This window comes from Dokdonia sp. Hel_I_63, assembly GCF_007827285.1.
Lineage (GTDB): Bacteria > Bacteroidota > Bacteroidia > Flavobacteriales > Flavobacteriaceae > Dokdonia.
The window spans coordinates 7,501-122,843 of sequence record NZ_VISD01000001.1; the positions used below are offsets into that span (position 1 = coordinate 7,501).

Annotated in this window: 97 protein-coding genes, 2 tRNA genes and 2 rRNA genes (2 of these 101 only partly in view); 39 read left to right on the top strand and 62 right to left on the bottom strand. The window is 37.9% G+C overall.

Features of this window, described 5'->3' with window-relative positions; all coding sequences use genetic code 11:
• From JM84_RS00030 to JM84_RS00050, 5 genes are all read right to left on the bottom strand, one after another.
• Positions 1-1,122, bottom strand: a 23S ribosomal RNA gene (locus tag JM84_RS00030); it reaches 1,705 nt to the left of the window's first position.
• 279 nt (positions 1,123-1,401) lie between these two features.
• Positions 1,402-1,478 (bottom strand) — tRNA-Ala (locus tag JM84_RS00035).
• Between the two features lie 174 nt (positions 1,479-1,652).
• A tRNA-Ile gene (locus tag JM84_RS00040) sits at positions 1,653-1,726 on the bottom strand.
• A 212-nt stretch (positions 1,727-1,938) separates the two neighbouring features.
• Positions 1,939-3,462 (bottom strand): 16S ribosomal RNA (locus JM84_RS00045).
• Together the 16S and 23S rRNA genes with 2 tRNA genes alongside form the textbook arrangement of a ribosomal RNA operon.
• 755 nt (positions 3,463-4,217) lie before the next feature.
• Positions 4,218-6,206: a putative porin gene (locus tag JM84_RS00050; RefSeq protein ID WP_261375673.1), complete on the bottom strand. Its 1,989-nt coding sequence runs from the start codon at positions 6,204-6,206 to the stop codon at positions 4,218-4,220.
• A 66-nt stretch (positions 6,207-6,272) separates the two neighbouring features.
• Here JM84_RS00050 and JM84_RS00055 point away from each other — a divergent pair, with 66 nt between their 5' ends.
• Positions 6,273-6,911 (top strand): ribonuclease HII, encoded by a 639-nt coding sequence (locus JM84_RS00055; protein WP_144782197.1) that lies wholly within the window; start codon positions 6,273-6,275, stop codon positions 6,909-6,911.
• Positions 6,912-7,004: 93 nt separating this feature from the next.
• Positions 7,005-9,461 (top strand): hypothetical protein, encoded by a 2,457-nt coding sequence (locus JM84_RS00060; RefSeq protein WP_144782199.1) that lies wholly within the window; start codon positions 7,005-7,007, stop codon positions 9,459-9,461.
• Between the two features lie 10 nt (positions 9,462-9,471).
• On the opposite strand, the gene lipB is transcribed toward JM84_RS00060, so the two are convergent.
• The 3 genes from lipB to JM84_RS00075 form a co-directional block, all read right to left on the bottom strand.
• Positions 9,472-10,197 carry a lipoyl(octanoyl) transferase LipB gene (gene lipB / locus JM84_RS00065; protein WP_144782201.1) on the bottom strand — a complete coding sequence of 242 codons (726 nt, stop codon included), beginning with the start codon at positions 10,195-10,197 and terminating at the stop codon, positions 9,472-9,474.
• A gap of 819 nt (positions 10,198-11,016) precedes the next feature.
• A complete protein-coding gene (locus JM84_RS00070; protein WP_144782203.1) occupies positions 11,017-11,871 on the bottom strand; it encodes a hypothetical protein in 855 nt (284 codons plus the stop codon).
• Positions 11,872-11,873: 2 nt separating this feature from the next.
• Positions 11,874-12,032, bottom strand: coding sequence for a YqaE/Pmp3 family membrane protein (locus JM84_RS00075; protein ID WP_013751129.1), 159 nt, complete (start codon positions 12,030-12,032; stop codon positions 11,874-11,876).
• A 183-nt stretch (positions 12,033-12,215) separates the two neighbouring features.
• Between JM84_RS00075 and lysS the strand changes: the two genes are divergently transcribed.
• From lysS to JM84_RS00115, 8 genes are all read left to right on the top strand, one after another.
• The gene (gene lysS, locus JM84_RS00080) at positions 12,216-13,910 is read left to right on the top strand and encodes a lysine--tRNA ligase (protein ID WP_144782205.1); all 1,695 of its coding nucleotides are present in this window, start codon (positions 12,216-12,218) and stop codon (positions 13,908-13,910) included.
• Positions 13,911-14,183: 273 nt separating this feature from the next.
• Positions 14,184-14,558 carry a hypothetical protein gene (locus JM84_RS00085; RefSeq protein WP_144782207.1) on the top strand — a complete coding sequence of 125 codons (375 nt, stop codon included), beginning with the start codon at positions 14,184-14,186 and terminating at the stop codon, positions 14,556-14,558.
• A gap of 302 nt (positions 14,559-14,860) precedes the next feature.
• Positions 14,861-15,556, top strand: coding sequence for an HNH endonuclease (locus JM84_RS00090; protein ID WP_144782210.1), 696 nt, complete (start codon positions 14,861-14,863; stop codon positions 15,554-15,556).
• A gap of 2 nt (positions 15,557-15,558) precedes the next feature.
• Positions 15,559-16,209, top strand: coding sequence for a hypothetical protein (locus tag JM84_RS00095; protein ID WP_144782212.1), 651 nt, complete (start codon positions 15,559-15,561; stop codon positions 16,207-16,209).
• Positions 16,200-16,493 carry a nucleotidyltransferase domain-containing protein gene (locus tag JM84_RS00100; protein ID WP_144782214.1) on the top strand — a complete coding sequence of 98 codons (294 nt, stop codon included), beginning with the start codon at positions 16,200-16,202 and terminating at the stop codon, positions 16,491-16,493. Before JM84_RS00095 ends, JM84_RS00100 begins: the two co-directional genes overlap by 10 nt.
• A gap of 130 nt (positions 16,494-16,623) precedes the next feature.
• The gene (locus JM84_RS00105) at positions 16,624-17,391 is read left to right on the top strand and encodes a DUF695 domain-containing protein (RefSeq protein ID WP_186439086.1); all 768 of its coding nucleotides are present in this window, start codon (positions 16,624-16,626) and stop codon (positions 17,389-17,391) included.
• A 92-nt stretch (positions 17,392-17,483) separates the two neighbouring features.
• Positions 17,484-18,017, top strand: a complete 534-nt coding sequence (locus JM84_RS00110) for a hypothetical protein (protein ID WP_144782218.1) — start codon at positions 17,484-17,486, stop codon at positions 18,015-18,017.
• Between the two features lie 79 nt (positions 18,018-18,096).
• Entirely contained in the window at positions 18,097-18,900 is an 804-nt protein-coding gene (locus JM84_RS00115; protein WP_144782220.1) for a toxin-antitoxin system YwqK family antitoxin, read from the top strand.
• 78 nt (positions 18,901-18,978) lie between these two features.
• Here the strand turns inward: JM84_RS00115 and JM84_RS00120 are convergent, their stop codons facing one another.
• Positions 18,979-20,022 carry a flavin-containing monooxygenase gene (locus JM84_RS00120; protein ID WP_144782222.1) on the bottom strand — a complete coding sequence of 348 codons (1,044 nt, stop codon included), beginning with the start codon at positions 20,020-20,022 and terminating at the stop codon, positions 18,979-18,981.
• Positions 20,023-20,306: 284 nt separating this feature from the next.
• On the opposite strand from JM84_RS00120, the gene JM84_RS00125 reads away from it, so the two are divergent.
• From JM84_RS00125 to JM84_RS00155, 7 genes are all read left to right on the top strand, one after another.
• The gene (locus JM84_RS00125) at positions 20,307-21,329 is read left to right on the top strand and encodes an adenosine deaminase (RefSeq protein ID WP_144782224.1); all 1,023 of its coding nucleotides are present in this window, start codon (positions 20,307-20,309) and stop codon (positions 21,327-21,329) included.
• 146 nt (positions 21,330-21,475) lie between these two features.
• Positions 21,476-22,036 (top strand): hypothetical protein, encoded by a 561-nt coding sequence (locus JM84_RS00130; protein ID WP_144782226.1) that lies wholly within the window; start codon positions 21,476-21,478, stop codon positions 22,034-22,036.
• 191 nt (positions 22,037-22,227) lie between these two features.
• Positions 22,228-22,791 carry a TetR/AcrR family transcriptional regulator gene (locus tag JM84_RS00135; protein ID WP_144782228.1) on the top strand — a complete coding sequence of 188 codons (564 nt, stop codon included), beginning with the start codon at positions 22,228-22,230 and terminating at the stop codon, positions 22,789-22,791.
• A 66-nt stretch (positions 22,792-22,857) separates the two neighbouring features.
• Positions 22,858-23,409: a carboxymuconolactone decarboxylase family protein gene (locus JM84_RS00140; protein ID WP_013751119.1), complete on the top strand. Its 552-nt coding sequence runs from the start codon at positions 22,858-22,860 to the stop codon at positions 23,407-23,409.
• A 71-nt stretch (positions 23,410-23,480) separates the two neighbouring features.
• Positions 23,481-24,209 (top strand): SDR family oxidoreductase, encoded by a 729-nt coding sequence (locus JM84_RS00145; protein WP_144782230.1) that lies wholly within the window; start codon positions 23,481-23,483, stop codon positions 24,207-24,209.
• Between the two features lie 28 nt (positions 24,210-24,237).
• Positions 24,238-24,552 carry an EthD family reductase gene (locus JM84_RS00150; protein ID WP_144782232.1) on the top strand — a complete coding sequence of 105 codons (315 nt, stop codon included), beginning with the start codon at positions 24,238-24,240 and terminating at the stop codon, positions 24,550-24,552.
• A gap of 1 nt (position 24,553) precedes the next feature.
• Positions 24,554-25,201 carry a DsbA family oxidoreductase gene (locus tag JM84_RS00155; protein WP_144782234.1) on the top strand — a complete coding sequence of 216 codons (648 nt, stop codon included), beginning with the start codon at positions 24,554-24,556 and terminating at the stop codon, positions 25,199-25,201.
• Between the two features lie 263 nt (positions 25,202-25,464).
• Here the strand turns inward: JM84_RS00155 and yiaA are convergent, their stop codons facing one another.
• The gene (gene yiaA, locus JM84_RS00160; RefSeq protein WP_013751115.1) at positions 25,465-25,926 is read right to left on the bottom strand and encodes an inner membrane protein YiaA; all 462 of its coding nucleotides are present in this window, start codon (positions 25,924-25,926) and stop codon (positions 25,465-25,467) included.
• 152 nt (positions 25,927-26,078) lie between these two features.
• On the opposite strand from yiaA, the gene JM84_RS00165 reads away from it, so the two are divergent.
• From JM84_RS00165 to JM84_RS00175, 3 genes are all read left to right on the top strand, one after another.
• Positions 26,079-27,551, top strand: a complete 1,473-nt coding sequence (locus JM84_RS00165) for a hypothetical protein (RefSeq protein ID WP_144782236.1) — start codon at positions 26,079-26,081, stop codon at positions 27,549-27,551.
• A gap of 63 nt (positions 27,552-27,614) precedes the next feature.
• The gene (locus JM84_RS00170; protein WP_013751113.1) at positions 27,615-30,089 is read left to right on the top strand and encodes a zinc-dependent metalloprotease; all 2,475 of its coding nucleotides are present in this window, start codon (positions 27,615-27,617) and stop codon (positions 30,087-30,089) included.
• 233 nt (positions 30,090-30,322) lie between these two features.
• Positions 30,323-30,772 (top strand): hypothetical protein, encoded by a 450-nt coding sequence (locus tag JM84_RS00175; RefSeq protein ID WP_013751112.1) that lies wholly within the window; start codon positions 30,323-30,325, stop codon positions 30,770-30,772.
• A gap of 86 nt (positions 30,773-30,858) precedes the next feature.
• Here JM84_RS00175 and JM84_RS00180 read toward each other — a convergent pair whose 3' ends face one another.
• The 5 genes from JM84_RS00180 to JM84_RS00200 form a co-directional block, all read right to left on the bottom strand.
• Complete coding sequence (locus tag JM84_RS00180; protein ID WP_013751111.1) at positions 30,859-31,365, bottom strand: hypothetical protein; 507 nt, start codon at positions 31,363-31,365, stop codon at positions 30,859-30,861.
• Between the two features lie 62 nt (positions 31,366-31,427).
• Positions 31,428-32,711: a glutamate-1-semialdehyde 2,1-aminomutase gene (hemL, locus tag JM84_RS00185; RefSeq protein WP_013751110.1), complete on the bottom strand. Its 1,284-nt coding sequence runs from the start codon at positions 32,709-32,711 to the stop codon at positions 31,428-31,430.
• Between the two features lie 77 nt (positions 32,712-32,788).
• Positions 32,789-33,622, bottom strand: coding sequence for a glucosaminidase domain-containing protein (locus JM84_RS00190; RefSeq protein ID WP_013751109.1), 834 nt, complete (start codon positions 33,620-33,622; stop codon positions 32,789-32,791).
• 4 nt (positions 33,623-33,626) lie between these two features.
• Positions 33,627-34,535, bottom strand: coding sequence for a 1-aminocyclopropane-1-carboxylate deaminase/D-cysteine desulfhydrase (locus JM84_RS00195; RefSeq protein ID WP_144782237.1), 909 nt, complete (start codon positions 34,533-34,535; stop codon positions 33,627-33,629).
• A gap of 3 nt (positions 34,536-34,538) precedes the next feature.
• Positions 34,539-34,865 (bottom strand): hypothetical protein, encoded by a 327-nt coding sequence (locus JM84_RS00200; protein WP_144782239.1) that lies wholly within the window; start codon positions 34,863-34,865, stop codon positions 34,539-34,541.
• Between the two features lie 118 nt (positions 34,866-34,983).
• Between JM84_RS00200 and JM84_RS15310 the strand changes: the two genes are divergently transcribed.
• Positions 34,984-35,154, top strand: coding sequence for a DUF5522 domain-containing protein (locus JM84_RS15310; protein ID WP_013751106.1), 171 nt, complete (start codon positions 34,984-34,986; stop codon positions 35,152-35,154).
• Between the two features lie 355 nt (positions 35,155-35,509).
• Positions 35,510-36,076: a DUF4136 domain-containing protein gene (locus JM84_RS00205; protein ID WP_013751105.1), complete on the top strand. Its 567-nt coding sequence runs from the start codon at positions 35,510-35,512 to the stop codon at positions 36,074-36,076.
• Positions 36,077-36,167: 91 nt separating this feature from the next.
• Here the strand turns inward: JM84_RS00205 and JM84_RS00210 are convergent, their stop codons facing one another.
• A complete protein-coding gene (locus JM84_RS00210; protein WP_144782241.1) occupies positions 36,168-36,917 on the bottom strand; it encodes an enoyl-CoA hydratase/isomerase family protein in 750 nt (249 codons plus the stop codon).
• A gap of 161 nt (positions 36,918-37,078) precedes the next feature.
• Between JM84_RS00210 and JM84_RS00215 the strand changes: the two genes are divergently transcribed.
• Both JM84_RS00215 and JM84_RS00220 read left to right on the top strand, forming a co-directional pair.
• Positions 37,079-38,827: an aromatic amino acid hydroxylase gene (locus tag JM84_RS00215; RefSeq protein ID WP_144782243.1), complete on the top strand. Its 1,749-nt coding sequence runs from the start codon at positions 37,079-37,081 to the stop codon at positions 38,825-38,827.
• Positions 38,811-39,122, top strand: coding sequence for a rhodanese-like domain-containing protein (locus JM84_RS00220; RefSeq protein ID WP_144782245.1), 312 nt, complete (start codon positions 38,811-38,813; stop codon positions 39,120-39,122). The genes JM84_RS00215 and JM84_RS00220 overlap by 17 nt, the downstream gene beginning before the upstream one ends.
• A 7-nt stretch (positions 39,123-39,129) precedes the next feature.
• Here JM84_RS00220 and JM84_RS00225 read toward each other — a convergent pair whose 3' ends face one another.
• A complete protein-coding gene (locus JM84_RS00225; protein ID WP_144782247.1) occupies positions 39,130-40,077 on the bottom strand; it encodes a GSCFA domain-containing protein in 948 nt (315 codons plus the stop codon).
• 69 nt (positions 40,078-40,146) lie between these two features.
• The gene (gene alaS, locus JM84_RS00230; protein WP_144782249.1) at positions 40,147-42,759 is read right to left on the bottom strand and encodes an alanine--tRNA ligase; all 2,613 of its coding nucleotides are present in this window, start codon (positions 42,757-42,759) and stop codon (positions 40,147-40,149) included.
• A 118-nt stretch (positions 42,760-42,877) separates the two neighbouring features.
• Here alaS and JM84_RS00235 point away from each other — a divergent pair, with 118 nt between their 5' ends.
• Together JM84_RS00235 and JM84_RS00240 are read left to right on the top strand one after the other, a co-directional pair.
• Positions 42,878-43,849, top strand: a complete 972-nt coding sequence (locus tag JM84_RS00235) for a M23 family metallopeptidase (RefSeq protein ID WP_013751099.1) — start codon at positions 42,878-42,880, stop codon at positions 43,847-43,849.
• Positions 43,849-44,178 carry a MerR family transcriptional regulator gene (locus JM84_RS00240; protein ID WP_013751098.1) on the top strand — a complete coding sequence of 110 codons (330 nt, stop codon included), beginning with the start codon at positions 43,849-43,851 and terminating at the stop codon, positions 44,176-44,178. Before JM84_RS00235 ends, JM84_RS00240 begins: the two co-directional genes overlap by 1 nt.
• Here the strand turns inward: JM84_RS00240 and JM84_RS15315 are convergent.
• Positions 44,175-44,348 (bottom strand): hypothetical protein, encoded by a 174-nt coding sequence (locus JM84_RS15315; protein ID WP_013751097.1) that lies wholly within the window; start codon positions 44,346-44,348, stop codon positions 44,175-44,177. The genes JM84_RS00240 and JM84_RS15315 overlap by 4 nt on opposite strands.
• A 188-nt stretch (positions 44,349-44,536) precedes the next feature.
• Here JM84_RS15315 and JM84_RS00245 point away from each other — a divergent pair, with 188 nt between their 5' ends.
• The 7 genes from JM84_RS00245 (at position 44,537) to JM84_RS00275 (ending at position 50,867) form a co-directional block, all read left to right on the top strand.
• Positions 44,537-45,142 carry a LemA family protein gene (locus JM84_RS00245; protein ID WP_013751096.1) on the top strand — a complete coding sequence of 202 codons (606 nt, stop codon included), beginning with the start codon at positions 44,537-44,539 and terminating at the stop codon, positions 45,140-45,142.
• Positions 45,143-45,586, top strand: coding sequence for a TPM domain-containing protein (locus JM84_RS00250; protein ID WP_144782251.1), 444 nt, complete (start codon positions 45,143-45,145; stop codon positions 45,584-45,586).
• Positions 45,586-46,413: a TPM domain-containing protein gene (locus JM84_RS00255; protein WP_144782253.1), complete on the top strand. Its 828-nt coding sequence runs from the start codon at positions 45,586-45,588 to the stop codon at positions 46,411-46,413. Before JM84_RS00250 ends, JM84_RS00255 begins: the two co-directional genes overlap by 1 nt.
• Before the next feature lie 188 nt (positions 46,414-46,601).
• Positions 46,602-46,805, top strand: a complete 204-nt coding sequence (locus tag JM84_RS00260) for a dodecin family protein (protein WP_013751093.1) — start codon at positions 46,602-46,604, stop codon at positions 46,803-46,805.
• Positions 46,806-46,952: 147 nt separating this feature from the next.
• A complete protein-coding gene (locus tag JM84_RS00265) occupies positions 46,953-48,992 on the top strand; it encodes a thioredoxin domain-containing protein (RefSeq protein WP_144782255.1) in 2,040 nt (679 codons plus the stop codon).
• Positions 48,993-49,058: 66 nt separating this feature from the next.
• Positions 49,059-49,904, top strand: a complete 846-nt coding sequence (locus JM84_RS00270; RefSeq protein WP_144782257.1) for a mechanosensitive ion channel family protein — start codon at positions 49,059-49,061, stop codon at positions 49,902-49,904.
• 144 nt (positions 49,905-50,048) lie between these two features.
• Positions 50,049-50,867: a mechanosensitive ion channel family protein gene (locus tag JM84_RS00275; protein ID WP_013751090.1), complete on the top strand. Its 819-nt coding sequence runs from the start codon at positions 50,049-50,051 to the stop codon at positions 50,865-50,867.
• A gap of 75 nt (positions 50,868-50,942) precedes the next feature.
• On the opposite strand, the gene tsaB is transcribed toward JM84_RS00275, so the two are convergent.
• From tsaB to JM84_RS00310, 7 genes are all read right to left on the bottom strand, one after another.
• Positions 50,943-51,620, bottom strand: a complete 678-nt coding sequence (tsaB, locus tag JM84_RS00280; protein WP_013751089.1) for a tRNA (adenosine(37)-N6)-threonylcarbamoyltransferase complex dimerization subunit type 1 TsaB — start codon at positions 51,618-51,620, stop codon at positions 50,943-50,945.
• A 3-nt stretch (positions 51,621-51,623) separates the two neighbouring features.
• Entirely contained in the window at positions 51,624-52,910 is a 1,287-nt protein-coding gene (locus JM84_RS00285) for an efflux RND transporter periplasmic adaptor subunit (protein WP_013751088.1), read from the bottom strand.
• A 5-nt stretch (positions 52,911-52,915) separates the two neighbouring features.
• The gene (locus tag JM84_RS00290) at positions 52,916-54,373 is read right to left on the bottom strand and encodes a TolC family protein (protein ID WP_041295658.1); all 1,458 of its coding nucleotides are present in this window, start codon (positions 54,371-54,373) and stop codon (positions 52,916-52,918) included.
• Positions 54,374-54,512: 139 nt separating this feature from the next.
• On the bottom strand, positions 54,513-55,682 hold the full coding sequence (locus JM84_RS00295; protein WP_013751086.1) for an efflux RND transporter periplasmic adaptor subunit: 1,170 nt from the start codon (positions 55,680-55,682) through the stop codon (positions 54,513-54,515).
• 22 nt (positions 55,683-55,704) lie between these two features.
• Complete coding sequence (locus JM84_RS00300) at positions 55,705-56,964, bottom strand: ABC transporter permease (RefSeq protein ID WP_013751085.1); 1,260 nt, start codon at positions 56,962-56,964, stop codon at positions 55,705-55,707.
• Between the two features lie 102 nt (positions 56,965-57,066).
• Positions 57,067-58,311: an ABC transporter permease gene (locus JM84_RS00305; protein WP_013751084.1), complete on the bottom strand. Its 1,245-nt coding sequence runs from the start codon at positions 58,309-58,311 to the stop codon at positions 57,067-57,069.
• The gene (locus JM84_RS00310) at positions 58,304-59,005 is read right to left on the bottom strand and encodes an ABC transporter ATP-binding protein (RefSeq protein ID WP_013751083.1); all 702 of its coding nucleotides are present in this window, start codon (positions 59,003-59,005) and stop codon (positions 58,304-58,306) included. Before JM84_RS00310 ends, JM84_RS00305 begins: the two co-directional genes overlap by 8 nt.
• Before the next feature lie 324 nt (positions 59,006-59,329).
• On the opposite strand from JM84_RS00310, the gene JM84_RS00315 reads away from it, so the two are divergent.
• Positions 59,330-59,713 carry a hypothetical protein gene (locus JM84_RS00315; protein ID WP_013751082.1) on the top strand — a complete coding sequence of 128 codons (384 nt, stop codon included), beginning with the start codon at positions 59,330-59,332 and terminating at the stop codon, positions 59,711-59,713.
• A gap of 94 nt (positions 59,714-59,807) precedes the next feature.
• Entirely contained in the window at positions 59,808-62,027 is a 2,220-nt protein-coding gene (locus JM84_RS00320; protein WP_013751081.1) for a TonB-dependent receptor, read from the top strand.
• Between the two features lie 100 nt (positions 62,028-62,127).
• Here JM84_RS00320 and JM84_RS00325 read toward each other — a convergent pair whose 3' ends face one another.
• From JM84_RS00325 to cyoE, 9 genes are all read right to left on the bottom strand, one after another.
• Positions 62,128-64,629 (bottom strand): outer membrane beta-barrel family protein, encoded by a 2,502-nt coding sequence (locus JM84_RS00325; RefSeq protein WP_013751080.1) that lies wholly within the window; start codon positions 64,627-64,629, stop codon positions 62,128-62,130.
• Between the two features lie 152 nt (positions 64,630-64,781).
• Complete coding sequence (locus JM84_RS00330; RefSeq protein ID WP_049783467.1) at positions 64,782-65,030, bottom strand: hypothetical protein; 249 nt, start codon at positions 65,028-65,030, stop codon at positions 64,782-64,784.
• A gap of 30 nt (positions 65,031-65,060) precedes the next feature.
• Positions 65,061-65,606: a DUF420 domain-containing protein gene (locus JM84_RS00335; protein WP_013751078.1), complete on the bottom strand. Its 546-nt coding sequence runs from the start codon at positions 65,604-65,606 to the stop codon at positions 65,061-65,063.
• Positions 65,607-65,609: 3 nt separating this feature from the next.
• Positions 65,610-66,344 carry an SCO family protein gene (locus JM84_RS00340; RefSeq protein WP_013751077.1) on the bottom strand — a complete coding sequence of 245 codons (735 nt, stop codon included), beginning with the start codon at positions 66,342-66,344 and terminating at the stop codon, positions 65,610-65,612.
• A gap of 13 nt (positions 66,345-66,357) precedes the next feature.
• Positions 66,358-67,041 carry a hypothetical protein gene (locus tag JM84_RS00345; protein ID WP_013751076.1) on the bottom strand — a complete coding sequence of 228 codons (684 nt, stop codon included), beginning with the start codon at positions 67,039-67,041 and terminating at the stop codon, positions 66,358-66,360.
• Positions 67,042-67,172: 131 nt separating this feature from the next.
• The gene (locus JM84_RS00350) at positions 67,173-67,556 is read right to left on the bottom strand and encodes a cytochrome C oxidase subunit IV family protein (RefSeq protein WP_013751075.1); all 384 of its coding nucleotides are present in this window, start codon (positions 67,554-67,556) and stop codon (positions 67,173-67,175) included.
• Between the two features lie 25 nt (positions 67,557-67,581).
• Positions 67,582-68,559 carry a cytochrome c oxidase subunit 3 gene (locus JM84_RS00355; protein WP_013751074.1) on the bottom strand — a complete coding sequence of 326 codons (978 nt, stop codon included), beginning with the start codon at positions 68,557-68,559 and terminating at the stop codon, positions 67,582-67,584.
• A 120-nt stretch (positions 68,560-68,679) separates the two neighbouring features.
• Positions 68,680-69,261 (bottom strand): heme-copper oxidase subunit III, encoded by a 582-nt coding sequence (locus JM84_RS00360; protein ID WP_144782259.1) that lies wholly within the window; start codon positions 69,259-69,261, stop codon positions 68,680-68,682.
• Positions 69,262-70,233: a heme o synthase gene (cyoE, locus tag JM84_RS00365; RefSeq protein WP_409994606.1), complete on the bottom strand. Its 972-nt coding sequence runs from the start codon at positions 70,231-70,233 to the stop codon at positions 69,262-69,264.
• A 75-nt stretch (positions 70,234-70,308) separates the two neighbouring features.
• Here cyoE and JM84_RS00370 point away from each other — a divergent pair, with 75 nt between their 5' ends.
• Entirely contained in the window at positions 70,309-71,193 is an 885-nt protein-coding gene (locus JM84_RS00370) for an MBL fold metallo-hydrolase (protein WP_144782263.1), read from the top strand.
• Between the two features lie 8 nt (positions 71,194-71,201).
• Complete coding sequence (locus JM84_RS00375; protein ID WP_013751070.1) at positions 71,202-71,576, top strand: glyoxalase; 375 nt, start codon at positions 71,202-71,204, stop codon at positions 71,574-71,576.
• On the opposite strand, the gene JM84_RS00380 is transcribed toward JM84_RS00375, so the two are convergent.
• From JM84_RS00380 to JM84_RS00495, 24 genes are all read right to left on the bottom strand, one after another.
• Positions 71,573-71,989 carry a hypothetical protein gene (locus JM84_RS00380; protein WP_013751069.1) on the bottom strand — a complete coding sequence of 139 codons (417 nt, stop codon included), beginning with the start codon at positions 71,987-71,989 and terminating at the stop codon, positions 71,573-71,575. The genes JM84_RS00375 and JM84_RS00380 overlap by 4 nt on opposite strands.
• 97 nt (positions 71,990-72,086) lie before the next feature.
• Positions 72,087-74,216 (bottom strand): hypothetical protein, encoded by a 2,130-nt coding sequence (locus JM84_RS00385; protein ID WP_013751068.1) that lies wholly within the window; start codon positions 74,214-74,216, stop codon positions 72,087-72,089.
• A 99-nt stretch (positions 74,217-74,315) separates the two neighbouring features.
• Positions 74,316-75,107: an energy transducer TonB gene (locus JM84_RS00390; protein WP_013751067.1), complete on the bottom strand. Its 792-nt coding sequence runs from the start codon at positions 75,105-75,107 to the stop codon at positions 74,316-74,318.
• Positions 75,108-75,269: 162 nt separating this feature from the next.
• On the bottom strand, positions 75,270-75,998 hold the full coding sequence (locus tag JM84_RS00395) for an energy transducer TonB (RefSeq protein WP_013751066.1): 729 nt from the start codon (positions 75,996-75,998) through the stop codon (positions 75,270-75,272).
• A gap of 59 nt (positions 75,999-76,057) precedes the next feature.
• Positions 76,058-76,447, bottom strand: coding sequence for a VanZ family protein (locus JM84_RS00400; RefSeq protein WP_013751065.1), 390 nt, complete (start codon positions 76,445-76,447; stop codon positions 76,058-76,060).
• Positions 76,440-76,820, bottom strand: a complete 381-nt coding sequence (gene gcvH / locus JM84_RS00405) for a glycine cleavage system protein GcvH (protein WP_013751064.1) — start codon at positions 76,818-76,820, stop codon at positions 76,440-76,442. Before gcvH ends, JM84_RS00400 begins: the two co-directional genes overlap by 8 nt.
• Positions 76,821-76,924: 104 nt before the next feature.
• Positions 76,925-84,397: a cell surface protein SprA gene (sprA, locus tag JM84_RS00410; RefSeq protein ID WP_144782265.1), complete on the bottom strand. Its 7,473-nt coding sequence runs from the start codon at positions 84,395-84,397 to the stop codon at positions 76,925-76,927.
• Between the two features lie 7 nt (positions 84,398-84,404).
• Positions 84,405-84,986 carry a Holliday junction branch migration protein RuvA gene (ruvA, locus tag JM84_RS00415; RefSeq protein WP_013751062.1) on the bottom strand — a complete coding sequence of 194 codons (582 nt, stop codon included), beginning with the start codon at positions 84,984-84,986 and terminating at the stop codon, positions 84,405-84,407.
• Positions 84,987-85,213: 227 nt separating this feature from the next.
• Positions 85,214-87,517, bottom strand: a complete 2,304-nt coding sequence (locus JM84_RS00420) for an NADP-dependent malic enzyme (protein ID WP_013751061.1) — start codon at positions 87,515-87,517, stop codon at positions 85,214-85,216.
• Between the two features lie 87 nt (positions 87,518-87,604).
• Entirely contained in the window at positions 87,605-88,558 is a 954-nt protein-coding gene (locus JM84_RS00425; RefSeq protein ID WP_013751060.1) for a carbohydrate kinase family protein, read from the bottom strand.
• 2 nt (positions 88,559-88,560) lie between these two features.
• Positions 88,561-90,426 (bottom strand): trehalase family glycosidase, encoded by a 1,866-nt coding sequence (locus JM84_RS00430; protein ID WP_144782267.1) that lies wholly within the window; start codon positions 90,424-90,426, stop codon positions 88,561-88,563.
• Complete coding sequence (locus tag JM84_RS00435) at positions 90,410-91,636, bottom strand: MFS transporter (protein ID WP_013751058.1); 1,227 nt, start codon at positions 91,634-91,636, stop codon at positions 90,410-90,412. Before JM84_RS00435 ends, JM84_RS00430 begins: the two co-directional genes overlap by 17 nt.
• A gap of 251 nt (positions 91,637-91,887) precedes the next feature.
• On the bottom strand, positions 91,888-93,222 hold the full coding sequence (locus JM84_RS00440) for an MFS transporter (protein WP_013751057.1): 1,335 nt from the start codon (positions 93,220-93,222) through the stop codon (positions 91,888-91,890).
• A gap of 120 nt (positions 93,223-93,342) precedes the next feature.
• Positions 93,343-94,272, bottom strand: a complete 930-nt coding sequence (gene queG / locus JM84_RS00445) for a tRNA epoxyqueuosine(34) reductase QueG (RefSeq protein WP_013751056.1) — start codon at positions 94,270-94,272, stop codon at positions 93,343-93,345.
• A gap of 2 nt (positions 94,273-94,274) precedes the next feature.
• On the bottom strand, positions 94,275-95,600 hold the full coding sequence (locus JM84_RS00450; RefSeq protein ID WP_013751055.1) for a cytochrome P450: 1,326 nt from the start codon (positions 95,598-95,600) through the stop codon (positions 94,275-94,277).
• A 115-nt stretch (positions 95,601-95,715) separates the two neighbouring features.
• Positions 95,716-96,738 carry a Holliday junction branch migration DNA helicase RuvB gene (gene ruvB / locus JM84_RS00455; protein WP_013751054.1) on the bottom strand — a complete coding sequence of 341 codons (1,023 nt, stop codon included), beginning with the start codon at positions 96,736-96,738 and terminating at the stop codon, positions 95,716-95,718.
• Between the two features lie 165 nt (positions 96,739-96,903).
• Entirely contained in the window at positions 96,904-98,727 is a 1,824-nt protein-coding gene (locus JM84_RS00460) for a cbb3-type cytochrome c oxidase subunit I (protein WP_013751053.1), read from the bottom strand.
• 37 nt (positions 98,728-98,764) lie between these two features.
• Positions 98,765-99,847 (bottom strand): cytochrome c oxidase subunit II, encoded by a 1,083-nt coding sequence (locus tag JM84_RS00465; RefSeq protein ID WP_013751052.1) that lies wholly within the window; start codon positions 99,845-99,847, stop codon positions 98,765-98,767.
• A 28-nt stretch (positions 99,848-99,875) separates the two neighbouring features.
• Positions 99,876-101,258, bottom strand: coding sequence for a quinol:cytochrome C oxidoreductase (locus JM84_RS00470; RefSeq protein ID WP_144782269.1), 1,383 nt, complete (start codon positions 101,256-101,258; stop codon positions 99,876-99,878).
• Between the two features lie 26 nt (positions 101,259-101,284).
• Complete coding sequence (locus tag JM84_RS00475) at positions 101,285-101,986, bottom strand: c-type cytochrome (protein ID WP_013751050.1); 702 nt, start codon at positions 101,984-101,986, stop codon at positions 101,285-101,287.
• Positions 101,987-101,995: 9 nt separating this feature from the next.
• Complete coding sequence (locus JM84_RS00480; protein WP_013751049.1) at positions 101,996-102,526, bottom strand: DUF3341 domain-containing protein; 531 nt, start codon at positions 102,524-102,526, stop codon at positions 101,996-101,998.
• A gap of 6 nt (positions 102,527-102,532) precedes the next feature.
• Complete coding sequence (gene nrfD / locus JM84_RS00485; RefSeq protein WP_083811793.1) at positions 102,533-104,296, bottom strand: NrfD/PsrC family molybdoenzyme membrane anchor subunit; 1,764 nt, start codon at positions 104,294-104,296, stop codon at positions 102,533-102,535.
• A gap of 31 nt (positions 104,297-104,327) precedes the next feature.
• On the bottom strand, positions 104,328-107,399 hold the full coding sequence (locus tag JM84_RS00490; protein ID WP_144782271.1) for a TAT-variant-translocated molybdopterin oxidoreductase: 3,072 nt from the start codon (positions 107,397-107,399) through the stop codon (positions 104,328-104,330).
• Positions 107,400-107,494: 95 nt separating this feature from the next.
• Positions 107,495-108,793: a c-type cytochrome gene (locus JM84_RS00495; RefSeq protein ID WP_013751046.1), complete on the bottom strand. Its 1,299-nt coding sequence runs from the start codon at positions 108,791-108,793 to the stop codon at positions 107,495-107,497.
• Between the two features lie 221 nt (positions 108,794-109,014).
• Here JM84_RS00495 and JM84_RS00500 point away from each other — a divergent pair, with 221 nt between their 5' ends.
• Positions 109,015-109,410 (top strand): SPOR domain-containing protein, encoded by a 396-nt coding sequence (locus tag JM84_RS00500; protein WP_013751045.1) that lies wholly within the window; start codon positions 109,015-109,017, stop codon positions 109,408-109,410.
• Positions 109,411-109,738: 328 nt separating this feature from the next.
• On the opposite strand, the gene infB is transcribed toward JM84_RS00500, so the two are convergent.
• From infB to rimP, 3 genes are read right to left on the bottom strand one after another with little or no spacing between them, the layout of a single operon-like run.
• Positions 109,739-112,558: a translation initiation factor IF-2 gene (infB, locus tag JM84_RS00505; RefSeq protein WP_013751044.1), complete on the bottom strand. Its 2,820-nt coding sequence runs from the start codon at positions 112,556-112,558 to the stop codon at positions 109,739-109,741.
• 52 nt (positions 112,559-112,610) lie between these two features.
• Complete coding sequence (gene nusA, locus JM84_RS00510) at positions 112,611-113,843, bottom strand: transcription termination factor NusA (RefSeq protein ID WP_013751043.1); 1,233 nt, start codon at positions 113,841-113,843, stop codon at positions 112,611-112,613.
• Between the two features lie 11 nt (positions 113,844-113,854).
• Positions 113,855-114,319, bottom strand: a complete 465-nt coding sequence (gene rimP, locus JM84_RS00515) for a ribosome assembly cofactor RimP (protein ID WP_013751042.1) — start codon at positions 114,317-114,319, stop codon at positions 113,855-113,857.
• 214 nt (positions 114,320-114,533) lie between these two features.
• On the opposite strand from rimP, the gene JM84_RS00520 reads away from it, so the two are divergent.
• A protein-coding gene (locus tag JM84_RS00520; RefSeq protein WP_013751041.1) for a universal stress protein crosses the window boundary here: on the top strand, positions 114,534-115,343 show its 5' portion. Its footprint extends 24 nt past the window's final position; 810 of the gene's 834 nt are visible here — the first part of the coding sequence; the start codon lies at positions 114,534-114,536; its stop codon lies beyond the right edge, outside the window.

A 115,343-nucleotide genomic window follows, 5' to 3' on the forward strand; every position in this document is an offset into this window, starting at 1 on the left:
TTACGCACTCTTTAAATGAATGGCTGCTTCCAAGCCAACATCCTAGCTGTCAAAGCAATCCAACCGCGTTTTTTCAACTTAACATACATTTGGGGACCTTAGCTGATGGTCTGGGTTCTTTCCCTCTCGGACATGGACCTTAGCACCCATGCCCTCACTGCTGATTAACATTTTATAGCATTCGGAGTTTGTCAGGAATTGGTAGGCGGTGAAGCCCCCGCATCCAATCAGTAGCTCTACCTCTATAAAACTATAAATCAACGCTGCACCTAAATGCATTTCGGGGAGTACGAGCTATTTCCGAGTTTGATTGGCCTTTCACCCCTACCCTCAGGTCATCCCAAGACTTTTCAACGTCAACGGGTTCGGTCCTCCACTTTGGGTTAACAAAGCTTCAACCTGCCCAAGGGTAGATCACACGGTTTCGCGTCTACTCAAACTAACTAAAACGCCCTATTCAGACTCGCTTTCGCTACGGCTCCGACTCTAAAAGTCTTAACCTTGCTAGTTAAAGTAACTCGTAGGCTCATTATGCAAAAGGCACGCCGTCAGTCCGAAGACCTCCGACCGCTTGTAAGCGTATGGTTTCAGGTTCTATTTCACTCCCTTATTCAGGGTTCTTTTCACCTTTCCCTCACGGTACTGGTTCACTATCGGTCTCTCAGGAGTATTTAGCCTTATGGGATGGTCCCCACAGTTTCATACAGGGTTTCACGTGCCCCGCACTACTCAGGATACCACTATCTGTAACTGTCTTTACTTATACCGGGCTATCACCGTCTATGGCTACTCTTTCCAAAGTATTCTAATTCATAAAGCACAAAATGTCGTGGTCCTACAACCCCAGCAATGCCGTAACATTACTGGTTTGGGCTAATCCGCGTTCGCTCGCCACTACTAGCGGAATCACTATTGTTTTCTTCTCCTCCGGGTACTTAGATGTTTCAGTTCTCCGGGTTTGCCCCATTTCTGGTGATATATCTTCAATATACCGGGTTGCCCCATTCGGATATCTACGGATCAATTCTTGTGTGCAGATCCCCGTAGCTTTTCGCAGCTTATCACGTCCTTCATCGCCTCTGAGAGCCTAGGCATTCCCCATACGCCCTTAATTAGCTTATTGTACTTATTGCTCTTTTAAGGGCTTATGTATAAAATACATAAACCTTTATATTATAATGAGTTAATCATATTATATTCATATTCTTGCGTATATAACCGGCTAGGTTACATACGACTTCTCGTATTCTTTAATTATTTCCCAATATGTCAATGAACGTTTTCCCATAATCAGTATAAGATCTATGTAACTAAAAACGTATTGCACTCTCGTGAATCCTGTGTTTTTAAAAACTATATCCTTTATACCTAAGGATGATAACTACTATAAAGTAACTATCTTGGTGGAGAATATCGGAGTCGAACCGATGACCTCCTGCGTGCAAGGCAGGCGCTCTAGCCAGCTGAGCTAATCCCCCATTTTTATGAAATTCCGATGATGACATCAGTTTTCGAATGACGAAGTAATGATTCTCAACTTCTAAAATTTCCTTCAAAATGTAATACAATGAACATCACGATTTATTAAGCTTTCGCGAAAGCACAACTAACAATCAAACATATCTTTTAAAATATGCCTAGTTATTAACCAGTAGTCTCAGGCAGACTCGAACTGCCGACCTCTACATTATCAGTGTAGCGCTCTAACCAGCTGAGCTATGAGACTGTAATTAAACAATCTATAGTCGTTAAGTAATAGTCTTAAGTAAAAAACTCAATACTAAAGTCTAACTACTATTTACTTGTTTATTAAAATTAAATCGACAGCTATTGAAAACTAAAACCTATTTTGACCTTTCGGTCGTAAGTCGTTTGCTGTGTATTACTGGTATTGTTACATATAAATACATAACGCACAATAACAGGGACAAGCTCTAGAAAGGAGGTGTTCCAGCCGCACCTTCCGGTACGGCTACCTTGTTACGACTTAGCCCTAGTTACCAGTTTTACCCTAGGCCGCTCCTTACGGTGACGGACTTCAGGTACCCCCAGCTTCCATGGCTTGACGGGCGGTGTGTACAAGGCCCGGGAACGTATTCACCGGATCATGGCTGATATCCGATTACTAGCGATTCCAGCTTCATGGAGTCGAGTTGCAGACTCCAATCCGAACTGAGATAGGGTTTATAGATTCGCTCCTGGTCGCCCAGTGGCTGCTCTCTGTCCCTACCATTGTAGCACGTGTGTGGCCCAGGACGTAAGGGCCGTGATGATTTGACGTCATCCCCACCTTCCTCACGGTTTGCACCGGCAGTCTGGCTAGAGTTCCCGACATTACTCGCTGGCAACTAACCACAGGGGTTGCGCTCGTTATAGGACTTAACCTGACACCTCACGGCACGAGCTGACGACAACCATGCAGCACCTTGTAAATTGTCCGAAGAAAAAACTATCTCTAGTCCTGTCAATCTACATTTAAGCCCTGGTAAGGTTCCTCGCGTATCATCGAATTAAACCACATGCTCCACCGCTTGTGCGGGCCCCCGTCAATTCCTTTGAGTTTCATTCTTGCGAACGTACTCCCCAGGTGGGATACTTATCACTTTCGCTTAGTCACTCAGCCCGAAAGCCAAACAACTAGTATCCATCGTTTACGGCGTAGACTACCAGGGTATCTAATCCTGTTCGCTACCTACGCTTTCGTCCATCAGCGTCAATATATTGTTAGTGATCTGCCTTCGCAATCGGTATTCTATGTAATCTCTAAGCATTTCACCGCTACACTACATATTCTAACCACTTCACAATAATTCAAGACATACAGTATCAATGGCAATTCTATGGTTGAGCCACAGACTTTCACCACTGACTTATATGCCCGCCTACGGACCCTTTAAACCCAATGATTCCGGATAACGCTTGCACCCTCCGTATTACCGCGGCTGCTGGCACGGAGTTAGCCGGTGCTTATTCTTATGGTACCGTCATCAGTCTACACGTAGACCTTATTCTTCCCATATAAAAGTAGTTTACAACCCATAGGGCAGTCTTCCTACACGCGGCATGGCTGGATCAGAGTTGCCTCCATTGTCCAATATTCCTCACTGCTGCCTCCCGTAGGAGTCTGGTCCGTGTCTCAGTACCAGTGTGGGGGATCTCCCTCTCAGGACCCCTATCTATCGTAGTCTTGGTAAGCCGTTACCTTACCAACAAACTAATAGAACGCATAGTCATCTTATACCGCCGAAACTTTAATGTCCAAATGATGCCATTCAAACATACTATGGGGTATTAATCTTCGTTTCCAAAGGCTATCCCCCAGTATAAGGTAGATTCTATACGCGTTACGCACCCGTGCGCCGGTCGTCAGCAAGTAGCAAGCTACCTCTGTTACCCCTCGACTTGCATGTGTTAAGCCTGCCGCTAGCGTTCATCCTGAGCCAGGATCAAACTCTTCATCGTGAATTGTAAATAAATTTAACTCCTCACGACTCGAAATATCTGGTCAATAATAAACTTCTAGTTTTCAAATTCTTTGTAATAATACCCGAAGGTATTAATACGCGCTGTCAATTCAATAAATCAATGAACTTTCTCTACCACTATTAATAGCAGAAAACTCTTGTAAATGCTAAGGATTCGAACCTCAAATTAGAATAACTAATCTTCCAAAACATCTTAATAAAAACTTTTGAACTTCGCTAGATATGTTACTGTTTCTCTAAGCGGGTGCAAATATACAACTGTTTTTTAAACTCACAACTTAATCTTAAAAATAATCGAAAATTTAATTTTCAACCTCTAACACTAAGTAACAATCGTAATGAACATAACTCCCAAATAACCTCCATTTATTAGCGGCTGCAAAACTACAACCTTTTTCCTAATCACAAACTATCTTTTTAAAAATAATTTGAAGAAATAAAAACAAACTTTTTGAGACATTTAAAAGAACAACCGCTTGCTGTTAAGCGGATGGCAAAGATACACCGAAGTTCTAATCTGACAAGAATATTCTTAAGAAAATTTTAAGGAAATATGCAACTCACTGTAAATACAAGAAGTAGCTTTTAAAATAATTTCATTGACACCTTAACAACCATAAAAGAACTCTATTTTACAGTCCATAAACTTAAAGAAACTAGCAATTCCTACCTCAGCTACTATCAAATAGCTGCAAAAACTACCCTAGAAATTTTCGCGAAAGCGTAAACCATCTATAAGAAGAAGTTCCACACGATACCAAAACGTATATTAAAGTCTCTATATGGATATCCAGGGGCACTGTAAAAGTCGCTTCCAGTAAAACTACTATTGAAATGTTCTGCTTTTATAAAAATTCGTGTTTGGCGGACTTTCATATTAATAAAGAAGTCCAATAATGGGAAGTTACCTAGCTCTTCTGTGTTTTGAACATAAAACTCGGCTAAGATAGGATCATAACCATTGAGATTATACTTAGTAAAGTAGTTTGCTGTGATACCTGTCTGAAGAAACAATGCTTTCTTAAAGAGACGGTCTGTAAAGTAAAAACTACCTCTCCCTACTACATCTGGAACATTGAGTACACCCTCTGCCCCTGTTACATTTTGATACGTGGCCGTAAGATCGAGGTTAAACTTACCAAACTTGATATCTCTATTTGCACTTATCTTTAAATGATTTACCGCTTCTCCAGATTGACGAGACTCTACAAGCCCGTCTTCTCCAAGTCCAAAATATGCGTAATCCTTTATAGTAGATGCAGACGCCTCAAGATTTACGAGACTCTTTGCGTCTAGTTGTGCTGCTAGTGTATTTGTTTTTACCGTAGCATAGTTGTCTTGATTAGACCAGTTATAGTTTAAATAATTACTCTGAAACAGTAAGTGGTTAAAACTAGCTTGTCTTGCATTACTGAGAATACTCACAGAGAATCGCTTATCATCTGCTATCGAATATCCCGCTTCTCCATATATATTGTACCCATCAAAATCACCTACCACATTTACCTGTGCCTCTCCTTCTATATCAAATCCTCCAATCCTATTTTTGTAGGCTCCACCTACAGCAATGTTTGTTCCCTGCAATCTATTAGGAACACGCTCAGAAACACCATCTCCATCTGCATCTTGAATAAGCACTGCGTTATATCCATAATCATAATACAAGGCATTTGCTTGAAACTTGAGTTGCCCTAGTTTTTTATCTTCATAAACAGCATTAATCTCATTATAGGTTTCTTCGTGATCTGTTCTATCTGAAAAACTAGTCTGGCTAAATGCATCACCAAAAATTGCATTTGCCGCATCTTGTCTATAAGTATAAAACTTATTCTCACTATTAAAAATATGCCCTACTCTAAGACTATAATCCTTGAGGCTATCTTTTTTCTGTACAAGATTATAATGATGGTTAACATATATGCGTGTCCCATCAAGTATATTTTCTGCATCCTCAAAGTTTACAGGTAATCTTGACCTATCACTAAAGTCGCCTTCACCACTATTAAACTGCTCTATACCTTGCTCTGTAAGTCCGCCGTTTTCTTGATTTAATAAATCTTGTGCAACCCAGTGTGCTCTTATATGATATCTATCGTTTTTAGTACGATAGCTTCCGGCAAATCTAAAGTTACCAGAACTCGTTAAGGCGTTTTGATATTTCCCTAAACTACGCACTCCTTTATATGCAATAGACATATTAAGTCGTGGATGTATATTTAAGGTAAAGAATGCATCTAGCTGCTGCCCTTGCTCAAAGGCACTTCTGTAAAACAATTCTGTAAGCGGCGTAGGTAGATGATAGTAATTGATATCTTCTACCTCCATATATGCAAAATGTCTAGCCTGTGCTATATATCCTGGTGTAGTACGTCTATTATTAAAGTTATAGATGAGCGTGTTATTAGTTTGCCCTGTGTTTGCAAATGGTAATAAGCCATATCTATCTTTACGCAGGTAATTAAATTTGTAATCCTTCTTTATATTAAGTGTAGTATCTACATGCGTAGTATCTCTAGCAATCGATATGATTTTATAATCTTCGACGGGTGGTCTTTCAAACTTCTTGATGTTAGTAGAAGAAACCTCTCTGGCATTAAGAGGATCATTGTTGTCGTCTTGCTGTATAATGCCTGTAGATGACCCTTTAGTAGGAATTCGAGAAATTTGCGCAAAAAGCATGGTTTGCAACAGGCAAAATAATAAAATCAAAACTCCTCTCATACAAAAAAATTATAGCGTCAAAATTACATTTTTATCCTCGAACCTCGTATTTTCAGCTCCACAAAGATGCTTAAACTCAAATATCATACTCATCTCATAGAATGTGGCACGGACGAAGCTGGCCGAGGCTGCCTCGCAGGCCCCGTTACTGCTGCTGCCGTAATGCTTCCAGATGACTTCATTAACGAGATACTTACAGATTCTAAACTTCTCACAGAGAAGAAACGTGAATTACTCAAACCTATTATAGAAGAAGAAGCAATTGCTTATGGATTTGCTCATGTAATGATGAGTAAGATAGATGATATTAATATCCTTAATGCTTCCATCTTAGGAATGCACCGCAGTATTGAAAGTATGATAAGTACGCTTTCGCGAAAGCAAAAAAAACCACAACACATTCTTGTAGACGGCAATCGGTTTAAACCTTTTCCTAAGATTGACCACACCACTGTTATAAAAGGCGACGGAAAATATTTGCCTATTGCTGCTGCCTCTATTATTGCAAAAACTGCTCGTGATGAATATATGAATCTCATACACGAAGAGTTCCCTATGTACAATTGGAAGAAAAACAAAGGATACCCCACCAAGGAACATCGAGAGGCTATACGCAGATATGGTATTACAAAGTATCATCGCAAGAGCTTTAAGTTACTTCCAGAACAATACGAACTAGATTTTACGTTTAAGAATAACAGCTAATCCCTTGTTTAAAAAGTAGTCAATAACAATATGAGGTTCTCAAGAAGTTCTCAAGACTGAGGTTGTATTTTTGAAACCACCTTAAGCGCACTTATGAAATCTTTCTTTTACATACTTTTTAGCCTTATTATTCTCGCTAGTTGCGATACTAAACCAAAGGCATCATCTTCTCTTACTAAATATATACCTCGCAAAGCGGCGGTTGTCATAAAGACTAATGACTTTAAGGATCTTAAAAGTGCACTTGTAAATAATGACCTTATACAAGAGCTAGCTCCTACGGCACTTTATAAAACCCTAGTTAAAGGGCAGACATTGTTTAAAGACATACAACCAGACGGCGAGACCTTGTTGTGTTATACAAAACTAGGCCGTAATGACTATGACATTAGTATGATCACAAAAGCACATGCGTCTCTTTTTAAAGGAGACTCGCTACTAATGAAAGAAGCAGCACTTAAGGACCCTACTATTAAAACATTAGGCGGAACCGCACATTATCTTATATATAAGGACGTGCTCATTGCTAGTACATCAAAAATCCTTTTAGAAAATGTATTGAGAGAGGATAATACAGACATCTATGAAGATGACCTTTTTGAAAAAGCATACACCTCTTCTAGCAATAGCGCTACGGCTTCTATATTTATAAGAGGATCAGAAGGTGCTAGCTTGTATAAGAGTCTATTTCCTAATGCAACAGCAAATGCGCTTAAAAATTCGTTTTCTTGGACTGCCGCAGATGTTGACTTGGATAACAATGACATCAGACTGAGTGGTGTTGCGCTGGTGCAAGATTCTACATCACAAAGATTGAGTTTACTTAAAGACACACAACCCGTAGTGAATAGAATTGCATCTATTACTCCTACCGCTGCAATTGCTGTAGAGGCTATCACCTATGACGACTGGCAGCAGTTTAAATCTAGTAAAGCAGATTTTTTAAAACTAGACCTCTCTAAATACACGCTTGCACGTGAAGATCTTTTTGCTAGTTTCTCAGAGGTAGGAATGATTCATCTGCCTAAAGGAAAAGTAATAGTAGGAGTTTCTACAGATATTACGGTTACCGGCAATGAACTTGCGAGCGCTTCAGAAAAAGCCGAGTTTAGAAAGGTTTCCATCTATGAGATTAATATGGGTTCCGCTTTCGCGAAAGCGTACTCACCGATACTCAACCTCTCATCTCCTACCTTGTATGCATCGATAGATGACTTCTATCTTTTTGCCGAAAATCAAGAATCGCTAGAAACTGTGATTGCCAACTACCAAAATAAAGCAACCTTATCTAACAGCGCTACCTTCCAGAACACGGAAAGCACTTTAAGTCGCGCCTCTAGTTATTTATACATTTCAAGCCTGGGCAGTAATGCATTTAAAGAGCTCGCCTCAGAAGATGGTCAAAAAGTTTTAAAGGATATCACTCTGGATGGCTATGATTATAGTGCGCTACAACTCATACAAGAAAAAGACTATTTGCTACTAAATATGGCAATTCTCAAGAACGATGAGGCTACTACAGATGCAAATATTGCTCAAATTGCCAATGTGAAACTAAGTGCAGACATCACAATGACGCCGCAGCTAGTAACAAATCATCGTACTAATGGAAAGGATGTAGTGGTTCAAGACATAAACAACACGCTATATCTAATAAGTAATGCAGGAAAAGTATTGTGGCAAAAAGACCTAGATGGTCAAATACTAGGTAACGTGCAGCAGATTGATTTATATCGTAATGGCAGATTGCAACTTGCTTTTACGACGCCGTCTTCATTTTATGTGTTGGATCGTAATGGTAAAGAAGTGAGTCCTTATCCGCTCTCTTTTAAAGATAACATCACGCAACCGCTTTCTATCTTCGACTATGACAATAACAGTAATTACCGTTTTGTCATCGTACAAAATGATAAAGTCCTGATGTATGATAAAAATGCAAAGGCTGTTTCAGGTTTTACCTTTACAGAAGCAGGAAGTGCAATTTTATATCCTCCAGCACATATGCGCATAGGTAACAAAGATTATATCACGATTGCCGAGAATAGCGGGAAGCTGCACATCTTAAACCGAACAGGAAAAACGCGAATTGATGTAAAAGAAAAAATCAACTTTGGAGATACTCCTATTTATAAGTACGGCAACAACTTTGAAACCTTTACAGTTAATGGTGAAAAAGTGAGTATTAACACTTCTGGGAAGCTTACCCAGAGTATTTCAGATTTTCAATCTGATTCAAAAATCGCTATTGAGGATAAATTGAAAGTAGGTTTGAGAGAAAACAATCTTGTGGTAAATGGTAAGAAGAGAGAGATTGCCTTTGGCACCTATACTTCACCTAGCATCTCAAGCACTGGAAAATCACAATACATTGCTATCACCAATACAGAATCTAGCGAAGTCTATATCTATGATAATAAAGGCGTATTACTACCTAACTTTCCTATCTATGGAACTTCTAAGGCAGATGTTGGCTTTTTACGAAGCAATAAGTCTCTAGGTTTTGTAACTCAGGGAGGTAGTAACTCGGTATTGATTTACAAGATTAACTAGCGCGTCGTCCTTATATATATTCCGCGCCCGCTTCTGGGGTAATGAAGTTGGCTTCAAAGAGCGCTGTAAAGTGTTTAAGTAATTTCTCTTTTACCTCTGCCTCATCTACCCTTGCCTTTCCTAGCTCTACATTAAGAGATGTCACTGCTTTGTCTTTTATTCCACAAGGAATCATCAGGTCAAAGTAGCCCAAGTCTGCATTTACGTTTAATGCAAATCCGTGCATGGTTACCCAGCGACTAGCACGTACACCCATAGCACAAATCTTACGTGCAAACGGAGTTCCCACATCAAACCACACACCCGTTTCTCCTGGAGAACGTTCGGCTTTTAGTCCGTATTCATCTAGGGTGAGAATTACCATCTCTTCTAGTAGTCTCAGGTATTTGTGAATGTCTCTAAAAAAACTATCAAGATCAAGAATAGGATACCCTACAATTTGTCCCGGACCGTGATACGTGATATCTCCGCCGCGATTAATCTTATAGAAACTAGCTTTTTTCTCGGCAAGCTCTTTTTCGCTGACAAGCAAATTAGAAAGATCACCACTCTTGCCTAATGTGAAGACATGAGGATGCTCTACAAACAAGAAATGATTAGGAGTTACCAGTCCTGCATTTTGTCTACGGTTGGCAATTTTCATCTCCACCGTTTTCTTAAAAAGCGTCTCTTGGTAGTCCCAAGTTTCCTTATAATCTCGATTTCCGAGGTCCTGTAAAATGATATTTTTATTCACGGCGCAAAGGTACGCAGAAACATAAAAAAATATCTCAACTTTTAAAAATCCCTTTTTCTTAAGAAGTGCATACAACGATTTTTCTTTTCCCCGCCCTGGAGGGTGGAAAAATCTTTATTTGACAAGAGCTGATTGTAAAAACCTACTCTAGCTTTCGTAGGTGTATGTGATTACTCTTATGAAACATCTCCCCTAGCCCCTCTTCAAAGAGGGGAACACTCAAATGAGAATCGCAACGAAGTTGCAAAAAATGAAAGCCCCTCTTCGAAGAGAGGTTGGGGAGATGTTTTCGGCTTGTAAAAAATAAAAAAGCCACCCTTTAGGGTTGGGGAAAGCTTTTTTAGTAGTTCTTTAATTTTTCTTTTCCCCGACCCTGAAGGGTGGAAAAATCTTTGTTTGACAAGAACTGATTGTAAAAATCTACTATAGCCTCCGTAGGTGTGTGTGTGATTACTCTTATGAAACATCTCCCCTAACCCCTCTTCAAAGAGGGGAACACTCGCATGAGAATTGCAACGAAGTTGCTAAAATTAAAAGCCCCTCTTCGAAGAGGGGTTGGAGAGATGTTTTCGGCTTGTAAAAAATAAAAAAGCCACCCTTTAGGGTTGGGAAGGCTTTTTGAAAACATCTCTCCACAAACAGAAATACTCACATAAAAATTGCAACGAAGTTGCAAAAATTGAAGCCCCTCTTCGAAGAGGGGTTGGGGAGATGTCCGCGAGTTGTGAAAAAACCACCCTTCAAGGACGGGGAAATCTTTTAAAAACTAAAAAAACCTCCTACCATATAGTAGAAGGTCTTTATAATAATTATCGTGACTTATTTATCCTCAAGAACCACCTCAAAGTTTTCTAAGGTCTTGTCTGTTCCTTCTAGTAGGGTTTTATAGTCTATGGAGAAGGTTACTGTTTTGCCATCTTCTGAGATTATTGCGTTTTCTTGAGATACGGAGATTACTTTTCTTGGGAATACGTATTCTAGTTGCATAGTAGATTGATCTAGTACTTCGTCCATACCTAGTACCATCTCTTTCATCATATTGTTTTCGGCTTCTCCATTCTCATCTTTAAAAACGGCATCCTCTACGTCTTGTCTCGTCTTTTCAGATAATTCGCTGCTGCCTTCTAGGTGTCTTGATAGCGCTTTAGGGTCTGTTCTTCTAAAGGTATTATCGGTAAAAGTATAGATCACCTTGTTTGTACTCAGCATACTATTTGCTGGGCTACTACTTGCTTGCTCTCCGCCTGGTGTGGTTTTCTTTGCGCTTTCAAATACTTTATCTACATCATATGCGATGCGCTCTATCTCCTTAAACTCTTCAAAGTCTTTTATGACAGTGAGTACCATCACCCCGTTCTCTTCGTCTATGTTCATATTCATAGCAAAGTCTTTAAGTGCTTTCACATTTTCCTGCTGTGCAGCTGGTAATGTGGCGATGCTATCCTTGTAGATTTCTAGAAAGTCATTAAACACCATCGTGGTATCCATTTTCTCCTTCTTCTTTTCTGGGTTACTTGCTCCACTTTGAGCAGCGATTGCCATGATTTGTGATAGGTCAAATTTAGACTCATAACGACCTCCCATGTCTTCATTAAACACAATACGCTCATGCATACTACAACTCACCAGTAACACTAAGAGTACTACTAGCAGTCCATAAACCTTTTTACTCATTCCTATTTTTTTGGATTATTTAATATTACGAGTGCTGCAATTACGCCAGGCACCCAGCCACAGAGCCAAAGTAAGAAAACTATTAATACAGACCCACATCCTTTGCCTATTACAGCTAGTGGTGGAAAAAAGATGGCAAGTAAGACGCGCCAGATACTCATAAGTGAAGTTTTTTTGATCCTATCCTTCAGTAGGAAAGGTTGATTGATGTACTTAATAAGACGACATAATTTTCAGATTGTTACAATGTTGATTTCTGAGCGGGCTATTACTATCTTTGCGCCGCTCTACCGCTATTTATGCGTAGCGCTTATTTGCAAAAAATATAAAAGAATTATTACTGTATGCAACTGTCAGAACAAGAACAAGTACGCCGTCAAAAATTATCCCGCTTGCGCGAAATGGGAATCAATCCTTATCCAGCAGCACAATACCACGTTACTCATAGCTCTAAGAAAGCAATCGCAGATTATAAAGAGGGTGAGAAGGTAGTAATGGCAGGTCGCTTGATGCGAAAGAAGATTCAAGGTTCTGCATCTTTTGGAGAGATTCAAGATGGTGAAGGTCGCATACAATTATACTTTAACCGTGACGAGATTTGCCCGGGAGAAGATAAGTCTCATTATAACGAGGTATTTAAAAAGCTTTTGGATCTTGGTGATTTCATTGGTGTAGAAGGAACGTTGTTTACTACACAAGTAGGTGAGATTACGGTATCACTTACTGGATTCACACTATTAAGTAAAGCACTTAAACCATTACCACTACCTAAAACAGATGCAGAGGGTAATACCTATGATGAGTTTATAGATCCAGAAATGCGTTACCGCCAGCGTTATGCAGATCTTGCTGTAAACCCACACGTAAAAGAAGTATTTGTAAAACGTACCAAGCTTTTTAATGCGATGCGTAACTTCTTTAACGACGCAGGATATTTTGAAGTAGAGACTCCTATCCTACAGCCTATTGCTGGAGGAGCTGCAGCACGACCATTTGTAACGCACCACAACTCACTAGATATGCCATTATATATGCGTATTGCAAATGAGCTGTACTTAAAGCGTCTTATTGTTGGCGGATTTGAAGGGGTGTATGAGTTCTCAAAGAACTTCCGTAATGAAGGGATGGACCGCACGCACAATCCAGAGTTTACCGCGATGGAAATCTATGTAGCTTATAAAGACTACAACTGGATGATGGAGTTTTGTGAGCAGTTACTAGAACACTGTGCGATTGCTGTAAATGGAACCACAAAGGCAACCTTTGGTGAGCACGAAGTAGATTTTAAAGCTCCGTATGCTAGAGTAACCATGGCAGATAGTATCAAGCACTTTACAGGATTTGATATTCTTGATAAAACAGAAGATGAGATACGCGCTGCCGCACAAGGCATGGGTATCGAGGTAGATGAGACTATGGGTAAAGGAAAACTCATCGATGAGATTTTTGGTGAGAAGTGTGAGGGTAACTACATACAGCCTACCTACATCACAGACTATCCTAAAGAGATGAGCCCGCTATGCAAAGAGCACCGTGATAACCCAGAACTTACAGAACGTTTTGAGTTGATGGTTTGTGGTAAAGAGATTGCAAATGCATACTCAGAGCTTAACGATCCTATCGACCAGCGTGAGCGTTTTGAGGCACAGCTAGAACTTGCAAAGCGTGGTGATGACGAGGCAACAGCTTCTATAGATTATGACTTCTTGCGTTCATTAGAGTACGGGATGCCTCCTACCTCAGGAATGGGGATTGGGATGGACCGTTTGATTATGTTCTTGACTAATAACCAGTCTATACAAGAAGTACTGTTCTTCCCACAGATGAAACCAGAAAAGAAGGCTCTTGATCTTAACGAGAACGAAAAAGCAATTTACGACCTCCTTAAAAAGGAAAGCCCGCAAGAACTTGGTGCACTCAAAGCTGCAGCAGGTTTAAGTAATAAAGGATGGGACAAAGGCCTTAAAGGTCTTACCAAACTAGGCGCTGCCAAAGTTTCTAAAACAGACGAAGGTTTGTTTGTAACCATTGCAGACTAACACCACCTTCTTACTATAAAAGACAACCTAAAAACCGACTATCAAATCCCTGCTTTTTTAAGTGGGGATTTTTTTATGCGCTTTCGCGAAAATTTGAATTGGTTAGCTCGATGCTGTTAATTATACATATTTATTGAATTAATTAACTCTAAATGAGGAATCCCGTATAGTCTAGACAATTGGAAGTACTAATTTCGTCAAAGCCATTTAAGGTTAAATTAATTATCAAACAAAAACTTTAAAATGAAACAAAATGCTTTCTTTTTCCTAATAGTGATATTATTCAGTTTTAGCTGCTCAACCGACGATGGAGATTCACAGGATTCTCAGATTCAAATCAATCCACCAAGTTGGATACAAGGAACATGGTTAATCGAAAACACAGTTACAAATGGATCTGGCTTTCGTTTTACAACAAATGACGTAATTCTTCTTCAACCTGCTCTTGAAATAAGTCAAAGAGGTCAATTAGAAATATTCATAGGATCAGGTCAAGATGTATCTACTAATGAAGAATTTTCAGAAGACACATACAAGCTTACTTCTAATTTTCCAGCAGGCCAAACTACAGTTTTTTCTTTCACAAGAGTTTCCGAAACAGAAATTACTTGGAACGCGATAGGGAATGGAGTTTATACTAAACAATAGTTTTTTCGTATTAGTTAATAAATAATGAAATACTCTCAAGTAAATTTAAAAAACAGTCTTACACCACCGTCTTACTATAAAAGACAACCTAAAAACCGACTATCAAATCCCTGCTTTTTAAGTGGGGATTTTTTATGCGCTTTCGCGAAAATTTAAATTGGTTAGCTCGATTCTGTTAATTATACAAATTTATTGTATTAATTAACCTAGAGTAAGGTAAACCGTAAAGGAGGTATGTTGGGATGTTGTATTTTAGTGGATTACGTGAAAATGAAATCAAATACAAAATTTTATAAAATTAAATGACTTGCACAAAAGGGAGAGCCTATCCAACCGCTCACACAAAACTAATGCTATTTGCTGATTCGGCGGGATACTGCCAAAATCCTAGCTGTAATACTAATTTGTTTTTAACTGTTGGTGAATCAGAATTCCATATAGCTGAAATGGCTCACATAATAAGTGATAGTGACACCGGACCACGAGCAAATAGACAAATTCCAAAAGAAGTTAGAAGTTCATTTGATAATCTTATATTATTATGTCCAACTTGCCATACAAAGGTTGATAAAGCAGAATCTGAATTTCCAAAAACTATAATTTTGGAATGGAAAATTAATCATAGTAATAGAGTAAAGTCACTATTCAATATTAAACGTTATAAGACAAGGCAGGATGCAAGGAAAAACATCACACCACTGCTAATCCAAAATAAGATCATTTTTGAAACCTATGGTCCACTGACAGATTCAAGATTTAATCCAGAGAGCGAAACTCCCAAAGTTTGGTTGTCAAAAATTCAACAAAATATACTACCAAATAACAGAATGTTAATTAATATAATTGATGAAAACTACTCACTTTTATTGGAGAGAGAAATAACCTTTGTAGAATTATTCCGGCAACACGTTCTAGATTTTGAATCTCGACATATTAATAAAATTGAAATTAATGCTACTAGATTCCCGACTGAATTCAGCAATATATATAAAGACTAATTATGCCTAGAACATCAACATTTCAATGGATAGTGGAAAAGTTAGAAGATAATGACAATGTAACTTCTACAGAGATAATATCTGATTCTCTTCTTAGAATAAATAGAAGAGAAGGACAATCGATTACAGTAACAACAACTCCTCTATCTCAAATTAACTTGATCAACGTTATTTCTATTCTTAAAAAGCAAAATGTTGATTTTATTTTACACTCAGTAAAGGAAGCTTGGATTTACGGTGGCGTATTTGATTACCTAGACAAGGAAAGAAAAGTGATTGGTAGTTTTGGCGATTTATTCAGGATAATTGATCAAAATAATAACTATCCTTATTTACCAACCGAAGTACACTTTATTGTTAGAGGACTAGAACAACATAAAAAAGTCAATAATGTTAAGCGACTTGATAATAAAAGATACGAAATAGAACGATACGGACTTAACACGGTTATAATAATTGCTTTAAATGACTACGACATTAGTATAGAATCCGTGAGAAGTGCGGTTAATGATTTTGATAAGTTTGATATTATACTCAAATCTAATCCAAATGGCCAAATAACGAGCTCAGCAGCCAATTTAGCAGATTCAAGTGGGTTTAAAGTTGTTAGTTGGGGACAACTATTAAGCATATTGCATAGAAGATGGAATTGAGAGAAATAATAGCTGATTTAAGAGATGTTATCAAAATTTTAGAGTCAAAAATTGAAAAATTTGATTGTTTAATATTTGGTTCTATTCTGACAAATTCAAAAGTCGCCAATGATGTGGACATATTAATTATCTACGACAATGAAAATCATATTGAAATAATCAAACAAGAATTTAAAAATATGGCGGAAATATATCCATTGCATTTGAATTATTTCACCTTTGAAGAAGAAAATGAACTAAAATTTATTCACGAACAAAAAGCTAGATACATATCTAATCTTTAGAGTAATATTATAAGCAGAATAAACCTAAAACATTCACGAAAAGCATATTTCTTATAATGAAACTTACACAATTTTAAAAATGAGAAAATTACTTATAATCTTATTAATATTCTTACTTACATCTTTACATATGATTGCACAAAATTCAGAGGAGCATTGGGACACTTATATGGCATCATATGAAAATGGAAAGCCAGGTTCCACTACGTTAAGAATGGATTTAATTGATATCGCTCCAATGCAAGATTTTAATTATGTTCTGATAACTGGATTAGTTTATGAAACATCTAAAGAAAATGGATTCCCAGAGAATGAAACTTTTAGTGTATTGCACAATGCAGCTGACGAACTAATAGAAATAATACAATCCGAAACTGATTTCGTACTAGTTGGGTCATTTATGCATAATGGAGAGAGACTTGAATATTTTTATATTAAAGAACAAAAAAATATTGTTTCAAAAATTGAGCGCTTCTATAAAATCAAATATCCAGAGTATAAATTCTACCTTAACATTAAAGAGGACAAAGAATGGGATTACTATCTAGATTTCCTTTATCCAAATGAAGAGACCTTAAATTATATGGCGGACCAATCTGTATTACGAAATTTAGAAGAGGCTGGCGATGATCTCATTAAGGCACGAAGAGTTAACCATTGGCTTTATTTTACTAAAGAAACAGAAATGAATAAGTGTAAAGCAGAATTAATTGAACTAGGTTTTATAGTGCACTATGCTGGGATTAATAAAGAAACAAATCTTCCCTTTGAGCTAGAAATTTCTAGAGTAGATAACGTAGACATTTCTTCTATTTATCCTATCACGTCTGATTTGAGAAAGAGAGCAAAAAATTTTAATGGTGAATATGATGGCTGGGAAACCTCGGTTGAAAAATAATTATGTAAGACAAAGAACCGCGCTAAAAATCAAGTCCATGTAAAACATGGGTTTGCTATTATTTTATAAGCTACCAAAACCAACTCAACAAAATGATATTCGAAATTCCATTTAATGAAGAAATTTACAACCAACAAATGCTTCTAAATTTCAACACTGCTTGGAAGAAGAACTTTAATAATAACAGAAAACGTCTGTTCTTAGCAATTCCAATGATCCTAGTTGGTGGATTAATCATATATGGAGAAAACAATACTGGCTTTCTGCTAGTCGCAATTGGAGTTCATTATTTAATTAATTTTTACACCTACTATAAATTTTACCAGAAAAGTAAAAAATCCTATTTAGATTTAATGAATGCGGAAATTCTTAAACAAAAAGGGTCAAATGAAAATCACTTATGGGAATTTGACGACCTCTTCTTTAGATATAAAGATCATAAATATGAAGCCAAAATAAAATGGGAGGTTTTCAAAAGCCATAGAGTGATTGAGAATAACCTGTTTCTTGATATCGATGTCGGGACTAATTTAGCTTTCATTCTAGGAGAATCGGAAATAGGTATTGACGATTTTAAAAAAGCGACTGAATTTGTTAAAGAAAAAGTTACTCAAGAACAGATCTAGATTAAACAGCCTTTATCATTATCGCACTAGCGAGTATCGTTATCAACATACTCTTCAGATAAAAAAATAACACGTGTCAATGCGTCCACCTTATTCCTACCTCATCATCTTACTACTACTCCTAAGCACACACATCACCAGCGCTCAAGAAAACCAAGTAGTTGAGTATTTCAATATGGGTGAGAAAAAAAGTGTCGGGCTTAAAAATGCTGCTGGCTTTCCTACGGGTGAGTGGGTTTATTATAGAAAGGATGGAGCGATAGATACTAAGCTCACCTTTAATGGTTCAGATAATCCAGTAGGCCCTTTTGAAATGTATTATCGCAACGGGCAGTTGCAAACTAAAGGTTCTTATGCGAGTGAAGGTTTCTATAGTATGGATGGCCCCTACGAGGATTATTACAGTAATGGCCAACTAAGATCTAAAGGAGTTTATAAAGAGAATCAAAGTGTTGGCAGTTGGATAGGGTATTGGGAAAATGGCCAACTCAAATCAAAAACTACCTATAGCAGCGAAGGTGTGATTATAAGTAATACAGAATATCACAACAATGGCAACTTGAGACTAGATGCTACTTATACAGATAAAGGTGACTTTACCGGCAATCTCAATATTTATTATGAAGATGGAACGCTATTTACCTCTCAAGAATTTGATGCGCTAGGTAACAAGAAAGGCGTGTACACGTCTTTCTACAAGAACGGTAGTATCAAGGAGCAAGGTGAATATGCAGGCATCGATTACTTTAAGAAAAAAGACGTCTGGAAATCTTTCCACAAAGATGGAACCTTGAAAATGATGGTTACCTACGACAATAAAGGCAACCGCCTAGGCATAAAACGCTATGACACCAATGGGGATTTGATTCCTGAGAAGGAATGATATAGGAGCTATTTTCGCGAAAGCGTACTTAATAACTATCTACTAGTTATTGCATTGCGATAAACGGAGTTAAGCTAGTTACCCCTTTGCATCAATTAAGTCTGCGAGATAAAGCGCATCCTTAGACACTCCGCCTAAGGTTGCAGATCCGCGAGTGTACATCCACGGTAGGCCTAAGAAGTACAAGCCATCGATGTTGCTTACACCTCTGCGGTTTTTTGGATAGCTATCTGCATCAAGCTCTAAGCCCTCTATCCATTGAAAATTGGGGCGATATCCAGTAGCCCAAATAATATTTTTAATACTAGCTACTTTCTTGTTTTTGAAGATGATTTCCTCATGCATGGCGTCTTTGGTTCTACCGCATATAATGACGTTATCTCTAGAAAGAATTTCTTTTACATCTGTGCCTATAACAGGCTGAGTAAACGAACTTATCCTCTTACCCATCCAGCTATACTTATTAAAACTTAGAAATCCTGTTACAGTAAACCACCACCACAATGACTTGCCTAAAATATGCTGCGGCAAGGATTTTACCGTAGTATCCCCAGAGAAAAAGACCTTCCTACGGCCATCTTTTGAGAGTTCGTTTAAGATTTGATATCCAGAGTCTCCTCCACCTACTACGAGCGCATCGCCCTCTTGTAATTGATCGAGTCCTTTATAGTAATTGCTATGCATCTGCGTGATACTATCTGCAATCTTAGTATTACAAGGTGGCGTGTATGGCGTGTGAAAAGGACCTGTGGCAACCACCACATTTTTGGCATCAAGATCACCATCCTTATGTGCGAGTGTAAATCCCTTTGCTGTCTTACTTATAGCAGTAATTAATGTATTGAGTTTTACAGGGATCTCAAAAGTCGACACATAAGACTTAAAATAATCTGCTACTTCATATTTACTTGGGTAATGACCTTTAGGAGTGTCAAATTTTAAACCTGGCAGGTGGTTGTATTCGGTAGGGGTAAATAGTTTTAAGGAATCCCATCTGTTTAACCACGACGCTCCTATTTCTTTATCACCATCTACCACCACGTAGTTCTTCCCCATCTTTTTTAAATGGTACGCCATAGATAATCCGGCTTGTGCTCCTCCTATTACTACATAATCTACCATCTGTTGCCCTTCTAATTTTTTGCAAAAATAGACATTAAGAATAGCTTTCCTCCTTTTTATAGCTTTCAATAAAATCAAACACTATAATCAGAATATTTTACTATAAATATTCCGCATCGCGATCACTTTTTAGATTATTTTTCATGTTCAGAATGTTACAGTGTGGGTGGTTACGCTTTCGCGAAAGCGTACTTATCATAAGGCTAGTTCACGTGCAACTCAAGGCCAATAAAACCACTTCTTACAAATAACCCTACCTTTGTTGCCACAAAAAAATAGCTACAATGAATAATACTCCCCTAAGAACCCTTGTACAAGGCATCCCAAAAACAGAACTTCACCTCCATATAGAAGGTAGTTTTGAGCCAGAATTGATGTTTGAAATCGCAAAGCGCAATAATATCACCCTTGCTTATGATTCTATTGAGTCATTAAAAAAGGCATATACATTTAATAACCTTCAAGAGTTTTTAGACATCTACTATACAGGTGCGCAAGTGCTTTTACATGAGCAAGATTTTTATGATCTTACGTGGGCATATCTTACTAAGGTACATAGTGAGAACGTAGTACACGTAGAGGTGTTCTTTGATCCACAAACACACACAGATCGCGGTGTCCCTTTTAAAACAGTAATCACTGGGATTTACAATGCGCTTGAGAAAGCAAAAAGTGAATACGGCATTACCTATAAACTCATCATGTCTTACTTGAGACACTTAAGCGAGGAAGCTGCTTTTAAAACGCTAGAAGAATCACAGCCATATAAAGAGTGGATAGATGGTGTAGGACTTGACTCTTCTGAGCAAGGAAACCCTCCTAGCAAATTTAAAAACGTATTTGAAGCCTCGGCAAAAGAAGGTTATAAACTAGTAGCGCACGCCGGTGAAGAAGGCCCAGCAGATTATATTTGGGAAGCACTTGACGTACTAAACGTTGTGCGTATAGATCACGGTAATCGTTGCCTAAGTGATGATGCACTTGTGGAGCGTCTTGTAAAAGAGCAAATTCCGTTAACGCTTTGCCCTACTAGTAATGTGGCGCTTAAGGTGATTGACAAGATGGAAGAACACCCAGTAGCACAGATGCTAGACAAAGGGATTCTTGCGACGATACACTCTGATGATCCAGCTTACTTTGGCGGATATATGAATGAGAACTACTGCCAGACAGCAAGTGCCTTAAACTTATCTAAGGAGCAGATCATGCAACTTGCCATCAATGGTTTTAAAGCAAGCTGGCTTACCGAAGATGAGAAAGCAGCAAACATCACAAAGGTGAAAGCATACTTTGCTTCCATCGATTAAGTATTTTAATAAGGTTGCGCTTTTGCAAGAGCGTAACCTTATTTCTATCGTTCTGTAAGGGACATCTTACCACCAATCACCATCACCTAAGAGACTGATAACTCAATCTTTATAGCTATTTTTGAAGTAACTTAAATAGGACTACTATGGAGGTAATAAAAATTATATTCTTTGCGCTTGGCACTTTCTTTGGCGTTGACGATAGTACCATTATGGCAGAAGATACTGCGGTACACATTAACATTACAGAACAAATTATAACTGTAGATCAACAGGATGTTTTTGCGCTAGTGAGTAATGAGAAAGACAGCCTAAAGATTAGAAACACCCTCTACAGAATAGGAAACGCACAAGCACAAGAAAAGCGCCTTACCTTAAAGGAAAAGTTTGATACCTACGCTTGGTCCACTTCTGAGATAGTGAGCCGTAAAGAAGCAAAGGAACTTGACATTAAACTCAAGTTCAAATATGTTGCTAAGGAGCAGCTTAAAGATTTTGGAATAGATTATGTAGAAAAAGATAGCTCCTATGCTATGATTAATATCCCAGCGTGGAATCTTAAAACCACTACTGGAGCACTGCGAGATAATTACTGGTACTTTAAGGATAGTATTTCCTTTACCCTTTCACCCGCTAAGGATATGCCTAAAAAATACCTTCCTCTTAAAAAAGGCTTGTATAATTACTGGGAGCAGGTAAAACCATAAGATAGACTATAAGAATTGTTGTTACGCTTTCGCGAAAGCATACTTATCCACCATCACTACTTACCACCTACAATCCTCATCATTTATATGATGGAGATTTCTTGTCTTTTAATAATGCATAACACAAATAATTGTTAAATCCTTTTCAATTACTAAACGGTTGGTTAGTTTTGCACCGTAATAAGAAACAAGTGGCTAGAAAAAAGAATTATGATGAGCGTGAAGTAGTCGAAAAGGCTATGAATCTGTTCTGGAAAAATACCTACGAGTCTACCTCTATGCAAATGCTAGAGAAGGAAATGGGTATTAATAAATTCTCAATCTATGCGAGCTTTGGAAATAAGCATGGTCTGTTTTTGGCAAGCCTGTCTTACTACAAAGAGAAAGTAGGCGAGATTATAAAAAAGTTTGCTAGTGGCACAAACGGAGTGCAAGATATCAAGCAGTTTTTTATAGACTCTGTAACGATACTCGATCCAGACGGATCTCGCAATGGATGTTTGCTTACAAACACTTATAACGAATTTGCCGCAAGTGAAGATGAAGTAATTCAAAAGGAGATGAATTCTTTTATGAGTACTCTAAAAGAGCTTTTTATTGAAAAGCTGAAAATGGACAGTAGTAAAGATGAAGAAACTATAATGCGAGAAGCAAACTTTCTTTTACTCGCCAAACATGGCCTAGCAGCTGCCTCACGAGTAAACACGACAAAAGAGATTGAAGATTACATAGAGATGACGTTTAAAAACATCTAACTATTTTTTTACCCTAAAACTAAACGAACGTTTAGATATAATTAACATAAATTAAAAATTGCTATTATGACAACATTAAAAGTTCACAACATCGAGAGTGCTCCACAAGAGAGTAAGCCATTATTAGAAAATTCTTTAAAGTCTTTTGGGATGCTTCCAGGATTACACGGAGTACTTGCAGAGTCTCCACAAATCTTAAAAGCATACCAAGAACTACATGAGTTATTTACAAACTCTTCATTTAACGCAGATGAGTTAACGGTAGTATGGCAAACTATTAACGTAGAGCATGCATGTCACTACTGCGTTCCAGCACACACAGGTATCGCAAAAATGATGAAAGTAGATGACGCAATTATCGAGGCTTTACGTAACGAGACTCCACTAGAAGATGCAAAACTAGAAGCTCTACGTACATTCACTTTATCGCTTACACGTAACCGTGGTAACGTTTCTCAAGAAGATCTTACTGCATTTTATGCAGCTGGTTATGGAGAAAGACAAGTACTGGATATCATCTTAGGATTATCTCAAAAAGTAATAAGTAACTACACAAATCACATCGCAAACACACCTGTAGATGCTGCATTTGAGAAGTTTGCTTGGGAGAAAAAATAAGTAACTCCCCTAACTTAATAAATAATAAGCCTTCCTTAATATTGTAGGAAGGCTTCTTTAAAAAAGATCATATGAGTATTTCAATAGAAAATAAAGTAGCATTAGTCACGGGCGCAAACAGAGGTATTGGTAAAGCGATTGTGGAATCATTTTTAGACCACGGAGCTAAGAAAGTATATCTAGCGGTGCGTGATACAAACTCTACAAAAGAACTAGAAGAAAAGTATGGTGATAAAGTAGTCACTTTACAAGCAGATGTGTCAAACACAGCCTCTATAAAAACACTAGCAGCACATGCTACAGATGTAGATGTAGTGGTAAATAATGCAGGTATAGGGACACCACAGTCTATCATAAGTGATGATGTAGAAGAGGATTTTCTTAATCAGCTACAAGTAAATACTTTTGGATTAGTGCGTGTTGCAAACGCTTTCGCGAAAACGTTAGAAAGCAACAAAGGAGCGCTTGTACAATTAAACTCTATTGCTTCTATCAAGAACTTCTCTCAACTCTCTACCTACTCTGCATCAAAAGCTGCATCGTATTCTTTAACACAAGGAATTCGCACAGAGTTAAGTCCGCGAGGAATTAATGTACTGAGTGTACACCCAGGACCAGTAGATACAGATATGGCAGAAAAGGCAGGTTTTGAAAATGGAGCTACAACTTCTGAGATTTCTGAAGGAATTGTAAGCGCATTAAAAGCTGGAGATTTTCACTTATTTCCAGATGACATGGCAAAGCAGTTTGAAAAAGAATATCAAAACTTTTCTGACAACATCGTAACTTCAGATTTTTAAGGAGTAATTTCACTTAAAAGCAAATATCATGATAAAAGTATCTGTAATGTACCCTAATAGTGATAGTGTAAAATTTGACACCGACTATTATAAAAATAGCCACTTACCTATGATTCAAGAATCACTAGGTGACGCATTAAAGGGATTAGAACTAGAAGTAGGAATTGCTGGAAGAGCTCCCGGAGAGCTTGCGCCTTATGTAGCGATTGCTCATTTAAAATTTGATAATGTTGCTTCTTTCCAAGAGAGCTTTGCACCACACGGAGAAAAATTTGCAGCAGACGTTGAGAACTACAGCAACGTTCAAGGAGAATTACAGATAAGTGAAATCATAGATTTGTAAAATGAAGAAAGAAAAATTAAAAATAGATATTGTCTCAGATGTAGTTTGCCCATGGTGTACCGTAGGTTACAAACGACTTGAAAAAGCAATATCAGAACTTGGCATTGAAGACCAAATAGAGATTGAGTGGCAACCGTTTGAATTAAACCCTCAAATGCCTGCCGAAGGTCAAAATGTAGATGAGCATATTACAGAAAAATATGGCTCAACTGCAGCACAACAAAAAGAGTCTAAACAACGACTAGTAGATGCTGGAAATGAGCTTGGTTTTACGTTTGACTATTTTGACGATATGAGAATTGTAAACACTTTTGATGCACATGTATTATTAGAGTATGCAAAGAAATTTGACAAGCAAACAGCATTAAAAATGCGATTTACCGCTTCTTACTTTAGTGAGCGTAAGGATGTATCACAAAGAGATGTCTTAAAACAAGCACTTCTCGACGTTGGCTTAAATGCAGAAGAAGGTATGTCCTTACTTGAAAATGAAGAAGCTCGCTATGAAGTAAGAACGCAACAAGGTTACTGGAAGAACTTAGGTGTAAACTCAGTTCCTACTATTGTTTTTAATAGAAAAAGTGCAGTTACTGGAGCACAACCTGTAGATTTATTTAAGAAAGTACTCTCCGAACTTATTGCCGAATAAAAGGATATAGTTCAACATTCTTTAGAAATAGCTTTTCCCTAAGAGCATTTTTAAAGATCATAGAACCCGTACATAGTGCTTAAAAAGTGTAGTGTGCGGGTTTTTACTTTTGGTACAGCGAGGATATATTCAGGTAATTACGTTTTCGCGAAAGCGTAAATAAAAAGCTTCCCTCACTGTTCATATAAAAACCCAACACTCCCTAAGAAGCATTGGGTTTTATCAAACAACAAAAGGCGACACCCGAGGGATGTCGCTTTTTGCTAGTTGTCATTAAGACTATCTATAAATTTTACATCTCTCGTGTTCTTTTGTACCGCTATGGCCGAGAACAGACTTAATGTAAAAGACATTCCATAAAATCCTTTCTCACTTAAATCTAGATCTGCATTCCATAAACCTACCACGAGTAATAAAATAGAGACGATGGTGACAAACCAACTTATACCATAATAAATATCTGTTACTGGCACTCCTTCTAGTCGATCTCTCACGCTTTTTTGTACAGACACTACAGCAAATAGTCCAAATAATAATACGGTAAAGTAATATCCCTTTTCATTGAGGTACATATCTGCGTTCCATAGTCCTACACAAAAGGATATTATCCCCACAAATAATGCACTCCATGATGCACTTATAAAAGCTCCTGTAGGCTTGTTTGAAAATGGTTCTTTCTTTTTACTCTTCTTTTCTGTTACTTGTGTTTCAAATTGATTTTCCATGATTGTTGTTGTTTGATTACGGAACAAAGATGCAGCTATGTAGCAGCTAATAAAATCAAATATTTCAACAATACTTATGATATCAATAGAATAAAATATTCTTTAACTACTATATTACCTATCTTTAAAACAAATAAACCTTACGATTTAAAATGGACATCACGGCTATCATACAATCTTTCTCTACAGAGGGCAGTAAGTTATTCAAGGCCTATTTACGTTCAAAAAATAGAAGATCAGACACAAAGAATCTCACATTATACAACCTTATAAGAAAGGGAACGCCTCTTAAGGATATAGATATCTTACTATATGGAAGCCCAAATCGTAATGCGTATCATGCGCTATCAAAAAGGCTACAAGACAGTCTCATTGATTTTATAGCCACTCAAAATTTTGAAAATGAAACCTCAGATGATATGCAGGTTTTTAAATGGATACTCGCAGCACGTATTCTCTATGAGCAAGATCTCCATAAACCTGCACAAAAACTCTTAAAAAAAGCGACTCAAAAAGCAAAAGATCTTGATTTACACACGGCTCTTATTGAAAGTTACCACACCCAGTTCCAATACAGTCACCTTCATCCAGAGGTAGATTTACAAGAGCTCACACAAGCCGCACAACTAAACCAACAGCGATTTATACAGCAAGAGCAACTCAACATGGCATATGCACACATCAAGCGCATACTCATATTTGATGAACATCTATTAAAGAAAGGGATACAGAAAACGGTAGAAGAGATACTCGCTGCTTTTCATATTGAAATCAACGAGACCTTCACATTTAAATCTCTGTACCAGCTGCTAGAGATTATAAACACCGCAGCACACTTAGATCACAATTTTGGCGAGGCACTGCCTTTTATCACACACACTTATAATCTCATAAAGAAGAAGGAAAACGTTCAAGAAAAGCAACGCTTTTATCACATCCAGGTGCTCTACTTTATGGCAAATGCTCACTTTAGAGTGCGCGATTTTGCACAAGCAACGCATTATCTCTCGTTGATGAATACCGAGATGAATGCTGAAAATGGAAAGTGGGAGTCCCGCTTTCGCGAAAATTTGCTTCTCATAAACTCCTTCGTTTTAAATTACAGTGGTACTTCCTCTCTTGCTATTGCCGCCATTGACAACCACATCTCAACATCAACAAAGAAGGTTGATCCAGATGTATTGCTCGCACAAGTAGTCTTTCTCACACAGCAAGGCGAGCACAAAGCTGCTTTAAGTATGCTTAATAAATTTAAACATACCGATAGTTGGTATGAGGAACGACTAGGCATAGACTGGATGATTAAAAGAGATTTATTGTCATTAATCATTTACTATGAGCTAGAATATATTGACCTCGTGCACTCACAACTACGTAGTTTCAAACGGAAATACAAAAAGATCATCCTTTCGGAAGTGAGATTGGAACGCTTTATAAAAGTGTTTAGTCAGATTTTTAATGACCCGACTATTGTGAAGGAATCAAATTTTCGCGAAAGCGTAATGAATCAATTTACCGTAGCGTCCTTAAAAAATGAAGATATTTTTATGGTGAGTTTCTTTGCGTGGATAAAGGCTACGCTAGATAATACAAAACTTTATGAGACTACACTTGCCTTGTTATGATTTCCTTAACAATATAGGGAGCTGCTGGTCTGTACCTTTTACCCACCAAAAAAGGTCAACCGAATGAAAAGAAAATTATCCTATGTGATGGCAACCCTATTTGCCATTACTATCGCAAGTTGTAGCACGTCACAATCTAAAGTTGCCAGCAAGGCAAGTGCTTCAAAATCAAAAGCAAAAGACAGTAAAAATGCCATTAAACCTTATGGCAAAGTCATCACAAAAGATGCAAAGACTGATGAAGGTCTTTTTACTGTACACAAACTAGATGACAAATATTTTTACGAGATCCCAGATTCACTTATGGGTCGTGAGATGCTCATGGTGACTCGTATTGCAAAAACTGCAGGAGGCTTAGGCTTTGGTGGTGGAAAACAAAACACTTCTGTGTTACGTTGGGAAGTAAAAGATAAAAAAGTATTATTACGTGTGGTATCACACCAAGTATATGCTGCAGACTCACTTCCTATTTCTGAGGCTGTAAAGAACAGTAACTTTGAGCCTGTTTTATACGCTTTTGATGTAAAGGCTTATAAGAAGGATTCTGTATCTGGAAACAAAAATATTGTTATTGATGCTAGTCCGTTATTTGAGACAGATGTTAAGCCTCTAGGTTTACCACAAAGAAGCCGTAAAGACTTAAAAGTGACGAAGCTTGACGGAAAACGATCTTACATAGACACAATAAGAAGCTACCCGCAAAATATTGAGGTGCGTAGTGTAAAAACATATAGTGGTAGCGCTTTGCCGTCTAATAATGCAACGGGAACACTCTCATTAATGATGAGCAACTCTATGATCTTATTACCAAAAGAGCCTATGCAACGCCGTATGTTTGACGAGCGTGTAGGGTGGTTTGGACGTGGTCAAACAGATTATGGTCTAGACTTACAAAAGAGTAAAACTATACGTTACCTAGACAGATGGAGACTTGAGGTAAAAGACGAAGATCTTGCTGCCTTTAATCGCGGTGAGCTTGTAGAGCCTAAAAAACAAATCGTTTATTATATAGATCGTGCTACTCCAAAGAAATGGGTGCCATATATCAAACAAGGTATAGAAGACTGGCAAGTAGCTTTTGAAGCTGCAGGTTTTAAAAACGCCATCATCGCTGCCGATCCTCCATCTGTAGAGGAAGATCCAGACTGGAGTCCAGAAGATGTCCGTTATAGTGTAGTACGTTACCTAGCTTCTCCTATTCCTAATGCAAATGGGCCTCACGTAAGTGATCCACGTTCTGGAGAGATTTTAGAAAGTGATATTAACTGGTACCACAATGTAATGACATTATTACACAACTGGTATTTTGTACAGACAGCAGCTATCAACCCAGAAGCTCGTAGCAACGAATTTAAAGATGAAATCATGGGACGATTAATTCGTTTTGTGAGTTCGCACGAAGTAGGTCACACACTCGGACTTCCACACAACATGGGAAGTAGTGTTGCTTATGCGGTAGATGATTTACGTGATCCTGAGTTTACTAAAAAATATGGAACTGCACCATCTATCATGGATTATGCACGTTTTAATTATGTAGCACAACCAGGAGATGGTGATGTAGCCTTAATGCCTAACATAGGTATTTACGATAAATATGCTATCAATTGGGGTTACCGCCCTATCCCATCTGCAAAAAGTGCAGAAGACGAGAAGAAAACACTAGACAGCTGGATTCTTGAACATGCGGGAGATCCTATGTACCGTTTTGGAAGACAACAAAGAGGTGTGATTGATCCTAGTTCACAAACAGAAGACCTAGGTGATGATGCTATGAAAGCAAGTACATATGGTATTGCAAACCTCAAACGTATAGTTCCTAACCTTATCGAGTGGACAGCAGAAGAAGGTCAAAACTACGATGAGCTAGATAAAATGTATGGTCAAGTACTATCACAATACAACCGTTACATGGGCCACGTTGCTGGTAACGTAGGTGGTGTATATGAAATGTATAAAACGTATGATCAAGAAGGAGCGGTATACACACATGTACCAAAAGCAAAACAAAAAGAAGCATTAGATTTCTTACAGACACAACTCTTTGACACACCAGAGTGGTTACTAGACAATAACATTTTTGACAAGATTGAAAATGCTGGAAGTGTAGAACGAGTAAGAGGTTTCCAGACTAGAACACTTAACAACCTTCTAGACTTTGGACGTATGGCTCGTATGCTTGAAAACGAAGCATTAAACGATGCAGATGCATACTCACTAGTTACTATGATGTCTGACCTAAGAGCTGGTTTATTCTCAGAGTTGAGAAGCCGCCAGGCGATAGATATTTACCGTCGTAACTTACAGCGTGCATATGTAGAACGTCTTGCGTTTATCATGACAGAAGATCAAAGTGGTGGTCGTTTCTTTAGCGGGACTAGAGTTAATGTAGGTCAGAGTGATATACGTGCCGTAGTACGTGCAGAACTTAAAGATCTTAAACGTGATTTACAAAACAACCGACTTAGAGACCGTATGAGCCGCATACACTCAGAAGATCTTGTAGAGCGTATCAACATGATACTTGATCCTAAGTAATACTTACAATAGTTTACTTTTTAAAACAGCCAGCAATCGTATGATTGCTGGCTGTTTTTTTTGGTTCATTTTTAGGATGTCAATTTCTTATTTAAACAGATGATTTATAGGGTTACGCTTTCGCGAAAGCGTGCTTTGACAAAATCATAACAAAGTCACAAAAAATTATAATCATTAAACCTTCCTCTTTTTTTAGGGTCATATAAGTGTTCAACAATTAAAAAATAGAAAAAATGAAAAAGTTAATGATGATGTTTCTAGTACTTGCGACCGTATCAATGTCTGCACAAAGAGGCCCAAGATCTGGAGAAGAAAGAAGAGGTAATGACATGACCGCAGAACAAGTTGCTACACTTAGTACAAAGAAGATGACACTTGCACTTGCACTAGACGATAACCAGTCTAAAAAAGTGTATACCGTACTTCTTGATCAAGCAAAAGATCGCAAAGCGATGCAAGCAGAGCGCAAGGCAAATAAAGAAAAGCCAGCGCTTACAAAAGAGCAACGCTACGCAATGCAGAATGAGCGTCTAGATAAGCAGATTGCTATGCAAGAAAAAATGCAAAGTATCTTAACAGAAGACCAATTCAAGCAGTTTAAAAGAATGAATGCTAAGAGAAAAGGAAAGCGTGGTGACAAAGGAAAAAGAGGTCACAAAGAATCACGCAGAGGGGATAAATAATTTTGATTGATTGGTTTATTTTTAGATTGAAAACGGCATCCTTGATTGGGATGCCGTTTTTATTTAATAGTAACTTTGATAAATGATTAAGGTTGTTCTCCTTCTAGAATTTTTGAGAAGTCAGTTATATCTGCTTCTGTATATTCTCCAACTCTCAACATAAATGAACCCTTTTCATTAATCATCATAAGAGCATAACAATGTCTTCCACTTTTTAAGTTAAACGTTTTGGTGAAAAAATCATCCTTGTCCTCATAAAAGTCTTTTCTAGACTTTGTAAGCTTTCTTAATAGATTATCTTCAAGCGAGATGTAAATATTTGTGACATTTTTCAATGCTAATTTCCTATAAAACTCATCATTCCAATCATTATCAATTACTCGATATTGATTGCGCGGACAGGTGCTTAAAAATGTTTTAAAAGTAATAATAAGCTTGGTGCCTGCTTTCCAATTATAGTTTTCCTTCAGAAATGCCAGTTTATGTTCAGGTATGGAACCTTCAAAAACAAATTCACTTCTTCTATCTACTTGTGCATGGCCTTCAATTGAGAAAGAAAACAATACAAGAACTAATACGATAATATTTTTCATGTCTATAAAATGAGATAAAAAACTTATTTGAGATTGAGAGCTACACTTTTAATGATTACGTCTTACAACGTCTTCCCCACCTTTGCTACTGCAGCAATCGTCTCATCAAGATCTTCGTAAGAGAGAGCGTCATTTAAAAACCAGCTTTCATAGGCACTTGGTGCAATGTAAATACCTTCTTCAAGTAATCCATGGAAGAATTTCTTAAACGTATCATTATCACCCACCGCAGCCGATTTGAAATCTGTCACTGCACCTTCGGCAAAGTGTACAGAAATCATTGAGCCAATTCGGTTTATAGTAAAGGTAACTCCGCTATCAGTTAAGGCTTTATCTATTCCTTTATGCAAATACTCCGTTTTCTTTGCTAAGCTTTCAAAAACATCACTATTATTTAACTCTGTAAGCATGGCTAGACCGGCAGCCATCGCTAGCGGATTTCCACTTAAGGTTCCTGCTTGATATACTGGTCCTTCTGGAGCAAGGTGACTCATTATTTCTGTGCGAGCTGCAAAAGCTCCTACAGGCAGTCCACCACCTATTACTTTTCCGAAAGTGACAATATCTGCACGAACATTCATAAGCTCTTGCACACCTCCTTTTGCTAGTCTAAATCCTGTCATTACCTCATCAAAAATGAGTAGCGCACCATGTGCGTCACATAGCTCACGTAATCCTTGTAAAAATCCTTCGGCTGGAAGGATACATCCCATGTTACCTGCAACAGGTTCTATAATGATTGCAGCAATCTCACCCGGATTTGCTTCAAAAAGTTCTTTTACGTTATCTAGGTTATTATAATCTGCCAGTAAGGTGTCTTTTGCTGTACCAGCGGTTACTCCTGGACTATTAGGAGAACCAAAGGTTACCGCTCCACTTCCCGCTTGTATAAGAAATGAGTCTGAGTGACCGTGGTAACAACCTGCAAATTTGATAATCTTCTCTCTTCCTGAGAATCCGCGAGCAAGACGCACTGCACTCATGCAAGCTTCTGTACCACTATTTACAAAGCGTATTTTATCAATACCTGGCACCATAGAAATGGCAAGCTCGGCTATTTTTGTTTCTATCTCTGTAGGCATCCCAAAGGAAGTTCCTTTTTGTGCCTTTTCTACAACAGCATCTACCACAGGTTTATGCGCATGACCTAAAATCATAGGTCCCCATGAAGCGATGTAATCAATAAGTCTGCGTCCATCTTCATCATATAAATAAGCTCCCTTTGCTTCTTTTACAAATACAGGATCTCCTCCTACAGATTTAAAAGCTCTTACGGGACTATTTACTCCTCCTGGTATTACTTTTTGAGCTGCTACAAAAAGCTCACTACTTCTTTTATAAATCATCTAAAAATGCTGTTTATTGTCTGTACATTTTGCATTGCACAGTTATGTACTTTTTTGTTATTAAAGAATTTGAAGCCTTAATACCCTCTATCAAAAGGTTTGATAAAAAGAACTTGACCCTCAAAGATCTGATCACTATCGATACCATTCCATTTTTTAAGTTCTGGCACCGTTATATTATATTTACGAGAAATGCGGTAAAGCGTTTCACCCTTTTGTACGGTATGTTGATTATTATTGTCTGTAACTTTCTTATAATCTGCAACATCTTTTCCTAAAACTTCCCCATCATAACGGTACAGCTCGTAACGCTCTACTAAGCTAATTAGTTTTTGAGGATATTTCTTATCTGTTGCATAACCAGCAGCGCGCAAGCCTTCTGCCCAACCCTTATAATCATCCTTAGGTAGCTTAAAAAGATCTGTATAACGTTTTCTTCCTGTCAAAAATAAGGAGTGATCTCTGTAAGAAAATTTAGGTAAACTATACTTTCTAAAGCATTCTCCCTTTTCATCGTCATCATGATAAACAGTCTGACCTTTCCAGTCGTGACACTTAATACCAAAGTGGTTATTTGCTTTTAAAACTAGTTCTCCTTTTCCCGCTCCAGATTCAAGAATACCTTGCGCTAGTGTAATACTAGCTGGGATGCCATACAATTCCATTTCTTCCTTAGCAATATCTGCAAAAGCATCTATATATCCATTAACACCACCTTTAGGAACTGGATTTACACCATTATCAAGATTGTTATCTGGAGTAGCAGCTTCAGCTACTTTTGGAGATGGCTGCCTTCTCTCGATGGTACGTGTAGTTTTTGTTCTTTTTTTTGAACGTGTGGCTTTTTTAGAACCACCACAGCTTACGGACAGTATTCCTATAATCAAGAGTATGGTAAAACGTTTCAACATAAAATTAGTGTATCAGTGGAAGCCCTTTTTTGGCTAGCTGGATATTCATTCCTGCAATACCTTGTAAACCTCCCGTATGAACGGCTAAAATACGAGAATTCTCACGGAAATACCCACCTTTCATAAGCTCTGAAATGCCATAAAGCATCTTACCCGTATAAATAGGATCTAGTAAAACTTTATGCTCAGCGTGAAATTCATTTATAAAGCTCACGAGATCACCATTCACCTTTGCATATCCACCAAAATGATAGTCGGCAATAATCTCCCACTGCTCATTTTTTGCATATTTTCTCACCTCATCTGCTACCCAACCTCCTTTAAGAGCAGGAAACCCTAATACCTTCTGGTGGGGCTTCAGGCTATTTATAATGCCAGAAATAGTTCCTGCTGTTCCTATGGGGCAGCATATATAGTCAAAGTCTGTATCATTATCAGTTAAGATTTCTTCACAACCTTTAATAGCGAGCTCATTAGTTCCGCCTTCGGGAATTATAAACGGATTATTAAAGGTTTTTGTTATGCTTTCGCGAAAGCGTACCTCATCTTTTTCTCGGTATTCTTGCCTTGATATAAAGTGAAATTTCATCCCAGACTCATATGCAAATGCCAGCGTAGGATTGCTTTCAAGCGTCTTAGCAAGATTAACACCTAGCTCTTCTCCACGTATAACACCTATAGTTTTAAAACCTTCTAATTGCCCAGCCGCAGCTGTAGCAGCAATATGGTTTGAGTAAGCTCCTCCAAAAGTGAGTAAGGTTTCAAAACCATCTTCTCGGGCTTGTATAAGGTTATATTTAAGTTTTCTAAACTTGTTTCCAGAAACTGTAGGATGCAGTAAGTCCTCCCTTTTAATAGAAAGGGAATAGCCATTAGTTTCTGAAATAAATTGATTTTCTGAAGTAAGATTCACGGGTTAAAGATACGCTAGAAAACTCCAAAAAGGACGATTTTCTAGATAGCTAAGCTCGCACTCACGAGCATAAGCCTCTCTTTCAAAACTTATATTAAGGTAAGCCACATAGTTATCCCTATACTGTATAAGTCTTATAAAATACTCTATTACATACCATATAAAAAATGGCAGCACAAGCATTTCTGCTTGCTGTCTAATGTGGATTTTCTCGTGATTAATAAATACAATATCCTCCTTGAGATCTGGAGTACGCATTACTATAAATGGCCAGAGGGTCACTCCAACAAAGCGTTTGCGCAATAAATATTTATTTACAATTAGAAACATAGGTCAAAAATAAATCAATTATAACATCCAGTATATTAAGATCTCCTTAATACTTGTACGTTACTACTTATATTATAGACGTTATTCAAAGTCTGTGCCGTATCCTTATCTTTGTAATATGTCCTACTTAAAAAAACATATTCCTATAGAAGATGGTGATTACTACCTAACGCCAGAGGGCTACAAATGTTTTACAGAACAATATCATCTTAAACGTGGTTATTGCTGTGAGAGCGGTTGCCGTCATTGTCCGTATGGGTATAGCAAGAAAACCAACAGCCAGAACTAAGTTCTTTTAAAAGTAAATAAAGGTATTATATACAGTACGCTTTCGCGAAAAATTCTACACACCAATTACTACATTTTAGTTACATATATTCCATCACCTTGTTGATGAGACCAATGTGCTTATCTTAAACAGCCATTTTGGTACGATAATTGATAATTTTAATAATCTGAAAGATGCTTAAAATCAATCATTTTATACTAGACAAATAAAAGAAGTGTTTGGTAAAGCAGGATAAGTGACCAAAGGATTGTTATCTTATAGAACAATCACCTTATGTTTACGACCCTAATCTTGCAGCAGTATTATCAATTTTTGTGCAGAACCGCTTATAAATAATCTTTAAAAACAAACTACTATGAAAGCACTTAGACTTTTACCATTACTGGGAGCCGTACTCTTACTGGCTTCATGTAGCACTGTGCGCGTAGCTTCTGACTACGACAAAGAAACAAACTTTAACGAGTACAAAACCTTTGCTTTTTACAAACCAGGAATAGATAAAGCAGAGATTTCTGACTTAGATAAAAAACGTGTACTTCGCGCTATCGAGTCTGAAATGATGGCAAAAGGTTTTACAAAATCTGAAAATCCTACGGTGCTTGTAAGCATATTTACAAAAGCTAAAGAACGTATTGATGTGTACCAAAACAACTTTGGCTTCCGAGGAGGTTGGGGAGGTTTCTGGGGACCATGGGGAGGCCCTTGGGGCTGGAATGGTGGTTTTAATAACAATACCGTTGCAAGATCTACTCAGGGTACTTTATACATTGACTTAATAGACGCAAATAAAAATCAGCTTATCTGGCAAGGTCAAGGTACAGCACCACTAGTTACTGGCGACGTAGATAAGCGTGAAGAACGCATTAATCTTATCGTTCAAGAAATTTTAGGTGTATATCCTCCACAAGTAGTAGGAAATTAAAACATTGTTTGAATTAGCCCTTAAACTTAAAAAGCACCCCTAGGGGTGCTTTTTTAATATATAAAGTTTCTGACTGGTATTATCACCTCAGTTACAACGCTCCCAGTGTATCTTTTGTAAACTTACTTAATACTAAAGTACCACTCATCTCAGCGCGTTCTTCTAGAAGTGATGGCCAGTGGTCTGTTCCTTCCCATAATGCTTTTTTCATAGCGGTAACCGCTTCTGGGTTGTATGAAGCAAGTTTTACAGCTAGTCCTTGCACCGCCTCATCCATTAAAATAGAGGTTTCAAAAAGTGCTGCATAGAGTCCTTTTTCTTTTGCCCATTCTGGGCTATAAAATTCTGTTGCATTTAGTGTCAAGTCGCTTAGCCCATTTAACCCTATCTTGCGTTCAACAGCGGGAGCAATTACAAAAGGCCCTATACCTATTGTGAGTTCGCTTAGTTTTATACTCGCATACTTAGTAGCGTAGCAATAATCTGTTGCAGCTGCTAGGCCTACGCCACCTCCTACTGCCTTACCTTGAATACGACCTATAATAATTTTAGGACAAGAGCGCATAGCGAGTATTACACGTGCAAATCCCATAAAGAATTCCTTTCCTTCTACATTATCTTCGATGCTTTTAAGTTCATCAAAACTAGCTCCAGCACAAAAAGTACGCTCTCCTCCACTTTGCAGTATGATTACTTTTACATCATCATCTTCTCCGCTATTATGTATTGCGCTCTCGAGGTCTGCAAGTACAGTACTAGGCATACTATTATGTGCTGGATGAAAAAATGTAATTGTAGCGATTCCGTTTGCTTTTAATGTCTTTACGTAAGGTTGTGTCATTGTATATAGCTGATATTAATGTTAGGTAAAAATAGGTAAATAGGGAGTAATGCGTGTTTTGCCAACTCACATTTTCGCGAAAGCGGATACCCAAAAATAAATTAACGCAAACGATTTAGGAAAGCATTTTAATCACGACCAATTCTTTGTAAATTTACTCTATGGAAATACCAGTTACATCAAACCCGTTATTAGATCGCCTGCCTAAGCATTTAGGACAATATATCAAGGCGCAAGATTATGATCAATACACTCCTATCAACCAAGCGGTGTGGAGATATGTGATGCGTAAAAATGTAGCTCATTTAAGTCAGGTGGCTCATGAGAGCTATATGTCTGGTCTTAAAAAAACAGGGATTTCTATAGATAACATCCCTTCTATGTACGGGATGAATCGTATCCTTAAAGAAATAGGATGGGCTGCTGTTGCGGTAGATGGTTTTATCCCGCCTAATGCTTTTATGGAATTTCAAGCATACAAGGTGCTTGTGATTGCAAGTGACATACGCCAACTAGAAAATATAGAATATACACCCGCACCAGATATTATACATGAAGGTGCTGGTCATGCTCCTATTATTGCTAGTCCAGATTATGCGGAATATCTGCGCAGATTTGGAGAAATAGGTGCTCGTGCCATATCAAATGCACATGATATGGATATGTATGAAGCAGTGCGCAAGCTATCTATTTTAAAAGAAGCTGAAGGTATTGCTCAAGAAGAAATAGACGCTGCCGAAGATGAGGTAAACCGTCTGCAGCAAATGACGGTAGAACCGTCTGAAATTGCATTAATAAGAAACCTTCACTGGTGGACTGTGGAGTATGGACTTATAGGAACACTTGAAGATCCAAAATTATATGGCGCTGGCTTATTATCATCTCTAGGTGAGAGCAAACATTGCCTTACAGATGCTGTAAAGAAACTACCTTATAGCATAGATGCTGCTTATCAAGAATTTGATATCACACAAATGCAACCTCAGCTATTTGTTACTCCAGATTTTGGATACTTAATGGAAGTGCTAGAAGAATTTGCAGAGACTATGGCTTTGAGACGAGGTGGATGGCGAGGTGTCCAAAAACTTATAGATTGTAAGCAGCTAGGCTCTATCGAGCTTAACACTGGTCTGCAAGTAAGTGGGAATTTCAGTAATATGATTCAAGATGAAGATAACCGCGTTGTTTATTTTGAAACTCATGGACCTAGTGCCCTTTCTTACAGAGGCAAAGAACTTATAGGACTAGGAACAACTCATTTTAGAAAAGGATTCTCTTCGCCTTTAGGGAAACTCAAGCGTAGCTCTATGGCTATCGAAAATATGAGTCCAAGAGATCTTAAAGCTTTTGAAATTTATGAAGGCGGCATTAACTCCTTTGAGTTTGAAAGTGGCATTACCGTGACAGGAATGATTACCACTGGTACTCGTAGTGTAGATGGAACCTTGCTCGTGGTTCATTTTGATGGCTGCGAAGTTTCATACAAAGGTGACAAACTTATCTCACGTAAGAATGGGCCTTTTGATATGGCCATAGGAACCTCTGTAGTTTCTGCTTTTGCAGGAGCAGCAGATCATGATTCTTTTGATATAAAAAGTCAGGTGAGTACTACCACTACCATCCAGCACGAACTATCTGAAGAGGACAAAAAACTTAACGAATTCTACAGGGAAGTAAGAGCTCAACGAGAAAGTGGAAACCCACAAGAAACAACACTCTTAAGTATATTTGAAACGGTCAAAAAGCAATATCCTACTGACTGGCTTTTATCACTTGAGATATTTGAGCTTACGCGAAATAAGGAAGTGCTAACACACCTAGAATCTCTCATGATTTCTAGAGCAAATATTGCACATCTTATAAAAGACGGACTAAGTTTAGTAATGGAAGATAATGGGGTTATTCAGTAGTTTTTTCGGTAAGAAACAGCGGAAACTTGATGACTTCTTTAGTAGAGAGGCCATAATCATAGACGTGCGATCAAAAGCCGAATATGATAACGGCGCTATTCCAGGCTCTAAGCATATAACATTACAGACAATAGCTGCCAATGCCGCAAAAATCAAGAGTTGGGATGCACCTATAATATGTGTTTGTGCCAGTGGCGCACGAAGCGCATCTGCTACTGCTATTTTAAAAAGCAAAGGGATTGAAGTTATGAATGGAGGTGGATGGCTTTCTCTTTATAAGAAAATGAACACCTAAGGCTTCATTAAAACCTCATCCAAGGAAATTCTTTTACAAGCTTTTCTTTTTGACTATCTAACTTTGTCAAGAATTTTTGGTGCTGCTCTCCTTCGGCATTAAAGGGTTTATGAGTAATTCCTTGTTGTACTTTTGAGACTTGTTTCATTGTTTGTTTCGCTTTCGCGAAAGCGTATACCTCAACAAATCGTTCCCAAATATAATCTACCGCCTGTGCCGAAGGATGAATCATATCTGAGCAGTAAAAGCGATAATCTCTTAACTCATCCATCATGATTTCGTAAGAAGGAAAGTAAGAAACAGCGCTCTTGTCAACTAGTTCATGAATAGCAGAAATCAAATGAGATTTACTTCGTGTGTTTTCTATGAATCCATCTTTTATGTGGCGCACGGGAGACACTGTAAAAGTGATATGAATTTTAGGATTAAACTTGCACACAAGCTTTACTATGCGAGATAGGCTTTGTACAACATCATCTATGGACAAGAGCTCTTTTACAAACTCCTTTTGAGGCACCTTGTGACAGTTAGCCACTACCTCATCTCGTTCAAGATGTCTATAAACCCATGCAGTACCTAAGGTAATAAAGAGATGTGATGCACTTTTTAATTGCGTCCTAAGTAATTGCTGTGCCTCCTGAAGATGGATAACGGCTCCTAGCCTACTCAAAGCATTTTTATCGCTATGCGCGTAGTATGATTTCCAGACACCGTCAAGTTCAAAAACATCTTCTTCTGTGTATGTTTTATTTTCAATCGCGTCTTGTATAAGGCGTTCAAGCGCTATAGGATTAAATATAATCCCAAACGGATTTGTAACCGATTGAAATTTATAGTAATCTAGTTTACCTCCTATGTTTTCTGAAAAACAAGAACCCAACAGCAACAACGTATCATCATACCCAAACGGAGTCGATGATGTAGTAAGTGGCAACTGAGTCTGTAATTTTATCATAACACAAGAAGCAATCTTTATAAAAAACCATCTACTTATTAAGTTAATAAGCAGATGGCTGTATGTGTATTAAACCAAGTAATTTTTCACCTCGGCAATTGCGGCGTCTATTCCTGCTGGGTTTTTCCCTCCTGCGGTTGCAAAGAAGGGTTGCCCACCACCTCCACCTTGGATGTGCTTTCCTAGTTCGCGCACCACAGTACCTGCATTCAATTTCTTAGAAGCTACAAGCTCCTTTGAAATATAGCAGCTTAGCAATGCTTTATCCTCTTGCTCAGTAGCAAAAAGAATAAACACATTGTCTTTATTTTCTCCTAGCTTAAATGCAAGATCTTTTATTGCTCCTGCGTCTAGATCTACTTTTTTGGCAAGAAAATCAACTCCATCTATATCTGTAAACTCCTTAGCAAGATCACCACTTAAGTTTTGAGCCTTCTCTTTTATAAGTGCTTCTACTTGCTTTTTTAAAGCAGCATTCTCATCTAGTAGGCTAGTAATTGCTTTTACTGGATCTTGTGCATTTTTAAGTGTAGCTTTTACATTATTGTAAGCCTCTGTTTCTGATGTAAAATAATCTTTAGCCGCACCACTAGTGATTGCTTCTATACGACGTATTCCAGATGCTACGGCACCTTCTGAGGTAATCTTACAATGCCAGATTTCTCCTGTACTTGGTACGTGAGTTCCTCCACAAAGCTCCATAGACTTCCCAAAACGGATGGTTCTTACTGCATCTCCATACTTCTCTCCAAATAATGCAATCGCACCTTCTTGTACTGCCTGATCATAAGGAATTCCTCGTTGCTCTTCTAGTGGTAGATTTTCGCGTATGCGTGCATTCACAAAATCTTCTACCTCTTTAAGTTCTTCTTTAGTCACCCTAGAAAAGTGAGCAAAGTCAAAACGTAAATTCCCGCTATGTACCATACTACCCTTTTGCTCTACGTGTGTACCTAGTACCTTACGTAAACCTTGATGTAATAAGTGTGTTGCAGTATGGTTTGCAGCTGTGCGGCTACGTTGTTTTGCGTCTACCACTGCCTTAAACGTTCCATCTGTAGATCGTGGAAGGTTTTTGGCAAGGTGAATAATTAAATTATTCTCTTTCTTAGTGTCGATAATGTAAACAACCTCTCCATTAGGAGTCTCTAGATATCCCTTATCTCCTACTTGTCCTCCTCCTTCTGGATAGAACGGAGTAAGATTAAATACCAGTTGATATAACTCACCGTCTTTTTTACTTTCCGTCTTACGGTAGCGAGTAATTTTCACCGGAGTTTCTAATGTATCGTATCCTACAAACTCTTCTTCAGCATCTTCGTGTAAGATATTCCAATCGTCTGTCTCAACTTTGGTTGCTGCACGAGAGCGGTCCTTTTGCTCTTTAAGAGCTGCTTCAAAACCTTTCTCATCAAGTTTTAAGTTTTTCTCGCTAAGTATAAGTGCTGTAAGATCTATTGGAAATCCGTAAGTATCATAAAGCTCAAAAGCTTTATCACCAGAAACAGTATCACCTTTAGTATCTGCAATTACATTATCAAGTAATAGTAACCCTTTATCTAGCGTACGTAAAAAAGAAGCTTCCTCTTCACGTATCACATTTGTCATTAAGTTCTTCTGTGATTTAAGCTCTGGAAATGCATCCCCCATTTGCTTTACAAGTGTTGCAACAAGCTTATAGATAAATGGCTCCTTCATGTCAAGGAATGTAAACCCATAACGAATTGCTCGACGTAAGATTCTGCGGATTACATAACCAGCTCCTGTATTAGAAGGTAACTGTCCATCTGCAATAGAGAATGAGACAGCTCTAACGTGATCTGCGATTACTCGTACTGCAATATCTATTTCTTCGTCATTACCGCACTTTGAGTTTGTGATCGTTTCTATCTCACTCATTAGTGGAGTAAAAACGTCTGTATCATAGTTAGACTGTACTCCTTGAAGCACCATACATAAGCGCTCAAATCCCATTCCAGTATCCACGTGCTGATTAGGAAGCTTTACAAGCGATCCATCTGCAAGACGATTGTACTGCATAAATACAAGGTTCCAGATTTCCACCACATGTGGATGGTCCATATTGATGAGCGTCTTCCCGTCTACTTTTGCTTTTTCTTCGGCAGATCTTATGTCTACGTGTATTTCTGAACATGGTCCGCAAGGTCCTTGCGCTCCCATTTCCCAGAAGTTATCTTTTTTATTTCCATCGATGATTCTATCCTCATCAATACGCTGCTTCCAGATATCAAAAGCTTCTTGATCTCTATCTAATCCATCTTCCTTGTCTCCTTCAAAAACACTCACATAAAGACTGTCCTTATCAATCTTCACTACTTCCGTTAAGAATTCCCAAGCCCAAGCAATCGCCTCTTCTTTAAAATAATCTCCAAAAGACCAGTTACCCAGCATCTCAAACATCGTGTGATGATAGGTATCTTTTCCTACTTCCTCCAGGTCATTATGCTTTCCTGAAACACGCAAACATTTTTGAGTATCTGACAGCCTAGCATTTTTTGGCGTCGCATTTCCTAGAAAATATTCTTTAAAAGGCACCATACCCGCATTTGTAAACATTAATGTAGGGTCATCCTTTAAAACCATTGGTGCAGAGGGCACTATGGTATGTTTTTTGGATTCAAAAAAGTCTAGAAACTGTTTACGTACCTCTTGAGATTTCATACGATGGATGGTGTGGATAATTTATTTTATATTTGAACGTTGTTGAGGTTTTAAATCACGCTTTCGCGAAAGCGTACTAAACCCCATAAACAAACCCCAAAAATAAGCATTTTAACTTATGTCTAAGGTAAAATATTACTACGATAGTGAGACACTATCCTACCGAAAAGTAGAGAAAAAAAAGGGACGCACCTTTGGCGCAGCATTGATATTCATTGCGGCAACCGCTCTTATGGGACTTCTTATTACAATTGCTGTTTTTAACTCTGGTGTCGATACTCCCAAGGAACGAAAACTAGAACGTGAGCTGGCAAATATGTCTTTACAGTTTGAGATTCAAGAAAAGAAACTAGACCAGATAGAACGCGTACTTGCAAATGTAGAAGAGCGAGATAACAATGTATACCGTGTATTATTTGAGGCTAGCCCTATTCCGGATGAGGTAAGACAAGCAGGTTTTGGAGGTGTAAATCGTTACAAAGACTTAGAGGGATTTGATAACTCTTCTATGATTACAGGAAGTGCAAAACGTATTGATCAGATCACAAAACGACTTGTAATCCAGTCAAAGTCTCTAGACGAAATTGCAAAACTAGCCGAAGAGAAAGAAGCGTTACTCAAAACTATACCAGCTATACAACCGGTTCAAAACAAAGACCTCTCTAGAGTAGCCTCTGGCTACGGAATGCGAGTTCACCCTATTTTAAAATATCGTAAAATGCACAACGGGATGGACTTTACAGCTCCTCCTGGTACGCCAATTTATGCCACTGGTGATGGAAAAGTCACTAAAGTAGGACTAGGAAGCGGGTATGGTAAAATGGTAATTATAGAGCATGGTTTTGGCTATAAAACGTATTATGCGCACATGAGTAAGTACAAAGCTACCGTGGGGCAAAACGTAAAACGTGGTGAGATTATAGGATATGTAGGTAATACTGGGCTCTCTTCTGGTCCTCACCTGCACTATGAAGTGTGGAAAAACGGCACCGTAGTTAATCCTGTGAACTTTTACCATAATGATCTTACTCCAGAGGAATATGATCTTATGCTCACTGCGTCATCTATAGAAAATCAATCACTCGATTAATGTATATAGATCTTCCAGAAAAATTATACTATACAATAGGAGAAGTCTCAAAAGCATTTGATGTAAATGCTTCTTTGATACGTTTTTGGGAGAAAGAATTTGATGTCATCGCTCCTAAGAAAAATGCTAAGGGTACAAGGAGATTTACTCCAGAAGATATTAAAAATCTAGAGCTTATTTATCATCTAGTAAAGGAACGTGGCTTTACGCTTGATGGTGCAAAGACGCACCTCAAAGAAGGTAAAAAAGAAATATTATCAAATTTTGATATTATAAGAAAACTAGAAGCTGTAAAGGCACAACTACTAGAGATCAAGTCTAATCTCTAAAAGCGCTTTCCTTTATAGTAATCGCGATAAGCTAGGCCTATAAAAAATAAGCTAGTGGTTATTGACAAAAGACTCATTACAAGATACTGCCCAGACACAAGGTGATACACACCTGCAATAACACCTATAACTCCCATAGATGCTAGTAAATATAAAAGTTTTAAATCCATAACAATAGTACACTACAAATGAGTGTGATTTTTTTGCAAAAATCTCAATTATATAACTCCTAGGTACCCTGTTTAACAAAACCTTATTGTCTTCTTATAGTAATTCTTTTTCTTAACTTGCTACTATTGCACGTTACTTGTAACAAATCACAACAAACAACAACTAACTATCAAACCTAATTAATATTATGAAAAAAGGACTTATCGCTCTTATCGCCATTGTTGCTATACTAGTAATAGGAGGCTTATGGCTTGCTCGCACAAATAATAATCTCGTTCCTCTAGATGAAGAAGTAAGTGCACAATGGGGTAACGTGGAGAGCTCTTACCAACGTCGTGCAGATTTAATCCCAAATATTGTAAATACAGCCAAAGGCTATGCAGAGTTTGAGCAATCAACTCTTATAGGAGTAATAGAAGCACGTAGCAAAGCTACCTCAATAAATATTGATCCTTCAAACATTACACCAGCACAACTTAGACAGTTTCAAGAAGCTCAGTCAGGTCTTACCTCTGCGCTATCTCGACTATTAGCTGTTTTTGAACGCTACCCAGATCTTAAAGCAAATGAAAACTTCAAGGAGCTAATCAATGAGCTGGAACGTACAGAAAACCGCATCAATGTGGAGCGTAATCGCTTTAATGAAAAAGCAAAAATTTTAAACTCTGAAATTCGTATGTTTCCTACTAACCTAGCGGCAGGAATTTTAGGCTTTGAAAACCGTGCATACTTTGAGGCAGATGCAGGATCAGAAAATGCTCCAGAAGTAGAATTTGATTTTGGCACAAAATAAATGGCATCTACGGTAGAAGACTTTTTAAGTAAAAGGGACGAGCAAGCCATTGTTGAGGCTATTAGACAGTCTGAGACTCGTACTTCGGGAGAAATTCGTGTGCACTTAGAGCATCACTCTAACAAAGTAGATGCGCTCATACGTGCTCAAGAATTATTTCATTTACTTAAAATGGATAATACTAAGGAAGAAAATGGAGTCCTTATTTATGTTGCTGTAGATGATCATAAACTGGCAATTTGCGGTGATGCGGGCATCAACAAGGTAGTCCCGCCAGATTTCTGGGAGTCTACTAAGGATGCTATGATTGCTCAGTTTACAAAAGGAAACTTCCGCGATGGTCTCATTGAAGGAGTACAATCTGCTGGTGAGAAACTAGCTGCATTTTTCCCATGGAAGCATGGTGATAAAAATGAACTCCCTGACGAAATAAGCACCTCTTAATGCAAGAAAAAAATAATTTTTTAGGTTCACGCTTTCGCGAAAGCGTACTCTTCTCTCTACTTTTATTGGTACTGAGTATTCCTGCATTTGGTCAATTTAATATTCCTGAAAAACCGACAAAGGCAAATCCTGACGCAGTTTATGATTACATAGGCTTATTATCTGCAGGACAAAAGAGTGCTTTAGAAAACAAGCTTATTAAATACAGTGACAGTACCTCAACACAAATTGTGATTGCTATTATCGCTACTTCCAATGGAGAAGGACTTGATATGGTAGGCGCAAAGTGGGGACAGCAATGGGGAATAGGCCAGGCAGATGAAGATAACGGCATCCTGATTATTCTCGCAAAAGATGATCGCAAGGTAGATATCAATACGGGTTATGGAATAGAAAGCATCATTTCTGATCGCGATGCAGAGCAAATCATAAATAGAATAATGATTCCTCAGTTTAAACAAGGGAATTTTTATGCTGGCCTAGATCAAAGTGCAGATGCCATCTTTGACGGTTTACAAGGAAACTTTAAAGGAACGAGACAAGGTAACGATGGTTTTCCCATACAAGGGATTCTCATGTTTATCTTTTTTATCGTCATTCTCATTATCATAAGTCGTAACAATCATCGCGGTGGCGGTCGTAATGGCGGTAAGCGCAGTGTAGGCGGCTCACTACTGGATGTTATCATACTCAGCAATATGGGACGTGGCGGCTTTGGTGGTGGAGGATCTTTTGGCGGTGGTGGAAGCTTCGGTGGAGGCGGTGGTTTTGGAGGAGGCTTTGGCGGCGGTGGCTTTGGAGGTGGTGGTGCTTCGGGAGGATGGTAATTACACCAAGTACTTCAAAAATAAAATCTCTCAAAACACCTTCCACTCATACGTTCATCTACACATAACTATCGTTATTATTCAGACAAATAGTAATTATAACATTTACAAAAACATTTGCATTCTTATCTAATGAATTGCGTAACTTTCAGGAAACAACTAATTATTAACACTTTAAAACCAATAAAATGGCAGTATTAAAAGTTATAGAAGTATTAGCAAGTTCTGAGAAAAGCTGGGAAAATGCAGCAGAAAATGCACTTAAACACGCTAGCAAGTCAATAAAGAACATCAAATCTCTTTATGTAAATGAGCAAAACTGTGTAGTAGGTGATGATGGAAAAATAAAAGAATACCGCATGAACTGTAAGATTACTTTTGAAGTAAAGTAAATCTCTTTTAAAAATATTGAAAAAAGTCTCATCTCATGATGGGACTTTTTTTGTTTGTATTTTTACAAGACTACCACAGTTTACAATCGCTCTTGCGTCTATAATCACACTCCTTTTACAATCGCCAAGCACTAAATCAACCCCACTATGGAACATCCTTACACTAATGATCTCATACATGAGACTAGCCCTTACCTATTACAACATGCGCATAATCCTGTAGACTGGAAACCATGGAATGAGCAAACGCTCGCTCAGGCTAAAAAGGAAAACAAACTCTTATTGATTAGCATAGGTTATTCTTCATGCCACTGGTGTCATGTTATGGAGCACGAGAGCTTTGAAAATACAGAGGTAGCGCAACTTATGAATGCGCATTTTATAAATATAAAAGTAGATCGTGAGGAGCGTCCAGATGTAGATAATGTATACATGAATGCTGTCCAACTTATGACCGGTCGAGGTGGCTGGCCCCTTAATGCTATTGCATTACCAGATGGAAGACCAGTATGGGGAGGCACCTATTTCCCTAAAGAGGAATGGACAAGCGCACTAGAGCAAATTGCAAAACTCTATCAAACAGCTCCAGAAAAACTCATAGAATATGCAGAAAAGCTTGAACAAGGCATGCAAGAGATGGATGCAATTATCCCAAATGATAGCAGTCCAGATTTTAAGTTAGAAACGCTCCAAAATGCGATAAGCCAGTGGTCACGACAGTGGGACACTAGACAAGGTGGCCTGAACCGAGCACCTAAGTTTATGATGCCTAATAACTACCTCTTTTTACTTAGGTATGCACACCAAAATCAAGATCAAGAGATTTTAGAATATGTAAATACCACGCTAGAACAAATTGCCTTTGGTGGAGTCAATGACCAAGTAGGTGGCGGTTTTGCCCGTTATAGTGTAGATACTAAGTGGCATGTACCGCACTTTGAGAAAATGCTTTATGACAATGCACAGCTAGTAAGCTTATACGCGCTAGCCTATACAAAGACTAAAAATCCTTTATACAAGCAAACGGTCTATCAAACCTTAACGTTTATAGCCCGCGAGATGACGACAGAAGATGGAGCCTTCTATAGCGCTATAGATGCAGATAGCTTAGCTGCAGATGGAATTCTAGAAGAAGGTGCTTATTATGTGTGGACTAAAAACGAGCTACAAACTTTGATAGGTGATGACTTTGATCTTTTTAAAGAATACTACAACATCAACTCCTATGGAAAATGGGAGAAAGACAACTATGTACTCATTAGACAAGATACAGATCAAGATTTTTCTAAAGAGTGTGACATTTCAGTGGAAGAAATCATTTCCAAGAAAAATAAATGGCATGAGGACTTATTACGCTTTCGCGAAAGCAATAAAGAAAAACCTCGCCTCGATGATAAAATCCTAACCTCTTGGAATGGATTAATGATTAAAGGGTATGTAGATGCCTACCGAGCCTTTAATGAGGATGCATTTCTTACCGCTGCATTAAAAAACGCTACTTTCTTAAGTACCAATCTTATGAGAGAAGATGGCGGTCTCAATCGCACCTTTAAAAATGGAAAAAGTACTATAAATGGATATCTAGAAGATTATGCTGCTATAGTAGATGCCTTTATAGCAATCTATGAAGTTACAGCAGATAATCAATGGCTTAATAAGGCTAAAGAACTTACAGATTACACCTTTCAACATTTTCAAAATCCAGAAAATGATTTATTCTTCTTTACATCAAATCATGATCCTAGCCTAGCAAGTCGTAACACTGAGTTTTATGATAACGTGATTCCGTCCTCAAACTCCATAATGGCAAAAAATATCTTTATGCTATCTCATTACTATGGGGATAATACTTATCGAGATACGGCTAAAGCAATGCTTCATAACATTCAGCCATCTATTGAGCAAAGCCCTACTAGTTTTTCAAACTGGATGGATGGAATGCTTAATTATACCATGCCTTTTTATGAGCTTGTCATCGTGGGAAAAGATGCGGAAGTGCTAAGGCAAGAGTTCGACAGCCATTACATCCCTAATAAATTGATTGCAACTAGCACTATCAAAAGTGATCAAGACATCTTTAAGGGGCGATACCATGATGACAGAACATTTATTTATGTATGTGTGAATAATACGTGCCAACTACCCGTTGAGACTGTGAAAGCCGCGTTAAAACTCATGGAAGTTTAACAGAAGTTTATCCTAGAAGATTATGTAACGTGTTTGCTTATATCCAATTTTGTAAAAAAATTAAATATGATTAATCCTCTGGATCAAGTAAGCGAATACCAAGAACATATAGACCAAGCCATCAAATGGATTTGGGATTTCATCCCAGGCTTTTTGAGTGCGATGTTTTTACTATTTGTTGGTTTATGGGTCATCCGTATTATTAAGCGATTGGTAGCTAAATTTTTCAAAAAAAAGGATTACGAGCCTACGCTTGAAAAATTTATTGCAGATCTCATAAACTGGACCTTAAAAATTGTACTCTTCGTACTTGTGATTACACAGGTAGGGGTACAGACTACTTCTCTGGTAGCTATCATAGGAGCAGCGGGACTAGCAATAGGACTGGCATTACAAGGATCTCTAGCTAACTTTGCAGGAGGGGTTCTCATACTATTACTAAGACCTTTTAAAGTAGGAGATTTTATAAAAGCACAAGGACAAGAAGGAACCGTAAAAGAAATCTCTATTTTTCAGACTAAACTTAACACCTTTGGAAATCAACTAGCAATTATTCCTAATGGAAAATTGTCTAATGAAACCATTATAAACTTTACCGAAGAAGGAATCCGTAAAGAAGCAATCACTTTTGGAATTGACTATGGCGATGATGTAAAACTGGCTAAAAACATTTTACTTACACTAGTTAATGAACAAGAACAAGTAATTCAAGAAGAAGGAAAAGCACCTATGATAGTGCTTGCAGAGCTAGGAGATAGCAGTGTAAACCTATCACTTAGATATTGGGCAAAAAATGAAGACTTCTGGAACTTACGCTGGTTAGTTCTTGAGGAGGGAAAAGAACGTCTAGAAGCTGCCGGAATAACCATACCATTCCCACAACGTGATGTACATGTTCACAATGCTGAATAATAAAAAATTAGACAAGATTCCCGTTTGCATCGATTAACGATACATCCAAGGAGATAATAATTCTATAGAAACTCACATATATCAATATATGTGAGTTTTTCTATTTTTAGGTTACAAACATTAACAACCTAATAATTACAACCAATGGAAGATTATCAAAAATGGATTGACCTCGCTATCGAAAAAGGATCAGAATATGGTCTAAAACTTATTATGGCTATTGTCATATGGGTCGTAGGTAAATGGGTTATCAACAAGCTTATGAAGCTATTTAAAACGGCGCTTCATAAGAACAAAAATATGGATGTAACTTTAGAAAGGTTTCTGTCTAACCTAGTAAGAACAATACTTCTCATACTTCTTATCATTGCTATATTAGGACAGTTAGGCATTAATACGGCTTCTTTTGCGGCAATTCTTGCAGCAGCTGGTCTTGCTATAGGCCTCGCACTACAAGGATCCCTTTCTAACTTTGCTGGAGGTGTACTAATGATGCTGTTTAAACCTTTTAAGGTGGGTGATCTTATCGAAGCACAAGGAGAGATAGGCGTGGTACAAGAAATACAAATACTTACCACTAAAATTGCCACTCCAGGAAATAAACTCGTAATTATACCTAATGGGATTCTCTCCAATGGAAATATTAAAAACTACTCAGAATTAGGAGAACTTCGTATTGACCTTACTATTGGAGTATCTTATGACGCAGATATTAAGGCGACTAAAGAAGCTCTTATGCGCGCTATGCATTCTCAAGAAAATGTATTACAAGTACCTGCTCCATCTGTTAATATGGGTGAGCTTGCAGATAGCTCTGTAAATTATGAAGTGCGTCCTTGGGCATCACCAGAAAATTACTGGGATGTATACTTCCAAACTATCGAGAATTGTAAAATTGAACTTGACAAAGCTGGGATTGAAATCCCTTATCCACATGCTGTCGAAATACACAAAGAAGCTTAAGAGGCTTTTTCTTAAAAGGAAAAATCCCGTGATACAGTATTGTATCACGGGATTTTTTTTGCTTAAGGGTTATTACTACTTTGCTTTAGGCATACCTGCAATAAAATCTTTGAGGTAATACGGTTCAAAATAAGCTACATCTTCAAGATCATTAGCTTCAAATTTTGACTGTGCCATAGTTGCCATTTGTGTTGATGAAGGCAGCTCTCCTATCACAAACCTAGCATTAGGATGCTCACAGATTTCTTGAAATTTTTCTACGCCATTCCCCACAAAGTGAACAATTCCTTTATCTAAATATTCGGTGAAGGATGTTTCATCTAGTATTTGTGCTTGGGTTTCTCTGTGACGATTTCCATTATTATCAAAAACAGCACTGTACACTTCCATACGACGCGCATCAAGCATTGGTATGATGAGTTCGCCATCGTTAACAGTTAGCTTTCGCGAAAGCGCACCTAAAGTATCTACAGAGATAAGCGGTATATCTAGTGAGGCACAGAGTCCCTTTGTTGCTGAAACACCTATACGAAGCCCTGTATAGCTTCCTGGACCTTTACTTACGGCAATTGCATTAAGTTTATCTTTAGTAACACCTGCTGTATCAAGCACCTCTTTAATAAATACGTGCAATCGCTCTGCGTGAGAATACTTTTGAGCATTATCCTCCTGCATTGCCACTACGTTTCCATTAATAGACAAAGCCACCGAACAATTTGTGGTGGCTGTCTCTAGACATAAAATATGTGTCATTTTTTACTCTTCAGATTCGTTTTTTTCTTCTCCCTTTACCTCAACTTTATCTCCTGTTTTGAGTGTTTTAGTTACAAGACTGTAAGGGCCTATGATAATCTCATCTCCTTCTTCTAGACCTGTTAAGATTTCAATTTTAGAGTCATCTTGTATTCCTGTGGTTACCACCTTCAACTTTGCTTCACCACCACTCTTCACAAATACACATTCAAATTTCTCCTCTGCCGCTCCTGCACTTGTTGTAGACTTAGGCGTAGTGCTTCTTGTAGCACTTGTATCTGTTTTTACAACAATAGCACTTATAGGTGCTGCAAGGATATCGTTACGCTTTTTTGTAATGATATCTACCGTTGCTGTCATACCAGGTCTAAAAGGCGAATATGTATCCTTTTTACCTTCTAGCAAGTGCTTATATGATTCTTCTAGAATACGCACTTTTACTTTAAAGTTTGTAACCTGATCTGCAGTAAGTGTTGCTTGAGCAGAGTTTGCAATTTCTGTAACCACACCAGCAAATTTTGTTTTTAGGTATGCATCTACCTCTACGATAGTTGAATCTCCTATTGCAATTTTTACAATATCATTTTCATTTACATCTACCTCAACCTCCATGTTATTAAGGTTTGCTACACGTACAATTTCTGTTCCTGCCATTTGAGCAGTACCTACTACACGTTCTCCCAGCTCTACATTAAGCATAGAGATAGTACCATCTCGTGGTGCAAAAATAGAAGTACGCCCTAGATTATCTGTAGCTTGCTTTACTTGAGCAGCAACACTCTGTACGTTATAAAAAGCACTCTGACGATTTGCTTGCGCAATATCGAGATCAGACTGTGCTCTTTCAAAATCTGCTTTTGAGATTACACCTTTATCAAAAAGTGGCTTATTACGATTAAAAGTAAGCTTGGCTTGATTAAGACTAGCTTCTGCTTGTGATAATCCGGCACGGCTATTTTGTAGCGCTGCGCGACTCTGGCTTACTGCTGCTTGTACTAAGTCTGGATTGATTTTTACAAGTAGGTCTCCTTTTTTTACATCTTGTCCTTCTTTAATAGGAAGGTCTATGATTTCTCCAGATACTTCTGATGATAGCTTTACTTCTATCTCCGGCTGTATTTTACCAGTAGCGGCCACCGTCTCAATGATAGTTGCTCGCTCTAGCTTCTGCACCTCTACAGCCTTGAAATTACCAGACTTACCGAAAGCTCCAGATTTTTTACCTGCGATTAATGCTATAACTACAATAGCAACAATACCTAGTAAAATGAAAAGTGTTTTTTTACTCATTTTGGTTAGAATTTTAGTTCGGTAACTGGAACTCCAAAATAGAGCTCTAATACCTTAATACGGAAAATATAATCATATTTAGAACGCGCAATCTCAATCTGTGCATTATCGTAACGTAATTTACTTTGGCTAAAGTCAAAGGCGTTTGTAAGCCCCACATCGTAGCGATCTTTTGCATATGCATATGCTAGCTCTTGCGACTCTACAGCTATTTTGGCTGCTTCATAACTTTCTCTCGCAGCTTTTGCATCTGTGTATGCTTGATAAACAGCAGTTCTTAGGTTTTGCTCTGCTAGCTCTTTTTGAAACTCTGAGCGCATTACATTTACTTCACTACGTTTTACTTGATTTTTTACACTAAATCCGTTAAACACAGGAACTCTCAAAGATAATCCATAAGAGATACCATCATTAAGGTATAGTTGCTCTATAAATGGTAATGGCCCTATTTCATCAACTCCAGTAATATTAGGAGATAAACTAGTTACAATATCACCGGTGTTACCCACAACTCCAATAGGATTTCCAGAATCAATAAAAGGATTATCAGGATCTATTGATGTATTAAAACCGCTTGATCTATTAGACTCCCTAGTATTATAATTAAAGAATGCATCTAGTGTTGGATAAAATCCCGTTTTACTTATTTCTAAATCCTTTTTAGCTATTGCTTCATTTTGTTCAGCAATCTTAAGATCGTAGCGCGTTTCCTTTGCTGTCTCTATTAATACATCTGCCTGAGTATCTAAAATTCCTTCTCCTTGCACTTCATATTCCCCTTCGGCAATATCAAAGTTGGCAAAGTCTTTAATGTTTAAAAGCTGAGCGAGATTTACGAGTCCTATAGATACTGCATTTTCGGCAGCTACTATACGCTGTCTTTCACTAGCGTCTGTTGCTCTTATTTCAAGTAGATCGCCTCTAGGCAACACACCTCCATCTACAAGTTCTTGTGTACGCAATATTTGCTCTTTAGTCACAGCATTTTGAGTAACAATTACTTTTGCACTTTCTCTCGCTAGTAGTACTTGGAGATAAGAGACTGCTACATTAAGAGCGACATCATCTTTAAGTTTAGCAATATTATAATCTGCTGCGATTTTAGAAAGTTCTGCTCTATCTAATACTTTATGGTTTCTAAAACCATTGATTAAACGCACTCCAGAACTTATCCCAAAAGATGAGTTACGTGTTTGTTGTGTTTCTAAAACTCCAGTAAGTACGTTTTGCGTAAGACCCGTTTGCCAAGAATTTGATGCGGTACCGTTTAAGGTAGGCAAAAATGCTCCTATGGCATCAGAGCGGTCTATGGCTGCAGTCTCTAGATCTAACTCCGTTTGCTGGATGTTAATATTATTATCTATCGCATATTGCACGCATTCTTGCAGGGTCCACTTCTTCTCTTGACTATATGTCGTGAGAGCGAGTAACGCTGTCATACAAAATAAGATGGCTTTTTTCATAATCTTGATTGATGTCCAATATGACTATTGAAACGGTTATATGTTACAAAAACTGTTAATTATTTTTTTTGAGAGGTTGTTACGCTTTCGCGAAAGCGCACTTAAAAAACCTCCTTGCACCTATAAAACAAGGGGTTATCTAGCCTCTACCTCCTCCAAATCCAGTAGGGATTTTAAGCTGGTTCCACACCTTGATATTATCTTCTGCTGTGATTCCGCTCTTTACTTCTACAAAAATACCATCACTCACACCTACTTCTATATCACGACGTTCAAACTCTTGATCGCCTGTAGCGACCTCTACAAATGGCTTCTTAGTCTTAGGATCATATTGTACAAGTGCCTCTTTTATAGAAAGAACATCTGTCGCTTTCTCAAGAATAATACTAGCGTTTGCACTCAGTCCAGCTCTAATAAATGTATCTGAATTTGTACGATCTAATGTTCCTTTAATTTCAAACTGAATCGCTCCATTTTCGGCTACGCCCTTAGGTGCTATATAATCAAGAGTCGCGTTAAAAGTCATATTTTCTATCGCTCCTACGGTGATTTCTAATGGTAAATCTTCTTTTATTTTACCTACCTCACTCTCATCCACTTTTCCTTCAAAAATCATTTTATCTACATCTGCTAGTGTTGCAACCGTAGTTCCATCATTAAAGTTGTTTGCTTCTATAACTTGGTTTCCTGTTTTTACCGGCACGTCAAGAATCATCCCAGTAATAGTAGATCTAATTTGAGTAGTAGCAGCATTACCAAGACCGCTAGTTGTTCCCGTTTTTATAATATCATAATTTTGAGAGGCGCTTGTAAAATTGACTTGCTCCTGCTTTACGCGCTGTTGCGCCTGATTATAAGAATTCTGAATCCCATCAAAATCATTTGCAGAGATTACTCCTTTATCAAAGAGCGCCTTCTGACGGTCATAAATACTTTTTTGATTTGCTAGCGCAAGCTTTGCAGTCTCAACTCCCGTGCGAGCACCTGCAATATTATTCTTTGCATTTGTAAGTGATGATGCATTAGGCACCACCTCAATTTGAGCAATGAGATCTCCTGCCTTGATATTATCTCCAGCCTCTACATAAATCTCTTTAATGATTCCAGACACATTAGGCTTAATAAGTACTTCTTCCTTAGGAACAATACTTCCAGTAGCCACCGTTTTCTTAACAATAGTGCGGCTAGAAGCTTGCTCTGTAGTGTAAACAATAGGGTCTTGCTTATCTTTTGTGTAGATGTACCAGATGCCTACTGCAAATAATATGACGATTACAATGAGTGTAATAATGGTTCCTGTGCGTTTCATGGTATGAGAGGTTGATTGTGTTTTATTCTATTCTTAATGCGTCTATAGGCTTCATTTGTATTGCCCTTGAAGCCGGAATAAATCCAGCTAGTAATCCTGAAACTATCAAAATAGCGAGCGCCACAAAAATGACATTTATATTTACTGATGGATTTGCAAAATTATCTACTTTTCCTACTTGGTCTAAAATGGTATTCATCACCCATATAAATCCAGCGGCAACGGCGATACCAGACATTCCTGAGATAATAGTAAGCACTAAAGATTCTTGTAAAATCTGAGATTTAATCTCCCATGGCGTCGCTCCTAGTGCTCTGCGTACTCCTATTTCTTTAGTTCGTTCTTTTACCACAATAAGCATAATATTACTTATTCCTATCACTCCTGAAAGTAGCACTAATGACCCTACAAAGTAACCTACAAAAGTGAGGATAGAGAATAGCCCCATCACACGACCATATGCTTCTGATAAATCAAAGTGACCTATTGCTCGTTTATCATCAGGGTGGATAGAGCGCTGCTCTCTCATGGTTGCAAATACTTGCTCCTTAATGTCTGTAATATTTATATCTTCACTAGCAGTTATTGCCATCCACCCTACATAATCCCCTCTATTAAAAGCTTGTGAAAATGTGGTAAAAGGCACAAAAATAGTATTTGCATCTTCCTCTGCATCTCCACTACTTTTTGGGTTTTTAAAAGTACCTACCACTAGAAAGTTAACGCCATTTATTTTTATATAGGTATTAAGGACTTCTTCTCCATTATCATACAACCCCTTCACTACATCTTCTCCTATGACGCATATCTTGCGTTTTTCATTAATGTCAGAATATGAGATGTAACGCCCAGAAGTAATGTCTTGAGGCTGCTGTTTTATAAATTCTGGATAATCTCCGTAGATACTAAAAGCTCCTGTTTTTTCATTGCGCGTCACATTGTTTGCACCATTAAATCCTCCAAGTTGATTACGGGGTGAGATATATTTAAGCTCTGGATACTTCTCTCTAAGCACCTCGACATCTTCAAGCTTAAAACTAAATCTTCTTCCCTTAGGTAATCCTTTGTATGATATAGATGTTCCTTGCGACCACATAAACATAGAGTTTGTCGCAAAATCACCAAAATCTGCAGAAACTCCATTCTTAAGCCCATTGGTTAGTGCTAGTAGCAATACCAATATTAAGATTCCCCAGAATACACCAAATGCAGTAAGTAACGTGCGAAACTTATTTGCATTGAGGGCTTCTAATATTTCATTCCAGCGGTCTTTGCTAAACATCTTGTTATACCTTATGAAGGTGTTTTTAGTTAAACGTTAGTTCCTCCTTTTATAACGGGAGTATTTTATGAGTACGCTTTCGCGAAAGCGTGATAGTTAATTTTATTCGTCTCTTAGCGCCTCTATAGGTCTAATATTTGCTGCTCTTCTAGCTGGAATATAACCCGCTAGTGCTCCCGCAACTATTAATATAATCACTGTCGAAATTGCTGTTACAAAATCTACTTGAGGAAACTTAATAAAGTCACTATCTATTTGTGGCCCTATAAGTTCTAATAAACCTACGCCTAGAAACAAACCTAAAAATCCAGCGATTGCGGTAATAAAAATAGACTCTTGTAGTATCATCCCAATGATAGAACTAGGTAATGCGCCTAATGCCTTTCTCACTCCAATTTCCTTAGTGCGCTCTTTTACGATAATGAGCATGATGTTGCTTACTCCTACTACTCCAGCGATAATAGTTCCTATGCCTACAAACCAAAACACCATGCGTATGGTGTCTATAAGGCTATATATTTTTTGTGCTTCTTCAAGATTATAATTTACACGCACCGCGCTTCTATCATCTGGCGCTATCTGGTAGCGTGACTTAATCTCATCTTCAATACCTTGACTCACTGCTGCAGATAGTGCAACGGCCTCATCAAAATTTTCAGACATTTTTACGGTAAATGCCATAGAGCGCAGGTTGTCTCCAGCATTAAATACTCTTTGTGCTGTACTAAGCGGAATAAAAATTCTAGATTCCTCACGCTCACCTCCTGGATCTGTAAAGACTCCAGCTACTAGGAAATTAATCCCACTTATTTTTATGGTTTCTCCTATAGGGTCTGCAGTTTTAAAGAGGTCATTTTTTACCTTCTGACCTATAATCGCAACTTTGATGCCTTCATCTTCGTCCTTTTGAGTAAGAAATCTACCTGCAGAGAGTGTTGCGTTTTCTATAAATTGCTGTCCATAGTTTGCTCCTTCTATACGATAATTACCCGACTCGTTACCATAGTTTACCTGGCCACCCCAGATATTATATAATCCAGTTTTATGCTCTAAGGCCTCACCAAACTTTGTGTTGACATTTTCATAATCACTATTATGCATCTGGATACGCCTACCAGGATTAAGACCTGCATATTCCTTTGTGGTAACACCGGTCCATACATTTACACGACTTTCGGCGTCTTGAGCAAATTGAGTTTTTACTCCTTTTTGAATACCTGTACTAAAACCTAATAAAATCACTAGGATAAAAATCCCTGAAGCTACAGATAGACCAGTAAGAAACGTACGAAGTTTGTTTTTTCCTATGGTCTCAAAAATCTCTTGCCAGCGCTCTACATCAAACATGATTGATTGCCTTTACTTGATTTACGAGTGTATCATCTATAATGCGACCGTCTTTTAGATTTACGATGCGCTTAGTCATCTCTGCGATATCTGGCTCGTGGGTAACAATTAAGATTGTTTTGCCCTCATCATTAATTCCTTGTATGAGATCCATCACCTCATAAGATGTCTTTGTATCAAGTGCTCCCGTTGGCTCATCTGCTAGTAAAACTTTTGGGTCACTCGCTAGTGCACGCGCTATTGCAACACGTTGCTTTTGCCCTCCAGACATCTCACTAGGCAAGTGCGTTGCCCACTGTGCAAGACCTACTTTTTCTAGATAATGCATGGCTCTATCTGTACGCTCTGCACGCTTCATACCTTGATAGTATAACGGCATTGAGACATTATCAAGTGCATTTTTATAATTAATAAGATTAAATGATTGAAAAATAAATCCTAAGAATTTATTACGGTATTGGGCTGCTATTTTTTCATTGAGGTTTTTAATTGGGACATTATCTAGCGTATAATTACCCTCATCTGCCTCATCAAGCATTCCCAGTATGTTTAAAAGCGTAGATTTTCCAGACCCAGAAGATCCCATAATTGAAACTAGCTCTCCCTCTTTTACAGAAAAGTCTATACCCTTAAGAACGTGAAGAGAGTTGCTCCCCATCTGATACGATTTGTGAAGGCCTTGTATTTCAATCATGGTTAATAGTTTATAACAATATTAACGTTTAGCAACTTAAATATTGTGAATTTCTTGTTAAGAGTACTCGATGTCTAAGCTAGCTTTTACGCTGTAAAATGTATTATATAGACTGTTTTTGAGAGTTTCTGTTACACTAACTTATGTTAGCGTTTTGTTAAAGATATTTTTATGCTTTCGCGAAAGCGCAACCCTTTTTTCTTAAACTATTCTTAAAACGAAACTCTCGAGGTCATATTACCGTAAATTCTATAGTAGATTCACACATACAAACTGAAAACTAACCACTACATACCATCCATTACCAAAACTATCGCCTTTTGCATGGCGGTCTTTTGCTTGCTATCACCTATAAAAAAGGTGGTCTTCCAACTTGCGCACAATATTGAACACGCAATCGTTCAAGATAATAATCATAATCCGCCGCATCAACACGCAACCATAACTACCCATCATCACAGTAATGAGGTGTCTACACATCACAGCCACCGTGCTCTTACTTTTCTAAAATTGGTATTTAATAGTAATGACCAGCAACCAGAGCATTTTAAAAGCGATGAAAAGTATAATACAGACAAACAATTGTCACAAACCTATTACCCTACTCTAGCAAGCACTACATCTACTGATACAGTACATAACTGGTGGTATCTAGAGAAAAAATATTCTTCACAAAGAGATTTGTTTAAACAGCCTCCACAACTGTAGTATTCTCACTAAGGAATACTGTTTTTATACTCGCCTATCACTAGGCTAGTCATATAAACACGCACAAATACATTCAAATCTCAAATATAATTATATGAAATTCTTTCTTGGAGTTATCACGATGCTCCTCATTATCCCATTATACGGCCAGTCTATCAAAGGCGTGGTGCTAGATGAAAATGCTAGCCCAATAGAAAATGCAAATATTTTTAATAAAGAATCGGGACAGCATGCACACACGAATGCTACTGGTTTCTTTAGCATTCCTAAAACAAAAGTAGGTGACTCTTTATATTTTTCTAGCTTAGGGTATGAAACCTTTCTTTATGTATTATCAGAAGGTGAAACACAATTGCAAATTAAGCTTGAGCCTAAGTCGTTTTCACTTGACCAAGTTCTGATTGTATCTGAAGTAAACCAATTAAGTAGAATTGTAGATATCGACGTTCAGAATAATCCTGTAAAATCTTCCCAAGAAATTTTACGTAAAGTGCCTGGACTAATTATAGGACAGCATGCAGGTGGAGGAAAAGCAGAACAAATTTTCTTACGTGGTTTTGATATTGATCATGGTACAGACCTCGCTCTTAGTGTAGATGGACTTCCTGTCAATATGGTTTCTCACGCTCACGGACAAGGATACTCAGATTTACACTTTGTGATTCCAGAAACCATACAGAATATAGAATTTGGCAAAGGTCCTTTTAATGCTCAGCAAGGTAACTTTGCAACAGCAGGTTATATAGACTTAAAACTCAAAGATGTTATAGAAGACAATTTAATTACTCTTGAAGTTGGCCAATTTAATACACAACGTTTATCAGGTTTATTTCCAGTACTTAATAAAGAATACAGCTCATTATACTTCGCATCAGAAATATATCTTACTGATGGACCTGTAGACTCACCACAGAACTTTAATCGTCTTAACTTGATGAGTAAATACATTTATGCCAAGCCTGGAGAGGAAGAGCTGGATATTACATTATCACACTTTCAAAGTAAATGGGATGCCTCTGGCCAAATACCTCAAAGAGCTGTAGATGCGGGATTGATAGGTCGTTTTGGAGCAATAGACGATACCGAAGGTGGTACTACAAGTAGAAGTAATATCTCTCTCAACTACACAAAGAACTTAAATGATAGTGACACCTTTAAGACCAATGCGTTTTTATCAAAATATGACTTTGAACTTTATTCAAACTTCACTTTTTTTCTTGAAGATCCAGTAAACGGTGATCAAATAAGACAGCACGAAGACCGTGTATTAATGGGTGTTCAAAGTTCTTTTGAACGCAAGGAGACAGAGGTTGCTGGTTTTAATCTAGATTATCAGACTGGTGTTGGTTTTAGATATGATGACGTAAATGACGTAGAGTTATCACGTACAAGGAATCGTCGTGAGACACTAGAAAATCTATCCTTAGGTGATGTGGATGAGCTTAATGCTTTTGGTTACTTTAATGCCGAATTTAAAAAAGGCGATTGGAACATTAATCCGTCTGTACGTTTAGACTATTTCAAGTTTGACTATGTGAATGAGCTAAGTCCTGTATATGATAATCGTAGTGAAGATAAGGTAGCCTTTAGCCCTAAGCTTAATGTCATTTACACACCGTCTACTACCTTTCAATATTTCCTCAAAACAGGTATAGGCTTTCACTCTAATGACACACGCGTAGTTGTAGCAAATGAAGGTGAAGATATTTTACCTGCAGCTTATGGTTTTGATATAGGTACTATTATTAAACCAGCCGACCGTCTTGTGGTTAATGCTGCCTTATGGAGCTTATTTCTAGACCAAGAATTTGTGTATGTAGGTGATGCTGGAATTGTAGAGCCTAGTGGACGCTCTCGCAGAGTAGGTGTTGAGCTAGGTGCTAGATACCAGTTTAACGATTGGTTATATGCATACTCAGATGTAAACTATACGTATGCTAGAAGTACAGATGAACCTAATGGGGCAGATTTAATACCACTAGCACCAGACCTTACAGCAGTAGGAGGGATAAGTGTAGACAATCTAGGTGCATTTTCTGGATCGCTTTCTTACCGTTTTATTGATGATAGAGCAGCAAATGAAGATAACTCAATCGTAGCAGAAGGTTATTTTGTTACAGATATGAATCTTAACTATAAAGTAAAAAACTGGACGTACGGAATTGTAATAGAAAATCTATTTGACACTGAATGGAATGAAACTCAATTTGCTACAGAAAGTAGATTATTTAATGAAACACAGTCTGTAGAGGAAATTCACTTTACACCGGGTGTTCCTTTCTATTTACGAGGAAGAATTTCAGTTTCTTTTTAATAAGAAAATTTATAGAATTCTTAAAAAAGTAAAAAGGTGGACGGCTATACCGTCCACCTTTTATATTTGTGTAGCTACGCTTTCGCGAAAGCTAAAAAGTCTATCCTTCAAAGTCATCATCTGCCTCTCCACCTCCACGGCTACCACGTTCACGCTTCTTCTTTTGATTAAATCTATACGTAAATGCTAGATTGACTGAACGAACTCTAAATTGAAACTCGCTGTCACTTGTAAAAGAATCTGTTGTTGTAAATGATTGTCGTTTACTTGAGTTAAATACATCGCTTACATTTAAAGCGAGTGTAGCGTTATCATTGAGTATGTCTTTGCTAAAAGCTAAGTTTGTAAATAAGAACCCTTCTGTATCAGTTTGTGCGTTATTGCTTGGACCTCTATAAAAGATATTAGTTTGCCAGTCAATTTTATATGGCAAGCTCACTTTTGCACTTCCTCTTGTGAAGAAGCTAAAGTTACTTGCACCATAATCTACTCCATTAAAAGAACCATTAGTTTCAAACAAGAATGCATTTGCACTTAAGTTTAATCTTAACCATTTATTAGGATTATATAAAACACCTAACTCTGCTCCATAACGTTCGTTTGTACTTAGGTTAATAGGTAGCGTTCTAATGATAGGCACTCCGTTTGCAGTAACTAATCCTGTATCTTCTTGAATACGCTCGAAAGAATCTGTTTCATACTGGTAATACACAGATGAAGTCAACGTCAATTTATCCCATCTTTTTAAGTATCCTAAATCATATGCACTTGCAAATGATGGAACAAGATCTGGATTTCCTTGAAAGATGTTTGCTTCACTTGAACGTGATGGGAAAGGATTAATAAAACGACCTCTTGGTCTGTTGATACGCCTGTTAAAACCTAGCGTGATATTCTCACGCTCATTAAACTCATACGTTAAATTTAACGTAGGGAATAAACCATCTGTTTGGTTATCAAAATCAAGATTAGTACCTAGTGGATTGTCATCAGATATTACTGCATCTACAGTTCCTTGCTGTCTTGTATTTTCATAACGCAAACCTGCTAAGAAAGAAAAATCACCAAACTTATCTCCATACTGTGTATAGAAGGCATGCACATCTTCTTTATAGGTAAAGATATTAGATAGTCCGTTATCTCTAATAAAAGTACCACCCGCAACATCTTCTTCTAATAGCGTATAATCTGTTTCTGTCTCTTCAAAATTTCCTCTATACCCTAACTCAAATTGAGCGGTCTCTCCTATAGGGCGCACATAGTCTACCTGTGCTAAGTACTCCTTTTGATTTTCAATCTGTGTGATAGCTTCTGTAGGTAAATTTTCTAAAGTTGGGAAAGAGTTAAACTCTGTAATGATTGATGTTTCTGTTTCCTCATCTCTTGCATATTGTAATGCAGCTGTAAGCTCATGCCCAGACTCATCAAACTTTGTAATAGAATTAAGTGAGAATTGATAGGTCATATCTTCTTCATTCTCGCGCTCAAGTCTAGTTCTTGATACAGTCAATTCATTATCTGGTGTAAACTCATTTGTTAAGTTATCTGTACCAGAATCATTATCCCCTAATCTTAAAAAACCACTTGCCGTTACAGATGTTTTTTCTGTTAGAAAATATTCAATACCTAGGTTAGTATTGAATCCTCCACGGTTTCTATCAAACTCTCTATCCTCTCTAAGAATACGGTCTATCTCACTTGTAAAGTTCTGCTCACCATCTGCTCCTATTTCTGATACAAAGTACTGATTCTCGGCTGCAGCGTTGCCTGGAGAAGTACGTTTACTGTAACCTGTGGTATTAAAAATATTGAATTTATCCGTTCTCAGGTTTATATTCCCTGTGATTCCATAACGTTCTGGGTAACCTACATTAGTCTGTATAGAACCATTAAGACCTAATGTTTTCTCTTTCTTAAGTATGATGTTGAGTATACCCGCTGTACCTTCTGCGTCATATCGAGCAGATGGTGATGTAATCACTTCTACACGTTCGATGGCGTCTGCTGGTAGTTGACTTAGAGCGTCTACAGATCCAAAACCTGCAATGGCCGAAGGTCTTCCATTAATCAAAATGCGCACATTACCATTACCTCTTAAGGCTATCGCTCCATCTACATCTACCGTAACTGATGGCACATTACTAAGTGCATCACTTACTGTTGCGCCGCTTGTAGTAAGATCTTTTCCTATATTATATATCTTTTTATCTAGTCGCACTTGTACTTCTGTAGTCTCTGAGCGCACAATTACTTCATCAAGAGATTGAGAATCTATAGCTAGTGTCTGTGTAGGCAGTGTAGTATCTTTAGTAAGACGTTGAGCCGGAAGGACCTTTGTTTCAAACGAGATGAACTCAAACTTAACATCATAAACACCTGCTGGTATTTCTATACTGTATTTTCCAGAAGGGTCTGTAATTCCTCCCGTTACTACTTTCCCATCTGCAGTAGCAAATGATACTGTTGCATACTCTAAAGGTATGTTAGTCTCCGCCTCCATTACTGTACCAGTAATAACAACATCTGGTCGATCCCCTCCAGGTCGCTGTGCTACAGCAACTAAAGAAAATGACAGTAATAAAAAGGTAATAAAATTTTTCATCCGTTTAAAAGTTTGGTTCTAAAATTAGACACGCAAATTACGGATGGGTTTAGTCGAGTTGTCCTAAGGTTTTGTTAAAGAATAAAACTATTAAACCTCAAAGAAATTAATAGGGAAACTTATTGAGGTTAAGTAATAAAAAAGCAACTTCTTTATGAATCAGTTTGTTCATCTTGTGGTTCAGTCGAAGCATTTTTTTTGGATTTATAAACGAAGTAGAAAACACCACCCACAAGGATATATGGAATTACCATAAGGTACTTTATACCGTTGTTTATTCCTTTGGCAGTACTATTATCTTCTTCAGATTCTAAGACTGCACGACACATAGCACACTGAGTAGTAGATGCTACCACTGTTGCATTTAAGTCCGCTTTCGCGAAAGCGCAACAGAAAAACATTACAACTAGTACTTGTTTAAGATTTTTCATCTAGTGGATGTAATAAGGAGAGATCATTAAATACACAACAACGCCAGTAATTGCAACATACAACCATATAGGAAAAGTGATGCGTGCGAGCTTTCTGTGTTTATCAAAACGCTCTGCGAGTGCTCTTACATATGTAAACAATACTAATGGTATGATAATTATAGATAGTGCTATGTGAGTTATCAAAATAAAGAAATACACATAACGTATGATACCCTCACCTCCAAAACTTGTAGAGTCTGATGTCATGTGATAAGCAACGTACATCAATAAAAAAAATACAGATAACCCAATGGCAGTCTTCATTAAACGCTCATGAAGTGTGCGATTTCCATTTTTTATGGCGCGCACCGCTAGTATCAAGACAATAGCTGTAAGTCCGTTTATAGTAGCGTAAACTGGAGGCAAGAATGTAAGTGGCTCTACATCTATACCATAATCCTTAAGCTTAATACCAAATAATATAGCAACGGCTATAGGAATCACTATGGATAAAATAATGATCCAAACTCTGTATTTCTTTTCTGTAGGGTTAAGTGTACTCATAATCTATTTAAGTAATTTCTGTATATCTTCAATAAGTATATCTATCTCTGGCGTTTCTCCTCCTTCTGGCACATTATCATCCATAGGGACAAATCCTCTGTAATAAGGTTTAGCATTGCCATATGGGTCTAATCTAGAGCGTATGAAACCATTTTGATCAATAAGTGCAAACAGTCCTGAGTGGTATAAGTCACTCTCATCTCCTTCTTCATTAGTAGCAAGATAAAAACCTTCATTAGAAAGTTTTCTAATAGCGGAACGATCTCCAGTCATAAAGTTCCAGTTAGGGTTTGTCACTCCGTATTCCTCTTGATACTTTTTAAGTACCTCTGGCTGGTCATGTTCTGGATCTATAGAGAAAGAAGCAATCCCAAAATCATCGCGTCCTTCAAACCTCTGCGATATTTCGATTAAATTATGACTCATAGGGATACAAATGTCGGTACACCTTGTAAAAAAGAACTCTACTAGGTATACTTTCCCTTTATAATCTGCATTTGTGATGGTATCGTTGTCTTGATTTACAAATGAAAATGGAGGCACTTTTCTATCTACTCCACCTTGATTAATATAGATCAAACCATCTGGCGCTTCATTAATCTTCTCACCACCATCTTGATGCATTCTACCACCGCGAGAGACATCATCATTTGCTATGCGCTTGTAAATCTTTGGGATTACAATGATCCCAAAAATGAGTACAATGGCAGCTATTCCTATGTATGTATTTTTTCTCATGACTTAATAGCTATTATTTGTTCTCTCTGCGTTGCTCAATTTTAGGACTGGCATTATTATTCTTCTTAAGTGCCAGTCTATATTCTGCCAGTAATATTTTTACGTCATCCTTAAGATAGCCCATTTCTACAGCTTGTGTGAAATCATAGCCATATACATTTGCTTTCTTTTCCTCGTGACCAGAACGTAAAGCTCTTGCCTTATCTATTACAAACACATTGGGATGCCCACCATCATTCATCATAGATAAAGAGGTGCCAAGGCTATTAAAATGCTCTTGAGTTTGTTGCTTTGATGCTACGATGAAGCGCATTTTTGACGTGTCAAAAATACGTGATAATTCTGCTCTTAAATTATCTATAACTTCCTCACTTCCTTTGTTTACAAATAAAACTAATTGAAAATCTGTATAACGCTCAAAGTATTTGAATATCATCAAATTCAAATTTGCCGTATACCCTTCATTGCTTTTAAGCCCATCACCTAGGTAACCAACTAAAGTAATATGATCATCAAATGTAAGTGGAGATTCTGGTGTGTCTTCTGTTCTAATTTCTTGTTTTGCATATCTGCTTATGTCGTCTACCTCTTGTGTAAGAAGAGGTAAGTTTGCAAAGTTGTAAACACCAGACGCAAAGAAGAGATAAATGAGCACTGGCAGCACAAAAAGTGATATGAGAACGATTTTCTTTTTCATGTTTACAAAGATAAATCTCAAGAAGTAATCGAGCTTATAATTGTTTTCAATTTTTATGAAATAACGCTTTCGCGAAAGCGCAATAATTAAGACATAAAAAAAGCGACTCGAAAGTCGCTTTTAATTATTTATTAGAAATCCCAGCTCTGGAATCCATTGTTGTAAACTTCAAAGATATAATCACCTTCCGTAAGTAAAATGAATACTAAGTAACAAATAAGGAAGATACCTGTCCAAACTACTGCTCTACGTAATCCTTTAACTTCGTCACGCATGTGCATGAAATCCCAGGTAATATAATATGCCTTTACAATAGTAAGGATAATGAAAATCCAGTTAAGAAGTTTCATTCTTATAAAGGTTGTTTCTAGTAAAAACTCTGGCTTTATAATACCTAGAACAACTTCTACAGCTGTGATAATCGAAAGAAATATAAGTACTCCCCAGATTTTCTGAATGTTATTCTTGAACTTTAATGTTCCTCTAAATATTGCAAGTTTATGTTCGTGTGCCATAATATATAATAGTCTGAAAGGTAAATTAAACTAGGTAGAAGAATGTAAATACAAATACCCATACAAGGTCTACAAAGTGCCAGTATAAACCAACCTTTTCAACCATCTCATAGTGTCCTCTTCGCTCATAAGTTCCAAGAACTACGTTAAAGAAAATAATGATATTGATCATTACACCTGAAAATACGTGGAATCCGTGGAAACCTGTAATAAAGAAAAAGAAGTCTGCAAAAAGTGGTGCTCCATATTCATTATGAATAAGGTTTGCTCCTTCTACTACAAGCTTTCCATCTCTAGATAGTTTTGCAAGAGACTCTTCTCGTGACAATACCGTCTTCTCACCATTTTCTGTAAGTGTCTGGATGCGTATCAATGCGTTAGGAGTAGCTTCAAAACCAGCTTTTACTTCTTCAATTGAATATGTAGTAGGTGTCGCCTCGTCTGAGAACCAAATTCCATTTTTATTAAGGTGTTGCTCACGCTCTCCTACTTGTGTAATAGCGAAGTCGCCAAGTGCCATACGATTACCATCTGTATCAACGAACTGGAGTATTTTACCACCCTTTGTTTCTACGGCACCATAATCACCTTTAATGAACGTAGCCCATTCCCATCCTTGTGATCCTACGAAGATAATACCACCTATGATGGTAAGGAACATGTAGAATGCTACGCTTTTATGCTTTAAGTGATGTCCAGCATCTACAGCAAGTACCATGGTTACAGAAGACATAATCAAAACAAACGTCATAAACGCTACGTATATCATAGGGAAATTCCCATGTATGAAAGGTACGTGTGTAAATACTTCGTCGGCTATTGGCCAAGCATCAATAAATTTAAATCTTGAAAAACCATATGCGGCTAGAAAGCCCGAAAAGGTTAATGCATCTGATAAGATGAAAAACCACATCATTAGTTTTCCGTAGCTCGCTCTTAGTGGTTGATTACCACCACCCCAAGTTGTTCCCTCGGCGTCGTTGTTTGTCACTGTCGTGTCCATTCGTAAGAATTGGTTAATTTAATGGTTGCAAAAATAAGTATTTTATGTTCAGATATCAACTTTGAAGCCTCGATTTATAATCGTTTTAGATACGTATTTATAAAACAATGTACCGCTAGTTTACTTTGTGATAAATAAAAGCACAAATAAAAATACCCAAAGAATATCTAAAAAGTGCCAAAACGTTACTCCTAGTGATAATCCTAAATGTTCGGCTCTAGAATATTTCCCTCTCAAATGATTGATAATTACTGTAATTAATGCAATAAAACCAGCGATAAGGTGTGCAATATGCACAGCAATGATAAGAAAGAAAAAAGTAGTTGTAATATTACTAGATGCCCCTGTAAAATAATAACCTTGTTCTTGAAATGCACTAAAGCCTGCAAATTGAGAAACCACAAATCCTATTCCTAGCGCTAGTGTAAGCATTAAAAATAAGGTTCCCATTGAATTTTTACCGCTTATAATAGCATTTTTGGCGAGATGTATCGTAATACTACTTATTATAATTAATACTGTAGATACTATAAGCGCCTGCGGAAAATCATAGTTCTCTAGCCAGTCACGACGTTCCATGCTTACGATATATGCACTCGTAAGTCCTGCAAATGTCATACACAAACTTATAATTCCAAACCACAACATCTGCTTTTTTGCGCGATCCTGCTTTAACTTTTCACCTCCTTGAGTATAATCCATCTATCTTAAAAATTTATCTATTACAAAAACAATTTGAAGTAGTGTGATATAAGTCACACTTGAAAGCATTAGTCGTTTGGCTGTTTTTGCATCTCTGTTTTGGTACAATTTTATTGCCCAATACAGCATAAATAATCCTAGTGCTCCAACTATAATAGCAGAGACAGGTGTTAAAAATAAATCTCCAGTCACCCCAAAAGCAGGTATAAGCGAGATAAGTACCGTCCATACCGTGTATAACACGATTTGAACCGCAGTCCCTTTATCACGTTCTCCTGTAGGTAACATAGCAAAGCCTCCTTTTTTATAGTCATCAAAAAGAAACCACCCTATTGCCCAAAAGTGAGGGAACTGCCAGAAAAACTGTATCATAAATAACGTCCCAGGCTCTATCCCAAAATCGTTGGTAGCAGCAACCCAACCTAACATGTAAGGTATCGCTCCTGGAAATGCGCCTACAAAAACAGATAAAGGTGTTTTAGTCTTTAGCGGCGTATATAAGAGTACGTACATAAATATAGAAATACCTCCAAACATAGCTGTCTGAGGATTTATGTAATACAAAGTACCTAAACCTAGTATCGTGAATGTAATTGCTATTAAGAGTGCCTTTTGTTTAGACATCCTTCCGGAAGCTACAGGCCTATTTTTTGTGCGATCCATCAATGCGTCTAGATCTTTCTCTAGCACCTGATTATACGCATTTGACGCGCCTACCATAAAGTAGCCTCCTACAGCTAGCAGCAACACAATAAACCAGTCTATCTCTGTGGCTCCAAGAAAATATCCTGCAACACTAGAAAACACTACGCTTATAGATAAACGCATCTTTGTGATTTCTTTAAAATCGTACCAAGCAGAGTAGGTATTCGTATGTATGGCGACGTCGCTCAAAGACAGTAGGTTTAGCAATTTTTTAAGTGGTGCAAAGATACTGCCCAAAAGGAATCTGTACAACAAAACGACAAGCATAATAGGTTGTTAAAATTACGCTTTCGCGAAAGCGCAACTACACCAATACGACTACCTTTATAAAAAAACTCAAAAATGAAACACTTTACACTCCTTATCATCGCACTTATAACTGCTGCAGGTAATGCACAAGGACGCTTTGACGATGTTCAAATTACTGTTGAAAAAGTTACAGATCACATCTATATGCTTCAAGGAGCTGGTGGAAACTTAGGAATCTCTACTGGAAAAGATGGCGTATTTATGATAGACGATCAGTTTGCTCCTCTGAGCAAGAAAATCACCGCTGCCATTAAAACCATATCTGACCAGCCTGTGAGTTTCTTGGTTAACACTCACTTTCATGGTGACCACACTGGAGGAAATGCTAATTTTGAGGCCGCTGGATCTATGATTGTAGCTCATGATAATGTGCGTAAGAGACTAGCAGCCGATGAGAAAACGGCTAGTGCGGGACTCCCAGTAATCACTTTTAGTGAAGATGCTACTTTTTACCAAAATGACGATGACGTATTTTTAACCCATGTACATAATGCACATACAGACGGAGATGCGCTTGTTTATTTTGCTCAGAGTAATGTGCTACATACTGGAGACACCTTCTTTAACGGTAACTTCCCTTTTATAGATACAGACCGTGGCGGAAGCATCCAGGGAGATATTGACGCAGCAAAGAAAGGACTTATGCTTATCAATGAGGATACTAAAATAATTCCTGGTCACGGAAAGTTAGCAACAAAAGCAGATTATCAAAAATATCACGATATGCTAGTAAACGTTTACACTTCAGTTTTCAAAGCTATAGAAAGCAATAAAACCCTTGAAGAAGTAACCGCAATGGAGTCAATCACATCTGAATATCTTACAGACGAAGAAAGCGCAAAGAGCTTTATTACTGGGCCAAAATTTAGAAGCACTGTTTATAAAAGTATCTTAGAGAATATTGAGATTAACAAATAATATAAATTATGAATCCTATTGCCAAATCCATTAGGCCTTTTATAGGTACTGCAGACTTTGATTCCTCCCGAAGGTTTTATACTTCAATTGGTTTTAAGGAAACTATCATCTCCTATAACATGTCACTATTCACAATGGATAACTTTGGGTTCTACTTGCAAGATGCCTTTGTAAAAGATTGGATAGACAACACAATGGTATTTCTAGAAGTGCAACATCTAGATGAATATCTCAATCACCTCGAATCTCTTGATTTGACTTCATTATTTAAAGGCGCAAAGATTTCAAAAATTGTTGAAAATGACTGGGGACGAGAGTTTTTCTTACACGATCCGTCTGGCGTGTTGTGGCACATTGGATCCTTTACAAATCGCACATCTTAATCTACAATATACTCCACAGAATCATACACTAAAGCCGACCAACCATAGTCGGCTTTTTGTTTGTTGAACTTTAAGCCTATTAGCTGCGCGCCTTGATATCCTTTAGCTCTATCTATTTCAATATGATTTGCATCTTCCTCTGAAATTACCAAACATAACTTCCCGCAGAATGCATTACCATAAGCAGTAACTACAAGGTAATGTTGCCCAAAGATTTCTTCGCGCATTTCATAATAATAATCTACTTCTGGGCTTTCCTTTATCAAGCGATAGAGCTCTGCTTGATATTCCTTACTATTATATGAGTTTGCAGCAAGAATGTTATTGCGCTGTGCGCTTTGACAGTTCTCTTCCTGACAAGAAAATAAGAAACATAGCACTATTATCCCCAAGGCGGTGATTCTAGATAACATATTGTTTTAGTGATTGATGAAGTAGTTTCTTGTCTAGAGCTATAACGACTTCATAATCGCAAATATTACACAATCACTTAACAATGCTAGCTAGATTTTAATAATCATAATACCAATTAAACAAATCTGTTCTAAAACCTATGTTGAGCCACAGCGTGCTGGTATCAAATGTATTTGGCGCATCTTGAATATCTGCGGTTACACTACGATAGATAGGGTTTGCATATACTTTTAAGTTGGTTGCAGGGTTTATTAAATACCCTAGCTCAAGATCTGCATACAGGCTATTAACCTTATTTCCTTGAAAGAATGCAATCCCATCGTCTGATGGCCTGTTTTCATCATTTCCATAAATACTTCCTCCGTAGTATACTTCATTGATATCTCCTATCTCAACACCTCGAGCTCCTACAATAAGTTTTGCTGTTCCATACCATCGTTCTCTTTCATAACGAGCAATCCCAATAAGCTCTTTAAAATTTGCTCCCCATTGATGTGCCAGCGACTGGTTTGCATGCCCATAATTAAGTTGGATCTCATTATTAGAATATACATAAGGACGCACTTGGCTGTACTCACCTTGCAATGTCAAATTCTTAACTCCAAAAGCATCATAATACTTTGCTCCTATCTGGAAGCCTTGTTTGTTTTTATAGCTTTGATTTCCGCCTATCACATCACTAGCCGAAAACTCATCTATAACAACTTGCCCATACACATTTACGCGATCATTCACTTTATACTTTCCGGTTAGCCCTATAAGCGCATTACCACCGCGAGAACCCGTAGAGAACTCTATTGCTCTGTAAAAAATCACAGGATTTAAGAAATTAAAATCAAAACCTCTTCCATTTTCATCTTCCCATATTACAGATTCAAAAAATCCCACATTAAGTTTCTTACTTAAGTTCCAGCTTAGATAATGATTACTCATGAACTTGGTTCTAAAAGCACCGTCTGCTGTGGTTTCTGGACGCACATCACGCAGTGATGTCCACGTATTTGTGTACTTAAATTTCCAAAAGGTTGTATTGAGTTTTAAATATGGAAAATAACTCGCATTATCACTAAGCAATAGCGATCTGTAACCATCTCCTATAAACTGCTTTCCATGACCTAGCTGAATATTAAAATACTTGCTAGGTGTGTATGAAATATAACCTTCGGCTACTGGGTAGTCTAAGTCTCCATTTGTGCCTTCCTTTGCAATACCACGACCGGGCACCACCGCAGGATTACCACCATCTGGTCTTAGTGATCTAGCAAAAGAATCAAAGTATCGAGGAAAACGACCCTGACTCTCATATACAGCAGCAAAAAAATTGAGCTTCTTTCCTAACCCACCTTGAATATAAACTGCACGAGTGTTGTTATAGGTGAAACTATCAGACTTTAACTTGTCGGTTTCATATCCCAATTGCAAATCGGCTGCGGGGTCTAGGGTTATCCAGTAATCCTCTCCTTGTATTTGCACCATATGCTCGTTAGACCATTTTCTCCCAAACCACGTTTTCTTTTCTTTCTTGAGCGCATCTGTCTTCTCCTGAAAATTATAATATGGATTTACAGTTTGATACAGATAAGGTTTACTTGCCGTATGCGCATTAGTCCCTACAAGATTCAACTCTTGATCAAACCTACTATAAACCTGATGCGAGAAAGGAATATTCAACTGACTCGTATACTCATTTGCTGGATTAAATTTTTGATTTTGAATACGGTCATATTCATCCTGCATTGGGTTTTTAAGCGGTGTTTCTTTTTTTGCTTTCGCGAAAGCGTCACCTTCATTATCACCACTATTCATCTCACCTATTTTATTACGTGATAGTGGCAACAGCACAGGCATTGTAAATTGCATATAGGTAGGCTCACCGTTATATGTAGCCGGATCAATTACAGGTAGTTTATCGAAAACATCTTGCGCCGAAGTCTTAAGTGATGCAAAGACGGCATCTGTATACAGTAGCTTAAAAGCGCCCTCACGAGTAACTTCAAACAAAATCACCATCTTACCCTCGTAATTTTCCTCCTTAACCTCTGCTGGGACTTCAAGATTATCAATTATAAATGAAATAAAAGTTTCATTAAAACAAGCCGCAACTTCGCTCACTGGCAAGTCGGCACATTCTGGAAAAACGGGATACTTTTCATAATCACTAGTGGTTACCTGAGCGGTAAGACTACAAGTAGCGAAAATGAATAAAAGAAATACATATTTATGCATGGATGTAGGCGTAATAATTACGCACGAAAGATAGGGTTTTATACACAAAAAATCCCGTTGCGAGAGGCAACGGGATTATAGTAAAAATGTTCTTATAATTTAATCTTCTATTTGAAATGAGATAGGTAATGAAAAAAGTACCGCAACATTCTCACCTGCTTGTTTTCCAGCAGTCATGTCAGGTAGCAACTTTGTAACTCGCAAAGCCTCTTCTTCAAGTTTTGGATGAGGGGCTTTAGCATTTACATCCACTACTTTTCCAGAAGCATCAATTTTAAATGTCACAAAGATTCTATTTACTCCAGAGAGGCCTAGACCTTCTCCTCTTTCTGCTCTGAACTTTTTAGATACAAATTTAGAAATCTTGGCACTCATGCAATCCTTGCGTTCATCATTTGAGCTTAAACCTTCACAACCTGGATACAAAGGAGCTGTCTCCACTAGAGAAAATATTTTGGCTATTGGCTCATCGTCTACCGTATCATCATAATCAGGAATACGTGGGTCTACAATAGGATCATCTGTGGCATCTGTTGGCTTGAGATCATCTTCAAGGAACTTGGAATCATCTTCCTTTGTCTGGACGTTCTCAAGAATCTTAGGCTCTTCAATTTTTGGGAGCTGTACTTTTCTTACAACTTCCCTTTTAGGTTGCTCTACTTTAACTTGGTCAAGAGTAAAAATTTGATCTACGTTTTCCCGCTCTACCGCTATCGCCAGTTTCTTTTCTGGAGTACGCATTTCGATAAAGAAGATGGACGCTAGAAGTGCTAAGATTAACCCAATTTGAAAATGAAGCGTGGGATTTCTTCGTAAATTTGCCTCGTGCTTGCGGCTTGATTTGTACACGCTGTTTTGGCGAACAGCAGTGCTTTCTTTGGAATTTTCCATAAGATATAGTTTTAAAAATGTTGAACAATTCTTAAAACGAATCAATAAGCAAGCCAAAATTGAGGTCACCTTAGGGCGGCCTCTTTTTTTTTTGATATAAGACACAAAAAAACCATCTCATTGCTGAGATGGTTTTTTTAATATTTAAAAAGTCTTTATGACTTAGTCTTCTACTTTAAATGTAATAGGTAGTGAGTATAAAACCCCTACTGGCTTACCACGTTGCTTACCTGGTGTCATTTTAGGTAATAACTTAATTACACGCTCTGCTTCTGACGCAAGACGTGGGTGTGGTGCACGAGATCTGATGTTTACGATTCTTCCAGTTTTATCAATCTTAAAACTTACAAAGATTCTGTTTACACCAGATAGACCTAAATCTGAACCTAACTCTGTGTTGAACTTCTTGTTTACAAGCTTGCTCACCTTTTCAGACATACAGTTCTTACGATCATTGTTGTTAGTCATAGACTCACAACCAGGAAAAATAGGCACATTTTCAATAACTGCAAACGGTACATCTGCAATCTCCTCTTCTTCTTCCACAATCTCTACATCCTCTACTTCAACGATTTCCTCTTCGGCATCTGTTTCTGTAGACTCTATAATTGTTTCTTCTATTTCTTCTTCATCCTCTACTACCTCAATGATTTCCGGTGCTGGTGGCGGCGGTGGTGGCGGTGGTGGTGGTGGAGTATTCAACTCCGTGATTGGAATTTCTTCGTCGTCTAGATCATCAAGATCAAGCTGACCAATATCAATAGCCACATCATCATAAGTCTTCCACTCGATGGTGATGTACGTTAGTGCGAGTACTGCAATGAGTCCTAGCTGAAAAAACAGCATGCTTCTCTTGCGAAGGTCTGCTTTGGGATTTTTCTTGGGTTCCATAATTAAAGTATTAGTAGAGAGCTAAAATAGCAAAATAAATCTCAGTTGTGAAACTAAAATTACGATTTTAACCCTTTAAATTTCTTAAAAAATAGTAGAAATGTTAAACTTCCGAGTATTACACCTATACTATTTGCAAGTACATCCCACACATCAGGCGTTCTGTATGTAGTTGCACTGCCTTGTAATAACTCAATCACTGTGCCATATATCACTAATGCTAATGCAATTGCTATATAAAACATGGGCTTTGCCCATTTCTGCGTTGCAGAGGTTTTTACGATATGAAAATAACTCAGCCACAGGATAGCTAAACCAAAATAAGCTCCTAAATGTAGGAGCTTATCTATATTGGAAATATTAGTATCTATTTTTACAGGCTTAACAAGGGATCCTATGCTCAATGCACAAGTATATGCTATCGCCGTAAAACCAATGAGTTTATCCACCTATAAGTTCTTTGTAAGCATCTGCGCTTAAAAGCTCATCTACTTGTGAAGCGTCAGAAAATTTGATTTTAATCATCCATCCTGCTCCATAAGCATCGCTATTTACAGTTTCTGGCTCATCTTCTAGACCTTCATTAAAAGCTACAATCTCACCAGAAAGCGGTAAGAAAAGATCAGAAACGGTCTTTACTGCTTCCACAGTTCCAAAAACCTCATCTCTATCAAGAGTTTCATCAAGAGTTTCTACTTCTACGTAAACGATATCTCCTAGTTCTCCTTGTGCAAAATCTGTAATTCCCACTACGGCTACGTCACCTTCTATGCGTACCCACTCGTGATCTTTCGTGTATTTTAACTCTGCTGGTATATTCATCTTAGTCTGTATTAGTTTGATTTAATTCCGCTTTCGCGAAAATATTCTTTTTAATAGATTAATGCTTACTATTTTCAAATTTTCGCGAAAGCGAACTCATATAATTAATTTCCAAAATTATATCTCAATGTAAATCCAGACCTAATAGTCGTTTGTGGAAATGCTGTGGATATTGCAAATGTCGAAAAAGTATGGTCATAAAAGAAGAGCGCAGTAAGATTTTTACTCAACGCATAATCTGTGGTAAACCTAAGTCCATAAATATCTTGTCCAGCAGTGGTCTGGCTATTGTCTATATCTAGATATCTAATGATAGTTTCGTTTTGTCTAAGAGAGAAATCTGCCTTAAAGTTGAGATCACTCTTAAGAACCCTACGAGATCCACCAAAGTTTGTAACAAACCTAAGGTCCTTAATACGATATCCTAATCCTAATATGTACTCATTACCCTTAATCTCAGTTAAGAGGTTGTTATCAAAGCTTAATCCTAATGCCCTATCTCTTTTAATTTCGGCAAGAATCTTTACAGAGTTTTTCATTTCAAAATCCAGGCGAACTAGCGGTGTGAACTGCTCTGTAAGTGTCACATTACTTAATAGCGTTTGATTTAAAAAGTTACCCGCTTGATCACGTTGTGCGGTCGCAGGGTCTCTATCTGTGTTTCTATTATAAGCTAAGTTAGTCAAGTAATTATTTACAGAATAACCGGCAGTATAACCGTGCTGCACTGAGAATCTCTTAAACTTATCCTTAAACCATTTTATATTCATTAAACCAGTATACTTTATATTCCAGTTAGGTAATGGGATGCTTCTAAGAAAACCAGTGTCTGTTTTATTTACATCCTTACCGCTATACGCTGCAAGGAAAGCAGGTAATAACACTTTTTGATTAGTACGACCAAAACCTTCTGGATACCCATCTGCATCTACCTCAAAGGTATTTGTACCGTAAAACTCTGTTGCTAATCTATTTGCTACTGCCAGCCTGTTTTCTCTGAACGTGTTAAATGTACTACTAGACTCAGATGTACTCTCTGCAAAAGCAGTTCCAAGTAATACGGTAGAAATGTTGAAACGACCAAAGCTATTACCTGTTAGTGATTGGTATGCTAAACTCTGCTGGTTAACTCGGTAATTTTCTTGATAGTTTTCTTGAAAAACACGATTTAAATTAAGGTCTATATCGAGATCTTTAAGAAGTCCTATTCTAGCTTGAATTGCAAGGTCTCTACTCTCTATCTCGCGATACTGCTGGTTAAAATCTTGAAACAATGTTAACCATCCATTACTCGCCGCCAGCTCTCTTACCTCTGCCTGACTTCCAAAAATAAATCCTGGCGTAGGCCTTAAACTTCCTGCAAAACCAACTGATGGCAAATATCCTGGTAAATAAATACCATTACTCTCCTCATAGGTAAGCTGCACACGTTTAATCGCAGTAAGTAATCCTACTCCTGTATTGAGCGCCTTGTCTGATGTACTTAGACCACTTGTGGTTCCATCACTTGAAGCGTCCTCTTTTAATTTATCAATCTTGCTATTACGATTATCTTCTGGTGATGGTAATCCTCTAGGTCTAGTGCTAGTAGCACGCTGTTTTTTCTTCTTTGTTAAGCCTACATATTTATAAAGCTTCTCCATGTCAAAGGTTCCATTAATAGCGTGCGTATTTGTATTCTCCACACTATTCCCTATTTCTGGGATATTATCTAAGACCTGAAATTGTTGTGAACCTCTCTGCCATCTGTAATTTGCAGTATATGCATAGGTAGCAGTAATCCACTCTGTGAATGGAATCTTATCGAATGGCAAATCATAGTTGAGCTGTAATACTCCAAAGTGAGTATCTGGCGTACCTATATCAAAGAATCCATTATAAATACCATATCCATCCACCTCTTGACCGGCATCATCTAGAAAAGCTGGCGTACCGTCATTATCAAGATAATTTCTTACAATACGGTTATGGTTTACATTATAATTGAGACGCAGACTTTTAGTAATAGGAAAATCTACCGAATAACCCCAATCAAACAAATAGTTACGTTGGAATAAACGCGGTACCGCTATATCACCTTCGTTTGCGAAGACATCTCTGAACTTTTGCTGATTAAATTGGCGCACAACATTAGATTGTATAGCAATATTAGACGGCAAGTAATTGAAATTTAAATCTTTTAAAAACTTATAGTATTTCCCTGTAAATAGAGAATCATTTTTAGCAAATGGTTCTAAAGGTTTAGAGTTAAAACTATAGTTATAAGTACCTCCTAATCTCACATTTTGATCGCGAGATTCTTCTATCTCAAAATCTTTATGATCTGTCTGGTTATAAGAATATGAAAAAGTAAGGTTTTCAATATCATAAGGCATAGGCTTGCGCTCTGTATCCATGCGCTCTTTTCTTACTCCTATAGCACTAAAACTTTGGCGTTTTGTATAATCTACAGAATAATCTTCAATGTTGTCTCTCTCTTCTTGACTAGCTGCATTATCAAGTGATGTATCTAATTCTACATCCTCATAAAGCGGATTGAATTTAGGTGTAATACTCTGCTCACCTATTGCGTAGTTAAGAGGTAACTGTAATCCCCACTTCTTTGGCAGTAATTGACCTGCATTAAGATTTGTAACGATATCGTATTGTGTTACATCTTCTAGACTGCGCTCACCAGCATTTTGCTCTATACTTCCAAAACCTACAGTACTTAAACGTCCCGTTGCAGATACATTTGCAAAGTCTGCAATATTTCCATCTACACTTAGTACTCCAGCATATCCACCATCATTAGTAAGGTCTGATAAGCGTAGCTCATTAAACCAAACCTCTCCACCAATTTCTCCAGGAGAGCAACCCATAGCTTGGTTACTGGTTGGATTTCCATTTTTCACACCCAGCATTAATGTTCTTACATCACCAAAACTAGGAAGACCTTGAATACCTATACGTAATTGACCTTCTTGATAACACATAGACTCTGGATTGAGAATACGATCCCCGTTTTGATCAAAATACGTGATATCATCTGGATCTGACTCTACATCTCCAGCAATAACTTTTGACTTAATAATCTGTAGTAATTCTAATGGAAGATCGAGCTCATTTGCCGCTGGCCAGATAGCATCTCTATCTTGGTTAGACACATTAAATGCAGTAGGCTGTAATGGTAATTCTATTTGATAAAAATTTGAATTAAGGTCGGTTCCCATTCTTATGAAACCTACTAGATTCTGATTATCAAGGCCATTCTCAACAATAGGCTCTGCGTGCATAAACATCTTAAGATTTTTATACTGTCGCATGTCGAGATTATAATATTTATAGACCCCTCTTGCGTCTTGCTCCTCGAGATTTTGAACTCTCAAAGAAAGCGACTGTTCATTTTGCCTGATATTATTATTATTGTTATTGAGTCTCTCACGCTCTACTCCTGGAGGTAATGCATAAGGAACTGGCTGTCTTGTTTCATTTGCCTCAATATTTACGGCAGCCACCTCAAACTGTGTGTTATCTGCATCATTGATTTGAGTGTTTTCATTAGGATCCAACGTTAGTAAGTATCTTCTAAAATCACCACGTACTAAATCTAATGTTCCAAAACGAAGTACAACATCTTCTTGCCATCCGCTCATGTACATACGCATAAAACGTATAGACCTAAAGTCATTAATCCCTCCAACTACATTTGTTGCTTGGTTAATTGGCACTCTAAACTGTACCCACCTTGTAGGGAGTTGATTTCCATTTTGAGTAGTGACAGTTAGCTCTCTTACATCGGTCACAAATGGATTGTTTTCTATACTTAATGATGAAGGATTAATAGGTAATTCATATTCAAAATATGCGTCAACCGTATTCATTGTATTATCACGGTTTACATCTTCCACATCTGGAAAAGTAGTTGAACCACGATTAGTCTGTGTTACCTCTACAGGAGAGTTCCCTTGATTGTTATTGTAATTTCTATATCTTTCTACTACACCACCTTCAGTGTTTAAGAAATAATTGTAGTTATCACCTGCTGGATCTGGAAGTCCTGCAAAGTTTGGAAACTCCGCTGCCTCCTCTACATCACTTAATCCATCATATCCTATATCCTGGTTGGCACGTTGCTGCCCTTCTGTATCAAAAGCATATACTAAAGATTGATTAGTAGGTACTTTACCCCATACCGTTTCTGAAGTTGCCTCATCTCCTCCTTCATTAGGAAGTCCATTTTCATATTGTTTTCTACCATCCTTGAGGATATCCTCAGATATGCTACCCAAGTTAATCGTTAGGTTTCCTCCAGCATTTGTAGTATCACCATCTCCAAAAAATGGATCTAGCAACCAGAATTCAACAAACTCCACGTTTGCTTGTTCAAAATCTGTAGAAGTTAACTGCCTTGTAATTCCTCCAAAATTCTCCTGAGGATTAGAAAGTATTCCATCTGCTGCATCTGGGCTAAAATTATAAGGCCCGCGCTCTCCTGGAAAATAAGCTAAATCAAGCGTAAAAAGCGCTTGTGTTTGACCAGCAATAATATCTTGTTGAGGAAAGATCTCATCCCTAAAAACACGTCTTGTTTCAGCGAGAGACAAGTCGTCGTCTGAGATACCATCAGGACGCTGATTATTATAGAAAATAGGATCTATAGAATACCAAGCAAACTTTGCCCGCCTATATCCTGTAGAAAGATCGCCGTTTGCTAGTTCTCCGCCAAAACCTACTGGTGCAGATGACAAGCTCCACTGTAAAGCTCCGCCAATATCTATAGAGGTTTGTGAACCTTCAAAATCGTCTACATAAGAGGTTGCCTCTCCATTAAAGTCCGTTCCTTTAGGTTGCCCAGGAATTAAATAAGCTACTTCACCACGCACCGAAAGATTGGATACTACATCAGTATCAATATTTGGAAGTTTATTTACCCATCTTGTTAAGAAAGGTAGTTCTGTAGAATAACTTGCATTTAGACCTACAATGGTATTATTTATAGGCTCAAAACTATAGGTTGCTTTTTGCGTAAGCGGTCGCTCATTAAGATTTAAGAAAGTACCTCCTACTATGAAATTCTCATTAAACTGGTGCTCTACATTAATTCCTGTAAAACGTTTATTTTGTTGCCCGAAAATAGCATTATTCTCTACAGATGCAGAAATAGGAATGCCAGAAGCTTCAAGTGATTTATCTAAAATAATAACACGCCCTAACTGATAATTGACCGTATAGTCTAAACCTTCTACTAGTCTTCTTCCTCCTGCGGTTACCGTTACAGAACCTTGTGGTACGTTAAAAGCTCCTAATGGAATACCCTGCTCTTGTGCAGATTTATAACGTCCTTTTAGTAAAAATTTATTCTTCTCAGCATTATCTCTAGCTATAGTCTTTGTAGATTGATATAAGGTTGAATAAACGTACTTGTCTTGATGTGCGTTATAGGTCTCTTCATTCTCGTACGTTTCTGCACCATCGTTCACACTTAACAAATCAAACAATGTCTCTCCAAATGGCTCTACAGTTGTAAACACAACACTTCCATTTTGCACATGCACTGTTGTGCCCGGCACAAAATCAAAGAATCCGTCTCCTCCTACTTGAGGATCTCCAAAGGTGGTTAGTCGGTCAAGGTTAAATAATCGTAATAAGGTGTTACTCTCAAGATCTCCACGATCTTGACCTTCATCCATGGTATTATCATTATTAGTCCCATCAAATAAGGTAGGTAAAGGGGCTCCATCTACAGGAGTTATGAAATTAATAGGAGAAGGATCTGAATACACAATGTTCAATCTAAATCCTTCTTGCTCTAATTGAAAAGCACCTAACGGATAGATATTTTTCATCATCAAATCCCATATAGGCTCTTGTACATTTGTGAGGTTACTTTTAAGCATTTTAACCACAAGATTTACGGGGCTTCCAGCTTGTCCAGCAGGAATTACAGTATCTAATATACCATCTCCGTTTACATCTTGTCCGTTTAAAATTCCATCACCATTCACATCAGCATCTGCACTATCTGCAATGTTATCGCCATCTTGATCTGGACGACCCTGTCCAAAATCTGCATCTACAATATCTGGTCTTCCATCTCCATCTGCATCTGGACGACTACCTTCTGTGGCGTTTATTCCGTCATTTGCAAATTCTCCTACTTGATACACTTGACCTCCTACTGTATATTGAAAGGCCACCCCAAGCACTTCATCATTATTTAATCGCTGACTAAGAGATATATAACCTAGTGCTGGATATAATGTAAACTGAGAGCTTTGTAATTGTCTAGCATTTTCAAGTAATACGTAGTCAGTTCCGTCCTGCACTGTGACGTTACCAAAACCTTGACTAGCCGTCGCCACATCTCTTATTGCTGGCGTAAGAACAGACTGTACAGACTGATCGTTTATACCACGTGGATTAAAATCATTATTACGGTTATCTGGGAATGCATTTGCAGCGTTGTTAATAAAACCTGGATTTGCACCTACATCAATCCCTACGTTACTAGGGTCAGACTCTCCTAAATCTTGTATTGCAATTATATTACGAGCATTTGTCGTTTGGTTCTGCCTGTTTGTAATCCAAACTTCTACCCTTGTTATTTGAACTCCTCTGTTATCTATAAACGGGTAGTTTTTAAGCGCATCGTTATAAGTATCCCTGAAGTAATGTGCTAAGAAGAAGTGGCGATTCTCATCATAATCTAGCGCAGGGACCTCAAACTCTTGTACAGTCGCACCACCCTCTGCAGTTACAGTTCTAGGTTGCGACTGGTTCTCAGAAAACACAGCCGTTACACGCGTCTTGCCAAACTGTAACTCTGTTTTTACACCAAACAAGCTCTGTGAACCTTGAATAAGTGCACTATTTAGTGGCATTGAGATGTTACCTACTTCAATTTTTTGTATGATATCATCTTCTGTAGGAGTGTATTCTAGCTTAATTTGATTTTGGAAATTAAAGGTAGACTCCGTATCATAATTTGCAGTAATCTGCAAACGCTCACCTACTTGGCCTAGCAAACTCAAGCTTATACGTTGATCAAAATCAAAGGTAAAATTGCTGCGGTTACGTGGTGAAAATGCTGGATTATCTTGCTTTGTAAATAAAAGACCTAGATCCATCTCTACAGATCCTTGAGGTGTAAACTCTATCTTATCTCCACCAAAAATGCTCTTGAATAAATCATTCTGTACATATAGTGATTTTACTAAGCTATTACGTGTATCGTCCTCGTCAGATCTCCCATCTACCGCATTTACTTTCTCTCTAAAATACTGACGCATTTGCTCGTCACGTACTCTTTTTTGATATTCAGCTGGTGTTAATATGAGAGGATATGTAATATTAAAACTTCCTAATTCCTCAGTAAATATATACCTATCCAGTATAGCGTCATATGTGTATTTTGAAACAATACTATTTGGATTAGGTAACACAAGACTACCTAGCGAAAAAGTAGTAGCCGTAGAATCTTGAGCTGATGCATTCTCCTCTTCTTCTTGTGCGATTGCTAAGGAGTTTCCTAGAAAGAAAAATCCAACTACAAACAATATCGCTATACGTACATTTAAATAATAGTGTTGCTTCAAAATATGCCTACAGTTTTTTTAATGCCTCCTTGATGATCGTTTCTACGCTTGCGTCTGGCTTTTCTTTTACAATCGCCGTACAGACTTTTTCTGCTTGCTTACGCGCAAAACCTAAGGTCTCTAAAGCAGATAACGCCTCTTCTTTGCTAGTATTGCTTTGCACAGCACTTTCACTACTCATATCGTACACCTTCAGTATCTTATCCTTTAGGTCGAGTATTACTCGCTGGGCTGTTTTTGCTCCTATTCCCTTAATACTTTGTATGGTTGCTACATCATTTGATGCAATAGCTTGTTTTATCTGGTGAGGATCTAGAGAGGACAACATTGTCCTTGCCGTACTTGCTCCTATACCAGAAACAGACAGTAATAGTCTAAAGATCTCACGCTCCATCACCTCCACAAACCCAAAAAGTGTGTGGCTATCTTCTTTAACTTGCAGGTGGGTGTGTAACTTTAAAGCCTCACTATCGCCTAGTCGCCCAAAAGTATGCAATGAGATATTAATAAAATATCCTACTCCATTGCAGTCTAATACTACATGAGTTGGATTTTTTTCTATAAGTCTTCCGCTTAAGTGAGTGATCATTTAACATATAATTAAGGAGCGTAAATGTAAGAAATTTATGTCTAGGAGATTGCCAAATTTAATGGTTCCCTTTCGCGAAAATGATCTAACTCAAAACCATGCCCATTTAATAATAATAACGAATAACCGAACTCAATTTGATTAGCAAAACCACAAAAAAAAAGAGGTGTAAAAATTACATTTTATACCTCTTTGTATCAAATTTTCGCAAAAGCGAAAACTACATATTATTTCTGTTCTTGAGCACGACGCACTTCTTGTTTTTGTTTTTTCTGAGCATCAATAACTGTGATTGCAGCCATACTTACCATTTCATCTACACTTGCTCCTAACTGAAGTACGTGTACAGGCTTGCGCATACCTAATAAAATAGGTCCTATGTTATCTGCTTTTTCAAGCTCCTTGATCACTTTATAGGTGATGTTTGCACTATCAATATTAGAAAACACTAGCGTATTTACTTTCCTTCCTGCTAGTTTTGAGAAAGGAAATTTCTTCTGCAACATTTCCCTATTAAGAGCAAAGTCTGCCTGCACCTCACCATCTACCACAAGATCTGGATAGTAACGGTGTAAATAAGACACCGCCTTACTTACCTCTGTAGCCTTCTCATGACCAGAAGATCCAAAGTTTGAATAACTTACCATTGCAATAACAGGCTCAAGACCAAACATTTTTACTGTAGTAGAGGTCATTTGAGCAATTTTAGCAAGCTCTTTTGCAGTTGGATTAATATTTATTGAAGTATCTGCAAGAAACAAAGGCCCTCTTGATGTCACCATCAAGTTACAAGCTGCTACTTTTTGAACACCAGGCGCAGTCCCTATAACTTCTAGCACTGGCTTTATTACAGTAGGGTAACTGCGGCTATAGCCAGATAACATACCATCTGCATCACCTTCGTTTACCATCATTGACGCAAAATAATCACGGCGTTTTACTTGACGTCTTGCATCGAGATAGGTAATACCTTTACGTTTACGTGTGTTCCAGTAAATGTTTGCATAGTGATCTACTTGATCTTTTTCCTCATCAGATAATGGATCGATAATCTCTACATCTGCCTCAAAACCTATTTCTTCCTTGAGTTCAAGTATCACGTCTCTGTTACCTAGCAACACAGGAATTGCAATCCCTTCCTCATGAACAATCTGAGCAGCCTTTAATACATCAAGCTGATCTGACTCTGCAAAGATGATGCGCTTAGGGTCCAGCCTAGCTCTATCTAGCAGTAATCTTACTATCTTATTATCTTCTCCTAGGCGTTCTAATAACTCATCATTATAAGACTCCCAGTCTGTTATAGGCTCAAGTGCGACACCACTATCCATGGCAGCTTTTGCAACAGCAGGAGGGATTGTTGTTATCAATCTCGGGTCAAAAGGTTTTGGGATGATATAATCTCGTCCAAAGGTAAATCGTGTTGCTCCATAAGCAATGTTCACCTGCTCTGGAACTGGCTCCTTTGCGAGTTGAGCAAGTGCCTTTACAGCCGCCATCTTCATCTCTTCGTTTATAGCAGTTGCTCTTACATCAAGTGCTCCACGGAAAATAAATGGAAAACCAAGTACGTTATTAACTTGATTAGGATGGTCTGAGCGACCCGTCGCCATAATAAGATCTGGTCTAGATGTAATCGCCACGTTATAATCGATTTCTGGCGTTGGGTTTGCCATCGCAAACACAATAGGATCATTTGCCATAGATCTAATCATATCTGGTGATACAATATTGCCTACAGACAATCCTAAAAACACATCTGCATTAACCATAGCGTCTGCTAGTGTTTTGTAATCCTTGTTGCTTTTAAATTTTATTTGTTCTGGAGAAAGGTCTGTACGATCTTCACGTAATAAGCCATTAATATCAAACATAGATATATTTTCCAGCTTAGCACCCAGCAAGTGATATAAGTTCATGCAAGATATAGCAGCACTTCCTGCACCGCTCACTACAATCTTTATATCCTCAATTTGTTTACCTGCGATTTCTAATGCGTTAAGCATTGCCGCAGCAGAGATAATGGCTGTACCATGCTGGTCATCATGCATCACAGGAATATCTAACTCGGCTTTAAGTCTTCGCTCTATTTCAAAAGCTTCTGGAGCTTTGATATCTTCTAAGTTAATACCTCCAAAAGTAGGGGCTATATTCTTTACAGTCTCTACAAAAGCATCTACATCCTTAGTATCTACTTCTATATCAAACACATCAATGCCAGCAAATATTTTAAACAAGAGACCCTTACCTTCCATAACGGGCTTAGACGCTTCTGGACCTATATCTCCTAGTCCCAACACTGCAGTACCATTTGTGATTACAGCAACTAGGTTACCCTTTGCCGTATATTTATAAACGTTATTAACATCTTTTGCAATCTCTAGACAAGGCTCCGCTACACCAGGAGAATATGCTAGCGCGAGATCGCGCTGGCTAGAATACTTCTTCGTAGGAACTACGGCAATTTTACCTGGTTTAGGCTTTGCGTGATACACGAGAGCTTCTCTACGCTTGTTGCTGTTTTGACTCATAAAGTTGATTTGTATTTGACTTACAAAAATACTGATTTCCTAATAGGTCACATAAGCTATAGCACATTATAGTTATGAGGTTATGTTCTATTTAAAATCTAATAATTGCGTTAAGATATCTACGTTTTGAGGAAGCCTGCCTACATGCTGTAATTTGATTGCAGCTAGTGATAGTGCTACTTTAAGACAACGTTCAATTTCATATTCTTTAATGTATGCAAATAAAAAGCCGCTCCAAAAGGCATCTCCCGCTCCTGTTGCGTCAAGAATATTTTCTACCCTTGCTGCTGGTAGTTCAATTATTTCTTGAGATTCATTTTTACGCTTTCGCGAAAGCTTAACCCCATCAGAACCTAGCGTGAGACAAACGAGCTCAACACCAAAATCATTATGAAAGAAATCAAATATCTCATCATGAGATTTACGTTCTCCAAACAAGCGCTCCATATCATCCTCGCTTATTTTCACTAGCGGATTATACGAACAGTATTGTCTAAAAGTCTCCATCGCCTTTTCTCTCTTTGGAAAAATACGTGGAGAGTAATTGAGATCAATACTCAAGGTACATCCTGCCTCAAATGCTTTCTTTGCTTTAGTCAAGATAGTAGTGCGAGCAGGATTTTTACTTAATGCAAAAGCAGTGGTATGAAAAATGGATGTCTTTTCAATGAGCTCATTTGGAATTTGATCTTCGGTGATTTTTGTGTCTGCATAACGGTATGGAATAAAATCTGGCGTTCCCGTTGTTTTCGACACAAAGATTACACTCGTAGGATTTACAGCATCTGTTCGCACAAGATCTGTTTGCACTCCATTCTCTTCAAGTTTTTCTTCTATATAAATACCTAGACCATCGTCACCTCTAGTGGCTGCAAGCTTTACATTCATGCCTAATCTAGATAAATTCATAGCCACATTTGTCGGGCTACCACCTAGATACCTGTGATAATCTCTAGTTTGATCAATTCGCACTTCCTTTTGGTGACCTATGAAGTCTATTAAAACCTCACCCACGCATATAATGTCTGTCTCTCTTCTCACGATTATTGCTTTTTTATAAATAGTATTTCTGGATCTCTAAGAATATCTAGTTGCTTACGAAGTTCAACATTGAGCAGTGATAATCCAAATTGATAACTAGCATTCATCCATCCAAAGCCACTTGTAGTAATGTAGTCAAACTCTGTCCCCACATTACCGTACTCTGCAAAAACCTTATGAGTTGCACTCACTACATCATACTTTTCTGGAATAACCCCATTATAATCTACAGCATTTTTTGTGATCATCCACAACCATCGATATGCTAGCTCTTCGACCTCTTCTTTAAAACCGTAATTTTTAAGTCCTTGCCATATCATCATTTGATGTGGCGCCCAGCCATTAGGGTAATCCCATTGTCTTTGCACTGCATCTTCAGGAATTTGAGCTGCCATATTTCGGCTAGTACCTGCGACACCTCCTTTTTCCTTTAACTCAACCATCAATGTCTCGCTCATTGCTAGGGCTTGCTCTTCGCTACACATACCTGCCCATAATGGAAGATAATTTGATGCGCTTTCAAAATGAGTTTGCTTCTCTGTCAACATATTATAATCAAAGAATTGTCTCGCCTCTTCACTCCATAATAGAGCATCCATCAGGCTTTTCCTTTTGCTAGCTTTTTGCTTCCAGTACATACTATTATGACCATGCAAAGAATCTTCAAAATAGGTAGCAGTCAGGTAAGCAAAATCTGCCTCATACTTATAAAGCAAGCTATTTACGTCAACTGTGTTTAAATCTGCACATACATTATCTAGTCGCCATGAAGTATCATGACCACTCTCCCTAAGACTTCTATCATGGGTGAAATAGTTATCTAGTTCTGGAAGATGTATATCGCCATCTTGATACTTAGTCACTAACTCCTGTATCGTACAATTGTAAGCCTTTGCAAACGATGCTAGGTAATCATCAAAATGCCCTTCTTCTGTTTCTGGTGGCACACCTATGCCCTGAGCATAATATCTGTTTAGTCCATTATCTGTAAGCCTAGGTGCAGTCATCCAGACGGTTTTATATTCTTTCATTGCAATACCGAGAACGCTTGAAAGCCATTCTTTTCCCAAGGCAGTATCCTTTTCAAAAGTCTCCCTTATAAATGAAGTAAGAAATGGCGGTTGTGTTCTAGTAAGATAGTAGCTACGATTTGCATTTAAAATTTTACCGTAATGAGTTATTTGATAGCAAAAATTATCAATCATTGCCTTTGCAAGATCTACTCTGTTATCTAATAATAATCCTACTCCTTCAAAATAACTATCCCAACCATACATTTCATTAAAACGACCACCTGGAACTACAAACGGAATACCTTGTTGGTTTTCTAAGCCTAGAGATAAAATACCCGGCTTACTATTTATTGACTTCACATACTCTGGAGTAATTTCCCTGGGAAGTATAACCACCTCTAGGTTAGGAAAATCTTTCTTTAATGAAGAATAGTAAGCAACACCTTGCTCATCTGTTACTGGTACATACATGCGCTGCACGGAGTCTCCGGCTTTTGTATCTGTGAGGATTTTTGAAAGCCCTTTCTTATCGATTGTTCGCGTGAGATCATCCCAGAAGTAATCTCGTATCATTCGATTAATGCGGTCTGTGGGTAATTCTTCAATCTTCCACAATGGAATTTCTGCTTCGTTTTTGCCTTGTGACATTTCTAAGGCTAGCTCTTGTAAAAAATTTGAAAGATGATATGTTCCTTGTATGTGGTACGCTTTCGCGAAAGCGTTATTATCCTCAAACAAGTCTATTTCAAAAGATCTAGGCCCCTTATCTTCTACCGTGATTTTCTTATCGCCATCTGTATCTTCTTGCAAAAGCAGGAGATCTAGCGTATGTTGTATATTACCCTTGAAGTGCATCTTTTTCTGTAAGTTTTTTGAGAATCACATAAAATACTAGCAATACTGTCATTGGGATAAGTGTGAAATAAAAGGCGTTTTCTGGTCCTTTTGTTTCAAATAAATATCCAATGATTCTACTTCCAATAGTTCCTCCTAAGGCGGAAAATATAACAATTAACCCAGTCATAGGGCTATGAACTCTTTTAGGCAGCGCACTTAATACTACAGAATTAAGCAATGGATAAATAGGCGCAATAAATAAGCCTACTAAAGGAAATGCAAAGCCTATAAGCGGGATATCACTCAATGAATCTATCACACCAACATTTAAACCTACAGTTTCTGGAAGGACAAAGATTACAATTAACATCGCTCCTATGGTGCATGTCACTAATACATAAATCCACGAGATTTTCTGAGTAAGAATACCTGCTAATATTCTTCCTACCGCAAGTGACAAAGCGAGAATACTCGCCATCATAATTCCTAAATTTTCTGATAGTCCCAGAACTTTATTATTAAAAGTAGGTAACCATGACATGATTCCTTGCTCAATCATTACAAACAGAAAAGCACTTATTACAAACACGATAATTAATAGTCGTGCCATTAATTTAAACATCTCAAGAAAGTCCTCTTTAAGATCTGCTCCAGGAATCTCTGCCTCCTTTTCAAATTTTGTAAAAAGTAATATTATAAACGAGAGCGCAGATAAACCGGCTAGTAGCCAGTATACATTGAGCCATGCATCAGGCTCTCCTTCTGTATTAAACGCCGGAAAGAGAAAGTAAGCAATGGCAATTCCCACCATAAAAAAACCTTCTATAGAACTCATCAAGCTATTATGCTCTTTTGTGCTATTAGTAACTAACCCGATTGTAGAATATACAGATACTTTTATTAGTGCAAATGCTGCACCTACGGTAGCAAAAAGAATTTTGGCAGTATCAAAGGTGTTTCCAAAATACATAGCTACACAAGCTACTGTAACCATCGCCAGACCTATGAGCATTGCTTTCTTATAGCCTACTCTAGGCAAAAAAGAAGCAACAGCAAATGAAACTATGGCAATTGGTAAATCTTTAAAGGCCTCTAAAACACTGGCAGTTGTCTCGTCTACTCCATAATTATTAAGTGATTTTAAGATAACAATCCCTACACTATTTAAGAGTATGGCAAAGATAAAGTAATTGAGATAAAGTGATAACTTGACACCTACGTGCTTCATAATGCGGAGTTTTTAAAGAATGAAAGCACCAGCGTGAGCCAGTGCTTTCAAGTTGGGTATTAACCACTTATCAGATCCAAACGTCATACTGTTGTAAAAACTGTAGTACAATCAAGGTTCTGTAATTCTTATCGTTGGTCATAATAATTTATGATTTTCTAAGTGGCTCAAGAAAAACTAACTACTATCTCACTAAGATACTAATTACTTATTAGTACTTAATACATTTCTAATGCTTCAAGAGTCGATTATCATGGCTGATCATAAACTTCTTGTGCTTGCTTTGGCGTTAACCTTAATGCCAAAATAGCCGATATTAAGAAAAATACACCTGCAAATAGTATTGCATTTATAGCATTTCCTCCTAGCAAATATTTGTAAATAGGTCCAAAGGTTACAGTCTCAATTGCCATAGGTATTACTATCATCATATTTAAAATACCCATATAAATACCTCGTTTAGTTTGAGGTACAATCTTAGAGACCATTGTGTATGGAATTCCCATCATTGCAGCCCAACCTATTCCAAAAAGAATCATAGGTACCAATACTAAATTTGCGTCATTTATATACGGGATTGTAAACATAGCGATTGCCGTACCTAATAAACTTGCTGCATAAATTTTCTTACCGCCGTACTTCAAGGTTAGTGGCACAAGAACTAGTGCAACAATCATTGTAACCGAATTATAGGTCAAACTCATCTTAGCCGATTGTGATGCTGCTTCTCCAATAGTGAAATTTAATGTATCTCTAAACATAGGAACATTAAATTGCCAATACACAAACAGTGCATACCATTGAAATAGATACACACCTGCCACCTTCCACATAAATGGAGGCATTGTTTTTACGGTTTGAGCAATCTCCACAAATGGATGTTTAAATTTTTCTATAAATGATAGTCCTCTAAATTCCTTGATTTGCACCATCTCCCCTTCAGAAGGTGGTATTTCTTTAGTCTTACTAACAGACCATAATATGGTCGTGATAGATAATATCGCTCCTATAAAAAATGAGTAGTATAACCATTGGGGTATACTTCCTACAATTTCTTCTGCCACTCCAAAAATCTCTTGAAAGTATATAATAGATAGCATCGCAATCACTGTTCCCGCACCTACAAAAAGACTTTGCATTTGGTAACCAAGGCTTAGTTGCTTTTGCGGCAACTTATCTCCTACTAGTGCTCTATACGGCTCCATAGCCATGTTGTTCCCTATATCAAGTATCCAAAGCAATGCAACCGCTACCCACAACACTGGACTAAATGGGAATGCAAAAAGACAGATACTACCTATAAGAGCGCCTATCAAGAAAAATGGTTTCCTTCTTCCAAACTTTGGCGACCACGTTTTGTCACTTATAGCACCTATAATAGGTTGCACAATTAATCCTGTAATAGGACCAGCAATATTAAGAATAGGCAACAAATCTTCGGCAGCTCCAAGATATAAGAATATTGGATTTATAGCTGTTTGTTGAAGTCCAAAGGAAAATTGAATTCCTAAGAAACCAACGTTCATATTAAAAATTTGCCAGAACGAGAGGTTAGGCTTTTTAATGGAGCTTAGTATTTTATTCATAAGATTGTGCGTGATTATTGCTGTGTAGCGACAGTAATATCCGTAATAATTTTTAAAATATCCCCCGAGAATTTCAAATTATGATACTATAACGTTTTCGTAAAACAGGAAATTTTCAGATTATGACCGTTTAAGCGCATCAATATTACGTTGAAGGCCTGAAAACTTGGTTCGTTTTACTGCAGATTTTCTAAAGATTTCTGAAAATACCTCTTGCGTGATTTCTTCCCACTGCTTTTTTGAATTGGAAAGCAATTCTGGATGAGGGTCGAAAAGCGGCTCACTATGTGCTTTTGAAAAACGATTCCAAGGACATACATCTTGACACACGTCACAACCAAACATCCAGTCGTCTAGATGTGGCTTTGCATAGTCAGGAATTTGATTTTTTAACTCAATCGTAAAGTAACTTATACATTTACTACCATCTACCTTATAAGGCTCTACAATAGCACCTGTAGGACATGCGTCTATGCACGCTGTACAACTACCACAGTGATCTGTTACAGGTGTGTCATATTCCAGATCTAGATCAATCACTAATTCTGCTATGAAGTAGAAAGAACCAGCTTTCTTAGAAAGTAGATTGCTGTGTTTACCTATCCAGCCAAGTCCACTCTTCTTTGCCCATGCTTTATCAAGCACTGGAGCGCTATCTACAAAGGCACGCCCGTGCACATCTCCTATTTCCTCTTGAATGTTATGTAAAAATTCTTTGAGCTTATCCTTTATCACAAAGTGATAATCGCGACCATAAGCATACTTAGATATCTTGTACGAATCCTCATTTTGAACTTCGTGAGGATAATAATTAAGCAATAAAGAAATAACACTTTTTGAGCCCTCCACAAGCTTAGTTGGGTCCAGACGCATATCGAAATAGTTCTCCATATACTGCATCTCGCCATTCATATTTTGCTTAAGCCATGACTCAAGGCGAGGTGCCTCCTCTTCTAGAAAACCAGCTTTACTTATACCACAAGACATAAAACCCAGGCGAGTGGCTTCGGCTTTAATGAAGGCGGTATGTTTTACTTGATTTTCAATCATTACTATCTTGGTATAAATTCTAGCAACGCATTTTTAGGCTTTAAGGTAATAAGCGGTAAAATTTCAATAGGTGTGTTTTTTGGGGTAATCTTATACATACTAACCATTTCTGTAATAGCTAAGATCATTTCATACATTGCAAAATTATTCCCTATACACATTCTAGGTCCTGCGCCAAAAGGAAAATATGCCGGATGTTTCATCCCTGCGTTATCATCAAACCTCGTAGGATCAAATTGATCTGCTCGTTCCCAAAAGTCCTTATGCTTATGTATCTCTATCACAGAAAACAATAAGTTAGAACCTGCAGGAACCTCCATTCCGTTATGATCATCATCTTCAATATTCACTCGATCTATAAAATATGCCGGTGGATACATACGCATGGTTTCCTCCAGCACTTGCTTGGTAATGGTACAATGTCTTAAAAACTCATTAAGGTTTGTGGAGTTCGCTTTCGCGAAAGCGTATTCTTCATAAATTTTATCTTGCCAGATAGGATTTCTAGCAAGCAGCTCTGCTGTAAAAGTTAGTGCATTTGAGGTAGTCTCATGACCCGCCGAAAATAAAATGAGAATTTCATCAATAAGCTGTTTATTGTCCATAAACCCACCATCTTCATATTGAGAATCTAGCAGCATATCAAGTAAATCACCTGGCTTGTCACCGCTGTCTTTGCGCTCTTTTACGAGTTCCTTTAGAATCACCCTCGCCTCTTTTGTAAGAGCAAGATGCTTATCTATAGCACCACCATATTTAAAATACCATGCCTTAAATGGCTGGCGCAGTTCTTTTACAAGCATCTTTTGTGCCTGCTCTGTGATGTGCTGCAATCTATTAATTTTATCTCGATCTACATCTGTTTTAAACAATGCCTTAACGACAGTCATAAATGCAAGATCATTAAAAACTTCAAATACATCAAAAGGCTTATGCGTTTCAATACGCAATAGCTCTTCTTTAATTACCTCATGCATTGCATCAAGTAATTGAGCTAGTTGCTTTTTATGAAAGGCTGGCTGTATGAGTTTACGTTGTTTTTTCCAGTGGTCACCTTCTGCCGTAAGCAGACCTTCCCCAACATATTTTGCTAAGTCTTTAGTTTGGATAGGTGATTTACTATAATTCCGCTGATTTTTCTGAAGTGCATATTTGGCAAATTCCGGATCTCTTGAAAAGACGACATCATTACCAAAACCAAGCTTTAGTTTAAAAGTATCACCTTTTGACTCAAAGTTTTCTTTATGAAAAGGCAGAGGGTTTTTGAGGATACTTCCTGCATTTGCAAGAAATTTAAACACGGATACTGCTGGAATTTTATCTGGCATATAATGTTTTATAAGATCAATTATAAAGATAGGGCTTGCATGATATTAAGATAACCCAGGCTTTCAAAAAACATGAATCATTCCACTTTTATAATTGCCAACTTCACAGTAAAAATTAAAACAGTCCGCCTTGCACAGGCCCTTTTACACGACCTAAATGCCTATAAGCTTCTTCGGTCACTTCTCTACCTCTAGGTGTACGCATTATAAAACCCTGTTGTATTAGGAATGGCTCGTAGACTTCCTCAATAGTCTCTGCACTCTCAGATACGGCAGTTGCAAGTGTAGTAATCCCCACAGGACCACCCTTAAACTTATCTATAATGGTCGCAAGTATTTTATTATCCATCTCATCAAGTCCGTGTGCATCTACATTTAATGCCTCAAGACTGTATTTTGCAATAGCAATATCTATACTTCCATTACCCTTGATCTGAGCAAAATCGCGCACACGTCTCAACAACGCATTTGCAATACGAGGAGTTCCTCTACTCCTTCCTGCAATCTCAACAGCGGCTTCCATGGAGATAGGCACCCCTAATATGCTCGAACTACGCTCAACGATAGTAGTAAGCAGTTCCGTAGTGTAATATTGTAATCTACTTGAGATACCAAAACGTGCTCGCATAGGCGCTGTAAGTAGTCCAGAACGAGTTGTTGCACCCACTAATGTAAATGGAGCAAGATCGATCTGTACGCTTCGAGCATTAGGACCGGTCTCGATCATAATGTCGATACGATAATCCTCCATAGCTGAGTATAGATACTCTTCTACTATGGGACTCAATCTATGTATCTCATCAATGAAAAGCACATCTCTCTCATCAAGATTGGTAAGTAAACCCGCAAGATCTCCTGGCTTGTCTAGTACAGGACCTGATGTAATCTTGATATTTACATCAAGTTCATTGGCAAGAATATTTGCAAGGGTTGTTTTACCTAAACCTGGAGGACCATGAAACAATGTATGATCTAGCGCCTCACCTCTAAGATTTGCAGCTTGAACAAATATCTTAAGATTTTCCAGCACCTGATCTTGTCCTGCAAAGTCATCAAAAGACAGAGGTCTCAATGCCTTTTCGACATCTACATCTTCTCTAGAAAAACCTTCATTTGTGGGGTCTAAATGTTCATTCATACGTAGCGGTGCTTTCAATCAAAGATAAGGAATATCGTTGGGTCATGATGAATACATAACAATGAGCACTCACAAAATTTTCCATTGTATTAGTCCGCTTTCGCGAAAGCGTAACAACAAAAAACCCACTCAATAGAGTGGGTTTTTAAAACTAAATATTATAATCTAGTGATTCATTTCTTCTTCATTAGGTTGAAGAGGCATGGTCTGTGGGATAAAATCTTGACCAGGTATTACGTAATCTGAACCATCTTTATTCAATTTAGAATAATCATATGGCCAACGTTGTACCTCTGGAATTGCTCCAGCCCAGTTACCGTGGATATGCTTATGTCCCGTAGTCCACTCTAACGTGTTAGACTTCCAAGGGTTTTGCGCTCCTACTTTTCCATAGAACATAGAATGGATAAAGTTATATAAGAATACTAATTGTGCTCCTGCAGTTATGAATGCAAAAATACTTATAGCCTTATTTACGTCTAGTAAATCATCAAAATATGGGAAAGCAGAGTTCGTGTAGTAACGTCTAGGTAATCCCGCCATTCCGATGAAGTGCATAGGGAAGAAAATACCGTACGCTCCTATAACTGTAATCCAGAAGTGAACGTAACCTAAGTTCTTGTTCATCATCTTACCTTCAAACATTTTTGGGAACCAGTGGTATACTCCCGCAAACAATCCATAAAGCGCAGATATACCCATCACCAAGTGAAAGTGAGCTACTACAAAGTACGTATCGTGAACGTTAATATCTAATGTAGAATCTCCAAGAATAATCCCTGTAAGTCCACCAGAGATAAAAGTAGATACAAGACCTATAGAAAATAACATCCCAGGGTTGAACTGGAGATTACCTTTCCATAAAGTGGTTATATAGTTAAATGCTTTTACTGCAGATGGAATCGCAATAAGCAATGTTGTAAATGTAAATACCGATCCTAAGAATGGGTTCATTCCCGAGATAAACATGTGGTGACCCCATACGATGGTAGACAAGAATGCTATCGCAAGAATAGAAGCAATCATCGCACGATAACCAAAAATAGGCTTACGCGAGTTAGTTGATATAATCTCAGACGATATTCCTAATGCCGGTAGTAATACTATATATACTTCTGGGTGACCTAAGAACCAGAAAAGGTGCTCAAATAATACAGGCGAACCTCCAGAATTATGTAATACCTCTCCACCTATATAAATATCAGATAAGAAGAATGATGTTCCAAAACTTCTGTCCATAATAAGCATTAATGCCGCAGAAAGTAATACTGGGAATGAAACAACACCAATGATTGCAGTTACGAAGAATGCCCAGATTGTAAGAGGAAGTCTAGTCATAGACATACCCTTAGTACGTAGATTAATTACGGTTACTACATAATTTAAAGATCCTAATAGTGACGAAGCAATGAAAATAGCCATTGATACTAACCACAATGTCATACCCATGCCCGAAGCAGGAATACTGTTAGGTAACGCAGATAATGGAGGGTAAATTGTCCATCCTGCAGCTGCTGGACCAGACTCTACAAATAGAGAAAGAACCATAATTACTGATGAGATGAAAAACAACCAATAAGAAACCATATTCAAAAATCCAGAAGCCATATCTCGAGCCCCAATTTGAAGTGGAATTAATAAGTTACTAAATGTACCACTCAAACCAGCAGTAAGTACAAAGAACACCATGATGGTTCCGTGTATCGTAATTAGTGCTAAATAAATATTTGGATCCATAACACCATCCTTACCCCAGTCTCCTAAGAGTACTTCATAGATAGTGAATTGGTGATCTGGCCAAGCAAGTTGTAGACGGAATATCAATGACATTCCAATACCGATAATACCCATTATCAAACCAGTAATTAAGTACTGCTTTGAGATCATCTTGTGATCTGTACTAAAGATATATTTCGTTACAAATGTTTGCTCGTGGTGGTGCTCGTGATCGTCATGACCATGATCTGCTGTTGGTGCGTGTGCTGCCATACCTTGATTCTTTAGTTAATTTTTCTTTTTCTTTTTTTTACTCTTGAGCCGCTGCAATAGAACTACCAAATGTTTTTTGTTCTGCTATCCAAGCATCATACTCTTCTTGGGTCTCAACAACAATCTTCATCTGCATATTATAATGCGAAGCTCCACAAATCTTATTACATAGCAAGTAATAGTCAAATTCGTCGTATGCATCTATTGGACCGTCTCCAGCAGCAATAGAAACCTTATTCTTTTCTTTTCTAATTTCCTTAATAGTAGCCATTTTGTCCTTCATATAATCCGTATCACGGATTTCTGAAGTAGTCTTTGAGGGAGTGAATGAAAACTGAGTAATCATTCCTGGCACTACGTTCATCTGCGCTCTAAAGTGTGGCATATATGCCGAGTGAAGAACGTCTTGAGAACGTAGTTTAAAAATCACTTGACGTCCTACAGGAAGGTGTAATTCAGTAGTGATTTTATCATCCATTGCATCTACATCACTCTCATCCACCCCGACGGTGTTTGCACCTTCAATGAACCTTACATTGGCATTACCTAAAATATTATCTTCTCCTGCATATCTAGCTTGCCATCCAAAACGTTTTGCATATAGCTCCACTACTATGGCATCCTCGTCCTCATCAAAGTTCATAATATCAGACCAAGTGAAAAGTCCATAGATAATTAAACCTGCTAAAACAATTACTGGAATAATTGTCCAGATAAATTCTAATTTGTCATTATCTGCATAAAAAAGAGCTTTCTGGCCTTTCTTCCCACTGTACTTATAAGCAAAGTAATGCAATAATGCTTGAGTTATAACCTGCACAAACATAATAAGGGCTAGTGAGATAAATAACAAATTATCATAATCCGCACCATGTTCTGATGATGCTTCCGGTAAATAAAATTTACTGTAATTAATAAAACAGTACGCCATTATGAAATAAAAGACAATCGCAAACCATAGCATCAACTTTCCATTGATGCGGTTGTCTTTGTCGTCAGCTACCTGAGCTGTCTCGCTATTGGTTTTCTTATTAAACTGTGATAGTTTAAAGATCTTTGACATCTGCCAAAGCGTGACTACAAATAGAATTACTACGATGAGTGCTAATAAACCTGTCATTGCTTTCTAACTTCTTTATATCTATATTCTAATAATGAAAGTGTTTACTTTCTTCAATAAGTGGATTACGCTTAGGCTCTAATGGACGTTTTGTAAGTGATGTAAATACAATCAATACAAACAAACCAAAGAAGAACATAAGAGATCCCAACTCTACAAATCCAAACGACCATGCCTGACCTACAGTTCCTGGCATAACCATATTGAAAATATCTACATAATGGCCTAATAATATAACAATTCCAGCCATAACGACAAACCAATTCACACGTTTAAAATCACTGTTCATCAGTATTAATAAAGGGAATAAGAAGTTCATTATAAGCATTCCAAAGAAAGGCAAATTATAGTCTTCTATACGTTGGATATAGTATGTCACCTCTTCTGGAATATTTGAATACCAAATAAGCATGAACTGAGAGAACCATAAATAAGTCCAAAAAATACTAAATCCAAACATAAACTTTGCTAAGTCATGTATATGACTATCATTTACATTTTGTAAATAACCCGCCCCTTTAAGAATCATAGTTATTAGGGCGATTGTTGTGATACCACAAACCATCATACCTGCAAGCACGTACCATCCAAATAAAGTACTAAACCAGTGCGGATCGATTGACATAATCCAATCCCAAGACATCATAGACTCAGTGTACAAAAAGAATACCAAGAATGCTGCAGCAAGTTTAAACGATTTCTTGTGCGATCTATTATCGGTAGCCTCGTCTTGCTCTTTAGAAAATTTAACAGCAAAAAATCTATATACATTCCAACCCGCTATAAATATTACGGCTCTAATCAATAACCATGGAACATTTAACCAATCTGCCTTTCCTGCGATTAACTTATCATAGTTCTCACTCGTTGGATCCGTTATTCCATCTGCCATCCAATGAAAAATATGATTAAAATGAAAACCAGAAAGGGCTAACAAAATCAACATAATAATACTCCCAGGTAGTAGATATCCCGTTATTGCCTCCATTACCCTTAATAATAAAGGTGACCATCCAGCTTGAGCTGCATATTGCACGGCATAAAACGCTAGACACCCTAATGATATCATAAAGAAGAAGAATGCTGCAACATATACTGCAGACCATGGCTTATTTTTATATCCATCCAAAAGATGTTGGTTGTGTTCTGCTTCGCTCATAGCATGACCCTCTTCGGCTTGATGACTAGCAACTGCATGATCTTCACTGTGACCCTTTGCTGTGGCAATAGATCCGTGTGAATCATTTACTTCTGCTACTTCATGACCAGTGCCGTGATCATCACCAGCATGCATAGCTTCAATATCTGATATTGAAGAAGGCATAAACATTGCATCAACTGCAAATAGTAACGCCCCTACTACCATAAAAATGATAGCTGATAATTTTAAGTTCTTAGATAATGTATACATATCTTAAATATCGGTTGTTCCGTTAATTAGTTTTGTTCGTTACCTTGAGCATTCATTGGCTCAGATTCTGGACCTGGAATAGCATCGACTGCGCCCTCGTTTAAATCAGTGTCAATCTTACCTTCAGTCATCTCCGAAATGATTTCGGAAGCAGTAAACTCTCTCTGCGGCTTACCATCTAGTGCATCTTTAAGCCCCATTACATAGTGATCAACCATCCAAAGCTCGTCTTCAGTCATTTGAGAAGCATAAGACCCCATAGAGTTAATACCATAGTACATTACGTGATATACACTGCCTTCAGTAATAGCTCTACCGGCATCGTTATAGGCAGGTACACCTAGTATTTTCTCGCGTTTCGCAAGATTACCCTTACCATCACCTTTTACACCGTGACAGATTGAACAGTAAATATTATACAGTTCGTTACCCTTTACATAATTGTCTTCTGTAAGTGGAAGCGGATTTTTCAAATCAGCTTTTGCGGAAGCTTTACCTTCTGGAGTATTTTCAAAATCATAAGGCATCCAACCTCTCATAACAGATCCTTCTGCAGGTTCAAGTGCTTCATAACCATCAGGAAAAACCTCATATTTACCATAAGTCTCGTAACCTACGGACTCATACATATTAGGCATATACTGATAGTTAGGTTTATTATCATCTTGGCAAGAGATAACACTTGCAAAGGCAATTAATAAAATAGCTATTTTAGATATATTCTTCATTGCGTTGGCTTATGCTTCGTTTGCAATTAAATTAATTTCTACAGCTCCAGTTGTAACTAAAAAGTTTGCGAGCTCCTCTCCATCCTTACCAGTTGCGTCTATTTCCATAAGGAAATGATCATCTGTTGTACGTACATCTGGATTTTCAGCCTTCTTAAATGGCCACAATCTACTTCTTAAGTAGAAAGTTATAACCATCAAGTGAGCAGCAAAAAACACTGTAAGTTCAAACATGATAGGCACAAAAGCAGGCATGTTTTCTATGTAACTAAAAGAAGGTTTACCACCAATATTCTGCGGCCAATCTTCAATCATTATGAAGTTCATCATTAATGTCGCCACTGTAATACCAACACATCCATAAAGAAATGCTGTAATTGCAAGACGAGTAGGGGCAAGACCCATGGCCTTGTCAAGTCCGTGTACAGGGAAAGGGGTAAATATATCATTAATATGAAGATGCTTCTTCTTTACCTCTTTAACAGCATTCATAAGAATGTCGTCATCTGTATATATTGCGTGTATAACTGTAGATGCCATACTTAATTATTTAAGATTGTTAGCTTGACCAGCCCAGTCATCGCGCTCTGCACGACCAGGAAATGATCCAGTTAGATTATCAAGTAACGAATACTCACTAGATGTCATTCTACTTACCTGCTCGTACGTGTAAATGCCTAGAACATTAAGTTTCTCTTCCATCTTTGGACCAATGCCGTTAATAACCTTTAGATCATCTGCTTTTTGTGTTGCAGCGTCAAATGATCCCAAGCGATCGGTTAACGATACAGCACCATGATTATCCTCAGCTATTATAGTTTCCCCTTCAGAGACCTCCTGAGGTTTTGCAATATATGCACCATCAAGATTAATTTTTACAGGCCCACCAGATGTACGAGGATCTGCTCCTGTACCTACTAATGATTGTCCTGACTCACGTAATTTCTTGTAACGCTCTCCAGAAGACTTCATGATTGTTTTTACTTCTGCTTGTGCAATCACCGGGAATGTACGGGCATATAATAAGAACAATACAAAGAAGAAACCTATAGTACCTATAAAGATACCTATATCTACAAATGTAGGTGAGAACATTGTCCATGATGAAGGTAAATAATCACGGTGAAGTGAAGTTACAATAATCACGAAACGCTCAAACCACATTCCTATATTTACTACAATAGAAATAATAAAAGAAAACATTATTGATCTTCTCAACTTAGGAAACCACATAAACTGTGGAGAAAACACATTACATGTCATCATTGCCCAATAAGACCATGCATAAGGACCAGTAGCCCTGTTTAAGAATGCATACTGCTCATATTCTACACCAGAATACCAAGCCATAAACAACTCTGTAATATAAGCAACACCTACTATAGAACCCGTAATCATAATTACGATGTTCATAAGCTCAATATGTTGAACAGTAATGTAAGCTTCAAGACTTACAACTTTACGCATTATAATAAGAAGTGTATTTACCATGGCAAACCCTGAGAAAACCGCTCCTGCAACAAAGTAAGGAGGGAAAATCGTGGTGTGCCACCCAGGTATTACCGATGTCGCAAAGTCAAAAGATACAATCGTGTGTACCGAAAGTACTAATGGTGTTGCTAGACCTGCAAGTACCAAAGACACTTCTTCAAAACGCTGCCAATCTTTTGCTCTACCAGACCAACCAAAGGCAAGTAGACTATAAATCTTCTTTTGGAAAGGCTTTACAGCTCTATCACGTATCATCGCAAAATCAGGAAGCAATCCAGTCCACCAAAACACCAGTGATACAGAAAGATATGTAGAAATTGCAAATACATCCCATAGTAGCGGTGAGTTAAAGTTTACCCATAGAGAACCAAATTGATTAGGTATAGGAAGTACCCAATACGCTAGCCATGGACGGCCCATGTGGATAATAGGAAATAAACCAGCTTGAACTACAGAGAAGATAGTCATCGCCTCTGCCGAGCGGTTAATTGCCATACGCCACTTCTGACGGAATAATAATAGTACCGCAGATATCAATGTTCCTGCGTGCCCGATTCCTACCCACCATACAAAGTTGGTAATATCCCAAGCCCATCCTACGGTTTTGTTTAGACCCCAACTACCAATACCGTTTGTTACAGTATAGATAATACAGCCTATTCCCCATAAGAAAGCAACAAGTGCGATAGAGAATACGATCCACCATGATTTATTAGCTCGTCCTTCAACAGGAGCGACTATATCTAAAGTTACATCGTGATAAGTTTTATCTCCGGTAACTAGTGGTCTTCGTATAGGTGCTTCGTAATGCGCCATAATCCTATATAATTAGTCTTTAGATTAGTTGTTTTTATGCTTCTTCTGTATTACGTACCATTGTCTGGTAAAATACATTAGGTTTTGTTCCTACATGCTCAAGCAAGTGATACATACGATCATCTGTTCTAAGCGTTTCAATTTCACTTTCCTTATCGTTTATATCTCCAAAGGCAAGAGCTCCACTTGTACAAGCGTTAGAGCAAGCTGTAGCAAACTCTCCGTCTTTTACTTTACGTCCATCACGCTTTGCATCAAGAATAGTCTTCTGTGTCATTTGAATACACATAGAACATTTCTCCATAACTCCTCGTGAACGAACTGTTACGTCTGGGTTAATTACCATACGACCAAGGTCGTTATTCATGTGGTAATCAAACTCATCATTCCCGTTATATAGGAACCAGTTAAAACGACGTACTTTATATGGACAGTTATTTGCACAATATCTAGTACCTACACAACGGTTGTACGTCATATGGTTTTGACCTTGCTTACCGTGTGCAGATGCTGCAACTGGACAAACTGTTTCACATGGTGCGTGGTTACAGTGCTGGCACATGATAGGCTGGAAAGCGACCTGCGGGTTTGCCGCTGGATCTTCTAGCTCACCAAATCCTCCAAGAGAACCTTTATCCCCACCTAAACCACTAAAATCGTTTTTCTTAGTATCATCAAGCTCAAACGTCTCCTCAGAAGAGTAATATCTATCAATACGTAACCAGTGCATATCGCGACTACGACGTATTTCTGACTTACCTACAACAGGAACATTATTCTCTGCATGACAAGCAATAACACAAGCACCACAACCAGTACACGCATTCAGGTCAATAGCAAGATTGAAGTGGTGCCCAATAGAACGATCAAATTCATCCCAAAGGTCAACTTCTGGTGAAGTTACTTCATATTCTATATGACCTTTACTCACTTCTGGCATTACATTCCAAGAGTGCTTATCTTTTGTATTGAAGATTTCGAGCGTAGTTTCTTTTACAATATCACCACGACCCATCAATGTGTTATGAAGTTGCACAGATGCAAATTCATGAACACCACCTACTTTTTCAATAGATACCTTTTGAGTTGTCTGGAAGTTCTGCATTAACGGAAATGCATTTACACCCGTTTGCATCTCCTCTTGAATTCCATTTTTACGACCATATCCTACTGCAAGACCCACAGACCCTTTAGCCTGACCTGGCTGAATCATTACAGGAACATTCTCTAAGGTAACACCGTTAACAGTAACATTTGCATAATGACCGTTAAGACCACCGTTTGCATTGTGTCGTGCTTCTGTAAAGAATGTACTTCTATCAAACCACAATCCTTTCTCTTTGGCATCTGCCTCAGACATTGTCAAGTAGTTATCCCAAGTACAACGTGTTAACGGATCAGGCATTTCTTGCAACCAAGGGTTGTTTGCCTGTGTACCGTCACCCATTGATGTCATTGTGTATAACGTCAATTCAAAATCACCAGTACCTTCTTGTAATGCGCTAGATAATCCAGCATCTGAAGTAATCGATGTGTTTGAAGGTGTAACCGCTTTCGCGAAAGCGTTAGTTTCAACAACACCAGCTTGAACAGACTTATTGAAAGGAAGTCCAGCCGAAGTCATGGTATCCTTGAGATACTCGTAATATGTTTTATCCTCACCCATCCAAGTCAACAAACTTTGTTGAAATTGACGAGTATTGAAAATTTCTTTTATCGTAGGTTGCTGAAGGCTTACCTCTCCCATTTTAATCTGCACATCCCCCCAAGATTCTAGGTAATGTGGCACAGGAGCTATATGTGTAGACAAAGCTGCAGTCTCGTCTGCTCTTATAGAACAAGCAACTGAAACATCTACCTTCTTAAGCCCTTCTGTAAATTCTGAAGCATTAGGTAAACTATATGCTGGGTTTACACCCGCCATAATAAGAGTTCCTACTTGCCCAGCATTCATATCTTTTACAAGCTGCATCATCTTGCGCGCATCTCCAGAGCGAGTCATCTTAGGCTTAGCAGTGTCCATAACAGACTTACCAGCATTAAAATCTAGCGCTATTTTCTGAGTTGCCACATCCTGAACTCCTGTTATAAGAAGTCCGCTATCTCCAGCCGCAAGTAATGCCTTACGAGCTTGAGCAACTTTTGTCATTATTCCTTCTGGCAAACCAGATACAGAACCACCAGCAAGAGCTTGTACTATTAATTTTTGTTGTGATGGCGTAGATGGTACACGTACATCTGCATTTGCACCAGAAAGAGACATGTTCGCCTCAAACTGGAAATGCTTAGACATCTTTCCATTTTTTGGAACACGCTTCTTACCGTAAGCAGAATCATATCCACCACCATTCCAATCTCCAACAAAGTCTGCACCTACAGCAACTATAACATCTGCTTTAGCAAAGTCATAATCCGGTAATGCACGGAAACCGTATTTCATTTCAAAAGCATCCAAAGCAAATTGCTCCCCAGCAGCATCGTACGCTACGTGCGATACATTAGGAAACTTAGCTTTAAACTCTTCTATAAGTTTATCTGTAGAGGGACTTGCAAATGTTTGCGTAAGCAACACCGCTTTCTTTCCTCCTTGAAGTGCGCCTATAACACCCTTATCTATATCTGACCAAGAAACTTCTTCACCAGCAGCAGTAGGGAATTGTGCACGATTAGTATCATACATTCCTAATACAGATGCATGAACACGAGCATTTGCTCCAAAACCACCTTTAGCTAAATCGTTATTCTCAATCTTGATAGGGCGACCTTCACGTGTCTTTACAAGAACACTTGCAAAGTCAAAACCATCTGCAATTGTTGTTGCATAATAGTCTGCCACACCAGGAACAATTTGCTCTGGCTGCACTACGTAAGGAACAGATTTAACAACAGGACCTTCACAAGCTGCGAGGGAAGCTGCGGCAGTAGAGAAACCTACATACTTCAAGAAATCACGACGTGTAGTTTCTGAAGCCTCAAGCGTTTCCTTATCACCTAAAAATTCATCTGTCGGAATTTCTTGTACAAACTCATTCTGTCTTAGCGCCTCGATAGATGAGTCTCCTTGGAGCTCATCGACACTTTTCCAGTATTTCTTGTTTGATGACATATACTTAATTTATTAATTGTGATCTTCTTTAGATCGATAATTCGTTTCGGTTAACATACACATCTTATAATGATGTGACTGGCACTCGCATTATACTAGTAGTGACACTTACCACATTCTAGACCACCCATTTGAGCAGCAGTTACTTTCTCAACACCATACTTCTTTGCAAGTTGCTCGTGAATCTCTGTGTAATACTCATTACCTTCAATCTTCACGTTTGTTTCTCGGTGACAATTAATACACCATCCCATTGTAAGAGGAGCATGTTGATACATAACTTCCATCTCCTCTACAGGACCGTGACATTTCTGACACTCAATGCCTGCAACACTTACGTGCTGAGAGTGATTAAAGTATGCAAAGTCTGGAAGGTTATGAATACGAACCCACTCTACAGCTTGAGTTTCCCCAGTGTAAGATTGTGTTGACTCATCCCAACCTACAGCTTTGTAAAGCTTTTGAATTTCTTTATCGTAAAACTCTTTAGAGTAATCCTCAGTAACAGATGTAAACTCAGACTCAGGTCCCGCAACTTCTGCGATAGACTTATGACAGTTCATACAGATGTTTAATGAAGGTATCCCTGAGTGCTTGGAGACACGTGCAGATGAGTGACAATATTTACACTCGATTGCATTTTCACCTGCGTGAATTCTGTGTGAATAATGGATAGGCTGCACCGGCATATAACCTTGATCAACTCCTATTTGAGACATCCATCCATATGCAAAATATGCACTACCTAACAAAAGGAAGACTACAGAAACAAGCACTAAGAATTGATTTTCAACAAATGCTTTCCAGATAGGCTTGCGCTTTTCCCTCTCAGCAACTTCAATACCTTGAGCTGAGGCAAACTTATTAAGCGTATTATTTACCAAAAATAGCACTGCAATAAGAAGCAACAGCACAAATCCAAGAATCGCAAGGATTAAGTTATTTGAAACGCCACCACCTTGATTACCATCCGCACCTCCTACTACAGCAGTTGGAGCTGGAGCTTCAGGTTTTGGCGTATCCGTATAAGCGAGTATGTTATCTATATCTGCATTAGACAAGGCAGGAAAAGAGTTCATCACTTTATTACCGTTTTCCTCATACACTTTTACCGCAAGTGCATCTCCAGACTTTATAAGACCCTGACTATTTTTAATCCACTTGTACAACCACTCACGGTCATACTTCTCAGAAACCTGATGAAGTAATGGACCCGTCATAGGCTTATACAGTTTATGACAAGCAGCACAATTTGCTTTGAATAAAGCTTCACCAGCCTTAGCATCAGCAACAGGAGCGTCTTGCGCAAAAAGAGAACTTGAAAGTGTAAGAATCACAACCACGGCTAGGGTAAGGACTCTTGTGAATGAATTTTGGCGTTTAACCTGTATCATATTAATATTGAATTAGCTTCAAAAAGATGGCACGATTTTTAGACAAATAATGTTGTTAAGAGCCTGTTAATCTCGCACGCAAAATGGTTAGCAAAAATACTACACAAACGGCATTTTCAAAGACACCTTACAAGGGTTCTTATTAATTTATAATAGTTCTAAATAATAATTTTAATTTGTTTAAGTTTTAAACTTTTACCTTTACAAAAAATATAACAACTATGAACGGCATTACGTTTAAAAACATACAATTAACACTAGCCGCCGCTGTGTTTTCATTCGCTTTCGCGAAAGCACAAACCGCACAATCTACTATAAATCAAGATGAAAGAATCACAGAACTTCTTGATTTAAAAAGCAGTCTTGAAAAAGAAGGTAAGTTAACAGATAGATATAAAATACAACTCTATTCTGGAAGCTTAAATACTGCAAGCTCAACATTAAAAAAATACAGAAATCGTGTAGGGACGTGGTCTTCGTCTATAAAGCACGAAACCCCTAACTATAAAGTATGGATAGGAAGTTTTAGAAACAGACGCGAGGCAGACAGAGCTCTTATGGAAATTAAGAAAGACTTTCCAAGCGCTTTCATCTTCAAACCAGATGGTCGCGACTAATCAATCACGACACCAATTACACATCCTTATCAACACAACTGTTTTTAAGGGTTTTTTTATGCTTAGTTTAGAAAACATAGTTCTCTCCAGCAAAACACATTAGAAGGTGCTCATAAAGCCCTAATCGCATCAACCACAACTTCACTAACAGAGCTCAACCTGAGCCTTACCAAACCTACTATTGCAATCAAACAACTACGCTTAATTGAGATAACGACAGACATCACAAGCAACATTATAATTAGCCTGTAACACTTTCGCGAAAGCGCATAAAAAAATCGCTTAAGATTACTCCTAAGCGATTTATATAATTAAGTATTCTGTAATTCTATTTAAGCTTCTTCTTTACAGCTACTTCTTGGAATGCTTCGATTACATCGTCAATTTTAATATCGTTGTAATTCTTAATCTGCATACCACAGTCATATCCTTTTGATACTTCCTTAACGTCATCCTTAAATCGTTTTAAGGCCGCAAGAGTACCAGTATAAACCACTACACTATCACGGATAAGACGGATGTTTGAATTTCTAAAGATCTTACCGTTCATAACCATACAACCTGCGATTGTACCCACTTTAGATATCTTGAATGTCTCACGGATCTCTGCAGTACCAGTTATCTCTTCTCTCATCTCTGGAGAAAGCATACCTTCCATTGCATCTTTAAGATCGTTTATCGCGTCATAGATAATTGAGTATGTACGGATATCGATTTCTTCCTTATCTGCAACTTGTCTAGCATTTCCAGCTGGTCGAACATTAAACCCAATGATTATTGCATCTGATGCAGAAGCTAGAAGCACATCACTTTCCGTTATAGCACCAACACCTTTGTGAATAATATTTACAGCGATTTCCTCTGTAGATAATTTCTGGAAACTATCTGTAAGAGCCTCAACTGATCCATCTACATCCCCTTTAAGGATAATATTAAGCTCCTTAAAGTCTCCTAATGCGATACGACGACCTATTTCATCAAGTGTAATATGACGTTGTGTACGCACGTTTTGCTCACGCTGTAATTGCGTACGCTTTGTTGCAATATCTTTTGCTTCACGCTCATCTGACATCACAACAAACTTGTCACCAGCTTGAGGAGCTCCATCAAGTCCTAACACTGAAACCGGAGTAGATGGACCCGCTTTTTTAATTTTCTTACCGCGCTCATCATGCATTGCCTTCACCTTTCCAGATGTTGTACCGGCTAATACATAATCACCTACCGCAAGCGTACCCGCCTGCACAAGAATAGTAGATACATAGCCACGTCCTTTGTCAAGGAAAGCTTCAACTACAGTTCCATTTGCATTTCTATTAGGGTTTGCCTTAAGCTCAAGTAGCTCTGCTTCAAGTAATACTTTTTCAAGTAATTCCTTAACTCCAGTTCCTTTCTTTGCAGAAATTTCTTGCGATTGTATTTTACCTCCCCAATCTTCTACTAGAAGATTCATTTGAGCAAGTCCTTCTTTTATTTTCTCTGGATTTGCTGCTGGCAAATCTATCTTGTTAATTGCAAAAACGATAGGCACTCCCGCTGCTTGTGCGTGAGAGATTGCCTCTTTAGTTTGTGGCATTATACTATCATCTGCTGCAACTACGATTACTGCAATATCAGTAACCTGGGCACCACGTGCACGCATTGCCGTAAAGGCTTCGTGACCTGGAGTATCTAAGAATGCTACCTTTTTACCATTTTCAAGTTGTACACCGTAAGCACCAATGTGCTGTGTGATTCCTCCACTCTCACCTGCAATAACGTTTTCTTCACGTATGTAATCAAGTAAAGATGTTTTACCATGATCTACGTGACCCATTACAGTTACAATAGGAGCTCTTTCAACAAGATCTTCTGGCAAGTCAACTACCTCTTCGATAGAATCCTCGATGTCTGCATTTACAAATTCTACTGTATATCCAAACTCATCTGCAACAATAGAAATCGTTTCTGCATCAAGACGCTGGTTCATTGTCACCATCATACCAAGTGACATACACGCTGATATAATTTGAGTAACACCTACATCCATCATAGTAGCAACCTCACTTACCGTAACAAATTCTGTTACTTTAAGGATTTTACTTTCTATATCCTGCTGTGCCTGATCATCTTCTGTCTTCTGACGGTGTTGATCACGCTTATCACGACGATATTTTGCTCCTTTTCCTTTGCTTGACTTTCCTTGAAGTTTTTCAAGAGTCTCACGAATTTGCTTTTGTACTTCTTCTTCAGTAGGCTCTGCTTTGACAACACGACCTCTACCTTTACCAGCGTTATTTCCGCCTCGAGAATTATTACCCCCACGCGTATTATTTCCTCCAGGTTTTGAACCACCTGTAGTAGTTCCTGGCTTTGTAATACGGCGACGACGTTTTTTCTTATCGTCGGAAGCAGATGATTTTTTCTCAGGTTTTTTAAACTTAGAAAGATCAATCTTCTGCCCTGTAAAGTTAGGACCGTTAAGTTTTTTATAATCCGTCTTGAGAACTTCGTCCCCTAAACGCACTTCTTTTTCCTCTTTCTTAGCTTTAGAATCCGCAGGTTTTGCTTCTTCCTTTTTAGCTACTGAAGCTTCCTTTTTCTCTGGCGCTTTAGCTTTGATTTCAGATTTAACCTCTTCCTTCTTTGCTTCGACCACAGGAGCTGGAGTTTCTTTCACATCTACCTTTGGAGTAGCCGCGTCTTCAGTCTTCACCTCTTTTACAGGCTTAACCTCTTCCACTGGCTTCACATCTTCTACAGCTTCTTTTTTAGCTTCCTTACGGTCTGCTATATTTCCTGCTGGTTTACTAAGATCGATTTTACCCACTTGCTTTGGTCCGCTAAGCTGTGCTTTAGCCTTAACAACCTCTTGCTTTTTAGGCGCCTCGGCTTTTGCCTCAGCTTTTGCTTCGATCTCAACTTCTCGAGCGGCGCGCAGTGCCTCCTTCTCTTTCTCTTTTGCTTCGGCAACTTCCTTAGAAGCTACTTTCTTATTGGCATCCGTTTGAAATTCCCCCGAAAGCACCTCGTAAACCTCCGTAGTGATTTTCGTAGTCGGACGCGCCTCTATCTCGATACCTTTGGTTCCTAGGAACTCAACGGCACGATCAAGAGAAATGTTCATTTCTCGTAATACCTTGTTTAATCGCATTGTTGCTGCTGCCATAAACTGCTCTAAATTTTATTCTTAACCTACTTACTTCCGCTTGTAGGGTACTCTATTCTTCAAATTCTGCCTTAAGGATTCTCATCACATCAAGAACTGTTTCTTCTTCTAAATCTGTACGACGTACTAGATCTTCTGCATCTTGCTCTAATACGCTTCTTGCGGTATCAAGACCAATTTTCGCGAAAGCTTCAATCACCCACGCTTCTATCTCATCTGAAAATTCTGTAAGCTCAACGTCTTCCTCTACCCCTTCTCTGTAAACGTCAATCTCATATCCAGTAAGCTGTCCGGCCAAACGAATGTTATGACCACCGCGACCTATAGCCTTACTAACCTCTTCAGGTTTAAGAACTGCTTGTGCGGTTTTATTTTCCTCATTAATCTTAATACTTGTAATACGCGCAGGGCTTAAAGCTCTAGTAATATACAAGTTAAGGTTTGTTGTGTAATTTATCACATCAATATTCTCATTTCCTAACTCACGTACAATACCGTGAATACGAGAACCCTTCATACCTACACAGGCTCCTACTGGATCAATACGATCATCATAAGAGTCTACTGCTACTTTTGCCTTCTCCCCTGGTATACGCACAACATTCTTGACAGTAATTAAACCATCAAAAACTTCTGGTATTTCAGACTCAAATAATTTTTCTAAGAACAATGGGGATGTACGAGACATAACAATTGAAGGCTTATTACCCTTCAACTCTACGCTCTCAATTACTCCACGTACATTTTCTCCTTTACGGAAAAAATCTGAAGGAATCTGACGATCTTTTGGCAAGATAATCTCGTTTCCATCATCATCAAGTAAAATGATCGCTCTATGTCTTATATGATGCACCTCTGCAGTATACAACTCACCTTCAAGCTCTTTAAACTGCTTGTAAATGTTAGTATTATCATGCTCGTGAATCTTGCTAATTAAATTTTGACGCAATGCCAAAATAGAACGTCGACCTAAGTCAAAAAGCTTTACCTCCTCAGAAACATCTTCTCCTACTTCAAAATCTTCCTCAATCTTGCGAGCATCAGTTAATGAAATCTCTTCATTATCATCTTCAACCTCACCATCTGCCACAACCACACGGTTACGCCAGATCTCAAGATCTCCTTTATCAGGATTTATAATAATATCAAAGTTATCATCACTACCAAAACGTCTCTTTAACGTACTTCTGAACACCTCTTCTAAGATGGCCATTAAGGTTACACGATCTATTAATTTATCGTCCTTGAATTCTGAAAAAGAATCGATTAACGCTAAATTCTCCATATCAACATTTGTTAAAATTTAATCATCACTTTTGCTTGAACTATCTCATTGTAAGGGAATGTTTCTATCTTTTCGACAGTTACTTTTCCTTTACCTACAGGCTTAGGCTCTCTTGTTTTCCAAGTAAGCGTAATCTCTGCATCTGTCGCCTCGGTCATCAACCCTTCGATTTTCTCACCATCCTGCGTCTTCACTTCTAGGTGTCTACCTATATTCTTTTTGTACTGTCTCGGAATTTCCAAAGGGCTCGTTGCGCCAGCAGACATCACTTCTAGCGAGAAGTCTTCTTCCTCACGATCTAAGTTATGTTCTACCTTACGACTCACCGCCATGCAATCCTCAACTGTCACACCACTATCACCGTCTATAATGATTTTAACCTCGTTATTTCCTTGAATATCAAGACTAATCAAAAATAAACTTGGATTCTCATCCAGCGCTTCTTGTAGTAAATTGGTTACTTTTTCCTTCAACATATAAGCCTATAAAAAGAGGGGACCGCTGTCCCCTCTGTATTCACTTCGTCTTTCAACGGTGCAAATATACTACAAATTATCCGTTTTTAAAAGCCTAAAACCGTGAGTATTATTTTGTAAATTTAAGATGCCTTTCTTAATGAGTATTTACATCTGTACTACGGGACGACAGCGCGTCTATCTTGATATCCAGATTCACTAAATAATTATTAGCATGATTAAAAAAATACTTGTACCCACAGATTTTTCTGAACAGGCCGAAAATGCGCTAAGAGTTGCTGCAGATTTAGCAAAGAAACACAATGCGTCTATTAATTTACTGCACATGGTAGACCTCCCCATGACACTCGTAGATGCTGTTACCGGAAATCAAAGCGAACTTCCCGAGGCAATTTTCTTCATGAAACTTGCTCATCAAAGATTTGAATCTATGATGAGCGCACCTTTTCTTGATGGAGTAACTATAGAAGAAAGTGCAGAGTTTGACGGTGCATTTGAGGGAATTATGGATTATGTAGACAAATATCAATCAGACCTAATTGTCATGGGATCCCACGGAGATAGCGGTTTACATGAATTCTTTATTGGTTCGAATGCAGAGAAAGTAGTGCGTAATTCTAAAATTCCAGTACTTATTATTAAGAACAGACATGAGCATTTTGAAATTGAAAACTTTATTTATGCGCTTGACTTTCAAGCAGAGAATCACAATGCTTTTAAACAAGCTATCGCATTTGCCAAAATAAACAACGCACAACTTCACATGCTTTATGTAAATACACCTGGAGACTTTAGATCAACTCATGAGGTTGAAGAACAAATGAAAAAGTTCATGGATGTAGAAGGGCAAGTAGAAAATTGCACATTAAACATCTATAATGACAACACGATAGAAAGCGGTATCCTTCACTTTGCAGAGATGATTGACTCTGGACTCGTAGGTATCGCAACCCACGGCCGCAAAGGACTCGCTCATTTCTTAAATGGATCCTTGAGTGAAGGACTTGTAAATCACGCAAAACGA

Bases quoted from the DNA above. Each gene is read 5' to 3' on its own strand.
- JM84_RS00130 (WP_144782226.1), top strand. From the start codon at position 21,476: ATGGAGGTAATAAAAATTATATTCTTTGCGCTTGGCACTTTCTTTGGC.
- JM84_RS00050 (WP_261375673.1), bottom strand. From the start codon at position 6,206: ATGAGAGGAGTTTTGATTTTATTATTTTGCCTGTTGCAAACCATGCTT.
- JM84_RS00110 (WP_144782218.1), top strand. From the start codon at position 17,484: ATGATATTCGAAATTCCATTTAATGAAGAAATTTACAACCAACAAATG.
- JM84_RS00350 (WP_013751075.1), bottom strand. From the start codon at position 67,556: ATGGCACACGAACATAAACTTGCAATATTTAGAGGAACATTAAAGTTC.
- JM84_RS00075 (WP_013751129.1), bottom strand. From the start codon at position 12,032: ATGAGTATCTGGCGCGTCTTACTTGCCATCTTTTTTCCACCACTAGCT.
- JM84_RS00430 (WP_144782267.1), bottom strand. From the start codon at position 90,426: ATGCACTTCAAGGGTAATATACAACATACGCTAGATCTCCTGCTTTTG.
- JM84_RS00390 (WP_013751067.1), bottom strand. From the start codon at position 75,107: ATGGAAAATTCCAAAGAAAGCACTGCTGTTCGCCAAAACAGCGTGTAC.
- JM84_RS00115 (WP_144782220.1), top strand. From the start codon at position 18,097: ATGCGTCCACCTTATTCCTACCTCATCATCTTACTACTACTCCTAAGC.
- JM84_RS00150 (WP_144782232.1), top strand. From the start codon at position 24,238: ATGATAAAAGTATCTGTAATGTACCCTAATAGTGATAGTGTAAAATTT.
- gcvH (WP_013751064.1), bottom strand. From the start codon at position 76,820: ATGAATATACCAGCAGAGTTAAAATACACGAAAGATCACGAGTGGGTA.
- JM84_RS00490 (WP_144782271.1), bottom strand. From the start codon at position 107,399: ATGTCATCAAACAAGAAATACTGGAAAAGTGTCGATGAGCTCCAAGGA.
- rimP (WP_013751042.1), bottom strand. From the start codon at position 114,319: ATGTTGAAGGAAAAAGTAACCAATTTACTACAAGAAGCGCTGGATGAG.
- JM84_RS00140 (WP_013751119.1), top strand. From the start codon at position 22,858: ATGACAACATTAAAAGTTCACAACATCGAGAGTGCTCCACAAGAGAGT.
- JM84_RS00120 (WP_144782222.1), bottom strand. From the start codon at position 20,022: ATGGTAGATTATGTAGTAATAGGAGGAGCACAAGCCGGATTATCTATG.
- JM84_RS00320 (WP_013751081.1), top strand. From the start codon at position 59,808: ATGAAATTCTTTCTTGGAGTTATCACGATGCTCCTCATTATCCCATTA.
- JM84_RS00170 (WP_013751113.1), top strand. From the start codon at position 27,615: ATGAAAAGAAAATTATCCTATGTGATGGCAACCCTATTTGCCATTACT.
- JM84_RS00380 (WP_013751069.1), bottom strand. From the start codon at position 71,989: ATGTTATCTAGAATCACCGCCTTGGGGATAATAGTGCTATGTTTCTTA.
- JM84_RS00285 (WP_013751088.1), bottom strand. From the start codon at position 52,910: ATGAGTAAAAAAACACTTTTCATTTTACTAGGTATTGTTGCTATTGTA.
- JM84_RS00440 (WP_013751057.1), bottom strand. From the start codon at position 93,222: ATGAATAAAATACTAAGCTCCATTAAAAAGCCTAACCTCTCGTTCTGG.
- hemL (WP_013751110.1), bottom strand. From the start codon at position 32,711: ATGATTTATAAAAGAAGTAGTGAGCTTTTTGTAGCAGCTCAAAAAGTA.
- JM84_RS00220 (WP_144782245.1), top strand. From the start codon at position 38,811: ATGGGGTTATTCAGTAGTTTTTTCGGTAAGAAACAGCGGAAACTTGAT.
- JM84_RS00305 (WP_013751084.1), bottom strand. From the start codon at position 58,311: ATGTTTGATGTAGAGCGCTGGCAAGAGATTTTTGAGACCATAGGAAAA.
- infB (WP_013751044.1), bottom strand. From the start codon at position 112,558: ATGGCAGCAGCAACAATGCGATTAAACAAGGTATTACGAGAAATGAAC.
- JM84_RS00355 (WP_013751074.1), bottom strand. From the start codon at position 68,559: ATGGACACGACAGTGACAAACAACGACGCCGAGGGAACAACTTGGGGT.
- JM84_RS00260 (WP_013751093.1), top strand. From the start codon at position 46,602: ATGGCAGTATTAAAAGTTATAGAAGTATTAGCAAGTTCTGAGAAAAGC.
- JM84_RS00290 (WP_041295658.1), bottom strand. From the start codon at position 54,373: ATGAAAAAAGCCATCTTATTTTGTATGACAGCGTTACTCGCTCTCACG.
- JM84_RS00335 (WP_013751078.1), bottom strand. From the start codon at position 65,606: ATGAGTACACTTAACCCTACAGAAAAGAAATACAGAGTTTGGATCATT.
- JM84_RS00205 (WP_013751105.1), top strand. From the start codon at position 35,510: ATGAAAGCACTTAGACTTTTACCATTACTGGGAGCCGTACTCTTACTG.
- JM84_RS00095 (WP_144782212.1), top strand. From the start codon at position 15,559: ATGCCTAGAACATCAACATTTCAATGGATAGTGGAAAAGTTAGAAGAT.
- JM84_RS00370 (WP_144782263.1), top strand. From the start codon at position 70,309: ATGAAACACTTTACACTCCTTATCATCGCACTTATAACTGCTGCAGGT.
- JM84_RS00145 (WP_144782230.1), top strand. From the start codon at position 23,481: ATGAGTATTTCAATAGAAAATAAAGTAGCATTAGTCACGGGCGCAAAC.
- JM84_RS00360 (WP_144782259.1), bottom strand. From the start codon at position 69,261: ATGGATTATACTCAAGGAGGTGAAAAGTTAAAGCAGGATCGCGCAAAA.
- ruvB (WP_013751054.1), bottom strand. From the start codon at position 96,738: ATGAATGAACATTTAGACCCCACAAATGAAGGTTTTTCTAGAGAAGAT.
- JM84_RS00295 (WP_013751086.1), bottom strand. From the start codon at position 55,682: ATGAAACGCACAGGAACCATTATTACACTCATTGTAATCGTCATATTA.
- alaS (WP_144782249.1), bottom strand. From the start codon at position 42,759: ATGAAATCTCAAGAGGTACGTAAACAGTTTCTAGACTTTTTTGAATCC.
- tsaB (WP_013751089.1), bottom strand. From the start codon at position 51,620: ATGACACATATTTTATGTCTAGAGACAGCCACCACAAATTGTTCGGTG.
- JM84_RS15310 (WP_013751106.1), top strand. From the start codon at position 34,984: ATGTCCTACTTAAAAAAACATATTCCTATAGAAGATGGTGATTACTAC.
- JM84_RS00125 (WP_144782224.1), top strand. From the start codon at position 20,307: ATGAATAATACTCCCCTAAGAACCCTTGTACAAGGCATCCCAAAAACA.
- JM84_RS00480 (WP_013751049.1), bottom strand. From the start codon at position 102,526: ATGGCATCTACAGTTATACACGCAATATATACAGATGACGACATTCTT.
- JM84_RS00495 (WP_013751046.1), bottom strand. From the start codon at position 108,793: ATGATACAGGTTAAACGCCAAAATTCATTCACAAGAGTCCTTACCCTA.
- JM84_RS00345 (WP_013751076.1), bottom strand. From the start codon at position 67,041: ATGAAAAAGAAAATCGTTCTCATATCACTTTTTGTGCTGCCAGTGCTC.
- JM84_RS00325 (WP_013751080.1), bottom strand. From the start codon at position 64,629: ATGAAAAATTTTATTACCTTTTTATTACTGTCATTTTCTTTAGTTGCT.
- queG (WP_013751056.1), bottom strand. From the start codon at position 94,272: ATGATTGAAAATCAAGTAAAACATACCGCCTTCATTAAAGCCGAAGCC.
- JM84_RS00180 (WP_013751111.1), bottom strand. From the start codon at position 31,365: ATGAAAAATATTATCGTATTAGTTCTTGTATTGTTTTCTTTCTCAATT.
- JM84_RS00190 (WP_013751109.1), bottom strand. From the start codon at position 33,622: ATGTTGAAACGTTTTACCATACTCTTGATTATAGGAATACTGTCCGTA.
- JM84_RS00100 (WP_144782214.1), top strand. From the start codon at position 16,200: ATGGAATTGAGAGAAATAATAGCTGATTTAAGAGATGTTATCAAAATT.
- JM84_RS00060 (WP_144782199.1), top strand. From the start codon at position 7,005: ATGAAATCTTTCTTTTACATACTTTTTAGCCTTATTATTCTCGCTAGT.
- JM84_RS00275 (WP_013751090.1), top strand. From the start codon at position 50,049: ATGGAAGATTATCAAAAATGGATTGACCTCGCTATCGAAAAAGGATCA.
- JM84_RS00155 (WP_144782234.1), top strand. From the start codon at position 24,554: ATGAAGAAAGAAAAATTAAAAATAGATATTGTCTCAGATGTAGTTTGC.
- JM84_RS00175 (WP_013751112.1), top strand. From the start codon at position 30,323: ATGAAAAAGTTAATGATGATGTTTCTAGTACTTGCGACCGTATCAATG.
- JM84_RS00240 (WP_013751098.1), top strand. From the start codon at position 43,849: ATGTATATAGATCTTCCAGAAAAATTATACTATACAATAGGAGAAGTC.
- JM84_RS00395 (WP_013751066.1), bottom strand. From the start codon at position 75,998: ATGGAACCCAAGAAAAATCCCAAAGCAGACCTTCGCAAGAGAAGCATG.
- JM84_RS00105 (WP_186439086.1), top strand. From the start codon at position 16,624: ATGATTGCACAAAATTCAGAGGAGCATTGGGACACTTATATGGCATCA.
- JM84_RS00245 (WP_013751096.1), top strand. From the start codon at position 44,537: ATGAAAAAAGGACTTATCGCTCTTATCGCCATTGTTGCTATACTAGTA.
- JM84_RS00310 (WP_013751083.1), bottom strand. From the start codon at position 59,005: ATGATTGAAATACAAGGCCTTCACAAATCGTATCAGATGGGGAGCAAC.
- JM84_RS00385 (WP_013751068.1), bottom strand. From the start codon at position 74,216: ATGCATAAATATGTATTTCTTTTATTCATTTTCGCTACTTGTAGTCTT.
- JM84_RS00055 (WP_144782197.1), top strand. From the start codon at position 6,273: ATGCTTAAACTCAAATATCATACTCATCTCATAGAATGTGGCACGGAC.
- JM84_RS00465 (WP_013751052.1), bottom strand. From the start codon at position 99,847: ATGACAGGTTTATTAGCACTCATCGTAGTAATTCTATTTGTAGTCACG.
- JM84_RS00500 (WP_013751045.1), top strand. From the start codon at position 109,015: ATGAACGGCATTACGTTTAAAAACATACAATTAACACTAGCCGCCGCT.
- JM84_RS00340 (WP_013751077.1), bottom strand. From the start codon at position 66,344: ATGAGAAAAAATACATACATAGGAATAGCTGCCATTGTACTCATTTTT.
- JM84_RS00255 (WP_144782253.1), top strand. From the start codon at position 45,586: ATGCAAGAAAAAAATAATTTTTTAGGTTCACGCTTTCGCGAAAGCGTA.
- JM84_RS00270 (WP_144782257.1), top strand. From the start codon at position 49,059: ATGATTAATCCTCTGGATCAAGTAAGCGAATACCAAGAACATATAGAC.
- JM84_RS00420 (WP_013751061.1), bottom strand. From the start codon at position 87,517: ATGAGTCAAAACAGCAACAAGCGTAGAGAAGCTCTCGTGTATCACGCA.
- JM84_RS00225 (WP_144782247.1), bottom strand. From the start codon at position 40,077: ATGATAAAATTACAGACTCAGTTGCCACTTACTACATCATCGACTCCG.
- nusA (WP_013751043.1), bottom strand. From the start codon at position 113,843: ATGGAGAATTTAGCGTTAATCGATTCTTTTTCAGAATTCAAGGACGAT.
- JM84_RS00070 (WP_144782203.1), bottom strand. From the start codon at position 11,871: ATGAGTAAAAAGGTTTATGGACTGCTAGTAGTACTCTTAGTGTTACTG.
- JM84_RS00330 (WP_049783467.1), bottom strand. From the start codon at position 65,030: ATGTTTTTCTGTTGCGCTTTCGCGAAAGCGGACTTAAATGCAACAGTG.
- JM84_RS00450 (WP_013751055.1), bottom strand. From the start codon at position 95,600: ATGCCAGATAAAATTCCAGCAGTATCCGTGTTTAAATTTCTTGCAAAT.
- JM84_RS00300 (WP_013751085.1), bottom strand. From the start codon at position 56,964: ATGTTTAGCAAAGACCGCTGGAATGAAATATTAGAAGCCCTCAATGCA.
- JM84_RS00460 (WP_013751053.1), bottom strand. From the start codon at position 98,727: ATGGCAGCACACGCACCAACAGCAGATCATGGTCATGACGATCACGAG.
- JM84_RS00215 (WP_144782243.1), top strand. From the start codon at position 37,079: ATGGAAATACCAGTTACATCAAACCCGTTATTAGATCGCCTGCCTAAG.
- cyoE (WP_409994606.1), bottom strand. From the start codon at position 70,233: ATGCTTGTCGTTTTGTTGTACAGATTCCTTTTGGGCAGTATCTTTGCA.
- JM84_RS00375 (WP_013751070.1), top strand. From the start codon at position 71,202: ATGAATCCTATTGCCAAATCCATTAGGCCTTTTATAGGTACTGCAGAC.
- ruvA (WP_013751062.1), bottom strand. From the start codon at position 84,986: ATGATCACTCACTTAAGCGGAAGACTTATAGAAAAAAATCCAACTCAT.
- JM84_RS00470 (WP_144782269.1), bottom strand. From the start codon at position 101,258: ATGTATACATTATCTAAGAACTTAAAATTATCAGCTATCATTTTTATG.
- JM84_RS00315 (WP_013751082.1), top strand. From the start codon at position 59,330: ATGGCGGTCTTTTGCTTGCTATCACCTATAAAAAAGGTGGTCTTCCAA.
- JM84_RS15315 (WP_013751097.1), bottom strand. From the start codon at position 44,348: ATGGATTTAAAACTTTTATATTTACTAGCATCTATGGGAGTTATAGGT.
- JM84_RS00235 (WP_013751099.1), top strand. From the start codon at position 42,878: ATGTCTAAGGTAAAATATTACTACGATAGTGAGACACTATCCTACCGA.
- lysS (WP_144782205.1), top strand. From the start codon at position 12,216: ATGCAACTGTCAGAACAAGAACAAGTACGCCGTCAAAAATTATCCCGC.
- JM84_RS00435 (WP_013751058.1), bottom strand. From the start codon at position 91,636: ATGAAGCACGTAGGTGTCAAGTTATCACTTTATCTCAATTACTTTATC.
- JM84_RS00250 (WP_144782251.1), top strand. From the start codon at position 45,143: ATGGCATCTACGGTAGAAGACTTTTTAAGTAAAAGGGACGAGCAAGCC.
- JM84_RS00165 (WP_144782236.1), top strand. From the start codon at position 26,079: ATGGACATCACGGCTATCATACAATCTTTCTCTACAGAGGGCAGTAAG.
- JM84_RS00090 (WP_144782210.1), top strand. From the start codon at position 14,861: ATGACTTGCACAAAAGGGAGAGCCTATCCAACCGCTCACACAAAACTA.
- JM84_RS00265 (WP_144782255.1), top strand. From the start codon at position 46,953: ATGGAACATCCTTACACTAATGATCTCATACATGAGACTAGCCCTTAC.
- yiaA (WP_013751115.1), bottom strand. From the start codon at position 25,926: ATGGAAAATCAATTTGAAACACAAGTAACAGAAAAGAAGAGTAAAAAG.
- JM84_RS00210 (WP_144782241.1), bottom strand. From the start codon at position 36,917: ATGACACAACCTTACGTAAAGACATTAAAAGCAAACGGAATCGCTACA.
- JM84_RS00200 (WP_144782239.1), bottom strand. From the start codon at position 34,865: ATGTTTCTAATTGTAAATAAATATTTATTGCGCAAACGCTTTGTTGGA.
- JM84_RS00475 (WP_013751050.1), bottom strand. From the start codon at position 101,986: ATGAAGAATATATCTAAAATAGCTATTTTATTAATTGCCTTTGCAAGT.